The 98,253-nt window shown below is 60.6% G+C and carries 71 protein-coding genes, 2 tRNA genes and 1 pseudogene; 41 read left to right on the top strand and 33 right to left on the bottom strand.

Features of this window, described 5'->3' with window-relative positions:
• Nucleotides 1-485: 485 nt before the first annotated feature.
• Entirely contained in the window at nt 486-1,754 is a 1,269-nt protein-coding gene (locus tag VJ698_RS14065; protein WP_324103404.1) for an MvaI/BcnI family restriction endonuclease, read from the top strand.
• Nucleotides 1,755-1,985: 231 nt separating this feature from the next.
• Nucleotides 1,986-2,522 carry a hypothetical protein gene (locus VJ698_RS14070; RefSeq protein ID WP_324103405.1) on the top strand — a complete coding sequence of 179 codons (537 nt, stop codon included), beginning with the start codon at nt 1,986-1,988 and terminating at the stop codon, nt 2,520-2,522.
• A 197-nt stretch (nt 2,523-2,719) separates the two neighbouring features.
• Here VJ698_RS14070 and VJ698_RS14075 read toward each other — a convergent pair.
• Nucleotides 2,720-3,926: pseudogene (locus VJ698_RS14075) on the bottom strand (IS701 family transposase).
• A gap of 591 nt (nt 3,927-4,517) precedes the next feature.
• Here VJ698_RS14075 and VJ698_RS14080 point away from each other — a divergent pair.
• Entirely contained in the window at nt 4,518-4,958 is a 441-nt protein-coding gene (locus VJ698_RS14080; RefSeq protein ID WP_324103406.1) for a very short patch repair endonuclease, read from the top strand.
• 158 nt (nt 4,959-5,116) lie between these two features.
• Here VJ698_RS14080 and VJ698_RS14085 read toward each other — a convergent pair.
• Together VJ698_RS14085 and VJ698_RS14090 are read right to left on the bottom strand one after the other, a co-directional pair.
• Nucleotides 5,117-5,192, bottom strand: a tRNA-Phe gene (locus tag VJ698_RS14085).
• 63 nt (nt 5,193-5,255) lie between these two features.
• Complete coding sequence (locus VJ698_RS14090; RefSeq protein ID WP_324103407.1) at nt 5,256-6,911, bottom strand: DNA cytosine methyltransferase; 1,656 nt, start codon at nt 6,909-6,911, stop codon at nt 5,256-5,258.
• A 643-nt stretch (nt 6,912-7,554) separates the two neighbouring features.
• Here VJ698_RS14090 and VJ698_RS14095 point away from each other — a divergent pair.
• The 3 genes from VJ698_RS14095 (at nt 7,555) to VJ698_RS14105 (ending at nt 9,987) form a co-directional block, all read left to right on the top strand.
• Nucleotides 7,555-8,157: a hypothetical protein gene (locus tag VJ698_RS14095; protein WP_324103408.1), complete on the top strand. Its 603-nt coding sequence runs from the start codon at nt 7,555-7,557 to the stop codon at nt 8,155-8,157.
• A gap of 558 nt (nt 8,158-8,715) precedes the next feature.
• Entirely contained in the window at nt 8,716-9,216 is a 501-nt protein-coding gene (locus tag VJ698_RS14100; protein WP_324103409.1) for a hypothetical protein, read from the top strand.
• A gap of 153 nt (nt 9,217-9,369) precedes the next feature.
• Complete coding sequence (locus VJ698_RS14105; protein ID WP_324103410.1) at nt 9,370-9,987, top strand: hypothetical protein; 618 nt, start codon at nt 9,370-9,372, stop codon at nt 9,985-9,987.
• A 567-nt stretch (nt 9,988-10,554) separates the two neighbouring features.
• Here VJ698_RS14105 and VJ698_RS14110 read toward each other — a convergent pair.
• From VJ698_RS14110 to mutL, 9 genes are all read right to left on the bottom strand, one after another.
• The gene (locus VJ698_RS14110; protein WP_324103411.1) at nt 10,555-12,057 is read right to left on the bottom strand and encodes a PD-(D/E)XK nuclease family protein; all 1,503 of its coding nucleotides are present in this window, start codon (nt 12,055-12,057) and stop codon (nt 10,555-10,557) included.
• Between the two features lie 317 nt (nt 12,058-12,374).
• Nucleotides 12,375-13,526, bottom strand: a complete 1,152-nt coding sequence (locus VJ698_RS14115) for a PD-(D/E)XK nuclease family protein (protein WP_324103412.1) — start codon at nt 13,524-13,526, stop codon at nt 12,375-12,377.
• Nucleotides 13,523-19,477, bottom strand: a complete 5,955-nt coding sequence (locus tag VJ698_RS14120; RefSeq protein WP_324103413.1) for a DEAD/DEAH box helicase — start codon at nt 19,475-19,477, stop codon at nt 13,523-13,525. Before VJ698_RS14120 ends, VJ698_RS14115 begins: the two co-directional genes overlap by 4 nt.
• A complete protein-coding gene (locus tag VJ698_RS14125) occupies nt 19,474-22,278 on the bottom strand; it encodes a hypothetical protein (protein WP_324103414.1) in 2,805 nt (934 codons plus the stop codon). Before VJ698_RS14125 ends, VJ698_RS14120 begins: the two co-directional genes overlap by 4 nt.
• A gap of 49 nt (nt 22,279-22,327) precedes the next feature.
• A complete protein-coding gene (locus VJ698_RS14130) occupies nt 22,328-25,138 on the bottom strand; it encodes a hypothetical protein (protein WP_324103415.1) in 2,811 nt (936 codons plus the stop codon).
• 519 nt (nt 25,139-25,657) lie between these two features.
• Nucleotides 25,658-26,920 carry a tyrosine-type recombinase/integrase gene (locus VJ698_RS14135; RefSeq protein WP_324103416.1) on the bottom strand — a complete coding sequence of 421 codons (1,263 nt, stop codon included), beginning with the start codon at nt 26,918-26,920 and terminating at the stop codon, nt 25,658-25,660.
• A gap of 165 nt (nt 26,921-27,085) precedes the next feature.
• Nucleotides 27,086-27,162 (bottom strand) — tRNA-Met (locus tag VJ698_RS14140).
• Between the two features lie 77 nt (nt 27,163-27,239).
• Nucleotides 27,240-28,196 carry a tRNA (adenosine(37)-N6)-dimethylallyltransferase MiaA gene (miaA, locus tag VJ698_RS14145; protein ID WP_324103417.1) on the bottom strand — a complete coding sequence of 319 codons (957 nt, stop codon included), beginning with the start codon at nt 28,194-28,196 and terminating at the stop codon, nt 27,240-27,242.
• A gap of 35 nt (nt 28,197-28,231) precedes the next feature.
• Nucleotides 28,232-30,037, bottom strand: a complete 1,806-nt coding sequence (gene mutL / locus VJ698_RS14150) for a DNA mismatch repair endonuclease MutL (protein ID WP_324103472.1) — start codon at nt 30,035-30,037, stop codon at nt 28,232-28,234.
• A gap of 142 nt (nt 30,038-30,179) precedes the next feature.
• On the opposite strand from mutL, the gene VJ698_RS14155 reads away from it, so the two are divergent.
• The gene (locus VJ698_RS14155; RefSeq protein WP_324103418.1) at nt 30,180-30,821 is read left to right on the top strand and encodes a VTT domain-containing protein; all 642 of its coding nucleotides are present in this window, start codon (nt 30,180-30,182) and stop codon (nt 30,819-30,821) included.
• Between the two features lie 57 nt (nt 30,822-30,878).
• Here VJ698_RS14155 and VJ698_RS14160 read toward each other — a convergent pair whose 3' ends face one another.
• The 3 genes from VJ698_RS14160 to tsaE all read right to left on the bottom strand — a co-directional run bounded on the left by VJ698_RS14160 (nt 30,879) and on the right by tsaE (nt 33,332).
• Nucleotides 30,879-31,376, bottom strand: coding sequence for a chemotaxis protein CheW (locus VJ698_RS14160; RefSeq protein ID WP_324103473.1), 498 nt, complete (start codon nt 31,374-31,376; stop codon nt 30,879-30,881).
• 151 nt (nt 31,377-31,527) lie between these two features.
• Nucleotides 31,528-32,883: an N-acetylmuramoyl-L-alanine amidase gene (locus VJ698_RS14165; RefSeq protein ID WP_324103419.1), complete on the bottom strand. Its 1,356-nt coding sequence runs from the start codon at nt 32,881-32,883 to the stop codon at nt 31,528-31,530.
• Complete coding sequence (gene tsaE, locus VJ698_RS14170) at nt 32,847-33,332, bottom strand: tRNA (adenosine(37)-N6)-threonylcarbamoyltransferase complex ATPase subunit type 1 TsaE (protein WP_324103420.1); 486 nt, start codon at nt 33,330-33,332, stop codon at nt 32,847-32,849. The genes VJ698_RS14165 and tsaE overlap by 37 nt, the downstream gene beginning before the upstream one ends.
• Nucleotides 33,333-33,340: 8 nt before the next feature.
• Between tsaE and queG the strand changes: the two genes are divergently transcribed.
• Nucleotides 33,341-34,528: a tRNA epoxyqueuosine(34) reductase QueG gene (gene queG / locus VJ698_RS14175; RefSeq protein WP_414691159.1), complete on the top strand. Its 1,188-nt coding sequence runs from the start codon at nt 33,341-33,343 to the stop codon at nt 34,526-34,528.
• Here queG and VJ698_RS14180 read toward each other — a convergent pair.
• The 3 genes from VJ698_RS14180 to VJ698_RS14190 form a co-directional block, all read right to left on the bottom strand.
• Nucleotides 34,487-35,377, bottom strand: a complete 891-nt coding sequence (locus tag VJ698_RS14180) for an AEC family transporter (RefSeq protein ID WP_324103422.1) — start codon at nt 35,375-35,377, stop codon at nt 34,487-34,489. The two genes, queG and VJ698_RS14180, sit on opposite strands and share 42 nt — an antisense overlap.
• 286 nt (nt 35,378-35,663) lie before the next feature.
• Entirely contained in the window at nt 35,664-36,254 is a 591-nt protein-coding gene (locus VJ698_RS14185; RefSeq protein WP_324103423.1) for a response regulator transcription factor, read from the bottom strand.
• Between the two features lie 109 nt (nt 36,255-36,363).
• Nucleotides 36,364-38,406 (bottom strand): PAS domain S-box protein, encoded by a 2,043-nt coding sequence (locus VJ698_RS14190; RefSeq protein ID WP_324103424.1) that lies wholly within the window; start codon nt 38,404-38,406, stop codon nt 36,364-36,366.
• 143 nt (nt 38,407-38,549) lie between these two features.
• Between VJ698_RS14190 and VJ698_RS14195 the strand changes: the two genes are divergently transcribed.
• From VJ698_RS14195 to VJ698_RS14235, 9 genes are all read left to right on the top strand, one after another.
• On the top strand, nt 38,550-39,554 hold the full coding sequence (locus VJ698_RS14195) for a TRAP transporter substrate-binding protein (RefSeq protein ID WP_324103425.1): 1,005 nt from the start codon (nt 38,550-38,552) through the stop codon (nt 39,552-39,554).
• Between the two features lie 109 nt (nt 39,555-39,663).
• Nucleotides 39,664-40,230 carry a TRAP transporter small permease gene (locus VJ698_RS14200; protein WP_324103426.1) on the top strand — a complete coding sequence of 189 codons (567 nt, stop codon included), beginning with the start codon at nt 39,664-39,666 and terminating at the stop codon, nt 40,228-40,230.
• Nucleotides 40,227-41,504, top strand: coding sequence for a TRAP transporter large permease subunit (locus tag VJ698_RS14205; protein WP_324103427.1), 1,278 nt, complete (start codon nt 40,227-40,229; stop codon nt 41,502-41,504). The genes VJ698_RS14200 and VJ698_RS14205 overlap by 4 nt, the downstream gene beginning before the upstream one ends.
• Before the next feature lie 283 nt (nt 41,505-41,787).
• On the top strand, nt 41,788-43,896 hold the full coding sequence (locus VJ698_RS14210) for a methyl-accepting chemotaxis protein (RefSeq protein ID WP_324103428.1): 2,109 nt from the start codon (nt 41,788-41,790) through the stop codon (nt 43,894-43,896).
• A 328-nt stretch (nt 43,897-44,224) separates the two neighbouring features.
• Nucleotides 44,225-44,974 carry a TerC family protein gene (locus VJ698_RS14215; protein WP_324103429.1) on the top strand — a complete coding sequence of 250 codons (750 nt, stop codon included), beginning with the start codon at nt 44,225-44,227 and terminating at the stop codon, nt 44,972-44,974.
• A 21-nt stretch (nt 44,975-44,995) separates the two neighbouring features.
• Nucleotides 44,996-45,421 (top strand): universal stress protein, encoded by a 426-nt coding sequence (locus tag VJ698_RS14220; protein WP_324103430.1) that lies wholly within the window; start codon nt 44,996-44,998, stop codon nt 45,419-45,421.
• Between the two features lie 62 nt (nt 45,422-45,483).
• A complete protein-coding gene (locus tag VJ698_RS14225; protein WP_324103431.1) occupies nt 45,484-45,990 on the top strand; it encodes a methylated-DNA--[protein]-cysteine S-methyltransferase in 507 nt (168 codons plus the stop codon).
• Nucleotides 45,990-46,895, top strand: a complete 906-nt coding sequence (xerD, locus tag VJ698_RS14230) for a site-specific tyrosine recombinase XerD (RefSeq protein ID WP_324103432.1) — start codon at nt 45,990-45,992, stop codon at nt 46,893-46,895. The genes VJ698_RS14225 and xerD overlap by 1 nt, the downstream gene beginning before the upstream one ends.
• Before the next feature lie 49 nt (nt 46,896-46,944).
• Nucleotides 46,945-47,289: a hypothetical protein gene (locus VJ698_RS14235; RefSeq protein ID WP_324103433.1), complete on the top strand. Its 345-nt coding sequence runs from the start codon at nt 46,945-46,947 to the stop codon at nt 47,287-47,289.
• Between the two features lie 451 nt (nt 47,290-47,740).
• Here VJ698_RS14235 and phaP read toward each other — a convergent pair whose 3' ends face one another.
• Nucleotides 47,741-48,304, bottom strand: a complete 564-nt coding sequence (phaP, locus tag VJ698_RS14240; RefSeq protein WP_324103434.1) for a TIGR01841 family phasin — start codon at nt 48,302-48,304, stop codon at nt 47,741-47,743.
• A 507-nt stretch (nt 48,305-48,811) separates the two neighbouring features.
• Between phaP and VJ698_RS14245 the strand changes: the two genes are divergently transcribed.
• From VJ698_RS14245 to plsY, 3 genes are all read left to right on the top strand, one after another.
• Nucleotides 48,812-56,302 carry an EAL domain-containing protein gene (locus VJ698_RS14245; RefSeq protein ID WP_324103435.1) on the top strand — a complete coding sequence of 2,497 codons (7,491 nt, stop codon included), beginning with the start codon at nt 48,812-48,814 and terminating at the stop codon, nt 56,300-56,302.
• Nucleotides 56,303-56,523: 221 nt separating this feature from the next.
• Nucleotides 56,524-57,015, top strand: a complete 492-nt coding sequence (ybaK, locus tag VJ698_RS14250; RefSeq protein ID WP_324103436.1) for a Cys-tRNA(Pro) deacylase — start codon at nt 56,524-56,526, stop codon at nt 57,013-57,015.
• A 19-nt stretch (nt 57,016-57,034) separates the two neighbouring features.
• Complete coding sequence (gene plsY / locus VJ698_RS14255; protein ID WP_324103437.1) at nt 57,035-57,640, top strand: glycerol-3-phosphate 1-O-acyltransferase PlsY; 606 nt, start codon at nt 57,035-57,037, stop codon at nt 57,638-57,640.
• A 36-nt stretch (nt 57,641-57,676) separates the two neighbouring features.
• Here the strand turns inward: plsY and VJ698_RS14260 are convergent, their stop codons facing one another.
• Both VJ698_RS14260 and pal read right to left on the bottom strand, forming a co-directional pair.
• Nucleotides 57,677-58,882 (bottom strand): peptidase M48, encoded by a 1,206-nt coding sequence (locus tag VJ698_RS14260; RefSeq protein ID WP_324103438.1) that lies wholly within the window; start codon nt 58,880-58,882, stop codon nt 57,677-57,679.
• Nucleotides 58,883-58,954: 72 nt separating this feature from the next.
• Nucleotides 58,955-59,470 carry a peptidoglycan-associated lipoprotein Pal gene (gene pal / locus VJ698_RS14265; protein WP_324103439.1) on the bottom strand — a complete coding sequence of 172 codons (516 nt, stop codon included), beginning with the start codon at nt 59,468-59,470 and terminating at the stop codon, nt 58,955-58,957.
• A 228-nt stretch (nt 59,471-59,698) separates the two neighbouring features.
• On the opposite strand from pal, the gene VJ698_RS14270 reads away from it, so the two are divergent.
• The gene (locus tag VJ698_RS14270) at nt 59,699-60,238 is read left to right on the top strand and encodes a MarR family winged helix-turn-helix transcriptional regulator (protein WP_324103440.1); all 540 of its coding nucleotides are present in this window, start codon (nt 59,699-59,701) and stop codon (nt 60,236-60,238) included.
• 12 nt (nt 60,239-60,250) lie between these two features.
• On the opposite strand, the gene VJ698_RS14275 is transcribed toward VJ698_RS14270, so the two are convergent.
• The 4 genes from VJ698_RS14275 to VJ698_RS14290 form a co-directional block, all read right to left on the bottom strand.
• On the bottom strand, nt 60,251-61,333 hold the full coding sequence (locus VJ698_RS14275) for a hypothetical protein (protein ID WP_324103441.1): 1,083 nt from the start codon (nt 61,331-61,333) through the stop codon (nt 60,251-60,253).
• A 127-nt stretch (nt 61,334-61,460) separates the two neighbouring features.
• Nucleotides 61,461-62,489 (bottom strand): tRNA (adenosine(37)-N6)-threonylcarbamoyltransferase complex transferase subunit TsaD, encoded by a 1,029-nt coding sequence (tsaD, locus tag VJ698_RS14280; protein ID WP_324103442.1) that lies wholly within the window; start codon nt 62,487-62,489, stop codon nt 61,461-61,463.
• 45 nt (nt 62,490-62,534) lie between these two features.
• Nucleotides 62,535-64,238 carry a bifunctional protein-serine/threonine kinase/phosphatase gene (locus tag VJ698_RS14285; RefSeq protein WP_324103443.1) on the bottom strand — a complete coding sequence of 568 codons (1,704 nt, stop codon included), beginning with the start codon at nt 64,236-64,238 and terminating at the stop codon, nt 62,535-62,537.
• A gap of 96 nt (nt 64,239-64,334) precedes the next feature.
• The gene (locus tag VJ698_RS14290) at nt 64,335-65,549 is read right to left on the bottom strand and encodes a nitrate/nitrite transporter (protein ID WP_324103444.1); all 1,215 of its coding nucleotides are present in this window, start codon (nt 65,547-65,549) and stop codon (nt 64,335-64,337) included.
• Nucleotides 65,550-65,730: 181 nt separating this feature from the next.
• On the opposite strand from VJ698_RS14290, the gene VJ698_RS14295 reads away from it, so the two are divergent.
• The 5 genes from VJ698_RS14295 (at nt 65,731) to VJ698_RS14315 (ending at nt 72,903) form a co-directional block, all read left to right on the top strand.
• Complete coding sequence (locus VJ698_RS14295) at nt 65,731-65,892, top strand: hypothetical protein (RefSeq protein WP_324103445.1); 162 nt, start codon at nt 65,731-65,733, stop codon at nt 65,890-65,892.
• Complete coding sequence (gene nirB, locus VJ698_RS14300) at nt 65,889-68,339, top strand: nitrite reductase large subunit NirB (protein WP_324103446.1); 2,451 nt, start codon at nt 65,889-65,891, stop codon at nt 68,337-68,339. Before VJ698_RS14295 ends, nirB begins: the two co-directional genes overlap by 4 nt.
• A 46-nt stretch (nt 68,340-68,385) precedes the next feature.
• Complete coding sequence (gene nirD, locus VJ698_RS14305) at nt 68,386-68,739, top strand: nitrite reductase small subunit NirD (RefSeq protein ID WP_324103447.1); 354 nt, start codon at nt 68,386-68,388, stop codon at nt 68,737-68,739.
• Nucleotides 68,736-71,519: a molybdopterin-dependent oxidoreductase gene (locus tag VJ698_RS14310; RefSeq protein ID WP_324103448.1), complete on the top strand. Its 2,784-nt coding sequence runs from the start codon at nt 68,736-68,738 to the stop codon at nt 71,517-71,519. Before nirD ends, VJ698_RS14310 begins: the two co-directional genes overlap by 4 nt.
• Before the next feature lie 559 nt (nt 71,520-72,078).
• Nucleotides 72,079-72,903, top strand: coding sequence for a nickel transporter (locus tag VJ698_RS14315; RefSeq protein WP_324103449.1), 825 nt, complete (start codon nt 72,079-72,081; stop codon nt 72,901-72,903).
• On the opposite strand, the gene hypA is transcribed toward VJ698_RS14315, so the two are convergent.
• The 8 genes from hypA to VJ698_RS14355 form a co-directional block, all read right to left on the bottom strand.
• Nucleotides 72,881-73,222 (bottom strand): hydrogenase maturation nickel metallochaperone HypA, encoded by a 342-nt coding sequence (gene hypA / locus VJ698_RS14320; RefSeq protein ID WP_324103450.1) that lies wholly within the window; start codon nt 73,220-73,222, stop codon nt 72,881-72,883. The two genes, VJ698_RS14315 and hypA, sit on opposite strands and share 23 nt — an antisense overlap.
• Complete coding sequence (locus VJ698_RS14325) at nt 73,215-74,345, bottom strand: nickel-dependent hydrogenase large subunit (protein WP_324103451.1); 1,131 nt, start codon at nt 74,343-74,345, stop codon at nt 73,215-73,217. Before VJ698_RS14325 ends, hypA begins: the two co-directional genes overlap by 8 nt.
• A gap of 25 nt (nt 74,346-74,370) precedes the next feature.
• On the bottom strand, nt 74,371-74,592 hold the full coding sequence (locus tag VJ698_RS14330; protein ID WP_324103452.1) for a HypC/HybG/HupF family hydrogenase formation chaperone: 222 nt from the start codon (nt 74,590-74,592) through the stop codon (nt 74,371-74,373).
• A 5-nt stretch (nt 74,593-74,597) separates the two neighbouring features.
• On the bottom strand, nt 74,598-75,089 hold the full coding sequence (locus tag VJ698_RS14335; RefSeq protein ID WP_324103453.1) for a HyaD/HybD family hydrogenase maturation endopeptidase: 492 nt from the start codon (nt 75,087-75,089) through the stop codon (nt 74,598-74,600).
• Between the two features lie 83 nt (nt 75,090-75,172).
• A complete protein-coding gene (locus VJ698_RS14340; protein ID WP_324103454.1) occupies nt 75,173-76,876 on the bottom strand; it encodes a nickel-dependent hydrogenase large subunit in 1,704 nt (567 codons plus the stop codon).
• A 14-nt stretch (nt 76,877-76,890) separates the two neighbouring features.
• Entirely contained in the window at nt 76,891-78,036 is a 1,146-nt protein-coding gene (hybB, locus tag VJ698_RS14345) for a Ni/Fe-hydrogenase cytochrome b subunit (RefSeq protein ID WP_324103455.1), read from the bottom strand.
• A complete protein-coding gene (hybA, locus tag VJ698_RS14350; protein ID WP_324103456.1) occupies nt 78,029-79,027 on the bottom strand; it encodes a hydrogenase 2 operon protein HybA in 999 nt (332 codons plus the stop codon). The genes hybB and hybA overlap by 8 nt, the downstream gene beginning before the upstream one ends.
• Nucleotides 79,024-80,199, bottom strand: coding sequence for a hydrogenase small subunit (locus VJ698_RS14355; protein ID WP_324103457.1), 1,176 nt, complete (start codon nt 80,197-80,199; stop codon nt 79,024-79,026). Before VJ698_RS14355 ends, hybA begins: the two co-directional genes overlap by 4 nt.
• A 477-nt stretch (nt 80,200-80,676) precedes the next feature.
• Between VJ698_RS14355 and hypB the strand changes: the two genes are divergently transcribed.
• From hypB to dnaG, 15 genes are all read left to right on the top strand, one after another.
• Nucleotides 80,677-81,672: a hydrogenase nickel incorporation protein HypB gene (gene hypB, locus VJ698_RS14360; RefSeq protein ID WP_324103474.1), complete on the top strand. Its 996-nt coding sequence runs from the start codon at nt 80,677-80,679 to the stop codon at nt 81,670-81,672.
• Nucleotides 81,624-82,847 (top strand): carbamoyltransferase HypF, encoded by a 1,224-nt coding sequence (locus VJ698_RS14365; RefSeq protein WP_324103458.1) that lies wholly within the window; start codon nt 81,624-81,626, stop codon nt 82,845-82,847. Before hypB ends, VJ698_RS14365 begins: the two co-directional genes overlap by 49 nt.
• Nucleotides 82,838-83,095, top strand: coding sequence for a HypC/HybG/HupF family hydrogenase formation chaperone (locus VJ698_RS14370; RefSeq protein WP_324103459.1), 258 nt, complete (start codon nt 82,838-82,840; stop codon nt 83,093-83,095). Before VJ698_RS14365 ends, VJ698_RS14370 begins: the two co-directional genes overlap by 10 nt.
• 102 nt (nt 83,096-83,197) lie before the next feature.
• Nucleotides 83,198-84,337: a hydrogenase formation protein HypD gene (hypD, locus tag VJ698_RS14375; RefSeq protein WP_324103460.1), complete on the top strand. Its 1,140-nt coding sequence runs from the start codon at nt 83,198-83,200 to the stop codon at nt 84,335-84,337.
• Nucleotides 84,334-85,386 (top strand): hydrogenase expression/formation protein HypE, encoded by a 1,053-nt coding sequence (gene hypE, locus VJ698_RS14380; protein WP_324103461.1) that lies wholly within the window; start codon nt 84,334-84,336, stop codon nt 85,384-85,386. Before hypD ends, hypE begins: the two co-directional genes overlap by 4 nt.
• A gap of 7 nt (nt 85,387-85,393) precedes the next feature.
• Nucleotides 85,394-87,127: an enoyl-CoA hydratase-related protein gene (locus tag VJ698_RS14385; RefSeq protein ID WP_324103462.1), complete on the top strand. Its 1,734-nt coding sequence runs from the start codon at nt 85,394-85,396 to the stop codon at nt 87,125-87,127.
• 20 nt (nt 87,128-87,147) lie between these two features.
• Nucleotides 87,148-88,620, top strand: coding sequence for a sigma-54 dependent transcriptional regulator (locus VJ698_RS14390; RefSeq protein ID WP_324103463.1), 1,473 nt, complete (start codon nt 87,148-87,150; stop codon nt 88,618-88,620).
• Complete coding sequence (locus VJ698_RS14395) at nt 88,617-89,651, top strand: HupU protein (RefSeq protein WP_324103464.1); 1,035 nt, start codon at nt 88,617-88,619, stop codon at nt 89,649-89,651. Before VJ698_RS14390 ends, VJ698_RS14395 begins: the two co-directional genes overlap by 4 nt.
• Nucleotides 89,652-89,658: 7 nt before the next feature.
• Entirely contained in the window at nt 89,659-91,119 is a 1,461-nt protein-coding gene (locus VJ698_RS14400) for a nickel-dependent hydrogenase large subunit (RefSeq protein ID WP_324103465.1), read from the top strand.
• Nucleotides 91,120-91,290: 171 nt separating this feature from the next.
• The gene (locus VJ698_RS14405; RefSeq protein ID WP_324103466.1) at nt 91,291-92,673 is read left to right on the top strand and encodes a sensor histidine kinase; all 1,383 of its coding nucleotides are present in this window, start codon (nt 91,291-91,293) and stop codon (nt 92,671-92,673) included.
• 44 nt (nt 92,674-92,717) lie between these two features.
• The gene (gene ybiB, locus VJ698_RS14410; RefSeq protein WP_324103467.1) at nt 92,718-93,698 is read left to right on the top strand and encodes a DNA-binding protein YbiB; all 981 of its coding nucleotides are present in this window, start codon (nt 92,718-92,720) and stop codon (nt 93,696-93,698) included.
• 171 nt (nt 93,699-93,869) lie between these two features.
• Nucleotides 93,870-95,066: an NAD(P)/FAD-dependent oxidoreductase gene (locus VJ698_RS14415; protein WP_324103468.1), complete on the top strand. Its 1,197-nt coding sequence runs from the start codon at nt 93,870-93,872 to the stop codon at nt 95,064-95,066.
• Nucleotides 95,067-95,169: 103 nt separating this feature from the next.
• On the top strand, nt 95,170-95,382 hold the full coding sequence (gene rpsU, locus VJ698_RS14420) for a 30S ribosomal protein S21 (RefSeq protein WP_005665410.1): 213 nt from the start codon (nt 95,170-95,172) through the stop codon (nt 95,380-95,382).
• Nucleotides 95,383-95,613: 231 nt separating this feature from the next.
• The gene (locus VJ698_RS14425; protein WP_324103470.1) at nt 95,614-96,063 is read left to right on the top strand and encodes a GatB/YqeY domain-containing protein; all 450 of its coding nucleotides are present in this window, start codon (nt 95,614-95,616) and stop codon (nt 96,061-96,063) included.
• 131 nt (nt 96,064-96,194) lie between these two features.
• A complete protein-coding gene (gene dnaG / locus VJ698_RS14430; RefSeq protein ID WP_324103471.1) occupies nt 96,195-97,988 on the top strand; it encodes a DNA primase in 1,794 nt (597 codons plus the stop codon).
• Nucleotides 97,989-98,253: the final 265 nt, after the last annotated feature.

The raw sequence follows: 98,253 nt of genomic DNA on the forward strand, positions 1-98,253 counted from the left end.
GCTACGCGGCATGAAGGCCCGGACCAAGGAAGCACTTGACTTGGCATTAACAAAGATCATTGGGAAAATCAGTAATAGCGATGCCAGAGGATGGTTTGCCCATTGCGGCTATTCCATTCACTGATGTGAAAACCGCTCTAGGGAGTACGTGCGAATATGAAGTTCTGCAATCTACAGGTGCCTTCCGTCTTCGTCCCTGACAGAAAAAATTGGGCTGTCTTCACTACTGTAACCGTCGACACAATGTATCGGCATGCGACTACCTTTGTCGAGCCGGCTTGTCGTATCAGTGAGTCCAGCAATTACCATTATCAAGATGCGTTGTGGTTGCGGCAGGACGGTGGCGGTTACTTTAGAGGGAATCAAAGGTCTGTAATACCGAACATGCTCATTTCTCATAGATTTAGACAAGGCTGAGGGATTAGTGCCTTGAAAGTCGTACTGGTTAGCTCCAGAGCAATGGCATGAGTTGAATTAAATTTCGTTTGAAAATAGCAATAAACTTTCCATTGCGAAAGTTTTCTTGTTGGTTGTATATTGTTGTCAAAACATTTAACTACAACAATATGCTAATTAGCGCAGATACGGATATCAAGGAAGCCTTGCGTTTTTTTACTGAGAAAAATGTCGAGGTCGCGTTTATCGTGCCGACTAAAAATGGCCTTAATAAAAGCATAATGGATGCGACGGCAAGTGTCCGTGCATACCTAAGGGAACGGGGAGTACACGATTACGAGACGCAAGCGCAAGGAGACGTGAACAAAGTTAAGATCAAAGCTTACTTCGTAAAGCATAACGAAATTGTTAAAACGACAGCTTCCCTATATCGTCCCAAGACAAAGAAGGGTGATCCTCGAATTTGGTTTAGCAAACTAAAAGAGTATGCTGCTCCCTTTAACCTACTGGCCGTAATTACAGATGGCACTGCACTTTACCTAGTAAATGTATCGCGCAAAGAAATTCTTAACAGCGCGCTTCAATTCGGTTCCCCCTTAAGTAAAGTCATTTATGCAGCGTATAAGCAAACTTCCCAAGTAGCGGAGGAACTGCTTACCAAGTTGCGCGCTGTGGCAGCAAAAGGATTTATTTATTCCCACAAAAAGGGTGACACGGCGGTTGGTCATCTGCTTGAAACAGAGCTATGTATTCCGGCGAATTCGCGCAAAGCGCCCGATTACAAGGGTATTGAGCTAAAAAGCGGCCGCATTCGACATACGCGGAAGACGCTTTTTGCACAGGTGCCAAACTGGGCGCTCAGCGTTTGTAAGAGCAGTCGGGACATCGCTGAAAAGCATGGGTATGACCGAAATGGTCAGAGAAGGTTATATTGCACGCTCAGCACGAAGCAGCCAAATAGCCAACAATTATTTTTAGAAGTCGATGAAGCACGCGGGCTTTTGAAAGAAAAACGCCATTTGGATCCCCAGACAACAACGGATGTAGCGGTGTGGGAATTTGAAGTTCTCAAAGCGGCGCTTGCAAATAAACACCGTGAGACGTTTTGGATTTCGGCAAAATCGGAATTTCATGAGGGCCGGGAGCGATTTCGTTATGAAACAGTAACTCATACAAGATCGCCGAACGTAGCAGCTTTTCAAACGCTATGTGAAATCGGTGTGATTACCGTGGACCACCTTATTAAGATTGAGGGGAAAACAGTCACCGAAAAAGGGCCGCTCTTCAAAATTAATAAGGAAGACTTCAATTTGCTCTTCCCGCCGCCTATGAAGCATCACTTAATCGAGCCAGGTTAGGGCCTACGCTAGCCGTTTACATACCACTTTGCTATGACCTTGTAGAAGTAGTGAACTGCTGCAGCTGGCAGACCTGACCGGAGCTGTTTAGCGGCTGCAATTCACACAGCACCGCCGGTGCCGAAACATTCCGGGTGCGCTTCGGCGACGCGGCGGGCGCTACCAGATAACGGACAACGGTGTTTCTTGAAATGCCCAGCTGGCGGACTATCTGACGCTCGTGACATCAACATGACGGTGAAGGAGGGTATTCGCCGGAAAACTATTGCCTTCACGAGATCTGTGTTAGAAGCCAGGTCGGAGTTGGAACAAATGTTGGGCGGAGCATTCCAGACTGCGATTGCCCACGTGCGACGTATCCCTGAATGGAAAAAGCTGGATGCATGTACCGACAACGGACTCCAAGCACTCGACGACGAACTCACCAAATACCGCAACAGCATCCCGTTATTGAAGCGCAATCGCACGGTCGAAGATATGCTTAACTCGCTGATCGGTGCGAGGGACAGCGATGCTGTATGTTGGCTGATGCCATTGATCGGAAAGCGTCGGTTCCGACAATATGTGATGGTGGACGTCACGCGCAGGTCGGATTCCCTTGCCGTAATTGAAAGGGAGATCGCGGAAGCGGCGACGGGCACGGGGCAAGCCGGCTACGTTGCCTTGCACGGCCGCGAGCGACGTACCCTGTTGCGGACATTAGTGGCATTGACACAGCATGGCGTGATCGACGCATACACTGGTTGTAGTCGACCGGAGAGAGCGTGACGAGATGGGCGAGGGCTTCCGAAGCCTGTTGTATACTACAGTTGTAAGTCATACCAGAGTGATTCTCCGCAGCCAGTGATAGAAGCGGGCGACGGCTTGGTGACGCCGTCTCCACAGCGACCAATGAATCACCATGGCGACCTCCGGCAGTGTGCGCCAGACCAACCGGCACAGCAGTTTCCGGATTTCCGGTACCGTCAGGGCGATGCAGGCATGCGCTGCCGTTTCCACTTTTCCATGCACCCCGGGCCCCTCTTTTTTTTGAGCGGATGGATGTCCGCAGCAAGCCGGCAGGCGGCGGCCAGGAAGGCGTGGGCCGTCATCGCCAGCGTGATATGCCGGTACCAGCCGTGCCAGCTGCGCACTTCATACTGGTCCAGCCCGACTTCCCCCTTGGCTGCCTCGAAACACTCTTCGATCATCCAGCGCATGCCGGCCACCTGCACTAGCGTGGGCAAGTCCGTTCCCGCCGGCGCATAGCACACATAGTAGGCCAGCTTGCCGTCGGTGCGGCTGCGCCGCAGCAGCAGCCAGCGTTCGCCGGGCATCTGCCATGACAGCAGCGGGATACGCACTCAGTCGTACCAGCGGGGCCCCTTCGCGCCGTTTCCCGCCGACAGGGTTTTGCCAGGCCTGCGCGGTCACGGCACGGCCCAATTGCTCCACCGTTGCCTGACGCATCCGCTGTGTCCACACGTACTGGTTGCTGCGCACGGCCAGCACAAAGTGCAAGTCATTCTGTTCCAGCCAGACGCGCAGGCTGCGGTTGTCCCCATACACTTCGTCGCCGGTAAGTCAGGCAAACGGCACCTGCGCTGCCACCGTCCGTTCAATCATCTGTTGCGCCAGTTGTGGCTTGGTGTGGAATTCGACCTGTTCCGGAATTCTGGCCGCCTCGCGGCGCTGGGCATCTTCCGTCCATTCCCGCGGCAAATACAGTGCGCGATCCATCAAGGCCCGACCATGCTTTCCCGCATAAGCGAGAAATACGCCGATCTCGCAATTCTCGATCCGTCCCGCGGTGCCACTGTACTGGCGATGCACGCCGGCGGAATGCGTTCCCTTCTTGAGGAATCCCGTTTCATCGACCACCAGTACGCCGCACGGATCGCCCAGCTCTGCAGCAATATATTCCCGCATATCGTCGCGCACCGCATCGGCATCCCGCGGCGCCCGGTCCAGCAGATGCTGCAGGCTGTACGGGGTGGAATGCTCCACTGCCTCGGCCAGTTGCCAGCCGTTCTTGCGTTCCACCGGGCTGAGCAACCCCAATAAATACTCCCACGCATGCCGTTGGCGGTCGGCCCGTCCGAAACGGGGGCTGAGGTACGCAAACAAGCACTCCAGATCTTCCCGCCAGCCCTCGCTCAGGGCAACATACTGATTTGCAACGTCCTCTTCCATCGCCAGTCCTCCTGCCACCATCGACTTGGACTGGGAACCTCAGCAGGCATTCACCAAACTTGCGACTGTAGTATGTACCCCTGGATCTTTGGTGCTAGCAATGTCGGTTCTGAAGGGATCGACCTACACACGTATGCTGCGCACCTGATTCATTTTGACATTGAGTAGAACCCGGAGCGCATGGAACAATGGGAGGGAAGGCCGACCGCCTGAACCGGAAGATCAAGGAACCAGTCAACGTATACTTCGCCCTCGTGCGCCACACCTATGACTAATGCATGTTCCCCCAACTATTGGCACGTCAGCGGTGCCATGCAGTGTTGCTTGGTACAAATGGAAAGAAGGGGCAAATGGACATGGCTGCCGAGGGGGACCAAAACGTACGGATGATTGGTACCCGGCAGTGTTCCGACTTGGAACTCAATATAAAGCCGGTGGATCGCCGCTCGTAAAGGGCAAAATGTTGTGCGGGGCTATGCTGGGACGATTTCGGCACTGGGGCACCGATACCTTCCCGCAACGCCACGCGGAGACGAACCAGACATCGCGGCTCAGGGCTATTAAAGATACATCACCTATGATTGCCAAAACATGGCTGACACACTTACACCACAGGAACGCAGTAAACGCATGTCACGCATCAAGTCGAAGGACACCCAGCTCGAAATGGATGTTCGCCGTGCGCTCTATGCACGCGGACTTCGATATACGGTGCATGACGCGTCCCTGCCGGGCAAGCCCGACATGGTGTTCAAGGGCCGTCGCCTCGCGGTCTTTATCAATGGCTGTTTTTGGCACGGGCACCGTTGCCCGATCGGCCATGTCCCGAAATCGAACAGTAGTTTCTGGAAATCAAAAATTGCGACTAACCGCACCCGCGACGCACGCAATATCCACCGCCTGCGCGCGATGGACTGGACGGTCGTCAGTGTCTGGGAGTGCTCGATGCAGACACAAGCACGTGCGCGGGAAAGTATCGACAAACTTGAGGCAAGGATCCGCAAGGTAGCGCCCCGCCGCAAACGGGCATGAGCCGACCCCACACGACGCGCCGGGGGATTACCAGTGTGCACTCTCTTTGAGAGAAGCGCCCGCCATGCGAGCGCGGTTAAGTAATCCTACCTATGGACTACCTTTTTCGCCAAAACAAAAGGGCTTACAACGAAATCGCTGTAAGCCCTTGATTTTCTTGGTGGCCCGGGGCGGAATCGAACCACCGACACAAGGATTTTCAATCCTCTGCTCTACCGACTGAGCTACCAGGCCAAGGCGCGCAAGTATAGCAAAGCCGCCGTCGAAACGGGAATCGATAGTGGCCCTGCAATAAGGTCACGCGTCTTCAATTGCAATTTGGCGCTTTGTTACCCGTGTACGCTGTGGCCTAGTCGCCTCTTGGTAATAGTCCTCCAATTTCTGGATTACCTCACCGAGGGCCTTACCAAGGAGTGGGGGGACCGCATTCCCGACCTGTGTGTACTGCGGGACTTCAAACTTACGCATTTGCCCGCCTGTCGTAACCTTCGAGCGGAAAGCAAACTCATCCGGGAAAGACTGGATGCGGGCCATTTCCCGGACGCTCAAGGTACGGAGGTCATCATAAGCCCAGTTGTAGTGGCAGGCATCGTCTGGGATCGACAATGCTGCCGGCGCTGGCTGCTTCGGGTCTAATGCCTTTTGGGAGTGCTTTCGTGTACGGTGGTCGATGAGGAATGCGTCTAGCTTCTTACGCTTTTCCTTTAGGTTCCCCTTAAACCGCCCATGGGACCCATCTGGCAGCAAATATTCATAGTCTAGTAGCTGGTCGGCGACTTCCGGTGGAAGGGAATCCGACTCTCCACCCAGGACGCCTTGCACCGCCTTTTGCGCGCTCGGCTCTTCCAACAGTACCTGATACAGGCGGAAGCGACGTCTTACCTTGTCGCTATTGCTTCGCAACTCGCGATTCTGCACTTCCTCGAATGGATGTGCGCGGTTCAAATGTCCTGCAAAGGTGCTCTCGAGAAGGTCGACATACTCCGAAGGTGGTTGCCCCTCCTCATCCTGACGGAGGTCGTCGATCGCGTCCTGCACGTTGTACTGTTTGTGGTGCCGCAACGGGGACAGCAAGCCCTTGAAGAGGGCGTTGTCCTTGTTAAGGTCAAAACAACGGATGTCGTCGTCTTCGATGGGTAGGTTTTCTTGAACCTTGTTGTAGAAAATTTCGGACTGAGTAAACAAGCCCGGCTCTTTTTCTTCCAGTCGTTGCTTGATCAAATCGTAGACACCGTCATACCGGATTCCGATCATCACGAAACGGGGTCGGTTTTGTGCGACGCCAGCAAACCGTGCATTGGTATGGACGCAAAGGGGGACGTACTGCTTTTCCGCGAACGCCTTGGCGACCTCGATCCATGCATATACCTTTTGGCCGTCAACGTCGAAGGGTCGCAGGATGCCACTTACGTTCTCCAGCAAGACAAACTTGGGCTTTAGCTTGGCGACGAACTCCGCAAACTCACCGGGCAGCTTGTTCCGGGCGTTCGTATATTCACGCATCCCTGCCATGCTAAAGCTTTGGCACGGCGGGCCGCCAGAAATCAGATCGACCTTACCTTCCAAGGCGTCGACAACTTGCTTGTTCTTCTCCAGCCATCTATTGAAGTCAACAATGCTACCGACGACCAACTTCCCTTTCAGGTCTTCCAATTTGCCGGTAAGGTCGCAGTGCGGTTCCGCCACATTGTTTGCTTGTGGGTTTTCCCGAAGGCGGTCCTTTAATCGCCCGTCAGGGTAGGCGCTGGCAAGCCATTTCGTCGATTTTGCGCGCGCACCATTGGTGCCTGCGAGCTCCTCCAAATCCTCGGCCAGGAAGTTATACGCGAACGTAGTCGCCGCCATGGGGGACAGCTCATTGGCGAACAAAAGCTCGAAGCCGGCGGCGGCCAGCCCCAGGTTAAGCCCGCCGCAGCCGGCAAATAGCTCGATATGGTTGAGCTTGTGCCCCATTTTTCCTCCAAGAAATAACTTCAACCGCCTTCGTCCAGCTCAGCACGTGGGTATTTGGCAGCAAACAGTAACTGTACGTTCATACAGTAAATTTGGCAAACGTTGTCGATGTGGAATCAACTGCTGGAAAACCACTTCGGTAGTGACGTGGCATTGTAAGAGAACCGACGCTTAAAGTCCAGGGTTGGATGGAAACTGTTCCGCAAGTAATACAGCGTTTTCCAGCCGAATCAGCATTTTTTTGTCAACCAGCCGCCTGTCCACCATTGTCCAACGCTATTGCAGAACAAGGCATTGCTGGAGCCATGTCGCCGGTACATTTACTTTAGAGGCACACTTGCACTCCTTGCTCGAAAAGACCTTCACGTCTGTTTTCCCGGTGCGCACACTGCGCTTTTACGCAGTGTGCGCACGTGTAAGGGCACTGGCGGCACCACGCACAGGCGGCCGTGCAGTGAAGGTAGGCGTAGGCAACGGCGATCGACGGAAGAGAGCGCAACACTTCCCCTCTAGTTGGACTGCTGGCACTCCGACCACCGCATTGGGCTTGAGGTCCATTGCGTTATGCCCAGTAGCGAATGGAACGCGCGCCGCCGATGTGCAAGTGGCCTCTCCTGTACACTAAGTACATTAGCAACCCATATTGGAATTCCTAATCTTGCCTTACTTCAGACACGTATTTGACGCCGAAGACTATGCAGCAGCGGAGGCGCGAGTCGACAGCAAACCCCTAAACAAACACTCGTATCTCGGACCCGAAGGGCAGAAGAAAGGGGCGCTGGGGGAGATCGCGTTCGAACGGCTCTTGGGTCGCCTTGGGATAGAGTTCAAGTACGTCAATACCACGGTCTTCGACTACGAAATCTATTTTGGCGACCGGACGATAACCGCGGATGTAAAGACCAAGGCACGGAACTACCTCCTCAATCCAACCTTTGAGGGCTCCATTCCTGATTACGTTGCGGCGCACCAACAATACGATTATGCGATTTTCACGAGTCTGTTAAACAACAATGACCCCAACGCAGAATTCGATCATGTACTAGTGCAAATCGGAGGCATGGCCGACCAAACCCTGATGCTAAACAAGGGATATCCCCAAGTGGCAGGACTTGATGGCTTCGGCGCCGATGGTAATAAGTGCAAGTTTGATTGCCACAACATTTATTTCGGCGACATGGTTGATCCCGTCGACTGGTTCAAGCATTTCGGTGTGAGGTGCCCTCCTACGCTCCTAGCACCCTGAGTCCAGTAAGGTATACATGCAATAGAGGGCAGCAGGCAAGTCCAGCCAAAGTTGTAGTCCAAGTAGCGGACCGTCCAACAGCCCTGCTCGGACAGAGTGGGTCAATTCTGGGTGAAAACTACACTACAAGTAACCCGGTTTCCAGTGTGCACACCTGTCATTCGCAGAGCCGGCGTTTACATGCGAAACAGAAGATCGCACGCACCGACAATTGTTCACCCTGAGAGACGGATCCTGGATTTGTCCGTCGACGAAGCAATCATGTATAAGGGGGAGCGATGTTGGCAATAGCAAGGAATGCACGGAAAAGCTTGGCGTGGCCGGATACGAGCGAGGCCTGTCTACGTTTGTGGCCCAGCGGGGAGCGCGTATGGTTGGATGTCCGCGCAATCTTGATCGGTTGGTCGCTACCCGACCACGTGAATCGCGTGGATAATCTATTTTTCCTAAAACCCGCGTGTGCCCACAATTTCTTGCTTACGCTAGGATAAAAACGGCATAAGCTTCGCTACTTGCGGCCTGTGCTAAGCAGGACAGCGGGGGAAAAACAATGACAATATGAGCCAAGACTTCCTGCAATCAGTATACCGGGAGCGCCTTCTCAAACACGTACTCATCGGTGAGTTGTTGAAACATGCATGGCTGAACCACGGGGCTGAGCTGGAAGTTTCGCAGCCTGCAGTCGACCGGGCAGGCCACGATGTCGTGTTGGAAGCCAAGGGAACGGTTCGCCACGTCCAGCTAAAGTCTTCTTCCCTATCCGCCACGACGCGGTCGCAGGCGATCCACCTCCAGTTGGCGAATAAACCCTCCGGCTGCGTGATTTGGATGAAGTTCAACCCGATTGACATGCGGATCGACCATTTCATGTTCTTCGGAGGCGATCCTGACAAACCGCTGCCTAACCTGTTTGGCTTCGAGACGTCAAAGCATACCAGGGCCGACGCAAATGGTGTAAAGAAGGAACGCCCGAATTTGCGTATCGTTCCGGTTTCTAGCTTCCGTTCAATCGGCTCCGTCGATGCCCTTTATAAAGCACATTTTGGGTCGGCCACGTAATTTTCGGATGCCCTTGTCGGCGAGGGAAATTCCAGCGCTAACCTGTCCATGTTTGACCGGCGTCTGCGCCTGCTTCCTTGCAAGATTAAACGTCACGCGGGCAAATAAGGACCGCTGCCACGGTCGAATTTAAACTTTAATCATCGTCAGCCCATGTACAACGTTTCAACGATGAAATCAGAATTGGATAACGCCCTGGCAGTAGTGCAAGGGCGTATCCGCGACCAGTTTGCAGTCGCCTTCGAAAATATTTACGGCGGCGGCATGGTCCCACACCGATTTTCCGCAGCAAATCCAAGGATCGATGTCGTCCAACTTACTACCCACGATGATCTGGCAAAAATCTACTCTGGCCAGGGCTTCTACATCATCCTTTCAGACCGGCCGGTTGACGGCAATTCCTGCCGCCTTAGCTTCGGGGCGCTTCGCGCCATCTACCGGGGTGAATGTGGGACAGTGAGGAAGCGGATCCAAAGCCACCTGCTCAACTCGCGATATAACGCGGAATACCAGGCACGCGCCTCCCGGTACAACGCCGATCCCAAAAACAAAGGGAAGTTGTTCTACGAGCCCCACTGGGCACATTGCATCAAGCTTGATGCGGGTGGGCCGAGTGGGATTGACATCAATTTAGAGCCGCACAATCGGTACAGTTGGGTTGTACTGGTGCACCGGATGAATGAAAGCTCGCAGGAAGTCCGAAAGCTTGCGGAGCTCGCATTCGATGACGCATTCGGCCATCCTGCGGGTAGTCGTGACACCAAGCCTTAGGTTAGCCTCCAGTTGTTAAGCTGGTGGCTAACGCGCAAGTGTGTCAACGTTGCGCTCACATATCATCAAAGTCAGACTCTAATTTTGACGATGCCGTCGAAAGCGGTCGTCTAACGTTTGAGCTCAGCGGCCTGCAAAGCCCGCAAGCCGTAACACGTTCGCTGGAGTGAAGGGTTAGGCGTCGTTTTGCCGTGGTCGAATTTGCACCTTTAACGTCATTTCGTGGGATTGGAGATTCGTTGGAACAGCGAGGTGCCGCTTCCGATACGCTAGTAGTGAATCGAGGATCGCGTACGTACAGGCGACCTTGCGAGGTTCCTCCTGCGTCATCTCCAAGAAGCCAAGGATTCGATATAAAGGAGAAATCGGTCATTCATCGAAGTCTCGACCATAGCCGGCACTTAGGCTGCATTACCCAAGCAATGGCTTCCATTCGGTGATTACCTGATCCAGCGTGGTACTCGATTCCAGTGGGACAAATCCAGAGTTTTCATTGCTCTATCCGTGTTCTTGCGTGAGACGGTGTGTGCATTGCCCGACATTGCCAATGCTCCTGAGGCGGCAAATTCATGCCTGGCCAGCCAGGCACTCCGCGAGCGCTTCTTCCGTCAGGACGGCTGCCTGTTGCAGAAAGTCTAGAAACTTCGGAGACACCATTTTTTTCTGGAGTACCTTGTAGTCGCCGGCCTCGAAATTCCACTTCATCACCGAATAGAACTGCTCTGACAGTACCCGCTCCTGTATTACCGGACGATCCTTTTGGTTTTTCCGCACCTGAGTCTGTGGCCATGCAATTCTGTATAAACACCTGAGCCTGTCCACCAGCGATGCCCGGTTCATGCCTTCTAGGGGACCAACGACCACATGCAAACACCATTTGTATTGAACTACTGAATCAGATCGATCAGTCTGAGAGCGACGGCTGCCTTCACGGGACCTGCCGCCGTCAGCTGAACAGCGGATTTCAAACAGGACGCCGTTTTCCCCTGATGTCCACGGATACCGCTCATCTGAGCGCCGCTTCTTCCCACACTGTTTAGATAGTGCGGCAAGTGCGCTATCCGGTGCGATGGGCAGGAACCGCAAGTATCCGCGATTGGAATCATCTCGCAAAATCTGTAGATTTCGCTCCTTGAGTCCGGATCCCCACTGGTGTGTGAACCACCGCAATACCTGCGTCGATTCGTCGGTGTCGAAGCTGGCAAGAAACTGAAACGTCTTCATATAGCGACGATACAGTCCCCAGCTGGGTTTCAACGGCGCTCCGTCGGCGAGCCGCGGCCATTCATCGATCAGCCTTTTTATGTCTTCCTGCACCCGCGGGTATTTCTCCATCAGCCTTTCTGCAAGTGCATCCGTCGTTGCATAAGCGGCTTCTGATTCCACAATGTCCCGCAGCACCTGTGCGTAATGGCAGAGGAAGATGGCAACGTCCTGAGAAGCAGAATGTGCCGTCGCGTGTTGCGTAGCGACCAGTGCCGGGTACACCAGCTCGCTATAGGTGACGTGTACCCATCCCGTGTTCGCATCCTGTTCCTGTACGGTCAGATAAAGACAATGAATTTTATGTCGCTTAAACTTTGCATCCAGCCACTTTTTATAGTTCTGCAGTTGCCCTACCCCTGCCTGTGCCTGGATTTTGTTTTCGATCGCAATAACAAGGTCTCTACCTCCGCGCGTACGCAGCGGAATCTGCATAAAAATGTCGAGCTGCCCGCCTTTCGGGTTTGCATTGGCTTCACTGGAAGGCGCTTCGTCCAAAGGAGTTGAGTTCTTGAATGGTATCTCGGGAATCACACGGGCGAGTTGCAGGTCGAGATCCTGTACTTCAAGCTGCTTCACACCATCGAGCGAAAGCTTGCCAAGCGCAGCGGCCTGCAACAGAAATGCGCGCAGGAAGACATCACCCAGTCCATGGGAAGCCAGGGGATCAAGTAAGTGTGCAAGAAAGCGTGTATGCCGTATCTCAGCATTACGCAGATTGAGGACATCAAAGAAGTTAAAGCCGCTAAGCTGCCGGTCCAGCGCGACAAACGCCTCGTCGACGAGAATGTTTTGAATTTGTGACATGGATAACGCAAACGAATGGAAAGGGCGGGGAGGATGCATCCAAATTTATAGGGCAGCTATATTTTACTCACACAGTCAGGCTTGAACTGTATTGATGCTATGTGACAGATTGCGTCGCGTCCTCTTGTGGCTGTTTTTTAATGGAGATATGCTGGCTTTACCTGGCCGAGCAGGCGTTCATTGCCCTAGTCGTAAGCCATGCGAATCCTCAGCATTGGTAGGATTTAGCCGCTCATTCAAATAAGAAAATTACGCACTGATTCGCTGGGGAGTCTCGGGAATAATTCCCTAAGCGCTCGACAAGTGGGCGCAGGTGGCTATGCAACCCGCTTTAGGGTCGCCTCGAATGCACTAGCAGCGGGGTTGTCCTCGCGGAAGATAAAGAAGTTTGCGGCAAACTTTGCACGTGTGAGGTCATCAAAGTGCCCTAGGCCATACGCGGCCACCAATGTCCCGGGCGTGGCATCCTGCAGTAAGTGTGCCGGCACGCCTCCAATAGAAACGATATGGCCCTTCGTAGTGCGGAGGCGGAGCGAAATAAGAGCACCCATTGGGGAGACTTCGATGATTTCACCCGCGACATCCTTTGGTGACAGGCGTTGGTCACTCGTTGGGGCATGCTGAAGGCAATCCAGGTAGGCCCGGCAAGACGGCCGGAACCCGCACCCTTGGCAATGTACCCCCTGCTTTGATAGGTGGTCGGCATCGACCACTTCACCGCGCGGCAGTTGGCACCGTAAGCGATTGACCAATTGCAGCGCGGTGGCCTCGAGGCCGGCATCCAACTCCCCCTGCCAAGAAGAACTTGCACCCGCTAGCTCTAGGAAAACCTTCGGCGGCCCAAGTACCTTCTTAACGAGTATCCCATATGCCCCCATTTGCAGCAGGTATTCCGCGCGCGGCCCGCCATCCTCACCGAGCACGCTGCCCGTCTTGTAGTCGACAATATGGACGTTGCCGACATCGTCGGCGTAAGTGAGGTCGATATAACCGCCAAGGTCAAGGCTTGAGTCCTCGAACTTCCTCTCCGGCCCAATGGGGCTAGCGCTTCCTTGGCCAGCCGTACCGGTGCCAACCGCTGGCAGCCCCTGCGGGTGCGCCTTGAGGATTTTCATCACGAAGCTGCATGCGGACACAACTTGCGGCACGCTAAGCACGCCGGCGTGGCCGGCCCGCTCGAACGCGAGTTTGAGTAACGGGTTTGCATCTTTCTTGGTCACCGCCGCCGCCAGCAGGGCATGGAACTGTTCCAATAACTCCTGCGCCTTGGGCAGGGGCTTCCCCGTGGATTGCTCAATCAACCCATGGGTGATCGTGCCCCTTAACGCGATTGGGTTGGAAGAAAGGCCGCCCTTAGGAGGGCGCTCCGTTTCAAGGAGGTAGCGCAGCGGGCAGGTCGTGAACGTCGACAGCTTGGACGGCGAAATCGGCCTCGTCCGTTTTAGCGTTAGCGGCACGTTTGCCATCATGCCCCTTGTCCAGCACGTAGGCGCGAAAGAACGCTTCCCATCTGCCTTGCCAGCTCAAACGTCGTCACCGGCACGAGTTCACCATTTTCAATGGCGAACTCGCTAAGGGCAGGATGCTGCTCGAGCACCGACTGCCATTGCCAGAACGGGTGGACAATGGCCGCCCACTTACCACTCACGACTTCGAGCAACGGGATTGACCCAATCTCGATACGATTGCTCCCAAAAAAGCTGGCCGCCTCGTCCCGCAGTTGCCGAGCCACTTCCGGCCAATCCTCGACGCTAGGGGAATCAAAGTTGCCGTCTATTCCCAGCGTTTGCCCGGCGTCAAGTAACAGGTGGAGTACGCCAAGGCCGAGCCGCCAATCGAGCAAGCCATGGTAGGCCTGGTTGCCGTAGCGATGCAGGCAGCGGTAGCAACCGGTGAGGCACTTGGACGTGTGGCTCGCCTCCATCATGTCCGCGAGTGGTGATTCCCCGCGTTGATGAACGATATGCTGGATGACTTCCAAGATGATAGGCGCGCCGGATGTCCCCTGCTGCTGCAAGCGGTCGCACAGCCCGGAGCCATTGATCAGGTCGTCGGAAACCTGCAAGAACGGCATCATCGCGCCGTCTGGCATGCGCTTGAGGCGGGGTTCCAGGATTTGGAACTCATCCGGGTCAACGTCAAGCAACTTGCGGGAGGCATGGTTGATGGCCATGAAGCATGCCGACAGGGCGCCAGAGCGGAATGCTTCCGTTGGCCGCAATTGGCCATCTTGGCTCGGTTTCTGGAATTGCAGCCAAGCGGGAAGGGTAGCAGGCGCTAGGACAAGGGAGTCCGTCACCTTCGGTGCCAGTAAGTAGAAATTGGATTCACCAACCCCATCCTTGTCCGCCCCCCAACGCGCTTGCGTATCCCGGTAAGCCTCATTAGGCGCGGCGAGGATATTGCTGTCGACGTAGACGCCATTCGCCCAAACCCAATGTTCTTTGCCATTGTGAAGGTAAGTGGCGCGAAGGTCTCCCTTGGCAACGGAAAATCCCGGCCACGAGTTCTCGGAAGGTTGTCCCTTGTTCAGCCGTAGGACGCGCGACTGGTTGCTGAGGCCAATTTTGAGGTTCGATCCGGAGCAAGACCCCGTCGCGACGTCTTCCGCTTCGGCCATGACGATGCGGTTGGACCGCGCAAGGAAGTCATTGCCATTACCTTCCACCCGGCTCGGCTTCAGCGACGTGATGAACCCGCGGGGTACGTAGGTCTTGATAGCGTTGGCGCCAGACATCTCGGCCCCACACGATTTACACGTGTGCCCTTCCATCTGCCCAATGCGTGCCTCCCACGCCCCGCATACCGGGCATTCGGCAAACTCCTGCATTTCGCCGAGGTCTCCGGGCACCGACTGGAAGGACTGCGATTTCGTCTTCGATTGTTGCAACATCCCACCCGCAAAGCCGACGGTAAGGTAACGCCGTTTGTCATGCGTCAGGAATTTGCCCGGTGCAAATTCCTGGATCGCGACATCCAGGTCACGGTCCATGGACGCGAAGGACACGCGGCCGTGTTTGCCGAGGACGGGACGTGTGTGTAGCACCCTTGTCCGGGTCGGCATGCCGTACATGGGGAACGCGCCACGCTCGGCCAATGCCTCGGCGAGGCCCTTGCCGGACATGGCAGGATCATGGGTGGCATCCTTGACCATCGTGACCGCCTTGCCAATATCCAACGCAGCGATGATTGCCTGCGCCCGCGCCTCATTGCCTTGGACACAGAGCAGGGCAAACTTGTCCCGGCGCTTTGCGCCGGCACCCAAGGCTTCCTTGATCTTTGGCATCCACGTCGCCCATTCCGCCTTCAAGGTCTCGACCCGGAAAAACTCGCCGTGGTTGTCCGGCTTGGTTAGCAAGTCGTCGCCTGGCCATTTTCCTTGGTGCCCCCGGCGTAAGTCCCTGAATGCCCCGACGAGCCAATGCTTGAACACCAAGCGCTGTGCGATTTGGTCGAGCCCCGTGGTGAGGAACGGTGGGGGCGGCGGGTCGCCGGTAATCTGCTCCGGGTGCCAAAAATAGTGCAGGTCATGGCTCTTGCTGCGGCAAACAGTAAGCACGAACGAAAACGCCTGCCCGCGGCGACCAGCTCGGCCCACGCGCTGCTGGTAGTTAAAGCGCTGGGGCGGCATATTGGCTTGGAATACGGCACGCAGGTCACCGATGTCCACCCCGACTTCCATGGTCGTTGTGACAGATAGGACGTCGACCAGACGGGCCGCACGGTCTAGTCCAGCATCAGCTCCGACGCCGCTGAATCCGCTTGGCAGGATGTCGTCGTCGTCTTGGATCAGGATGCCCTTGAAACGGCGCAGGCGTGCGGCAGGGTTCGACGTCATACCCGTCAATTCCTCGGCGCGGAGGCGGTAAGCCCCCTTGGACCGCATAATGCGCTTGCCAAGGAAATTACTCTCCCTAAGCTGCATAACCGTGCCGGTGGCAGTGGCTCGCAACGGTGCGAGGCATCGGGTACAAACCTTCGCCCCTAGGTGCACGTGCACGCGCCCGCAGCCCGCGCACCGCCAATACTGCGCATCCACCGGCAGCGGCCGGTAACCGATCTTGATGACGGAGATAAGGCCATTCGTGTGGCCCTTTTCAAGCAGCTTCGCGAGGAAGTCGCTAAGGACGGCATTGACGTCCTTCCCGGAGGCCGCACAGTACGCCTTGGCAAACTCGCGCAGGCGCCGGTTGATATTTTCAGGCCGGTCCCATGGTGCATGCTTGGCGCCGTACTTGGAGGGTGTGACCCGGCCGGCGTCTGCCAAGACACGGACCATGGCGTCGAACGGTCCCATCGCCTCCCGTGTTTCGCTGCCGGCCAATGGCAAGCATGGGTATCCCCATCCCGATTCCTCGAGTGCGAAATACGTCCGGCTAAACAATGTCTCCCCGACGAGCTCGACGAGGTCCGCGGCAACCTCCTTGGAAGCCTGCTTTAATTCGGCCTCGTAGGCATCGTTTTGCCGCCACAGCCACTGGCCATCGGCTTTCTCGAACAACTGTTGCCAAGCAAATGAAACCGTGCCGTTGTGCCGTGGCTCGGGGACAGGGGCCAACCCTGTGCGGTCAGTCGGGTGAATGCCACGTTCGACCATGCCAGCCAAGAGGGGCCGGATCGGTGCGCCTGGGACAGGCTCGATGGGCTCAAGGATACTAGCCATGTCCACCCAGTCGTTCTTGCTTGCTTTCGCCTGCTTACTAATTGCAGTGAGCTTGGCATATAGCGCAAGGAATTCGTCTTCGTGCTCCTCTTGGCCGGTGATCTCTTGGATACGCGCCATCACCCGGGCCTTTTCTTCTTGCAGTTGGCCGGCATTACCCAGCGCATCACGTAAGGCCTCGAGGCTGCGGACAACGAGTTCCCGACGGACGTCATCATGGTGCCCGCCTTCAAGGTCAAATGCGGCATTTGCCGCATCTTGCCGGCTGTCCGAGAAGGAGACAAGTCGCTCTTCGCCATTGCCACGCCGCAGCTCCGAAATCAGCGTACTGGCGAGCAGCTGGGTTGTTTTCGCAAAACCGACCCGGAAGCCACGGATGGGTGACAGTTTGCCAAGGCCTTTCCGATAGGAGATCGCGCAGGATGGGCACTGGAAGGGGAGTGCCGTGCCAGAATCCGCAGGCGAAGATTGGTTACGCCGCTCTTCACCCTTGAAGTTCGCTTTATCTACGTAGTAATGCCAGCCGGGGATACCATTGCCCAGGGGCTTGGCAGCGACTGGCGTAATGGTCGCTGTCCACGGGTCGTACTCGGCTTGCCGCCAGCGGCCTTGTGCTTCGTCGTCGGCCGGTTCGTCGTTCCCCTGCGGCCAAAATTGGCGAACGGTCGGCATGAAGAGTGCGTAGTCTTCCGCCGAGCGCTGCTCGACCATCGTTACCTTGGCACGCTCCGGCAACGAAGCAGTATCCGGGTCGTTAGGCAGCAATTCAATACGCTCGCCCGCCCCCCCCGACTTGGCGAACTTACCGCCGTAATACAAAGTGCCGCAACATTCACAGTAGAGCATGTCCACCATGCGCGACTTGCGCCCGTCGCTGTCGCTGGAACCGTACCGTGTTCCCGAGTCCACGGACAGGTCGCCAAACAAGCGTTGGGTCCGTTCAGCCGGCGGCTCGTCCGAAGGCGCGGGGAGGGGGGCCACAAATAGTCCCTCGAGCGCACGCAGGAAGGTATGTACCCTAAAGCGCGGTGCGGCGGATGGCGGGTTGAAGTCAACACCGAACCACTCCGGCCACAGGTCCGAAAGGGCACGCAACCATACCAGTAGGCCGGCTACTTCCGGTCCCGAATCGCCACCGAACACGGCTTGACCGATGGCACGGGTCGTCGTTGCGCGCCTACCCCCTGATTGGTCAGGGGCACAGCCCGACTGCAGTAGCCGCCCAGCCATTGCCACGGCCTCGGCCGCAATGGCGGGCACTGTCTTCCCAACGGTACCAATGCCCAGAGCCGAAGCTATACCGTGCCATTGTTGTTCCAGTAAGGGGATCGCCTGTTCCCCTTGTTGGCTGGCCTCCTTGGCCGCAGCGAGGGCAAGGCGGAGCTCGGTCGGACTCCCGCCGAATAACTCTGCCGGCACTACAGGGGAGGTACCCTTCACGATGGCATGCGCCCAGTCCTCGCGCTTTGCCGTGGAAGGCAAGCCCGCCGTGCCGAACATGCCCCAAAGGTAATCCAAGCTTTGTTCCCGCTCCACGCCATCTACAGGCAGTGATGCGCTAGAACAGAGGATCCGCAGTTTATGCTGGTGGGCAGGATCGGTAAGGCCAAGTTGCTCAAGCAGCATGCGCAACAAGTAACTTACTTCCGTCCCCGCTGACCCACGCTGCAAATGCAGTTCATCGATCACCAAGTAGAAATACGAATCCGGATCGCTTTCAAGCCACTTCTTGGTCTGCGCAAAGACCGGCTCATCGATTTCACGCACCAACATCGTGGACAACATGCTTGTGTTGGTGATGAGGATATCCGGGGGGGTCTGCTGCATCTCCCAGCGACTCACAACTTCGTTGCCCGGCGCACGGGGGAAGTTGAATTGGAGCCCCTCCCCATCTTTTCCCATTTCCTTGATGGCCTGTTGCGTTTCCTCCAGTTGCGCCATGTATTTGCGCAGATCTTCCACGCGCTCAGCGACCTTCGCCTTGTCCTCATTGACCCGCGGGTGCTTCAGCCAACCAGTAACCTTAGTTGCACTCGTGTAGCGCCCGAAGAAAATGCGGTTGCCGTTGAAGTGCTGCTCCATTGCCTGATGGGCAGCGTCTGAATCAAGTGCGCGCCGTAGGCGGACCATTTGGTCCTCCACCAACGCATTCATCGGGTACAGGACGATCGCACGTATCGCCTTCGGCCGCCTCGCCGCTTCGTAGCCGCTAGCGCGCTGGAATGTCGGAGCGTTACCTTCGGACTGCCACCAAGGCTTCCAATGTTTGAGGTTGGGGCTTGCCGGCCACTTCTTGGCTTCCTTGGACAGGGCCGCGAAGATCGGCAAGAGGAACGATTCAGTTTTCCCCGAACCGGTCCCCGAGGTCACGATCCCCGGCGTGCTCTTGCCTATGCCTCTTGCGAGCATATCGAGCTGGTGGGTGTACAGGGCAAACCGACCCTTTGCCGAGTCATTGGGGTCGGCGGGGAGGAGGCCCGAAAGGCAAAGGTCGACGAACGCTTCCCGCTCCCCTTGATCAAAACCGGCGAGCCACTTGGCGCCGTCCTTCGCCGCCCGCAAGCCGTCGATGCGCAACCCGTAATCGGCATAGGCAGGCAATGGCTCGAGGTAAGGCTCCGTGCACAACGTGTCCACCTCCTCGAGGAGCGCACGCCGCTTGGCCTGAATGTCAGGATCCCCGATACGGAATGCCGTTTCAAGGTACGTAATATAAAAATCCCTAATCGCGTCGAACGACGAAATCGGATCAATCATTTAGCGCCATCCTTTTCAAAAAACGCTTGGCCGAACAAGGTGTCGGCGCCATCAAAGTACTTTTGCCAAGCCTGTCCCCCCGTCGTCGCGGGCAACTTGTCGCGCGGCACGCGGCCCACACCCAGGGCTGCGATGGCAAAGGTGCTCGCGTCTTCGGTAGCCATGCCGGTTGCGCATGCCGCGGTGTACAAGCGGGCCGCCGTGGACAGGGATCCTTGGGGTAATGCTTCCAGTGTTGGGGGAAGGCTAGCCGTGGCATCAGGCCCAAGGGATTCAAAGTAATACCCAGCGTCGATGAAAGCGCACGGCTTTGCATCAGGCAATTCGGCGTCGCAGTAGTCCCCCCAAGGTGCGCCGGTATCGACCACTGGAAGGGCCATGGAAGTGGGTGGATAGCACGGGAATACCGACCGCCCTTGGACGAAATCCAAGATAAAGACAATTGGCGTCGAAAGCTGCAGTAGCCGGGTCGCGCCGCGTTTGTCCGTCCATGCCAACTGCCGTGAGGTTGGGGGGGATCGGCACACATCAAGTAACTCCGGGAGGAGTGACTCTGGAGGCACGCGGTTCACCCCATGCAAGCGTACGGTCCTTGCCCTCGGCTGTCCGCCTGCACTACACAGGAATTCACCAAGGGACATGGCTTGGGCTTGCTTACCAATCCGGACTACCGCGGGCGCGTTCAGTAGGTCGGACACGCTAAACATGTCCGCAGAAACCGACAGGTCACAGGCAATGCCACCAGACACTGTGCCCACAAGGAACTCGTACAGTTCCTCTTGTCGCGGCCCGGCCAAGGCAATGACGCCGTTGGCTGATGCGGCAATTGCCGCATGCATGAGCTTGCTGCTCCAGCCAGTACCCAATGCCCACTGCGCAATCGTCGCGTTGAGTTGCTTCTTCGTCCCGATACAGGTTCCTGTTTGCGCGAAGGTACTACCCGTTCCCGCCACGGCGTCATCCGCCACTTGCTGGTCGCGCGGCTGCACGCCACCCCCGCCGATTCCAAGCGCACGGCTGATGACCGCTACTTGACCCAAGGTCTTCATGCCTTCCGCGCTCGCGGCTTCGAAAGCTTTTTTTACTTCCGAAGCCAGTGAAGCTGCCTCGCGGTCGATGGAGGCCTTGAGGTTCTTTAGCTCGGACTGCAGCTGGGCCTTGTCGGCCTGTAATTTAGCCAGCTCCTGATTGGCCGCTGCGGCCTGGCCGACCAGCTCGCTTGCTACCCGTTGGCGCTCCTCGTCGAGCCGCGCCTTCACCTCCGGCAACTTGAGTATGTCGTCAATGACAGCATCTAACATGGCCTTGCCATCGATCAGAGCCCCGACCTTTCCCTTTGCACGTTCCAACGAGTTGCGTAGCGCCTCGTCCGTCGCCTCTGCTGCCGCCAACGCTGCCAATTCGTTGACCTCTGCCTTGGTCACTTGAGCAAGGCTTGCGAGGCTGGACTTAGCCTTGAAGAGGCGCTTAACCAAGACGTGGGCGGGTGCGCAGTCGAACTTCTTATGTGGAGCAGGGAAAACACCCGCGAAGACGAGCCGTTTATGGAAAATAGAAAGCGGCAGGTCGTTGTAGGCAACGAGCGGGAAATCAAAATTGGCGTTCGCAGGATCGGTGACATCCCCCGAGAGCCGGAAAATGGTCCCATCTGCCAATCGGAAGAGTGGGCAGACATCTTGGTGCGGCTTGTACGACTGTTGGATCCAAATCCGGACCTTATCGGGATCCTCCTTCGGGTGCGGCACCTCGACTACGTCGTACACGCGGCGCTCGTAGCGGGTGACACTATAGTGCGCGCTCTTGTCGGTATCCATATGGAGCACGCCCCAAACACCGAGGCCGTGGTCGTTTGGTGGCACCAACCCTGTAGTGTGGGGGAAGGCAATTGCATCCCCATTTTCCAAGAAAATTTCGCGGGCTTCCCCAGGCGCCAGCTCGATGACATGGCCGTCTTGGATAATCCCCAGAATGTGGACAAAAAATGTTCCGTTATCAAGGACCCGCTGCCGCACGCCAATGACCACCATTTGTTCACGGTCGCCAAGGTCCACGTCCGCCAAGCCCAGCGCTGGCTTGGGCTGTCCGTGCCCCTGTACAACCTGATGGTTATACGATTGTTTATAGAGAGAGTCGAGGACGCTTGCAAACCGTGTGCCGACAGGTGTCCTCAGGTCGAGCAGTTTCTGCTTCGCCGCACTATATGTGACACCGTCATGGCGGGCCGCAGCTACCAAGCCGGCAATGACCGCCACCCCAGGGCGGGCTAATGATGCACTTTGCCCCCGCCCCAACGACAGTAACAAGCCATCGTTCGCGTCCAAGTCGCCGAGGGGGATACCAGTTTGCACTGCAGACGTGGCCGGTTGTCCTAGTACAGGTACTTGTGTGAGGAACGACTCGACGACTGGCTTTCCGACATTGCCGGCGAAGGCGTGTAATACCGAGCGCCAAAGTACATAGGCCTCTTTTTTTGAAACAGCGTCCCTCCCTACACCGGCGTGGGCGGCGAGGCGTTCGCATGCGTCGGCAACTGACGGGAGGTCGGAAAACTTCCCATTCATGTAGAACCATTCCTTGATATGTTCCAACGCCTCGTCACCCATGTCAGCAATGAACTTCGCCTTCCCGAGGTGGTTCGGCGGGACATTACTGGCCCGGACTCTTGCGGCTATAAGCTGGAGCTTCTTTTTCTTCAAGCATTCGCCAAGCTCTGCGTCGGAAGCTCCATGGAAAAACATGTCGCAGAGGCGCAGTTTGTTCCATTGGGTTTTTTGGATGATTGGTTTTGGGACCGATGACATACTGGGCAACTTTCTAATGAAGGCTATTTACGAAATGGGTCAGCTTTTTTTAGTTGCTCCGTCGTTTACGCAGCGACAGGGCTAGGCGGCGACGCTCGAGTGCGGCCATTGGTTCGACATCCACAGCGTCCACCTTATGGGGAAACCAACCCCCGGCTTGTTTCCATATGGCGTCACTTGCGCCACCAGCAAATACCAGTTGGCCCTCCCGCCCGATTCCCACATACCCCCCGCCTTGTTGCAGCCACCATTGGACCAGCGGGGGCGGTAGGCCGTACATACCCGCATCGAATACGCAGTCCCCATTCGGTAGTACATGGCCAAATGGCTTTCCTGCGATCCCGGTGCGGAATACCTGCGCCCAGGTCAGGCTATCAGTCCACATATAGCCAGATCCTGTGGAAATCCAATAGTCCCGCTTTTGTTTGGAAACCAACCGGAAAAACATTCCTTTTGGGCTAATCGGCTGGGCAGTTGTTGCCGGTTCCCATCGTTGTTTCGCAGCGTTGTAGGCTTCTAACCCGGCGTCGCGTGGCAATTCGCTACCCGACGCAGCTATCGCTGCGGGGAACTCGCGTGGTGGTGAAAGTGGGGCCGGCAAAGGCGCACCGGCGACTACGAGCCCAAGCGACGTAGCGATCTTGAGAATGCGCCCCGGGCCGGAGAGACGAAGCTCGATAACCCCTATCCCGAGGGAGGGACCCTCGGGCGAGAGCCGGAAAGCCTGCTCTTCTGGCATCAGTATCGCCGCTAGAGCTGCACGTTCGGATTTCGACAACAAGCCGCTAATCCTGGCGACACATTGGCCCGGCCCTTGGCCAAGTGATATGGTCCGTGGCGCTGCCACTACTATGGTGTATGGTGAATCGCGCTTCTGGACCGTTTGCAACAAGCCGGATGACAAGAGGAGCCGCTTCAACTGCCATGCCGGCACGCCGGATGCCTCGCTCGCAGGGTTGATGTGGTCCATGAGCTGAGAAAAGGGAAGCGTTGCCCGAGTTTGGAAGCGCAGGGCCAAGGCTTCGCAGAGCCAGTCCAAGGCCGGTGGGATTGCATCCAGCCCAACCTCCACCAACTGCATGGCCCGGTCTCCCGGGCAGCGTTCGAACTTCGGAAGGGGCAAGGAGCGTGCGCTACTGCCGGGTTGTCGTGGCGCCCCGGGGTGCCCATCAATGTAGGAAAGCATTCCACCTGGTCCATCGGCTAGCCAGGAGGTAGGGTCGGGAAGGGGCGTCGGGGCACTCGGCGGGAACATAGTGGTTACACTCAATGAGTACTCCGCGTGGTACGCGTCCTTGGTCACCGCGGCGACCTTCAATGTATGGGGTATCGCTAGCGCTGCCAGCGTCTTGGGCGGAATGGCCAAGCGGCCTTCCCCATCGGTGGGCTCAAGCCCACCCTCGGCCAGTACGTCGCCACCTTCGTTTAAAACCTGAAAACTGCCGGAGGCAACTTTCGGCATGCCAACGAGCGGCACGCTAGCAGGATTGAGCAACAGCATCTGGCCGTCCCACGCGCCACCGGAAAAGCTAATCCGCGGCGGGCGCCAAGCGGTTTGGAGGCCATGCCGGGCATCGTCAGGCATGTCTTCACCGAGGCGTTGCAGCTGCCGTTCAAGGAGCTCTTCGAACAGGAAAACCCTCCACGGCGCGAATCCGCCGTTTGCCCTTGTTTCGGTAAACTTTAACCTCAGGTTCTTGCTAGTTTTGGTTAGCTCATCCGCGATGGCGCCTTTGGCAATAATGCAAGCACCGGCACCGTCGATATGCGAGCCTTCGCTCGTGCGATTTCCAAACTCGTCGAAGTACAGCGCAATGCAGCCAGATTTCAACCGCTTCCATAACTTTAGGCGCGCAAGGTTCGCTTGGAACGCTACCGCAGATTCGACGAGGGCCGGGTTCCACGGCTTGCCATCGGCCAACTTGGTGAAGTTGCGTAACCGCCCGGGACGGGGAGCGCTCGCCGTTGCGAGTTGGCGCGGTAGCTTGCTAGCGGCAATATCGTCAGCCAACAGGTAGAACTCCGGGAAAGCGGGGTCAGTTACATCGATGCCAAGCGCAAACTCCCCCGTCGTCCGCGCTAACTCACGCTGGTTTTCCCAAGTAAGTGCTTCGACAGCGCTCCAAAAGGGGGTTTGGTACGCCTCTTGGTTTTCTGCACGGTTGAGATGATTCCGAAAGACCTCGAACTCTTCTTGGAAGAACTTGCTGAATTTCCCGAGCCTGGCGGAAACGTGGTGGGCGATTTCTTGGAAAGTAGAATCGCTGTCTAGGCCGGCACGGCCAAGCACTTCCTGAAGTCTCAACTCATCGATATAGGCAGGGAAGGCTAGGAGCTTTGAATGGCTGATGAGCCTGTCGTGCCACCTCACGGGAGGCAATTGGAGCACGCGGCAATCAAGGTTGTTTTTCGCACGCCGCACGCTCCAGGCCTCGACATGTTTCCATAGCGACGGAAGGTCACCAAAACCCAAGTGGCCGACCTCCACGGGCTTCAAGAGCGTGGCAAAACGTTCGCGGAAGTTCCCGTGCGAGTGGGTGGTTTCATCGGCACTAGCCGCGAGCAAGGTAAGGTAAAGCGGCGCGACAATGCTTGGATACCCTTGGCGTCGGGTCTGGTTGGCGTGCTCAGACGACCACTCGTAATACGCGCGTATTGTCGCACCGGACTGGCCAAAGCTTCGGATGAACGCCTTCCGGGCTTCCGCATAGCCAGCCGCAGTGTCCCCTGTGGCCTTGGCAAGGAATTTATCCGAAGCCTCGACGCGCCTTACCGGTTGGTTGAGCCTTTCTTGATCGAAGAAAAGGGTTGCCACCAGCGCACGGTTCCAGTCTTCCAGCTTCCATTGCCGCCAGTCCATCAACGCCTTCTTTCCCTAAAAGCCAAGCCTTAAACGGGAGCCAACGTGCAGGAATAAGAACGTTGCAGTTGGTGAACATTAAATTGTAATCCGACTCCTTGGCTCTCTGCCATCCCAAAAAATATGGGATGGCAGAGAGACGCTTGGGTGGGCTACCACTGGTAGGGGAGCGTGAGTTGTTTAAATATTTGCTACCTCTGGATAAGGTGCTGGCATTGCACAGCATTTGCCTAAATTGTCCGTCCGAAGGTGGCCTCCTTTTTCAGTCTCCGCATCCGGTTATTGGAATTGGTGATGATGGAGTTCGGCGGGCGCGGCAAACTTCCATCCCCGGCTTCAAAGGCCAAGGCCGAATTTTTTCATACCGAATTTCTTACCAAAATCTGCCCAACGAAAAAGCCGCACACGGCGGCTTTTCGTAAGTCTTTGATTCTATTGGTCGGGGCGGGGGCGAACTCCCGATCCCTTGCCCTCCCTTTATTCGAAAAATAAATGCGACAGTGGCCCGCGCCAATTTTCTTAGATCGCTCTGCCAAACTTTCCTGCAATCACCTTGCCGCTTGCAACAGTTTCCAGATAGTCAGCGTATTGCTGCATCATGATCCTGCGCTCATCAAGGAACAGGGCGCGGTCGTACGCTTCGCCGTAGGCATCGCCGGAAGCATGGGATAGCTGGCGGTCCACCACCTCGTGCCGATAGCCCAGGCGTTCCTTGATGACACCCATTGCCAGTGACCTGAATCCGTGGCCTGTCATCCTGCCGCTGTATCCCATGCGCTTCAACGCCGCCAGGATGCCGAAATTGGTTGCGGGCTTTTCATGGTCGCGCTGGTTCGGGAACAGATATTTGTTGCTGCCTGTAATGGCGTGCAGTTCCCGCAGCAGTTCCCAGCCCTGGCGTGGGAGGAAAACATGATGATTGACCTTGCGCGGGTTGACCTTCCTTTTGCCCATCTTCATCCGGTGCCAGTCGATTACCCACGACTCGTTTTCCAGGTCGATTTCCGTCCACGGTGTTTCGGTCAGTTCGCTGGTGCGGACAAAGGTCAGCATCATCAGCCGGAACATGACTTTGGTTGGCACGAACATGCGCCCCTCGATCTTTTCAAAGGCGCGGATGAATTCCGGCAAGTCATCCGGGGTAATCGCCGCATGATGCCCCTTGGCGGTCGGCTTGAGTGCGCCCCGCAGGCTGGGTACCGGGTCGGTGTCCGCCTTGCCGCAAGCAATCGCATAGCGGAATATCTGGCTGCAGACTTGTCCCTGCCGCTTCGCCATGTCCAGTGCGCCACGCTTTTCGATCTGGCGCAGCACGTCCAGCATGACGGGGGCCTTGATGTCGGCGATCGGGTGTTTGCCGATCAAGGGGAACACGTCCTTTTCCAGCCGGTGCAGGACATTGGTGGCAGTGCGGGGCTGCCACGTCTCCAGCTTGTTGGCATGCCATTCGCGCGCCACCGCCTCGAACGTGTTGGCGTTCGCGATCGCCTTGTTGACCTTGTCGATTCGTCTGGCTTGCGCCGGGTCTTGTCCCGCCGCCTTCAGCTTCCTTGCATCCATGCGCTTTTGGCGTGCATCCAAGAGCGACACTTCGGGATAGGCGCCGAATGTGAGCCGGTTGTTCTTGCCGTTGGGCTGGCGATAGCTCATGCGCCATATCTTCGAGCCGGTCGGCATGATCTCGAGGTACATGCCGCCGCCGTCGGCCAGGGTGTAGGGCTTGTCCCTGGGCTTGGCGTTTTTTACCTGGGTGTCAGTGAGCGGTTTCGCGAGTTTGGGCATTTTGCATCCAAGCGGTCGAGAAGTTTGCATCCATGGGTGAAAGTATGGATGCAAAAACCGTGGATGTAAATGGATGCTATTGAACGGTATAAAACAAAAAACCCGCATCAGCACGGGGCTAGAAGCGGGTTTTTGGATGTCTCAGGATTTCCTGGGACATGGTATTGGTGGTGATAGGTGGACTTGAACCACCGACCCCAGCATTATGAGTGCTGTGCTCTAACCAGCTGAGCTATATCACCAAAATAGCCCTAAATTATGATGTCGTTCGTTAAGTCTGTCAAGATGGCTTGGGTCGAATTTTTTGCTCGCCCGTATTTTAGCGCTGATCCAGCGCGCGACGCACTTGGCTGAGAACCTGTTCTGTGGCGTCCGAGGCAATGCAATCGATCACGATGCGGTCGGGCATCGCACGCAGCCAGGTCAACTGTCTTTTTGCTAACTGTCTGGTGGCGGCAATCCCTTTTTCGCGCAGGGTCGGCAGGTCGTACTCGCCGTCCAGATATTCCCAGGCCTGCCGGTAGCCGACGCAGCGCATCGACGGGAGCCTGAGATGCAGGTCGCCTCGCGCACGAAGGGCTTGTACTTCTTTCAGCAGGCCGCCGTCCGGCGCGTCCAGCATCGCGTCGAAACGCGCCGCGCAGCGCGCATGCAGGACGCTGCGGTCCGACGGCTCCAGCGAAAGGGGTAGCAGCGTAAATGGCAGTTCTGTCTTTGTCGTCTTGGCAAGCAGCTCGGACATCGGCTTGCCGGTCAGTTCGATGATTTCCAGGGCGCGCTGGATGCGTTGCGCATCATTCGGTTTCAGGCGCGCCGCGGTCACCGGATCGAGCGATGCCAGCCTGGCATGCATGGCCGGTATGCCGATTCTCTCCGCTTCGGCGTTGAGCCGCTCTCGCACTTCGGCATCGGCCTGCGGTAACGCATCGAGCCCCTCGCGCAAGGCCTTGAAATAGAGCATGGTGCCGCCGACGAGCAGCGGCAGTCGACCGCATTGTCTGATCTCCGCAACGAGGTGCAATGCATCTTCGCGAAACTGTGCCGCCGAGTAGCTCTCGGTCGGGTCGAGGATGTCGATCAGGTGATGCGGCACCTCGGCGCGCTCGGCTGCGGTTGGCTTTGCCGTGCCGATGTCCATGCCGCGATAGACCAGCGCGGAATCGACCGAGATGATTTCCGAGGGTATGTGCCGTGCGACCTCGAGCGCCGCGGCGGTCTTGCCGGATGCGGTCGGGCCCATGATGGCGATTGCCAGCGGCTTTGATGCAGTCGTCATGACTGGCCTTGCAGGAAGACAGGCATGCTCACCGCCTATTGTCCGCGCAGGAAAAGCTTGTCGAGGTCGGACAGGGCGAGTTGCACCCATGTCGGCCGGCCGTGGTTGCATTGGTCTGCGCGCTCGGTTGCTTCCATCTGGCGTAGCAAGGCATTCATTTCCGGAATCGTTAGTGCGCGATTGGCGCGCACGGCGGTGTGGCAGGCCAGTGTCCCGAGCATTTCGTTGCGGCGCTCGACCAGCACTCGCGAGCCGCCGAATTCGCGCACGTCCCGCAGCACATCGCGTGCGAGAGACTGAGCATCCGCATTCTTCAGCAGGGCTGGAATGGCGCGCACGGCAAGTGTTGTGGGTGACAATGCGCTGATGTCGAAACCGAGCGCCGTCAATGCGTCGGCATTCTCCTGCGCGGTGCCCACTTCCACCGGATCGGCATAGAAGGTGACTGGAATGAGCAGAGGTTGCACCTGCATCGCGTCGGCGTCCAGCGCATTTTTCAACTGCTCGTAAAGGATGCGCTCATGCGCCGCGTGCATGTCGACGAGAATCAGACCTTTTGTGTTCTGGGCGAGCACATAAATCCCGTGCAATTGTGCGAGCGCAAATCCAAGCGGATGTTCTTCATCGGCAGGCAGTGCCTGCGGCGTGGATACGGCAGAAGGTGCCACGTTATGATCGGGCGTGCTTGCAAACAGTGCACCATAACTTGCGGTGGTCTGCGCGACGCCCAGCCCTGACGAGAATTGCGGAGCAAATGTGGCCTGCTGCGGTTCGCGTATCCATGAGATGGCGGCGGGAGTGGCAGTAACCGGCGCTGGCGCGGATCCGGCAGCGGTCGCCGATGTCTGCGCCAGCACGCGACTGATGGCATGGAAGATGAACTGATGCACCGCGCGGCTGTCGCGGAAGCGCACCTCGATTTTCGACGGGTGCACATTGACGTCGACCAGGGCGGGATCAAGATCCAGGCTTAGCACGTAGGAGGGGTAGCGGTCGCCATGCAGCACGTCCTGGTAGGCGGCGCGCACCGCGTGCGTGAGCAGCTTGTCGCGCACGAAACGACCGTTGACATAGAAATACTGCGCATCGGCGCGCGCCTTTGATGCCGTCGGCAGGCCGACGAAGCCGTAAAGACGCAATGGGCCGGCGCTTTCGTCCAGTGGCATCCGCGCATTGGCAAATTCGTTGCCGAGTATGTGGGCGCTGCGCTTGTCGACTTCGCTGACGTTCCAGTGCTCGACTGTCTTGCCGTTATGCGATAGCGAAAACGCGACATCGGGGCGCGACAGCGCGATGCGGCGCACGACTTCGGCGCAGTGGCCGAATTCGGTCTGCTCCGATTTCAGGAACTTGCGCCGCGCCGGTGTATTGAAATACAGGTCGCGCACGTCGACCGTGGTTCCTTGCGCGCCGGAGGAGGGCGCAGCCTGGCTGTGCTGGCTGCCAGCGAGTTCCCATGCGTGGGCGGCGCCTGCGGTACGCGAAGTCAGCGTCAGTTGCGCGACGGAGGCGATCGATGCCAGCGCTTCACCGCGAAAGCCGAGCGTGATGACATTTTCAAGATCGTCCAGTGAGGCGATCTTGGACGTGGCGTGGCGCGCCAGCGCGAGCGGCATCTGCTCGGGCGGAATGCCGCGCCCGTTGTCGGTGATGGCAATGCGTTTGACGCCGCCTTCTTCCAGTCGCACGGTGATTTGCGTCGCACCGGCATCCAGGGCATTTTCCAGCAACTCCTTGACCACGGCCGATGGGCGGTCGACTACTTCGCCGGCGGCAATTTGCGAGATGAGCTGGTCGGAGAGCGCCTGGATCGGGCGGGCGGGGATGTGCGGTGCGTTCATGGCGGGATTATAACGCTGCATCGATATGTTTCTCTGGCGGGCGATGGCACGGTCCCTGCGGGTTTTGCAAGAGTTTGTTCCATCTCTTTATGCGCGGCAAAGCGCTGGTGTATGATGCCCGCCATCTTTCAGCGGAGCGCCAATGGACTTCATGCAATTCCTCGACATGATCTTGCATGTCGATAAATATCTCGGGCAGGTCATCTCGCAATACGGGACGATGGTGTATGCGATGCTGTTCGCCATTGTGTTTTGCGAGACCGGCCTGGTGGTGCTGCCCTTCCTGCCGGGCGATTCGCTGCTGTTCATCGGCGGCGCGTTTTGTGCTACCGGAGCGATGAACGAGTGGGTCTTGATGCTGCTGCTTATTATCGCGGCGGTGAGCGGCAATACGGTCAACTACTGGATCGGCAGCGCGATCGGGCACAAGGTCTTCACCCACGATTACAGGTGGCTGGACAAGGATGCATTGCGCAAGACCCATGCGTTCTACGAGAACCATGGCGGCAAGACGATCATCCTGGCTCGCTTCATCCCGGTGGTGCGCACCTTCGCGCCCTTCGTGGCGGGCGTGTCCGACATGACCTTCGTCAGGTTCCAGTTCTTCAACGTGGTCGGGGCGACTGCGTGGGTCGTGGGGCTGGTCGCTGCGGGCTACTTCTTCGGCAATATTCCCGTCATCCGGGACCACCTGAACACCATCGTGCTGATCGGCGTTGGCGCAGCGGTGATCCCGGTTGCGCTGGGTGGGCTCTGGAAGCTGTCGAGGCGGGTATTGAAGTAAGAGGGCATCCAGCGGAAACGTGTCCGCTGGACTCCGGTGGTGCCGTCGTGGCAGTGACTATGCGGCGATCTTGTCGATCAGGCCCATTTCCGCACTGGACATGAGCTTGTCGATGTCGACCAGGATCAGCATGCGCTGGTCGACGGTGCCCAGGCCGATCAGATAATCGGTGTTGAGCGCCGTTCCCATTTCGGGTGCGGGCTTGACCTGGTCCGGCGAGAGCGTGATCACGTCGGACACGCTGTCCACCACCATGCCGACAATGCGGCCGCCGATGTTGAGGATGATCACGACGGTGAACTGGTCATAAGTCGGCGTGCCGAGGTTGAACTTGATCCGCATGTCGATGATCGGCACGATGATGCCGCGCAGGTTGACTACGCCCTTGATGAAATCCGGTGCGTTTGCGATGCGTGTCGGCTCTTCGTAACCGCGCAGTTCCTGCACTTTCAGGATATGGATACCGTATTCCTCCTTGCCCAAGGTGAAGGCGAGGAATTCGTTGGTGGCGATATCTGTCTCCGATGCCGTCGCTGCGATGCTGGCTGTTGTCATTTGCGTCATGTCGCTTGTCCTTTTCGAAACTGTCCTTGTTTTCCACGAAGGTGCGGGAAAGTCCGGAACAGGTCAAATCATTTCCGAATCACAATAAAAGAGTAGCAGAGTCTTTGCCGGAATGCGATACGGCGCGATGCCCGAACCGCGGTCAGGTCATGCGGTTCTTCGCCAGCGGCGGATTCTTGGCAAAATATTTCCTGATGCCTTTCAGCACCGCATCCGCCATCTTGTCCTGGTAGGCGTCGTCGGTCAGTTTCGCTTCTTCTTCCGGATTCGAGATGAAGGCGGTTTCGATCAGGATGCTGGGAATGTCCGGCGCCTTGAGTACGGCAAAGCCCGCCTGCTCGACCGCGGCCTTGTGCAGGCGGTTGATGCCGCCGATCTCGCCGAGTACGGCCTTGGCTAGTTTCAGGCTGTCGTTGATCTGCGCGGTAGTGGACAGATCGAGCAGCACACGGGCGAGCTGCCGGTCGTGCACCTTGATGTTGACGCCACCGATCAGGTCGGCGGCGTTTTCCTTGTTGGCCAGCCAGCGCGCGGCGGTGGACGACGCGCCTTTCTCCGATAGCACGAAGACGGACGAGCCGCGTGCGGTGGATTCGATCCACGCGTCGGCATGGATTGATACGAACAGGTCAGCCTGCACCTTGCGGGCTTTCTGCACCCGCACGTGCAGGGGCACAAAATAGTCGGCGTCGCGCGTGAGCATGACGCGCATGTTCGGCTGGCCTTCGATCTTGCCCTTGAGGCGTTTGGCGATCGACAGAACCACGTCCTTCTCGCGGCTGCCCGCGCGGCCGATCGCTCCCGGATCCTCGCCGCCGTGACCGGGGTCGAGCGCGATGGTGATCATGCGTGTCAGGACGGCCGGCTTGTCTTCCCTTGGATCGGTCTTCGCGGTCTGCGCCTCAGGATGGGTGGCGGTGGCTGCGGGCGGTGCCTCCGTCCTGGCATCCGCGCCGGGCGGGGTGGGGTCGGCAGGCTTGTCGTTTCCCCATTCGCCCTTGGCGATCAGCGCGGCGATCGGATCCGGCGGATTGACCGGATAGAGGTCGAAAATCAGGCGGTGCCGGTATTCGCCGATTGGCGCCAGGGTGAAGACCTGCGGATTGACTTCTTCCTTCAGGTCGAACACCAGGCGTACCACGTTGGGGCGATTCTGGCCTACGCGCACATTCCTGATGTAGGGGTCGTTCGGCTCGATTTTGGCGACCAGCTGCTTGAGGGTGGGGTTGAGTTCAAGGCCCTCGATGTCGACCACCAGCCGCTCCGGATCCTTGACGATGAAGTGGCTGGCCTTGAGGTTGCTGTCGTTCTCGAGCGTGACGCGGGTATAGTCTTCGGCCGGCCAGACGCGCACGGCAAGGATCTGCGCAGCGCGTGCGGGAAGCGGTGCGAAAACGGAAAGGAGCAGCGTTCCACCGGCCTTGAGGACGGCGCGACGCGTCCTGGAGGACGCGGCAGGTTTTACAGGTTCGGTGCGAAGTTCAGACGGTCGAGACATTGACAACCCTGATCGGACAAGCCTCGTAATTCTATCTCACGTCCGTCGCCAGAGATGCTTAAATGCACGTTGATGTCTGGCGCGGGCAACACGCCCTCAGCTTTTTCCGGCCATTCGATCACGCAGACGGTGTTTTCATTAAAGTAGTCGCGGAATCCGGCATCGAGAAATTCGTCGGGGCCAGCGAGGCGGTACAGATCGAAGTGAATGACCTCGACCTGGCGAGGGCCGAGCGCGACGCGATAGGGCTCGGCCAGCGTGTAGGTCGGGCTCTTGACATGGCCGGCGTAGCCCGCGGCATGCAGCATGGCGCGGGTGAGCGCGGTCTTGCCGGCGCCAAGGTCGCCGTGCAGGTAGATGGTCAGGCCGGGCGCAAGCGCGCGCGCCAATGCGGCGCCGAGCGCGGCGGTGCCTTCTTCATCGTGCAGGTAGGTCTGGAAGTGCTGCATCTCGTAAAATGGATTCTTTATCGCGTTTGGCGCGGGCGCAAAATGCCCGCGCTGCAAGAAGCTGTGCCATGAACTTCCCCCATCACAATCTGTCCGCACTCGCATTGTCCATCAAGGCGTGGGGGCGCGAGCTGGGCTTTTCCGAAATCGGGATTGCGGATGTCGACCTGTCGCATGCCGAGCCCGGCTTGCAGGACTGGCTTGACGCAGGTCTTCACGGCGACATGGATTATATGGCAGCGCACGGAATGAAGCGCGCGCGCCCGCCGGAACTGGTTCCGGGCACCATTCGTATTATCACCGCGCGCATGAATTACCTGCCGCACGATGCCGGCGACGACTGGCGCGACCGGGAAGAGGCGCGGAATGCCCATGCGCAGAACGCGGCCATTTCGGTGTATGCGCGCGGCCGCGATTATCACAAGGTGTTGCGCTCGCGCCTGCAGCAGCTGGCCGACCGCATCCGCAAGGAAATCGGCGATTTCGGTTTTCGCGTTTTCACCGATTCGGCGCCGGTACTGGAGGTCGAGCTGGCGCAAAAATCCGGCATCGGCTGGCGCGGCAAGCACACCCTGCTGCTGAACCGTCATGCGGGCTCCATGTTCTTCCTCGGTGAACTGTATACCGACCTGCCGCTGCCGGTGGACGAGCCTGGCGACGCGCATTGCGGCCAGTGCCGGGCCTGCATCGATGTCTGCCCGACGCAGGCCATCCTCGGCCCGTACCGGCTGGACGCGCGGCGCTGCATTTCCTATCTCACCATCGAACTCAAGGGCAGCATTCCACTGGAACTGCGTCCGCTGATTGGCAACCGCGTGTATGGCTGCGACGACTGCCAGCTCGTCTGCCCATGGAACAAGTTCGCGGAACGTGCGACGCTGCCGGACTTCGACGTGCGCAACGGGCTGGACGATGCAACGCTGGTCGAGCTGTTCGCGTGGACTGAGGAGGAGTTCAACCGCCGGCTGGAAGGCAGTCCGATCCGGCGTATCGGTCATGAGCGCTGGCTCAGGAATATCGCGGTGGGGCTGGGCAATGCGGCGGGCCGGATGCCCAATGCACCGGAGATCATCGCTGCTTTGCGCTCGCGCGCGGACCATCCTTCCGATATCGTGCGCGAGCATGTCGCCTGGGCGCTCGCGCAGCACGCCGCATTAGCGCACGAGGCCGAGCCAGACCGGCAGGGTCAGCACTGAGAGTGCGGTGCCGGACGAGATCAGGAAGGCGACGAAGGGGCCGTTGCCGCCCATGCGCGTGGCAAGCACGTAGGCGCTCGACGCGGTCGGCAATGCGCAGAACACCACGGCAATCTGCAGTTGCAGGGGCGGCAGATCCATCCAGCGTCCGAGTGCGTAGGCGATGGCGGGCAGCGCGAGCAGTTTGACCGCGAGGAAGTAGCTCGCCATGCCTTTCGCTTCATGCAATCCCGACAAGCGCAGGCCGGCGCCAACGGCGATCAGACCGACCGCGATGGAGGCATTGCCCATGCGCGACAGCGTGGCGCCGATCACTTCGGGCAGATGCAGGCCGAGCAGGTTGACCGCCATGCCGGAAGCAGTCGCGATCAGCAAGGGATTCTTCGCCAACTCCACCAGCAATCCGCCATTCTTGTGCACCAGCGCATGCACTGCCGCCATGTTGCAGATCGGGACGACAAAGCCCATGATCAGCGCCATCAGCGACGTTCCCTGTTCACCGGCGAGGCGCGATGCGATCGCCAGCGCGATGTAGGAATTGAAGCGGAAGGCGGTCTGCACGCCGGATTCGAACATCATCGGCGGGCTGCGGAACAACGGCCTGGCCAGCCAGCCCAGCGCGACGCCGCTGCAGGTGCCGGTGATCGCTACCGCCAGCATCTTGCCGGTGCTGCCGAAATCAAAGGCCGTGCGCGAGGTGGAGTAGAACAGCAGTGCGGGGAAGAGGAAAAAGTAGATGAGCTTTTCCAGTCCGCTCCAGAATTGCGTTCCCCAATCCGTGAAGCGCATCAGCAGGACGCCGAGCAGGATCAGCGCGAAGTCAGGGAAGAGCAGCGTAAAAATCGACATGGAACGGCGCACATGAGGCCACGGAAAACGTCAATGGTAGCGGGGTTCCGGTTTTGTTGCCGTAAGTGATAACTCGTAGGGGAGTGGCCTTGCTGCGTTCGTCAGGGCTGTCCACGGAAAACACGAAAAACACGGAAAGATTTTTCAACGTTTTTGAGGGTGGGCTCGCTCTGACGCTGACGGGGCGGATCTGGGAGTGATTACAACTAGCCAACCCAAGGCGGGCAGAGCACGGGAAATCATCTGTCGATTTCGTGTCTTCCGTGTTTTCCGTGGACGCCCGAAGTTATTTCAGCAGACGCGCCAACTCCACCGCCGTCTTGACGTTCATCTTGTCGAAGATGTGGGCGCGGTGGACTTCGACGGTGCGCATGCTGATGCCGAGTTCGTCGGCGATGACCTTGTTCATCTTGCCGGCGAGGATGAGGTCGAGCACTTCGCGTTCGCGGATGGAGAGCGCGGCGAGGCGCGACTGGACTTCATCGGCGGCTCCGGCTTCCAGCGACGCGGCGAGCGCTTCCTGCACGCGGTCCATCAGCTTGTTGTCATTGAAGGGCTTTTCGAAAAAGTCGAAGGCGCCGCGCTTGAGGGTGTCAACTGCCATCGGCACGTCGCCGTGGCCGGTGAGGAAGATGACAGGCATGCGCCGGGTGAGACCGCGGGCAGTAAGCGAATCGAACAGGGCGGCGCCGCTGATGTCGGGCATGCGCACGTCGAGAAGGATGCATTCGCCTTGCGGATCGAAGCCCTTGGATTGGCCCAGTGCGGCCAGGAACGCCGTGCCGCTTTCGTATCCTGTCGCCGCGATCGAGCGGGAACGCGCGAGCCACGTGAGCGAGTCACGAATGACTTCTTCGTCATCGACAATGTGCAGCATCCAGTTTCCTCAGTGTTGCCGGAATGGCCAGAGTTTCGCCGGGGAATGGTCTCATCATTCCCATGTGTGGCGGTTCCGGTTTCCGGTCATGGCCATGCGCGGCCTGCCGTTATTTTCCGGTGATTATCGCCGAATCTGCCGAGGAAGGCACGATGGATTCGATCAGACCGGGCAAGGAGAAGCGGAAGATCGTGCCGCCGTCGGGATTGTGGGCGTGGACGAGCGTCCCGCCGTGGAATTCGACCGCGGTGCGGCAGATGTTCAGGCCCATGCCCATGCCTTCGGCCTTGGTCGAGAAGAAGGGGGAAAACAGACGCTCCGCGACCTCCGCCGAGATGCCGTGGCCGTTGTCGATGACGGAGATGACGACGGTGTGGCGCTGCGCGGGGTCGCGCTCCGCGGTGATGCGCAGGATGCGGCGTTCCGGGGCGACTTCCTGCATTGCTTCGATGGCGTTGCGCGTGAGGTTGAGCAGTACTTGTTCCAGCATCACGCGATCGGCCAGCACGACTGGCAGGTTCGGCTCGATGCGGGTGTTGATGGCCACGAAAAACTGATGCGCCTGCAGCTCGATCAGCGGAATGACGCTGTCGATCAGCTCGGTCACCGTCAATGGCTCGCGGCTCGGCTCGCGCCGCTTCACGAAGGTATGGACGCTGCGGATGATGTGACCGGCGCGCTGCGCCTGGGTGCCGGCTTTTTCCAGCGCCGGCTTGAGCAGTTCCAAGTCGAGGCTGCCGGGGTGCGCGGCATGGTTGCTGATCATGTTGAGCGCGCCGGTGGTGTAGCTGGAAATCGCGGCGAGCGGCTGGTTGAGTTCATGCGCCAGGGTTGACGCAATCTCGCCCATGGTCGCCAGGCGCGCGCTGGCCTGCAGCTTTTCCTGCTGACGCCGGTTTAGGTCTTCCACCTGCTTGCGGTCGGAAATATCGAGGATTGATCCCATCCAGCCGGTCTGCTTGCCGGTGTCGTCGACCAGCGGGGACTCGAAGATCAGCACCGGGAAGCGCTCGCCGCCGGAGCGCTGGAAGACGGTCTCGAACTGCGGCGTCACTTGTCCAGCCAGAACCTGGCTGAAGCGCTGCTGGTATTCGTTCATGGCCTCAGGCGCCCAGTAGGGCATGGGCGGCGACTTGCCGACCAACTCCTCGGCCGGGATGCCGACCATTTTGCAGAAGGCGGGATTGACATAGGTCACCCGGCCGTTCAGGTCGCGTGCGCGCAGGCCTGTCATCAGCGAGTTTTCCATGGCGGTGCGGAACGCGACCTGCTGCCGCAGTGCACCTTCAGCCGCGAGGCGACGGTTGATGTCGCGCCACAGCGCATACAGGCTCCACAGCAGTCCGAGCGACAGCGCGATGACGGAAGCGACCAGCAGGCTGGGCAGCAGCTTCGGTTCACCTTTCACGCTGTTGGTGCGCAGCGACAGCGTCACGCCCGGCAGTTCGAGCGGCCGGCGGTGGGTGTAGACGCCGCGACCGGGGCCGCCCGCAGCGCGCGCTTCAAGCGTATTGTCATCCTGGTCGGTGATGGCGATCTCGTTGTCCTGCGCAAACCACCACGGCACCATCTCGTTCAGGATGCTCGCCAGCGAGTAGCTGGCCACCAGATCGCCGATGTATTCCTCGCCACTGAAGATCGGGACGTGATAATCGAGCGTCATCGCGCCGGACAGGATCTTCGTGCGTGCCGGACTGCTGTAGCGCGGCATCCTGGACTTGCGCGCATCGTCGGCGGCCATGATCGACTCGACCGGGTAATCGCGCAGCGACAGCGGCGCCTCGTCGGTTGATACCACCAGGTTGCCGCTCGCGTCGAATTGTGCGATGCGCGAGATTTCGTGGTTGTTGCGCATCAGCGCGGTGATGCGGTCGTGCACCCGCTTTTCCGACGCGGCGCGGTTGCCGATCTCGGTCGCGATCAGGCGCAGGCTTTCGTCGTCGCGGCTGAGCTGGAACTGGATGGTTTGTTCCACCCACAATGTATCCGCAATCAACTGCTCCTGGCGCTCGTTGGCTTCCATGCGCTGCGTCTGCCAGGGCAGCCAGAGCAGCGTTGACAGGAACACGAACACCAGCAGGATGGGCAGCAGCCAGCGCCACGCATGACGGCGTGACGGAAAGACAAAATTGAACTTCGGGCGGCGGGGCATGGGCCTAGTTTAATCCAGGAAAAGCTTGATCCAGGTGTGACGTAGTTGTGGTTATCCACAGTTGTGACCGGCAGCAAGCCTGACGACAATACTCTTGCAGATCCGAAAAGGTCTTGTTCCCCACCATTGAAATGGAGACATTCATGAAGCTGAAATCCCTGGTTTTCGCCCTGTCCGTCGCGGCAATTGTCAGCGGCAACGCATTCGCGCAAGCGCCCATCGTCATTAAGTTCAGCCACGTGGTGGCCAACGATACGCCTAAGGGAAAGGCTGCGGAGCGTTTCAAGGAGCTTGCCGAAAAGGCAACCAAGGGCCGCGTGAAGGTCGAAGTCTATCCGAACAGCACGCTCTACAAGGATAAGGAAGAAATGGAGGCGCTGCAACTCGGCGCCGTGCAGATGCTCGCACCGTCGCTGGCCAAGTTCGGTCCGCTCGGCGTGAAGGAATTCGAAGTCTTTGACCTGCCGTACATTTTCCCGAGCAAGGACGTACTGTACCGCGTCACGGAAGGCCCGATCGGCAAGCAGCTGTTCCAGAAGCTGGAATCCAAGGGCATTACCGGCCTCGCTTACTGGGACAACGGCTTCAAGGTCATGTCCGCCAACAAGCCGTTGCACCATCCGGCCGACTTCAAGGGCCTGAAGATGCGCATCCAGTCGTCCAAAGTGTTGGACGCCCAGATGCGCGCCCTCGGCGCCAACCCGCAAGTGATGGCCTTCTCCGAAGTCTATCAGGCGCTGCAGACCGGCGTGGTCGACGGCACCGAGAACCCGCCGTCCAATCTCTACACCCAGAAGATGCATGAAGTGCAGAAGCACGTGACCGTCTCCAACCACGGCTACCTGGGCTACGCGGTGATCGTCAACAAGAAGTTCTGGGACGGCCTGCCGGCCGACATCCGTACCGAGTTGGACGGTGCGATGAAGGAAGCGACCAAGTACGCCAATGCGATCGCGCAGCAGGAAAACGACAAGGCGCTGGACGCGGTGAAGAAGTCGGGCAAGTCGACGGTCTATGTCCTGACCGATGCCGAAAAGGCTGAATGGCGCAAGGCTCTGCAACCGGTGCAGAAGGAAATGGAAGGCCGCATCGGCAAGGATCTGATCCAGGCCGTCAACAAGGAATCCGCAGCACTGGGTTTCAAGTAATCGAATGGCGGCAAGCATGCGGGTCTGCGTGATCGACACATGATCCGCATCGCGTAAATAGGGCAACGGGAGGCTGCATGGGCAGCCTCTCTGCCAAACAGGAGAACCTATGAAATTTCTCGATCATCTGGAGGAGTGGATCATCGCCTTCCTGATGGGCGCGGCGACGCTGGTGACCTTTGTCGCCGTGCTGCATCGCTACGCTTCCGGCCTGGACGTCATTCCCGGGCTGCAGGACTGGCTCATCACGCTCAATACGAGCTGGGCGCAGGAGATCACCATTTACATGTTCGTGTGGATGGCCAAGTTTGGCGCGGCGTATGGCGTGCGTACCGGCATCCACGTCGGTGTCGACGTGCTGATCAACAAGCTCAACACGCCGTGGCGCAACAAGTTCATCGTGATCGGCCTGATGTGCGGCGCGCTGTTTACTGGCATCGTCGGCACGCTGGGCTTCAATTTCGTACGCGACCTGAGCCACACCACCAGTTCTTCAGAAGTGCTGGAACTGCCCATGTGGATGGTGTATTCCGCTGTGCCGCTCGGTTCCTACCTGATGTGCTTCCGCTTCCTGCAAGTGGCATGGCGCTTCATCAAGACTGGCGATCTGCCCAAGCATGACCACGCGCATGTCGAGGGTATCGAAAACGAAGACATCGAGGGAAGCAAAGCATGAACGCGGCAATCATCTTCATCCTCCTGATCGTGCTGATGCTGACCGGCATGCCGGTCTCCATCTCGCTCGGTCTGACCGTGCTGACCTTCCTGTTCACGATGACGCAGGTGCCGGTCGAATCGGTCGCGCTCAAGCTGTTCACGGGCATCGAGAATTTCGAGATCATGGCGATCCCGTTCTTCATCCTGGCAGGTAACTTCCTCACGCATGGCGGCGTGGCGCGGCGCATGATCAACTTCGCCACGTCGATGGTCGGTCACTGGCACGGCGGTCTGGCACTGGCAGGCGTGGTGGCATGCGCACTGTTCGCTGCCGTCTCGGGTTCGTCGCCGGCAACGGTGGTTGCGATCGGCTCGATCCTGATGCCGGCCATGGTCAAGCAGGGCTATCCGAAGAGCTTCGGCGCAGGCGTGATCACCACCTCGGGCGCGCTCGGCATCCTGATCCCGCCGTCGATCGTGATGGTGATGTATTCCGTCTCGACCAACACCTCCGTCGGCAAGCTCTTCATGGCCGGCGTGGTGCCTGGCCTGATACTGGCATCCATGCTGGGTCTGACCACCTGGGCGCTGGCACGCAAGAAGAATTATCCGCGCATGAAGCGCTCGACCTGGGCAGAGCGTATGGCCGCGTTCCGCAAGAGCGCCTGGGGCCTGCTGCTGATCGTGATCGTGATGGGCGGCATCTACACCGGCGTCTTCACGCCGACGGAAGCCGCGGCCATGTCCGCCGTGTATGCCTTCGTCATCGCCGTGTTCGTCTACAAGGACCTGAAGCTCAGCCAGGTGCCGAAGGTCCTGTTGGACTCGGCGTCGATGTCGGCGATGCTGCTGTACATCATCACCAACGCGGTGCTGTTCTCCTACCTGATGACGCATGAAAACATTCCGCAAGCCATGGCGGGCTGGATCATGGACAAGGGCTTTGGTCCGGTCAGCTTCCTGCTGGTGGTGAACATCCTGCTGCTGCTTGCAGGTAACGTGATGGAGCCGTCTTCGATCACGCTGATCATGGCACCGATCCTGTTCCCGGTGGCTTCGGCGCTGGGCATCGACCCGGTTCACTTCGGCATCATCATGACGGTGAACATGGAAGTCGGCATGTGCCATCCGCCTGTCGGCCTGAACCTGTATGTGGCATCGGGGATCACGAAGATGGGCATTACGGAGCTCACGGTGGCAGTGATGCCGTGGCTGCTGACGATGATCGCATTCCTGTTGCTCATCACCTATGTGCCGCAACTTTCGCTCTGGCTGCCTAACCTGGTGTTCTAGACCTAGCTGCTTGTTCTGAAATAGATCGAGGCGCGTCTGCGGGCGCGCCTTTTTTATTGCATATAACGCCAGCCTTGTTGTTTTTTGCGTGGTTTTCGCGATGGATTTTGACGACAGCCATGCTACGTGAAAGACACAATAGATGCCGCACGGCAACAAGTTTATGATCGAGAGAAAGCCCATGAATTCGGACAACGTGGTAACAGAAAGTTGATTCGATGGGCATTACTTTTTGTATTGCAACGGCGATTTCGCATAAATTCCTTTCCAGGAGGGACGTCAAATGAGTGTCGATCGAACGACGAGCGAACGGATCTTGCGGCCGGCAATCGGCATGCTGAACGGAATGCGCTTCCTTCCGAAAACCCTGCTGATTTCCTCCATGGGAGTCATCCCGCTGCTGGTACTGTTCTTCATGCTGCAGCGCGAGTTGATGTCCAACGCAGCCTTCGCCGCCAAGGAGCGTGTCGGCGTCGCCTATGTGCAGCAGTTGCTGCAATTGACCCGGTTGGGCGAAACCACGCACGCATTCGCCAACGCGGTGCAGGACGGCAATGACGCCGCGCTGGGTAGCGCCTACGCAGATTTGCGCAACCGCACCGGAGCACAAATCAAGAAGATCGACGCCATGCGCGACACGCTCGACGATCTGGAGTTATCGAAAGAGTGGCAGGTGATCAGGCAGCAGTGGGAGCAGACGCAGAAAACGACTGGCGAAGCGATGGATCCCGCTTACAGGAAATTTGTGGCGGAACTGCAGAAGCATATCAAGCAGGCCGCCACCCATTCGAACCTGGCAATGGATCCGGACGTGGATTCCTTCTACCTGATGAATGCCGTCACCTCGTCCCTGGTGACACTGGCCGCCGACCTGGACGACATCCGCAGTCTCACCGCCGGTGCAATCGCACGCAAGGAAATCACGCTGCAGGAAGCGCGCAAGGCATCAGAGCTTGGGGTGCTCGCGAAGCGTTCGATGGCCGACGCGGCCGCCGATATCGATGCTGCCGTCGCGCAGAATCCGGCATTGGGCAAGGATCTTGGCAATGCGCGCAAGCATCTGGATGCGCTACAGGAAATGCTGAATTCGCATGCAGGCGACCTGTCGAACAGCCCGATCTTCCAGTTGCCGTCACGTGATTATCTCGACAAGACCGGGCAGGCAACGGACGGCTTGTTCAAGCTTGCCGAGGAGGCATCGAACAGCCTCGAAACACTGCTTGCCACGCGCCAGGGCAGCTTGCGCCAGCGGCAACTCCTCTTCCTTGTTCCCATCGTGCTGGCAGCCTTGCTGGCTGCCTATTTCCTGCTCGCGTTCTATACCGCCTTCCGTTCCAATCTCGGCATGCTGGAAGCCTCGGTCAAGCGCATGCATGGCGGTGACCTGGGGCCGGATCCGGAAGCGCGTTCGAAGGATGAGCTGGGCTTCATCCTGCGGCAGGTCGGCGAAATGAAGATGCAGCTTTCCTCCATGATCGCGAATGTGCGCGATGGCGCATCGATGATCGACACGGGCTCGCGCGAGATCGCGAGCGGCAATGCCGACCTCTCCGCGCGCACCGAGTCGCAGGCGGGCTCGCTGCAGGAAACGGCTTCTTCCATGGAAGAACTGACCACCACGGTGCGGCAGAACGCCGACAATGCGCGGCAGGCGAACCAGTTGGTGGTATCGGCTTCCGATGTGGCGATGCGCGGTGGGCAGGTGGTCGGCCAGGTGGTCGAGACGATGGGTTCGATCAAGGACAGCTCGCGCAAGATTGTCGACATCATTGCCGTGATCGACGGCATCGCTTTCCAGACCAACATTCTCGCGCTCAATGCGGCAGTGGAAGCGGCGCGCGCCGGCGAGCAGGGACGCGGTTTTGCCGTAGTGGCGGCTGAAGTGCGCACACTGGCACAGCGTTCGGCGGCTGCCGCGAAGGAAATCAAGGAACTGATCGGCGATTCGGTGGAGAAAGTCGATGCCGGCAGCAAGCTGGTGGATGAGGCGGGAAGGACGATGGGCGAGATCGTCAGCTCGGTCAAGCATGTGGCCGACATCATGGGCGAAATCACCGCGGCCAGCCAGGAACAGAGCGGCGGCATCGAGGAGTTGAACCGCGCGATTGCCCAGATGGATGAAATGACGCAGCAGAACGCCGCCCTGGTGGAACAGGCAGCCGCCTCCGCGCAAACCATGCAGCAGCAGGCAGGCCTGCTGGCGCAGGCGGTCTCGGTCTTCAAGCTCGATGCCGGGCAGGCGCCATCCCGCCAGACTGTTGCTGCGCCAAAGGCAGAAAGCTTGATGGCGACCCGCCAAGGCACGCGGGCGAAGCCTGCTGTGAAGCCGGTCGCCAGGCCGAATCCTGCCCTCGCACAGGTGCGCAACAGTAACGAGTGGGAAGAATTCTGAACCTCGTGCCAGCCGGCTCCCGCGTACAGCAGGAACCGTTCGTTGTGTCGTCAACAGGCCGCCGCCATCTGCGTCACTGCATGCCGGCGGTCTTATTTCGTCGACAGCCAATTGAAAGCCTCACCGGGTATTCTTCGCAATGTTGATGCAGAGGCAAACCTGACATTGCTCTGCGTGAACAAAGCGGCAATAATCAGGGTCAATCAGTCCCAGTCAGCCCCGGCGGCACTTTTGCTGGCGTGATCGTTCCCATGTCCATTGACTGCATGGCGGCGACGCCAGCTTCCGCCCCGGTCATGGGAACATTCATCGGTCATCCAGGATAGTCATGGAATTCGGCGCAGCACAATTCGGGGTTGCCACCCTGCAGATCATTCTCATTGATATCGTCCTCAGCGGAGACAACGCGGTGGTCATCGGCCTCGCATGCCGCAGGTTGCCGGCGCACCAGCGCAGGCTCGGCATCCTCTGGGGCATGGCCGGTGCCATCGGCTTGCGCGTCGTGCTGATTTTTTTCGCAGTCGCACTGCTGGCGATTCCCTACCTGAAAGTCCTCGGCGGCGCACTGCTGATGTGGATCGGCGTCAAGCTGTTGCGGCCGGAAGAGGAGGGTGATAGCGACATCCGGGCCGGCGACACGCTCTGGGATGCGGTCAAGACCATCATCCTTGCCGACGTGGTGATGAGCCTGGACAACGTCGTTGCCATCGCGGCCGCTGCACACAATAGCCAGCTACTGGTCATCTTTGGCCTGCTGGTGAGCGTGCCGATCATCATGCTCGGCAGCCAACTGGTCATGACGCTGATGGATCGTTTCCCCATCATCATTACCGGCGGCGGCGCGCTGCTTGGCTGGCTGGCAGGGGGCATGGCGGTCAGTGACATCGCCATCAGCGACTGGGCGCAGCAGGTCTTTCCGGCCTCGCACTGGGTCGTGCCCTTCGCGGGCGCCTGCCTGGTCGTCGCCCTCGGCAAGTGGCTCGCGGCGCGCGACGAAACACGGCGCGGTGTCGCCATGGAAGACATTGCACATGAAAAACCGGACTCGCCCGATGCAGGCAAGGGCGGCCACGATTGAGATGCTTGCGGGAGAAAAATCATGCTGAAAACCCTGTTGGCGGTGGATGGCTCGGAGAATTCTCTGCGCGCCGTTGCGTATGTCATCAAGCGGGCGTCCGCTGCGAAAGACCAGCACCAGGTGCAGCTGGTGAATGTGCAACATCCTTTCCATGGCGATATCAGCGCCTTCATCGGTGCTGCCCAGGTGAAGCAATATCACCATGACGAAGGAATGAAAGCGATTGCGTCCGCGCGGGCGATGCTCGATGCGGCCGGCATAACGTATCAATATCATCTTTTCGTCGGCGACCCGGCGGCGATCATCGTGCGCTGCGCGAAGGAAATGAGCTGCGATGAAATTGCCGTCGGCACGCAGGGCCACTCCGCCATGGCCAGCCTGTTCATGGGGTCGGTGTCGACCAAGGTGGTTTCCATGTCCGACGTACCGGTGTTGCTGATCAAGTAATACCCTGCATTGCAGGCGGGTGAATCGGCGGCGGGCCCGCGAAATTGATTTATGCTATGCGCATGAAACCCACCTCTGCGTCCTCAACCACTGCCATATTTTCCGCCATCGTCGAAGCGCCGTTCGGCGCTATTGGTGTGCGCACCGAGCCGGGCGTGCTGCGCGAGCTGGTCTACCTGCCGCGCAGCTTCAATGAGAAATCGCCGACCGATGCCATTGCCGAACAAGCTGCTCGCCAGGTCGAGCACTATTTCGATGACCCGGACTTCCAGTTCAACCTGCCGCTCGCCGATGTCGGCACCGATTTCCAGCACAGGGTGTGGAAGGCCATTTCCGCGATTGCGCGTGGCGATGTACTGACCTATGGGCAGATCGCGAAGCAGATACGCTCCGCGCCGCGTGCCGTAGGGCAGGCCTGCGGCGCCAACTGGTATCCGCTGATCATCCCTTGCCACCGCGTCACTGCATCCGGCGGGCTCGGCGGGTTTTCCAATCATGACGACGAAGCCGGCTTCCATGTCGGCGTGAAGCGCTGGCTGCTCGCACACGAGGGCGCCAAGGGATACTGATGAGCGATACGGGCTCAACCAACCAGGCGGCGATCGACGAGTTCTGCGATACGCTGTGGCTGGAGAATGGCCTGGCGAAGAATTCGCTCGACGCCTACCGGCGCGACATGGCGCTGTTCGGAAACTGGCTGCATGCCGAGCGCGGCAAGTCGCTCTACGCGGTGCAGGCAGCCGATATCAACGATTACTTTGCAGCGAAGCACGCCGAGACCAAGGCGACATCAGCGAACCGCCGCCTCGCGGTGCTGCGCCGTTTCTACCAGCTTGCGCTGCGGCAGAACAAGGTCAGCAGCGACCCTTGCCTCCGGATGAAGTCGGCGAAACAGCCGCCGCGCATGCCGAAGACATTGTCGGAGGCGCAGGTGGATGCGCTGCTGGCCGCACCCGACATCAACGCGCCGCTCGGCCTGCGCGACCGTACCATGCTGGAACTCATGTACGCGAGCGGCCTGCGCGTATCGGAACTGGTGCTGCTCAAGACCATCGAACTGGGCATGAATGAAGGCGTGCTGCGTATCACCGGCAAGGGCAGCAAGACGCGCCTCGTGCCATTCGGCGAAGAGGCGCGCGGATGGATCGAGCGTTACCTCAAGGAAGGGCGTCCGGCGATCCTGAATGGGCAGGTAGATGATGCCCTGTTTGTGACCGCGCGAGGCAGCGCGATGACACGCCAGATGTTCTGGACACTGATCAAGAAGTACGCATTCCAGGCGCAGATCAATGCACCCCTGTCGCCGCATACGCTGCGCCACGCATTCGCGACACATCTGCTGAATCGCGGCGCGGACCTGCGCGTAGTGCAACTGCTGCTCGGCCACGCCGATATTTCCACGACGCAGATTTACACGCATGTGGCGCGCGAGCGCCTGAAGAAGCTGCACGCGCTGCACCATCCACGCGGATAGGGCTTGCAGACAACCTGGGTAAGCCTTCCATCACAAGGAGGAGTTGACCATGATCACACGCATCTGGCGCGGCTGGACCACGCCACACAACGCATCGACCTATCAGAACCTGCTGCTCACCGAAATCTTTCCCGGAATCGAAGCACGCAAGGCAGCCGGCTATCGCGGCATTTCGCTGGTACGCCGCGACCTGGGAGAGGAGGTCGAATTCGCCACCATCATGTGGTTCGAGTCGATTGACGCTGTGAAAGCCTTTGCAGGCGACCAGTACGAACTCGCGGTTGTTCCGCCAAAGGCCAGGGCGGTGCTGACGCGTTTCGATGCGACTTCCGCGCACTACGACACCGTGGTGGCGCCGCCTGGTATTGGCAATGCGGCAAGTTTGATGCGCTGATGTATCTTACTCACAAAAGCTGTGGTCAATTCTGTGGACAAGTTGGGATAAGCTGCGCTATGTTGATGAATGTCAAGAAAATTATTTTCTTGATGAAAATCAAGACAGGGAACACTGTCCAATCTCAATTCAGGCCGATGAGCCACTTGCTACAGTTGAGTAGCTTGCTATTTGAAGAAGGTTGTCATGGAGACATTGCGTACAATTTCCTACGTTGTACTGGTGATTGCCACTTTCGTGGCCACCTATTGGGTCGCTCAGATCTAGGGCCGCGTCCCGACTGTTCGTGCTTGCCTGAATCACTTCCCGGTCTTTCACTGCACGTCCTGCCGTTCCGCATCGGGGTGAAAGCGTTCACCCGCGGATTGCTTGTGCCATCCGCCCGGCTCATTTTGCCCCGCCATAAAAAAACGGACCGCATGCGGTCCGTTTTGTTTGGTGAGGCAGGGAATTATTTCCGGGCGCGATTGGCAGTCTTTTCTGCCGCTTGCGTGAACTGGTTCACTGCCGCATTCATGTTCGCTTCCATGACTTCAGCCGCCTGCTTGGTGCTGCGGGTGAACTGCTCGTAGCCGGCGTTGGCATTGCCAAGCGCGGACTTGACGATGGCAATCACGTTTTCCGAACCGGCCGGGGCGTTCTTCGACACGTCTTCGACCAGCGCCGAAACCTTGCGGCCAGCTTCAGCAATCTGTTCCTCGGTCGCGCGGCTAAATTCGGCTTGCGCGCTGGTGGCGATGCCAGCCAGGTGACGACCGTAGGCGATCGCCTTGGCAGCGGCAGGTTGCGCCTGCGCAGCGGTCAGCGAGAAGAATTCCTGCGGATCCTTTGCCGACAGCAATTGCTTGGCTGCGATCGACGAGTCTTCCAGGGATGCCTTCGCGACGTTCAGGTTCAGGTCGACGACCTTCTCCACGCTTTCGAAAGCCTTCGTGGTCAGGCTGGTGATCAGGGACAGTTGCGCTTCGAGATTGGCCTTGGCGACGCTGGAAAACTGTTCAGGAATGTTAAACATGGATTACTCCTTGGGGTGAATGCGTGATTTCGATCAGCAGGCATTTTTATTGTGCACTGCAACAAATGTAATTCTACAGATGAGGATAGTGAAGTCAAGAGATATTTTGTGCGCCGCACAAAATACTTCGATATTGTCGTGGAAATACGATTTCGGGATGTGCGTGAAATCAAGCATCGGCTCCGGGCCGAATGCGGTAGTCGGCCTTCAGCGGTAATAGCGTGCGCGCCGACCGTGTTTTTAACACAAGACCTGCATCCTTGCGTTAAGAGCCAAGCTCAAACGACAAGTTCATTGAGTTTGCTCAAAGTCGAAAACTTCGTGCAATTCCAAAGAAAATTGTGCCTCGACCTGACTTTCTTGACGTAAAGTGACGCTAGTTAACGATACGCAATGAGATAAAACAGCAGGTACCTGCTGGCGTGGTGCAAGTCGCCACGCCTGCCTGAATCGGGGGAATCAGGATGCAGACCATAGATACGAGCCCACGCGGCAATCGGGAGCGGGATGTACACGGTCAATGAAATACTGCATGCCGGGAGCAGGGGCATGCTGTGCCGTGGCGTGCGCGACGCCGACGGAACACCGGTGTTGCTGAACGTGGTGCCGGAGCATTACCATGCCGCGCATGTCCAGCGGCTGCGCAACGACTTCCACATTTGCTCTTCCCTGGAGCTCGGTGCGGCGTCGCGACCGCTTGCACTGGATGCCTGCGAGGGGCGCCCGGCGCTCGTGATGGAGGAGTTTGCCGGTGAACCGCTCGAGCGCAGGCTTGATGCTCCCCTGGCCATCGACCGCTTCCTGGAGCTTGCGGTCCGCATCACCTCTACTCTGTCCGACATCCACCGCTGCAATGTCGCACACAAGTCACTGGATCCGGGATGCATCCTGATCGATCCGTCAAATGATCACATCCGCATCGTCGATTTCGGCAGCGCCACGGTGCTGCCGAGCGCGCACCAGGATCGATGCGATATGGACTTGGCCGACACGCGGCCCTACATTTCTCCGGAGCAGACAGGGCGCATGAATCGCACGCCCGATCGTCGCAGCGATCTGTATTCCCTCGGCATCGTGTTCTACCGGATGCTGACAGGCAGGCTGCCCTTCGATGCATCGGATGCGCTGGAGTGGGCCTACTGCCACATCGCGCGCGAGGCGACGGCGCCCTCCGCAGTGCGGAGCGAACTGCCGCAGGTCCTGTCCGACCTCGTCATGAAGCTGCTGGCCAAGGAGCCGGAGGATCGCTACCAGAGTGCGGACGGGCTGCTGCGCGACCTGCGGAAATGCCTCGCGCAATGGCATGCGCATGGTGCCATCACGAACTTCGCCTTGGCACGCAGCGACGTGCCGGAGTATTTCCTGCTGCCGCAGAAACTGTACGGCCGCGCACGCGAGACAGACGTGCTGGGTGAAGCTTTCGAGCGCGTGGTGCGTACCGGAAAGCCGGAACTGGTGCTGGTCTCGGGCTATTCGGGCATCGGCAAGTCATCGCTGGTCAACGAACTCTACAAGCCGATCATTCATCGGCGCGGATTTTTCGCAGCCGGCAAATTCGACCAGTACAAGCATGACATCCCGCATGCGACCATCGTCGAGGCCTTGACCGGTCTGGTGCTGGAACTGCTCGCCGAGAGCGAGGAGCGCATCGCCGCATGGCGCGAAAGGCTGCTGAAGGCACTCGGTACGAACGCGCAACTCATCGTGGATGTCATTCCGCCGGTCGAGCTGATCATCGGTCCGCAGCCGCCGGTGGCGCAGGTCCCGGCGAGCGAAGCGCACAACCGCTTCAGCATGGTGTTTCGCAATTTCATCAGCGTCTTCGCGCAGCGCGAGCATCCGCTGGTGCTATTCCTCGATGACCTGCAATGGGCGGATCCTGCCAGCCTCGCTATGCTCGAAGCGCTGCTCACGCATCCGGAGTCGCATCACTTCCTGCCGATATGCGCGTATCGCGACAGCGAGATGGATGCAGCCCATCCTTTCCATCTCAGCCTGGAGGCGATGCGCAAGTCCGGCACACCGGTATCGGAGGTGGTGCTCGGCCCGCTCACTGACGACGCGCTGGCCGACCTGATCAGCGACGCCCTGTACCGCAGGCGCGAGGATGTGGTGCCGCTGGTCGAGCTGGTGAAAGACAAGACCGACGGCAATCCCTTTTTTGCGATCCAGTTCCTCGCCGAACTGCATGATCAAAAGCTGCTGCATTTCGATCGCGGTATACCGGGCTGGAACTGGGACATCGAACGCATCCACGCCCAGGGCTTTACGGACAACGTGGCGGAACTCATGGTCGAGCGGCTGAAAAGGTTGCCCGCCCATACGCTGCACGCCGTGCAGCAGCTCGCCTGCCTCGGCACCAGCGCCAGAACATCCGTGCTCGCGCTGGCGCTTGACCGCACGGAAAACGACACGCACGCTGTCATGGCCGAAGCCATTCGTGTGGGCGTGGTGATCCGGCTTGGCGATCGCTACCGATTCCTGCACGACCGCGTGCAGGAAGCCGCCTATTCGTTGGTATCGCCGCACGCGCGCCCGGCTGCGCATCTGCACATCGGACGGCGCCTGATCGCATGCCTGCAACCGTCGGAGCTCGAGGAGCAGATCTTTGACGTGGCAAACCAGGTCAACCACGGCGCCGACCTGATCAGCGAGAGTGATGAAAAGGCACTGGTGCGCCGTCTGAACATGCGCGCCGGCAAACGCGCGAAATCATCAATTGCGTATTCAGCGGCACGCAACTATTTCAGGCGCGCACTGGCCCTGGCGGAGCCCGATGCGTGGCGCAGTGATGCTGAAGACACGTTCGCAATCCATCTCGAACTGTCCGAATGCGAATATCTCCTTGGCCACCCGGGGAAGGCAGAACAACTGTTCCAGCTGATCCTCGACAATGCCAGGTCGAAGCTGGACAGCGCGAAGGTCTACAGCCTGCGGATTAACCTGTGCCAGACGTCGGGCCGCTTCCTCGATGGCGTCAACGCCGGCCTGGAGGCGCTGGCCATGTACGACATGCGCTTTCCCGAGTCCGCCGAGGAGATTGCCGCGCTCGAACGGGAAGAGCACAAGCAGATTCTTGCCAATCTCGGCGGGCGCAATGCGTCCGACCTGGTCGATGCATCGGTCGCGACCGACCCCGAAGCGATCGCAGGCATCGGCCTGCTGGTCGATCTCATGCCGTGCACCTTCGTTGCGCGTACCGAGCTCTACCAGTTACTGATGTACAAGGCGATCAATCTCTCGATCCGCCATGGCAATACCGAAAAGTCTTGCGTCGCCTACAGTGGCTATGCCGTGATGCTGGCGTCGAGCCTCGGCCAGCCGGATGCGGGGCACGCGTTCTCCCGGCTGGCGCTGCAGCTGAACGACAGGTTCAACGACGTGCGGATGCGAGGACCACTGCTCTTCATGCACGGCAACTATTTCAATTTCTGGCGCCAGCCCTATGCCGCGAACATTCCGGTGATGGAAGCCGCATACCGCGCCAGCATCGAGGTCGGCAACCTGTCCTGGGCCGGCTACGCGGCCTATCGCACCATCTGGCAACTCATCGAAAAGGGCGAAGCGCTGGATGAGGTACAACGGGCATCGCAGAAATTTGCCGCATTCGCGCAACAGGGGCGCAACGACATCGCCTTTCGCACGATCCGTCTCGAGCAGCAATTCATTGCGTGCCTGCAGGGCGCCACGCGGGAGGCTGGCTTCAGCGGCGACGGCTTCGATGAGGCCGGATGCCTCGAGGTGTTCAAGCGCACGCATTTCCGCGCCGGCGTCGCGTTCTACCACGTGATGAAGCAGTCGGCTTCGTTCATCTACCGCCGATACGCCGATGCCATCGACGCCGCAAACCAGGCTGCCGCGATGATCGATGTCATGCAGTCCATGCCGATCGAAGCGACGCATTATTTCTATCATGCGCTGACGCTCGCCGCGCTATACAGCCAGATGACAGGCGAGCAGCAGGCGCAATCCATGCAGGCGCTGAAGACGCACCTGCGGAAGTTCGAGGCATGGGTGGGCAACTGTCCGGAAAATTTCCAGGGACGCAGCCTGCTTATCGCGGCCGAACTGGCGCGCATCGAAGGGCGGGATGCGGACGCAATGCGGCACTACGACGCAGCGATCCGCGCCGCCGGCAAGCAGGGCTTCGTGCACGACGAGGCCGTGGCCAGTGAGCTGGCCTCAGAATTTTTCCGCACGCACGGCGCCGGCGTTGCCGCGGGGGCGTATCTGCGCCAGGCCTGCGCCTGCTACCAGCGCTGGGGGGCGATGGGCAAGGTCAAGCAACTGGAATCGCTGCACCCGCACTTGCTGGAGCGCGAGCGTGGCGCGGAAATTGATGCGGGTACCAGAGACGCAGCGCAGATGGATGCGCTGGCCGTGATCAAGGCGTCGCAGGCCCTATCGGGCGAGATTGTCCTGGACAGGCTGCCCGGCAGGCTGTTGCAGACCGTCATGGAGCAGATCAATGCACAGAAGGGCGTGGCCCTGTTCAAGCATGGCAGCCGTCTTGCGATTGAGGCAGAAGCAACGCGTCACGCCGACGGCAGGCTCGAGGTGAAGCGCATGCCTTCGCACGAGCTGAATGCATCGTCCGCGCTGCCTGTGTCCGTGGTCAATTGCGTGTGGCACATCCGGCAGAAGCTGGTGCTCGAGAATGCGGCAGCTGACGCCCGGTTTGCGTCCGATCCCTACATCATCCGGTCGCAGCCGATATCCGCGCTGTGCCAGCCCATCTTCAGACAGGGTGAACTGGTCGGCCTGGTCTACCTGGAAAACGATCTGCTCGCAGGCGCCTTCACCGATGGCGCGCAGCACGTGCTCGAACTACTGTCCGGACAGGCGGCGATCTCGCTCGAGAATGCGCGGCTCTATACCGGCCTGCAAGAGGAAAATGCGACGCAGCGCCGCATGGAGCACGAACTGCAGCTCTCCGAGGCGCATTACCGTCGCCTGTTTGAAACAGCCAAGGACGGCATCCTGCTGCTGCGCGCCGATTCAGGCATCGTCACGGATGTGAATTCCTATCTGCTGGAGACGCTTGGTTACCGCTACGATGAATTCGTCGGCAGGAAACTGTGGGAGATCGATTCGTTCAGGGAGCTTGCGGTCTATCGCGCGGTGTTCGGCGAGATGCAGAGCAAGGATGCGCTGCGTCGTGACTCGCTGCCGATCCGCACGCGCGACGGCCATGCGATCGAGGCAGAATTCGTTTGCAGCGCGTACAGCGTGGATGATGTGCGGGTCGTGCAATGCAATATCCGCGACATTACGGACCGCAAGCGCGGCGAGCAGCGCCAGACGCTGCAGTTCGCCATCACACGCGTGCTGGCCGATGCGGCATCGTTTGCCGAGGCGGCGCCGCTCTTGCTGCAGGTGATCTGCGAACAGCTCGGCTGGGAGATCGGCGAGGTCTGGCAGGTGCATGAAAAGGCCGATGTGCTGCGGCTGGTGGAATGCTGGGAAGCGCCGTCGGTGGCGCCGTCGAATTTCGCCGCCGCCGGCTGGAAGAAACTGGTGTCGCCTTCCAGGGGAATCCCGGGGCGCGTGATGCAGACACGCCAGCCGGTGTGGGTCGCGGGTGTCGCTTCTGATCCGGACTTTCGTCGTGCGCAGGAAGCGATCGAGATCGGACTGCATGGCAATTTCGCTTTCCCGGTCCTGTGCGGCGGAAAGGTCACCAGCATGATGGCCTTCTTCACCCGGCAGACGCAGGAACCGGACCAGGAAACCGTGGACATGATGCTGATCCTCGGCAGCCAGATCGGACAATTCATCGAGCGCAAGCGTGCCGAGCAGGCACTGGTCAGGAGCGAGGAACGCTTCCGCAGCCTGACCAGCCTGTCGTCTGACTGGTACTGGGAGCAGGACGAGAATTTCCGTTTTACCCTCGTCTCCGAAGGCGTGCAGCGTGTCGGCGGCCTGGCGCCGGAGCGCGTGATCGGCAAGCGGCGCCAGGACCTGATGGCAGGCGTGTCGGGCATCGACCCGGCGCTGGTGGAGGAGCATGTGCGCGCGCTTGAGGCGCGCCAGCCGTTCTTCAACCTCGAATACAGGATGCGCGGAAACGATGGCCGCTGGCACTGGCACAGCGTCAGCGGCGAACCGGTGTTCGACGAAGACGGCGTGTTCAAGGGTTATCGCGGCACCGGCAAGGAAGTCACCGAGCGCAAGCAGGCGGAAGCGCTGCGCGTCGGGCAGGCTCGCGTGCTGGAAATGATTGCCGCCGGCGCGCCGCTATGCGACGTGCTGGCCAGCCTGGCGCTGGTGATCGAGTCGCAGACCGAAGACATGTTCGGCTACATCATGCTGCTCGACGAGGATGGCGTGCATGCACGCATGGGAGCGGCGCCCAGCCTGCCGGAGGCCTATGCGTCAAATCTGGAGGGACGGGAAATAGGTCCGTGCGCGGGCTCCTGCGGTACGGCTATGTACCGACGCGAGCGGGTCATCGTGGCGGACATCGAACGCGATCCGTTATGGCGGGAATTCCGCGCCCTGGCATTGCAGCATGGCCTGCGCGCCTGCTGGTCGACGCCGATCATGTCGCAGAACGGCGCGGTGCTTGGCGCATTCGGCATGTATTACCGTATGGTGCGCGAACCGACACCGAATGAGCTGCGCCTGGCCGACATCACGGTGCGCATCGCCGGCATCGCAATTGAGCGCAAGCAGTCGGAAGAGCGCATCAGCTACATGGCGCATCACGATGCCCTGACCGGCCTGCCCAACCGGGCCCTGCTGCAGGACCGCCTGCGGCAGTCGGTGGTGCAGGCGCAGCGCACCGGACGGGCGGTGGCGGTGATGTTCATCGATCTGGATTACTTCAAGCACATCAACGACTCGCTCGGCCACCAGGTCGGCGATCAGTTGCTGCAACTGGTGTCGGAACGCCTGCAACTGTGCCTGCGCAAGGGCGACAGCCTGGCGCGCCTGGGTGGTGACGAATTCCTGCTGATCATGCCGGACGTGGAGAGCGACCATGCGGCCGCTCCCGTGGCGCAGAAAATCCTCGAGCAGCTGAAAACGGGATTCCATGCGGGCGGCCATGAACTGCATGCGAGCGCCAGTATCGGCATCAGCATGTATCCCACCGACGGCGGAGACGTCGAAGCTCTGATGCGCGCGGCGGATACCGCGATGTATCACGCCAAGGCAAAGGGGCGCGGCAATTACCAGTTCTACACCGAGAGCCTGAATGCGGTCGCACAACATCGACTGACCACCGCCAACCAGCTGCGCCAGGCCATCGCGCGCGGCGAGTTCTGGCTGGCCTACCAGCCGCAGATCGACATGGAGCGCGGCGTCATCTGTTCCGCCGAGGCCTTGCTGCGCTGGCACCAGCCGGAGCGCGGCATGATTCCGCCGAACGAATTCATCCCCATCGCCGAGGAAACCGGGTTGATCCAGCAGATCGGCGAATGGGTCCTGCGCGAGGCGTGCACGCAGCTGCGGCGCTGGCGGGACACGGGCCGCGTCGAACTCGGCATTTCGGTGAATCTGTCCGCGCGCCAGCTGTTGTATCCGGGTTTCGCCGATTTTGTCGCGCGCACACTGGACGAGACAGGCGTGCCGGCAACGGCGCTGGAACTGGAAATCACGGAAAGCGTCCTCATGCTGCCGAGCGAGGAAAACCTCGGGCCGTTGACTGCCCTGAGCAACATGGGCGTGCAGCTATGGGTAGACGATTTCGGCACCGGCTACTCCAGCCTGTCCTACCTGAAGCGCTTCCCGATCCACGCCCTGAAGATCGACCAGTCCTTCGTGCGTGGCATCGGCCAGGAACAGAACGACGCCGCCATCACTAGCGCCATCATCGCCATGGCGCGCAGCCTCAACCTGAAGGTCATCGCCGAAGGCGTGGAAACCGCCGAACAGGCAGCTTTCCTGCGTTCCAACCACTGCGTGCTCGCACAGGGTTATTACTACAGCAAGCCGGTTCCCGCAGAGGAGTTCAGCGCACTGCTGATGCGGCCTGCGGTCTTGCCGGCGGCTTGAATTTTTGTCCACGGAAAACACGAAAAACACAAAAAGTTCTTTGTTTGAAAACGGTGCATGGCACGTTGGCACTACCGACACCGGATCTCGAACAGGAATACCCGAGAAGTTTTCGTGTTTTTCGTGTTTTCCGTGGACAAATGCGTTTCTCTCAATCCCTCCCAACTCCGCCGCAAGCCCTCATCTTGCTGCATAATGTCCAGCAATTTTCGAGTGAAGTCATGGCAAAGAAAGAGCATGTTTCCGAGACGCCGGCGACGCAGTTCCTGCGCAAGCATGGCATCGCGTTTTCCGAGCATCCGTATGCGTATGAAGAGCACGGCGGCACTGCGGTGTCGGCGCGCGAGCTGGGAGTGGATGAACACCAGGTGGTCAAGACGCTGGTGATGCAGGATGAGGCAGCGAAGCCGCTGATCGTCCTGATGCACGGCGACCGCAAGGTGTCGACCAAGAACCTGGCGCGCCAGATCGGCTGCAAGTCGGTCGAGCCGTGCAAGCCGGAGGTGGCGAACCGGCATTCCGGCTACCTGGTGGGCGGCACGTCGCCGTTCGGGACCAGGAAAGCGATGCCGGTCTATGTCGAAGAGAGTATCCTTGCGCTCGACAAAATTTATATCAACGGCGGCCGGCGCGGCTTCCTGGTCGGGATCGATCCGGGCGCGCTGGTGAAAGTGCTTCCCGCGAAGCCGGTGAACTGCGCGCTCGAAGACTAGGCAATGTGAAAGGGAGAGAATGAATACAGTGTTGTTTGCGATTGCCGCCTACCTGATCGGGTCGGTGTCGTTCGCGGTGGTCGTCAGCAAAGGGTTCGGACTGGCCGACCCGCGTACCTATGGTTCGAAGAATCCGGGGGCGACCAATGTCCTGCGCAGCGGCAACAAGAAGGCAGCGGCGCTGACCTTGCTCGGCGATGCAGTCAAGGGCTGGTTCGCCGTGTGGCTGGCGCAGGTCTATGGCCCGCAGTTCGGCGTGGGTGATGCAGGAATCGCACTGGTGGCGCTTGGGGTGTTCCTTGGCCATCTGTGGCCCGTCTTCTTCCGGTTCGTCGGCGGCAAGGGCGTGGCTACCGCGCTCGGCGTGCTGGTCGGCATCAACGGCTGGCTCGGCCTGGCGACGCTGGTTACCTGGCTGGTGGTCGCCTATGCCTTCCGCTATTCCTCATTGGCCGCGCTGATTGCGAGTGTATTTGCGCCGTTCTATTACGGCCTGCTGTTCGGCTTCGATCCCATCCTTCTGGCGGTGCTGGCAATGAGCGGTTTGCTGATTTACCGCCATCGCCAGAACATCGCGAATCTGATCGCCGGCAAGGAAAGCCGGATCGGCAGCAAGAAGAAATAATTTCTCCCGTACCTGCCATTCAAGGCCGTGCCGCCGTCATTGCGCGGCCGGCGCGCCTGACAACTCCTCGGGGACGAGCGGCTGGTTCTGTGCCACCTTGTCCTTGATGACCCGGATGGTTTCCTCCATCACCGTCGCATTGCTGCTGAACTGCTCGGGATACGTCTCCGCCAGCCGCTTCCAGAATGCCGGGGCATGCTCGATGTCGTAGCCGGCGCGCGCAAGCAGGTAAAGTGACAGTGTGTCCGCACGGGATTCGATGGCGGGCTGGTAGCCTTGCACCTCCCCCGGCGGCGCCATGCCTGTGTTGTCGAATACCGGTACTCGCAGGCGGTCGATGACTGCTGCGGCGTCCTTCCGCTCCGATGGCATCAGGATATTGAGCGCGATTTCCTTTGCCAGCACATACGCCAGCTCGGCATCGGAACGCGTGGAATTCAGCATACCGCGCGTGACCAGCACACGGTTTCCGTCGGCCCAGGCATTGACGCGATCGGAATCGCCCAGGTCGACCGCCATCGCGCATGCGGAGGTCAGCGGCACGTCGAGCGGTATGCGCTCGCCATCGCGCAGGACGGTCAGGCTGATGTTCGAGCGGCCCTGCATCTCGCCGCGGATCAGCGAAGCGGCTTCATGTTCCGCCTCCGGTCCGTCGGGCAGGGGATCGATGCCTGCGGCGAGCAGGATGTCGCCCTTGCGCAGGCCAGCCTGTTCTGCGCCGCTGCCGGGCAGCACACTCATGATATGCAGGCGTCCGTTGAGCCCGAGCGCGTTGTGCGCGACGTCGGCAAGCTCATCCGTGTAGGAGTATTGGTTCTTTGCGGTAAATCCGAGAAGCTGGCGCACATGGCGTTCGCACAGCTCGGTATTGCCGATCAGGAGCGGTGCGGCGACCTTGTAAAGCCGGTCCTGCTGGTCGACCCAGGCTTGCAACGCGGTGGCCTTGTCGGGAGCTGGCGTTGCAGAGGGGGTTACCGCGGGCGTTTCAGGCGCGGGTTGCGGCGAGGGAAGTGCGGGCTGCGGCGGGGGGATCGCCGGGGTTGCTGGCGGTGGCGGAACAGGCTGCGGGGGCGGTACAGGCGTCACCGTAACGGGAGGCCGGGACGGCGGAAGCGGTGCGGGTCGCGGAGCTGGCGGCTGCATGGCGCAGGCGCTCAGCAGAACCAGCGGTGCTGCAATGCACCAGCGCCGCGGCCATGATGCCGCGCGCTGCGCGTCTGCAGAGACGTGAAGGCTTTCCATGCTTACCTCATCAGGAATGGAACGCGGGAGGCGATCCACCGGTCACGACATCTGCAGTCTTCTCAACTGCGATCAACGATAAACGATGTCGGCGCGGCGGTTTTCGGCCCACGATGCTTCGTCATGACCTGCTGCCTTGGGCTTTTCCTTGCCGAAGGAAACTGCTTCCATCTGGCCGTCGGCCACGCCCAGCACGGTGAGGGACTTGCGGACCGCTTCCGCGCGCTTCTGGCCAAGTGCCAGATTGTACTCGGCGCCGCCGCGTTCATCGGTATTACCCTGGATGACGATCTTGCGTCCTTTGTTCGCGCTCAAATATTTTGCATGTGCATCAACGACCGGCTTTGAATTGTCCTTCAGCAAGTAGCTGTCGAAATCGAAGTAGACGCTGCGCTTGGCCAGGGGGCCGTTCGGATCGTTCAGCGGATCCTTGGTTGCATCGACGGTGGCGACATTGCGCGTGTCGGCGGTGGAGGCTGCGGCGGCCGGCTTGGCGCTGGTGTCAGCAGTGGTCACCGGGGTCGACGAGCAGGCGGTCAGTGCGATGGCGCCAAATGCAATCAAGGCTTTCAGTTTGAGGTGATGCATGCAATTCTCCTTTTGGGATTGTCAGTTGAGAACAATGGGGAAAGAATCGAACCTGTGTGCGTTTCCGCAGGCGCAGGAGATGGGAAATGAGGCGAAGAGGGGGCGCCGTCGCACACGATCAGCCGGACGGAGCCAGGTCGACATTCCGATGAACACATTAAAATCGATTCGGGAAAATATATTTCTCTAAATATATATTTCGTGGAATATAACTCCGGAGCACTTCGCATGGCAACAAAAAATGCAAAAGGCAAGACTTCAGTGTGGCCGCCTGAGAACGAAGGGATGACGCATATGCAAGTGCTGAAGAAGATCCGTATCGTGATTCGCGCGGCCCAAAGGCATTCGGCATGGATAGAAAGACAATGCGGCATCAGCGGCGCGCAGCTATGGATATTGCAAGAATTGCATGATTCGCCCGGGCTGCGGGTAGGCGAAATCGCCAGCCGCCTGGCGATCCACCAGACCACGGCCAGCAACCTGCTGGAAGCGCTGGTGCGCAACGGCTATGTCGTCAAGGAGCGTGATCCGGATGATCAGCGGGTGGTCAAGCTGATGCTGGCGCAAAAGGGCGACGCCTTGCTGGTGAAGGCACCGAAGCCTGCGCGCGGCCTGCTTCCCGAGGCGCTGGGCAAGCTGGGCCACGCCAGCCTGTCCGACCTGGACAAGGGTTTGCAGGCCTTGCTCGAGGTGATCGAACAGGTAGATGAGGATTCCGGCCTGCAGCCGCTGCCATTCATGATGCAGCGGAAAACCGGTGAGCCCTAGCGGAACGTCCGTTCAGGGAGCGGCGCTCGTGGTGATGGGTTGGTTCGGCAACTGCGGCGGTCGCGCGGTGGCGGCATCCACCAGGGGAGCGAAATGCGGCGTGGCGATCGACCCATCGCTGCAGTTGTTGCCGCGGCGGCCGCTACTGCCCAGCGGTATGGCGTAACTCAGGCGGATCGTGGTATCGCGCACACCTTCCATTGCCTGCGACACGCGCAGCGCCCAACGGTCGCGGGCAAGCTTCAGGTCCATGTGGTCCGTGCCTGATGTCATGCTGTAGGCGCCCTGCAATTGCGTGCAGTTGCCGAGCCGATGCGAATATTTCACACGGTTGGAGGCGATGGCCTCGTCGCGCTGGTCGCCGATGGGATAGAAGGACGTCAGGCGGCCGATTTCGCGCCGCCATTCGATGCGGGAGTGTTCATTCGGCTGCATGCCCACGTCGAGCCGGTATCCGAGCAGGTCGCCGAGCGCGGGCGGACTGGCCGGCAGGTCGCCGGCCTCGGCGGCATCCGGGTTGCCTGCCATCGCATCCACCGGCGCGTTGGCATGCACGACATAGGTCGCGACGCCCAGGTCGGACAGGTAACGCTGGTCGTCCCAGTATTTCCTTGCGCCGACCAGGTAGCCGTTTTGCGAGATGGTACCGGCGCTGTCGCCGCTGCCGCCGAAGCTGCGCAGTTGCGAGCCGGTCAGGCGGTAGCGCAGGTTTCGCTTCGGCGCGAAGATGCCATTGACAACCAGTTCCGATTGCGCGCTCTCGCGCGTGTAGAAACCGCCGGCGCCGAAACGGTCTGCCAGTTGCAGGCCGTAGTCGAGCGTAACGGAAGGCGACACGCCGAAGTACTGGTCGAGCGTCGCATTCAGCTTTTCGAAACGCGTAGCGTAGCCGAGCGCAGCGCGCTTTTTCCCCATGTTGAAGTAAGCGGGCGAGGCCTGGTCGCCAGGCAGGTCCGGCAGGCTTTGGGTGATGTCATGCGCGTCGGCCACGAGTGTGCCGGAATGACAATGCGCGGCCGGCAGGATGGTGCCGAGAAGGACCGCGGCCAGCGGTTGGATGACGCGGGTTCTGATGAGCGGATGCCTGGTATTCATGTTGTCGGACGCTCAAGAAAAATGCGGCAGTGTGGAGAAACCCTGTTCTTTCAACTCCACTTCGCTTCTTTAGTTCGGCAACGCAGGTCAAGGTTCCCGTGTTTGCGCTGTGCCTTGCGGTCGACGCCTACACCATCCCGATGTCTTCCAGCGGCCAGCGCGGCTTGACGTTGAACGCATAATCGCGTTTGGCGGCATCGGGATTGATCTGCAGGCGCATCGCGCCGGCAAACGCGATCATGGCGCCATTATCCGTGCAGAATTGCAGTTCCGGGTAGTACACGCGGAAGCGCCGTTTCTGTGCGGCCGCATTGAGCGCATCGCGCAACTGCCGGTTGGCGCCGACACCGCCCGCAATGACGAGCCGCTTCAGGCCGGTCTGCTTCAGGGCCTTGAGGCATTTCGCCACCAGCACGTCGACGATGGCATCAACGAAGGCGCGCGCGACGTTGGCCTTGTCCTGTTCGCAAATGTTGGCAATGCGGTTTTTCACCAATGTCAGCACCGCGGTCTTCAATCCGGAAAAACTGAAGTTCAGGTCTTTTGAATGCAGCATCGGGCGCGGCAGTTCGTAGACGCCGGCATCGCCGAAGTCGGCCAGGCGCGAAATCGCCGGACCGCCGGGATAGCCCAGTCCGAGCAGCTTGGCCGATTTGTCAAAAGCCTCGCCCGCGGCATCGTCCACGGTTTCGCCCAACAGAGTGTACTGACCGACACCGTCCACGCGCATGAGTTGCGTATGGCCGCCGGAGACCAGCAGCGCGACAAACGGGAACTCCGGCGGATCGCTCGCCAGCAGTGGCGATAGCAGATGCCCTTCCAGGTGGTGCACGCCGAGCACCGGCTTGTCGAGCGACAGGCCGAGCCCGCAGGCGATCGAGGCGCCGACCAGCAGCGCGCCGGCCAGTCCCGGGCCCTGGGTATAGGCGATCGCATCGATGGACGAACGCGGCACGCCAGCCTGGTGGAACACTTGCTCCAGCAGCGGAATCGCGCGCCTGATATGGTCGCGCGACGCGAGTTCCGGCACGACGCCGCCGTATTCTTCATGCATCGCGACCTGGGAATGGAGCGCATGCGCCAGCAGGCCATGTTGCGTGTCGTACAAGGCGATGCCGGTTTCGTCGCAGGAGGATTCGACGCCGAGGACAATCATGATGGGGGAGTTTTTCTGCAAAACTCCATTTTAAGCGGATATGTCCTAGCGCAGCATGACCAGATAAAGCAGCAGCAGGTTCATCACGATGGAAACAACCGCCACCGCACGCCACAATGCTATCGGATCCCGTTTGACGAGCGAAGCAACGGCGCGCGCGGGGAGCGGGTTGCTGGCGCCGCGGCTCAGCGCCAGCAGCAATTCTTCCGCTGTCTCGTAGCGGTCGGCCGGGTCGCGCGCCACCGCCTTGATCAGGACGTTTTCCAGCCACATCGGGATATCCGGCCGATAACGGCCCGGCGGCGTCGGTTCGCCGAAACGGGGATGCTGGAACGGCTCGATCTCGCCATAGGGATAGTGGCGCGTGAGCATCCGGTACAGCGTCACACCTGCCGCATAGATGTCTGTCTGGCGCGACGGCGGCGCATCATCGAACTGCTCGGGCGCAAGGAAGGAGGGTGTGCCCGCCTGCGGCGCATCGATGCTGCCTTCATCGTCCACGCCGGACAGGGCGACGCCGAGGTCGAGCAGGCGCAGCTCGCCGTCGGCGCCCAGGTGCACATTGGCCGGCTTGATGTCGCGATGGAGGATGCTGCGGCGATGCAGCGCGCCGATGGCCCGCGCCAGCTTTTCACCGAGCGCCACGGTTTCGGGTGCGGTGAAATGCGCTCCGGCGTCGAGCATCTGCTGCAGCGTCTGGCCTTCATGCCAGGTTGTCAGGTAGTACAGGCAGCTTTTCTGATCGGGCGTGATGACCTGCGGAAAAAAGCGCGCGACGACCCGCCGGGCAAGCCATTCCTCCTGGGCGAACGCGGACCGCTCATGTGGATCGCTTGCGCGCTCCGGCTGCAGGGTTTTCAATACCAGTTGCCGTTGCGACTTCAGCTCGCAGACGCGATACAGCACGGTGGAAGGCGATGCATGGATGATTTCCTCCACGCGCAAACCGTCGATTTCCTCGCCCGGCTTGAGCAGCGGCGGCACCGGAAGCTGCTGCGATGCCGACAGCGTATCGCGCAGCCCGGCTTCCGGCAGTGCATCGATGCGGATCGCGAGCGCGCTGCAATTGTCGTGCGAGCCGGCGGATAGCGCGGTATCGACCAGCAGGCCGGCTGTGGTCATGCCATCCAGTTCACCCAGCGCGAGCTGCGACAGCTGCAAGGTCATGTCGTATTCTGTCATCCACGACCAGACGCCATCCGAGGCGAGCAGCAGCACATCGCGCTCCTGCAGTTCGCCCATGCCATGGTCGAGCGCCACATGGGAATCCATGCCGATGGCGCGCGTCAGCACATGGCGCATTTCAGGGCGATCCCAGACATGGTCTGTGGTGAGCTGGGTGAGGATGCCGCCGTGCAGCAGATACAGCCGCGTGTCGCCGACATGGGTGAAATAGTAGAAGCCGCCGCGAAGCACCACGGCGGTCAGGGTGGTGGCCATGCCGGCCAGTTCCTTGCGCGACGCGCCCTGTTTTTGCACCCAGCTGTTGATCGCCTTGATGACACGATCGAGCGATTGCGTCACCGGCCAGGTGTCGGGTGTCGCATAGTAATCGGCCAGCAGGCCGCGCACCGTGTACTCCGATGCCTCACGCCCTCCATCGTTGCCCGATACGCCGTCGGCGATTGCCGCGATCATCCCCTTGGTCGAGAGTTCCGGCTCGATGGGCGTGACCATGCCGACGAAATCTTCATTGCGCTCGCGCTGGCCGGCGCGCGTCGCATGGCCGATGCTCACGGACAGGGACATGACGGGCTCTGGGTGGATGAATGCGGCAACGGAGATGGCCGCGGGGCCTGCCACGGGTATCCCCGCAGCAAGCCCCCTTGCCGATTCTATACAGGTTTAGATCTTTGCAGTCGTCATCGCTGCGCTTCCCCAGGTAGTACGCCAGCGTTCCTTGACCGCGCTCAAGCCAACCAGCGCCGCGACCGCCAGCGTGGCAAAAATGGTCAGGCCGAACTGGTAGCTGCCGGTGATCTGCTTCGAATAGCCAAGGCTGGAAGCGAGGTAAAAGCCGCCGATGCCGCCCGCCATGCCGACCAGCCCGGTCATCACGCCGATCTCCTTGCGAAAGCGTTGCGGCACCAGTTGGAAGACCGCACCATTGCCAGTGCCCAGCGCCAGCATGGCGACCACGAATACGATCAGCGCCAGGACATGGGAACGCAGGCCCTGACTGGCGATGAACAGGAACAGCGCGGCGATCACATACATGAGCGACAGCGTCCGGATGCCGCCGATGCGGTCCGCAATGATGCCGCCCATGGGACGCACCATCGACCCGGCAAAGACGCAGGCCGCGGTGAAATAGCCGGCGGTGACTGGCGACAGGCCGTATTGCGTATTGAAGTAGATCGTCAGCGACGAGGCCAGCCCGGAAAAGCCGCCGAAGGTGACGCTATAGAAGAACATGAACCACCACGCGTCCTTGTCCTTGAGCACATGCAGGTATTCGATCAAGGCCTTTGGCGCGGGTGACGATGGCGCGTCTTTCGCCAGCATCATGTAAACGACGAAGACAATGCCAAGCGGGATTATGCACAGGCCGAACACGTTCTGCCAGCCGAAGGCGAGCGCCAGCGAAGGTGCGAACAGCGCGGCGAACGCGGTGCCTGAATTGCCCGCCCCCGCGATGCCCAGCGCCGTGCCCTGATGCTGCGGCGGATACCAGCGCGACGCGAGCGGCAGCGCGACCGCGAAGGATGCGCCCGCCACGCCGAGCAACATGCCGAGCGTGAGTATCGATGCGTAGTTCTGCAATTGCCCGAGCCAGGCCCATGCCAGCGCGGCGAGCACGATCACCTGGCCGATCGCGCCGGCTCTCTTCGGTTTCAAGTGGTCAACGAGAATACCCATCACGATGCGCAGCAGCGCGCCGGTGAGCAAGGGCGTCGCCACCATCAGACCCTTCTGCGCCGGGCTCAATCCAAGATCCCTGGCAATCTGCACGGCCAGCGGGCCGAGCAGCACCCAGACCATGAAGCTCAGATCGAAATAGAGAAACGAAGCGAAGAGCGTCGGCGTGTGGCCGGTCTTCCAGAACGAGTTTGCTTTCACGATCTCCCTTTGCGCGAAGTTGAATGTGAACGACGTAATGCAATCGTTGTGCCATCGATCATTCCATGCTGCGTACGACTAATAAAAAGGTAGGCTGCGTTGAGGAACGACACCCAGCATGCGGAGAGTGGAATGCCGGGTTTCGTTCCTCAACCCAGTCTACGACATTGATGCGGTCTGCATGCACCACGAACTTCTGCCTGTCGCACCGGTGCAGTGCAATCCTCACATCATCGCGGTGCATTTCCCGCATCAAACCCTTGGCACTGCTCTTGCATATGAGGTGCAAGGATCATTATTGCGGCTGGCCATGCGCCGTCGTGCAAGCAAGGAGATGGAATGAAGAAGCTGAAACTGGTCATGGTTGGCAATGGCATGGCGGGTGTGCGCACGCTCGAAGAGCTGCTCAAGATCGCACCTGATATCTATGACATCACGGTGTTCGGCGCCGAGCCGTACCCGAACTACAACCGCATCCTGCTCTCGCCCGTGCTGGCCGGCGAGCAGACCATCAAGGACATCATGCTGAATGACGTCGACTGGTATGTGCAGAACCGGATCACGCTTCACCTCGGCAAGAAGATCGTGAAGATCGATCGCGCGCGGCGCCAGGTCATTGCGGAGGACGGCACCACTGCCGAATACGATCGCCTGTTGCTGGCCACGGGCTCCACGCCCTTCATGCTGCCCGTGCCAGGCAAAGACCTGGAGGGCGTGATCTCCTATCGCGACATCCACGATACCAACGCCATGATCGAAGCCGCGAAGACGTGCAGGCATGCGATCGTGATCGGCGGCGGCCTGCTCGGCCTCGAAGCGGCGAACGGACTGAAGCAGCGCGGCATGGCAGTGAGCGTCGTGCATCTCCCCGCGTGGCTGATGGAACGACAGCTCGATCCGACAGCAGGCAAGATGCTGCAAAAATCTCTGGAAGATCGGGGACTGCAGTTCCTGCTCGACAGGAACACAAAGGAAATCCTCGGCGACGAACATGGTCGGGTGAAGGCAGTGCGCTTCACCGACGGCCTCGAAGTGCCGGCCGAGCTGGCGGTGATGGCAGTCGGCATTCGCCCCAATGCCACGCTGGCAGAATCGGCGGGCCTGCACTGCTCATCTGCCAGACCCGGTGGCATTGTGGTCAATGACACAATGCAGACCTACGATCCGCGCATCTACGCAGTGGGCGAATGCGTGAATCATCGCGGCACCGCCTACGGCCTGGTCGCGCCACTATTTGAAATGGCCAAGGTCTGCGCCAACCATCTTGCGAACTTCGGCATTGGCCGCTACCAGGGCTCGGTCACGTCCACCAAGCTGAAAGTCACCGGCATCGACCTGTTCTCGGCCGGCGAGTTCATGGGCGGCGAAGGAACGGAAGAGATCGTGCTGGCCGATCCGATCGGCGGCGTGTACAAGAAGCTGGTGATCAAGGACGACAAGCTGGTCGGCGCCTGCCTGTATGGCGACACGGTGGACGGCAGCTGGTATTTCAAGCTGCTGCGCGAAGGCAAGAACATCAGCGACATCCGCGACACGCTGATGTTCGGCGAGTCGAATACGGGTCGACCCGGCGACACCGGACATGCCGGCTTCACCAGGGCCGTGTCCATGCCGGACAATGCCGAGGTCTGCGGCTGCAACGGCGTGTGCAAGGGCACCATCGTCAAGGCGATCAAGGAGAAGGGCCTGTTCACGCTGGAAGACGTGCGCAAGCACACCAAGGCGTCGGCCTCCTGCGGCTCCTGCACCGGTCTGGTCGAGCAGATCATCATGGCAACCGTCGGCGGCGATTACTCGTCTGCCAACAAGGCCAAGCCGCTGTGCGCCTGCACCGACCACACGCACCAGGAAGTGCGCGATGTGATCAAGGTCAACAAGCTGCTGACGATCGCCGACACGATGCGCTTCATGGAATGGCGCACGCCGAACGGTTGCTCGACCTGTCGCCCCGCGCTCAACTACTACCTGATATCGACCTGGCCGCATGAGGCGAAGGACGATCCGCAGTCGCGCTTCATCAACGAACGCGCGCACGCCAACATCCAGAAGGACGGCACCTATTCGGTCATTCCGCGCATGTGGGGCGGCGAGACCAATGCCTCCGAACTGCGCCGCATCGCCGACGTGGTCGACAAGTACCGTATCCCGACGGTGAAGGTGACCGGCGGCCAGCGCATCGATCTGCTGGGCGTGAAGAAGGAAGACCTGCCCGCCGTGTGGCAGGACCTCGGCATGCCTTGCGGCCATGCGTATGCGAAAGCGCTGCGCACGGTGAAGACTTGCGTCGGGTCGGAATGGTGCCGCTTCGGCACGCAGGATTCGACGCGCATGGGACAGGAAATGGAACGCGTGCTGTGGCGCATGTATGCGCCGCACAAGGTCAAGATCGCAGTCTCCGGCTGCCCGCGCAACTGCGCCGAATCGGGCATCAAGGACGTCGGCGTGATCGGCGTGGATTCGGGTTGGGAGATCTATGTCGGCGGCAATGGCGGCATCAAGACCGAAGTGGCGCAGTTCTTCGTGAAGGTGAAAACACATGAGGAAGTGCTGGAGCATGCCGGCGCATTCCTGCAACTGTATCGCGAGGAGGGCTGGTATCTCGAACGCACCGTCCACTACATTGCGCGCGTCGGACTGGACTATGTGAAGGAGAAGGTGGTGGAGGACGCCGCGAATCGCAAGGCCTTATACGAGCGCCTGCTGTTTGCGCTCGATGGCGAGCCGGATCCGTGGCATGAGAAGGAAAAGGCGCAGGTCGATGAGCGGCAGTTCGAGCCGATCAATGCGTGACCCGGAACCACCAGCCAACCATTCTCAACGTGATCAAGGAAACAACATGTCCCAACAATGGAAAGCCGTCTGCAATGTGACGGATATCCCGGTACTCGGCGCGCGTGTCGTGCATCGCGCCACCACTGACGATGTCGCCGTCTTCCGCAACAGTGACGACAAGATATTCGCCCTGCTCGACCGTTGCCCGCACAAGGGCGGGCCGCTGTCGCAAGGCATCGTGTTCGGCGAGCGCGTCGCTTGCCCGTTGCACAGCTGGAACATCGAGCTGGGCTCCGGTTGTGCGGTCGCACCGGATGAAGGCTGCACGCAGAAATTCAGCGTCAAGGTGGAAGACGGCAAGGTCTTTCTCGATCTCGATGAACTGAACGCGCTGGCGGTTGAAGCGAAGGCTGCATGAGTGCATTGCGCGAATCGAAGACCACCTGCTGCTATTGCGGCGTCGGCTGCGGCGTCATTGTGCAGAGCGATGGCGAAAAGTTGGTGGGCGTGCGTGGTGACCCGGATCATCCGGCCAACTTCGGACGGCTGTGCACCAAGGGGAGCACGCTGCACCTGGCCGCCGACCCGGTGCTGCAACGGCAGACGCGCGCGCTGCACCCGGAGATGCGTGTCACGCGGGACGCATCGCGCGCCCAGGTGCCCTGGGACGAGGCTCTGGATTTCATCGCCGGAAAATTCGACGAAACGATCCGCGAGCATGGCCCGGACAGCGTGGGCTTCTATATTTCCGGGCAACTGCTGACAGAGGACTACTACGTCTTCAACAAGCTGGCGAAAGGTTTGATCGGCACCAATAACATCGACACCAATTCGCGCCTGTGCATGTCGAGTGCCGTCGCCGGCTACAAGCAGACGCTGGGCGCGGATGCGCCGCCGGCCTGCTACGAGGACATCGACCATGCGGAACTGATCTTCATCGCCGGTTCGAACACGGCCTATGCGCATCCCGTGCTCTATCGGCGCATCGAGGAGGCACGCAGGCGCAATCCTCGCCTGAAGCTGGTCGTCGCCGATCCGCGCCGCACCGATACCGCGCGTGATGCGGACCTGTTCCTGCCCATCCTGCCGGGTACCGATGTCGCGCTCTTCAACGGCATGCTGCACATCTGCCTGTGGGAAGGCCTGATCGACAACGCCTACATCGACGCGCACACCGAAGGCTTTGCCGAGTTGAAGCGCACAGTGCGCGAATACACACCGACATTCGTGGCCGATACCTGCGGCATCAGCGAAGACGATCTGGTCAAGGCGGCGCGCTGGTTTGGCGAATCGAAGGCGTCGCTCTCGCTGTATTGCCAAGGTTTGAATCAGTCGTCGCAGGGCACGGCGAAAAATGCCGCCCTGATCAACCTGCATCTCGCGACACACCAGATCGGCAAGCCGGGCGCCGGGCCGTTCTCGCTGACCGGCCAGCCGAATGCGATGGGCGGCCGCGAAGTGGGCGGCATGGCCAACCTGCTCTCGGCGCATCGCGATTTGGCCAATCCGGACCACCGCGCAGAAGTGGCGCGCCTGTGGGGCGTGGACGAGGTGCCCGCAACGCCGGGGAAGACGGCGATTGAAATGTTCGACGCGCTGCGTGCCGGCGAGATCAGGATCATCTGGATCGCCTGCACCAATCCGGCGCAATCGCTGCCGGAACAGGCGCTGGTGCGCGAGGCATTGAAGCGGGCGGAACTGGTGATCGTGCAGGAAGCCTTCAAGACGACGGCAACAGTCGGCTATGCCGACGTGCTGCTGCCGGCGACGACCTGGAGCGAGAAGGAGGGCACGGTCACCAATTCGGAGCGACGCATTACGCGCACCAAACCGATCCTGCCGAAACCCGGGCAGGCGCGCCACGACTGGGAAATCGTGGTCGAGATCGCGCACCGACTGGAAAAGAAGATGGAAAGAAGCAGGACGCTCTTTCGCTACGCGAATGTCGAGGAAATCTGGAACGAGCATCGCGAGTCGACGCGCGGGCGCGACCTCGACATCACGGGCCTATCGTACAAGTTGCTGGAAGAGCAGGGGCCGCAGCAATGGCCCTTTCCCGAGGGGGCAACCGAAGGCAGGAAACGGCTGTATGAAGACGGCCGCTTTGCTACGGCGAGCGGGCGCGCGAAGTTCGTGAACGTGGCGTACCAACCGGTCGCCGAGAAGGTCGATGCGCGCTATCCGTTCCGCCTGAATACCGGCCGCCTGCGTGACCAGTGGCATGGCATGAGCCGCACCGGCACCGTGGCGCAGCTCTTTTCACATGCGCCGGAGCCGGCGGTGCTGATGGCGCAGGTCGACATGGACCGGCGCATGATCGGCAACGGCGAGCTGGTTCATGTCACCAGCAGGCGCGGATCGCAGATCCTGCCGGCGATGGCGAGCGACGATCTCCGTTCCGGGCAGGCGTTCATCGGCATGCATTGGGGCGAGGAATTCGTGTCGGGTCGATCGCGGGACGAGGAAGGCACGCACGGCGTGAACGCGCTGACCTTGCCAGTGCTGTGCCCGGTATCGAAGCAGCCGGAACTCAAGCATGCGGCGGTGAAGATCCTGAAGGCAGAGCTGCCGTGGCGCTTCCTGGTGTTCGGCTGGATCGATTCGTCGCAGGCACTTGCGGTGCAGGCGGGGCTGAGGCCATGGATGCGACGCTTCGCGTATGCCTCCTGCACACTGTTCGGCCGCGAGAAGACCGGTGTGCTGTTTCGCGCCGCCGACGATTATCCGGCCGAGACCGAGCTGGTGCAGGCAATCGAGGCTAGCTTCGGCATAGTCGGCCCGCAGGTGCTGCGTTATGACGATGCGCGCCGCGGCAACGCGCGTCACGTCCTCGTGCGGGACGGTAAGCTGGAAGCGGTGTCGCTCGCGGGTGATACCTCGGCCGAGTCCTGGCTCAAGGAGTACCTCGAAAGCGGACAGCCTGTTGCGGGGCTGGGGCGCATGCTGCTGGTGCCGTCCGCGAAAGCACCGCAAGGCTTTCGCTCGCGAGGCAGGATCGTCTGCAATTGCTTCGATGTTGCCGAAACTGAAATCAGGGATGTGCTCGCGAGGCAGAACTGGATCAATGCGGGAACGCCGAATGCTGTGCTGGCGGACATGCAGCAGAAGCTGAAGTGCGGGACGAATTGCGGGTCGTGTGTGAGCGAACTGAGGAAGATCATCCTGGAGCAGAGGGCGGCTGCGGGTGTGGCGATTTAGTACAACTGCGGCACCAGTGACCAATGATCCGTTCCTTCCTCCTGCAAGGCTATGGTTTGCATGCGGGCGGGCGTCAAAAGTTGAACGTTGTGATGCCTTCCTCCGTCGCCCTCGCGAAGGCGGGGGCCCATGGGGAGATTGGGCATCTTCATGTGCCTGTTTGAGCGAGCCGCAGAATGGACTCGGTTCTGGGCCCCCGCCTTCGCGAGGGCGACGGGGAGAAGTTGTGGGATAGGAACAACCGGCAATGCCCGCCCTCGAACGCCTATTGCAAAGATATGCGCATACCGCAGCCCTGCAAGGGGAGAGAACCATTCGACGCTGCTCCGCATGTGCGACTGTAAAGTCAGCTTGCAGCACGGGATGCTGCTGCAAACCTGCTATCCGTCTTGCCCCATCCATGCCGACGGCCTGACTCGTCTACGCAAGGGCAACTGCCCTGCAGGCCGCAAACTTCCTGTATTGCCCGGATGCCTGCGCAAGCATCGCCGCCCAGAGGACAATGGCACGCTTCTTGTATGAGTTCCCTGAAAAATTCTCATGCACAAAGGAGACATGCATGCCGGAGGCTTCCCTCGCGTTCAGCAGCCTGATGGCGTTTGCCCTGCTGTTCGGGATCAAACACGGCTTCGATGCCGACCATCTTGCCAGCATCGACGGTCTGGCGCGCCTCCAGTCCCGCCTCGGGCACGCGCGCCTCGCGCGCAGCGCCGGGCTGCTGTTCTCGCTGGGACATGGACTGGTGGTGCTCGGTGCCGCCTGGGTGTTCGTACAACTTGGCGCGGGACGCCTGCCTGCGTGGCTTGAACCGCTCGGTGCATGGATTTCCATCGTCTTCCTTCTTGCCATCGGCATGGTCAACCTGGCCAATGCGTCGCGGCCCGCGCACAGCCCGGCCGTTCCGCCGCCGCTGGCGCGCTTCGTCATGCGCCTGCCGCTGCCGCAAGGCTTCATGGGAAGCGTACTCGTCGGCGGCATGTTCGCGCTATCGTTCGACGCGATGACAGTGGCGGCATGGTTCGGCCTGGCGGGGAGCCGTCATGGCGGCATGCTGGCAACGCTGATGCTCGCGGTGTGTTTCGTCGGCGGCATGGTGCTGACCGATACGCTCAATGGCCTGGTCGTGGCCAGCCTGATCCGGCGCAGCGAGCGCTTCGTGCAGCGGGCAGGACGGATGTTTTCGCTGCTGGTCGCCGCCAGTGCATTGCTGGTGGCGGGTCTGGGTGCATCGAAGCTCGTGTCGGACGCGTTCGACCAATGGACCGACGGCAAGGAACTCTTGTTCGGCGCCGCGGTGCTGACCATTATCCTCGCCGGCTATGCGATCGCGCGCCGCATGAGCCAGGCTGCCGGGCGCGACGCTATTCGACTTCCAGTTCCCTGACTTTCAGTTCCAGCCCGCCGGTTGGCTGTACCTGGTAGCCGCCGCAATCCGGGCAGGGGTCGTAGCGCTGGCTGATCGGCACCGTCTTGTTGCAGGACATGCACCAGCCCTGTCCTTTGGTCTCGATGATCTCCAGTCGCGTGCCCTCGGCCAGCGTGTCCTTGACCACGGCATCGAAACAGAAGCGCATGGCTTCCACTTCCACGCCGGCCAGCGCGCCGATCTCCAGCCACACGGTTTTTACGCGGGTGAATGCGTTTGCCCTGGCGCTGTCCTCAATGACCTGGAGCACGCCTTCCGCGAGCGACATCTCATGCATGGTTGACCTCGATTTCACAGGCGACGCACGGGTCCAGCGAATGAACCAGCAGTTCCGTGCGGCGCAATATTGCAGTTTCTTCAGCGGCTTCAACGCCGGCCAGGCTCCGGGCACAGGCACCCTCGGGGTGAAAATTCCATTCGGTCGGTGCGACGATCCGGTAATCCGCGATCCTGCGCTGCGCATCGAGCACAACGCGATGCAGCAGCAGCCCGCGCGCGTTCTGCACACAGGCCAGTCCGACGGCTGCTTCCCCTGCATGGCCCTGCACCCAGGCGTCTTCCGCGGGTTCGCTTCTGCGCAGGCGATCGAATAGTGCATGGATTTCGAGCAGCCGCGCCAGCAATCGCGCAAAGATGGACACACCTTGCTCGCGCAACAAGACGGCAAGGGCAGGATGCGCCTGCATGCGCGCCAGGCTGCCGGTTTCCAGCGCCTGCCCCTGCCAATGGGGACGCGAGGCGAAATGCCCCTCGTTCGTCATGGAAGGCAACAGATACGTCAGCATGTTCTCGCGATTCACCCACGGCATCAGGGATGCGGCACCGTCATGGCTTGGCTCGTCCAGCGGCAAGCATTGCAGCAACAGGCGCGCGGTGGGCGTCCTTGCGTCATGCAGCCAGCGCATCAGCGTGTTCGTGTCGCCAGCATCTTGCAAGTACTGCCACGCATCGCCGAGCAGCGCGGCACCAACGCGGCTTTCCATTTCGACCATGCCGGCCTGCCAGCCGGTTTCATCGAAGCCATCGCGGCAGCATGCCGTCATGTGCTGCCGTAACCAGGCGAGCAGGGTGGGATCCGACGGCGCCTGCATGATGCGCGGCAGGTCGATCAGGAAGCGCCACAGCAATTCCTGCAAGGCTTCCGCCAGCACAAGCCGCTCGCACTGCAAGCTTACCGCTGTTGATTGCTCCAGCGCGACCTGGACCGCGGTGCTTGCCGCCGCTCCCTGCGCCTTGCCACAAATGCTGAACAGAAGGGGAATGACCTGCAGCGCGTGTGCGGCAGGCCTGCCTTGCAAGAGCCGGTTGAGCGGAATCAGCGCGCGAGGCTGCACGGCGGCGGCGACGATGCGTCGGCCGTCGAACTCCAGCGCGATGCGGATCTTTCCTTCCAGGTTCACGATACGGATTCAGAAACGTCGATCTTCAACCTGCATCATCGACGATCCCATCCAGAATGGCCAGTGTTTCCAGCGCGCGATCCGGATCGACCCGTTCGTAAGCGAAGCTGCCGGCCTGGATCAGCAGGTAGTCGCCGAGGTGCACAGGCTCCGCCATCAAGATCAGGCTGACCCGGCGCTGCTTGCCGAAGGCTTCCACGGTCGCCATGTCGCCATCGATGGCGACGATGCGCGAGGGAATCGCCATGCACATTACGCCGCCTCCAGCGCCGCGCGTTCCACGACGACGCCGAGCAGGCCGAGTTCGGAGACGATGAGGGAGGTCAGCGTCGGCAGCAGTGCTTCGACCTGCGGTGTCAGCGCCATGCCGGTTTCCAGTGACAACGGTTCGACGCCGAACACCGTCACGCCGCCCGGTTGTTCGTTGTTGAAGGCCAGCGTGGCGAGCACATCGGACAATCCCACCTGGTGCGGCGAGAGCTTGGTCTTGAAGAACACCGGCACGTCGTCGCCGGCGATGCGCACGATGGTGCCCGGCTCCTTCCGGCTGCGCACGGCATCGACGATGATCAGATGCGTGGCATGGGCCAGGTCTTCCAGCAATTCCATGCCCGCGGTGCCGCCGTCGATCACCTCGACCTGCGGCGGCACGCGGTACTCGTGCTGGAAGCGCTCGATGGCACGCACGCCGACACCTTCATCGGAGAGGAGGATGTTGCCGACGCCGAGGATGACTATGCGCATGATGTTCCAATGCAGTAAGAGTATTTTCCGTGGCGCGCACACATTGCACGCCACGGACATGGTTTGCCTTTGTTTGGCGTTGTTTACAGCACCTGCACCTTGACCACTTCCTGCTGGTCGGTATCGAGCACATGCACCGCGCAGGCGAGGCAGGGATCGAAGGAGTGCACCGTGCGAAGCACTTCCAGCGGACGCTCAGGATCGGCCACCGGCGTGTTCAGCAACGAAGCCTCGTACGGACCGATCGCCTCATGCTCGTTGCGCGGCGCAGCGTTCCAGGTCGTCGGCACGACGCACTGGTAGTTGCTGATTTTGCCGTCATTGAGCACGACCCAGTGCGACAGCGCGCCGCGCGGCGCCTCGTGGAAGCCCACGCCGGTGACTTCGCCCTTCGGGAAGGTCGGCTTGTTGAAGGTCTGGCGGTCACCCTTGGCGATGTTGTCGAGCAGGAGCTGCCACTGCTGTGCGAGAACATCCACCTGCACCGCGCAGGACACCGCGCGCGCCGCATGGCGGCCGATGGTGGAATGCAGCGCGGCCACCGGCACCTTGGTCTTCGCCAGTGCGCTTACCGTGTCCAGCGTCTGGGTCACGTACTTGATGGTCGGCTCATGTTTGGCGGCGACCATGGTCAGCACGCGCGAGAGCGGTCCGACCTGCGCCGGCTTGCCGTAGAAGGTCGGCGACTTGACCCAGGAGTACTTGCCGTCGTCCTGGAAGTCGGTGTACTGCGGCTCGGTCTCGCCCTTGAACGGATGCAGCGCACCCTTGCCGCCCTTGTACCACGCATGCTTGACGCTTTCCTCCACGCCGTCGCGGAAGAACGGGTCGCCGAAGCTCTTGATCTGCTGGAAGGAGGCGAGGTCACCGCCCTTGATGTAGCCGCCGGGCAGGGCGAACTGCGTGCCCTTGGTATCGAGCGGAATATCAGGCACCGCAAGGTATTCGAGCACGCCGGCGCCGATGCCCGTCCAGTCGGCATAGAAGGCGCCGATGGCGGCGACGTCGACCAGGTACACGTTCTTCACGAAGTCCGCCAGCTCGTCGATCCAGCCCTTGATCGCCATCAGGCGTTCCATCGTCAGCGACGATTGCGAGTCGAAATCGATCGGGTTCGACACGCCGCCCACGGCAACGTTCTGGATGTGCGGCGTCTTCGAGCCGAGGATGGAGACGATCTTGTTTGCCTTGCGCTGGATTTCCAGCGCCTGCAGGTAGTGCGTGGTCGCCAGCAGGTTCACGTCCGGCGGCAGTTTCATCGCCGGATGGCCCCAGTAGCCGTTGGTGAAAATGCCGAGCTGGCCGGTGCCGACGAAGCCGGACAGGCGTTCCTTCACCTTCGCGAATTCATGCTTGCTGTTGCCGCTCCAGGTCGACAGGCTTTCCGCCAGTTGCGCGGTCTTGGCCGGATCGCCCTTGAGCGCCGACGTCACGTCCACCCAGTCCAGCGCGGACAGGTGGTAGAAGTGCACGATATGGTCGTGGATGGCGTGCGCCGTGATGATCAGGTTGCGGATGTATTGCGCGTTGAGAGGCACTTCCATCTTCAGCGCGTTCTCGATTGCGCGCACCGAGGTGATCGCATGCACCGTGGTGCACACGCCGCAAATGCGCTGCGTGATCGACCATGCGTCGCGCGGATCGCGCCCCACCAGGATCTGCTCGACACCGCGCCACATCTGGCCCGACGCCCATGCCTTCTTCACCTTGCCGCCGTCGACTTCGCAGTCGATGCGCAGGTGACCCTCAATCCTGGTGATCGGGTCGATCGTGATTCTCTTTGCCATGCTTGTCTCCTAAATTATTCCTCTTGGGGCAGGATCGGCAGATACCGAACCAGCACGATATAGCCCAGGATTTCGATTGCGATGATGCCGATGCTGACCATGATTTCCGGCACCGACGGGAAGTAACTCCAGCCCAGCCCGGTGCTGTAACCGACGATGTAGGCGTTGATGCGCAACAGGAAGGCGCCCGTCATCAGCAGCACGGCGGCGACGAACAGCTTCGCCGGCTGGCTGCGTCGCTTCTCGTCGCGCAGCATCACCAGCGGCGCGATGAAGGCGAGGGTCTCGATCCAGAACATCAGGGCCTTCACGCCGGGCTCGAACATGAAACCGATCGCGCCGCGCATGGCCAGGTCGACAAAGCGCACCACTACGAAGGCCGCGACCACCCACACCATCAGGCGCGACAGCTTGCCCAGCAGGTGCATTTCCAGCGGCCGCTGGAAGCCGGACGACGACAGGCAGGCTTCGAAGAACACGACCGCGAAGCCGCTCGTCACCGCGGTCATCAGGAACAGCAACGAGATAACCGGGCTTTGCCACAGCGGATGCACGTGATAGCCGAACACGGTGAGCATCGAGCCGAGCGAGGACTGGTGCATGGTCGGCAATACCACACCGAGCGCGATGAAGAAGAACAGCACCTTGCTCAGCTTTTTCTTCTGCACGTTGAGGCCGAATTTCTCCAGCAGCGCCGGCGCGAACTCGATCCACATCACGATGATGTAGGCCGATACGCACAGGGCCACTTCGAGCATCACCGAATTCACCTGCGCGTAACCCGGTACGAACACATGCCAGAAGTTCCAGTAACGGCCGAGGTCGACCGCCGCCGAGATACCGGCCAGCGTGTAGCCGAACAGGCTGCCCAGCAACGCCGGCCGCACCATCGGGTGGTATTCGCCCTTGTTGAAGATATAGACCAGGATCGCCATGACGTAGCCGCCGCAGGCGAAGGCGGAGCCGATCATCACGTCGTACACGACCCAGATGCCCCAGGTCTGTCCATCGCTGATATTGCTGACCGCGCCCATGCCATGCAGGAAGCGGATGCCGAGAATGACGACCGCGATCGCCGCCAGGATCGCGAGCGTGACGGTTGTCGGCGTCACCATCGGTCCGCCGACTGGAGCGGGGGCGGCGTGATGTGCATCAGACATCGGAACCTCCTTGTGTCTTGTCCGTCGGCTTGCTTTCGTCCTCAGCCTTCACGTTGCGCTTGGCGATGAAGCCCAGCACGCCGAGGAAAGCGATCGGTAGCACCATGCCGCTGTACAGGCCATGCTGTATGGTTTCGGAATTGGCCGCGAAGGAGCGTTCGGGCAGCGTGGGCATGCCCAGCTTCTCGAACGGCACGGCGGACAGACGGATCACCTGCGTGCCGCCGACTTCCTTGTCGCCGTAAACATGCTGCACATAGTTCGGGATCTTCGCCACGTGCGGTGACTGATCACGTGTGTTCAGGTTACCGCGCGGGAAAGCCGTTTCCTGGCCGGGCTTGAGTTCCATCCGGCGCTTTGCTTCCACCTTCAGGTCCTTCACCTTGCCGAACAGCGTCGCGCCCGTCGGGCAGACTTCCGCACAGGCCGCGTACTTCCCTTCGGGCATGCGGTGCTTGCACAACTGACACTTGGAGATTTTCGGGATGGCCTTGTCGTACTCGAAGCGGGGCACGCCGAACGGGCAGGCCGCGACGCAGTAGCGGCAGCCGATGCAGGCATCCTTGTTGTAGCTGACGATGCCCGTCACCGGGTCCTTCGTCATTGCCTTCACCGGGCAGGCCGACACGCAGGACGGGTCAGCACAGTGCAGGCAGGAGGCCTTGTTGAAGGCAAAGCCGTCGATCACGCTGTCCTTCTTCTCGCCCGTGCCATCCTTATACATCTTGATGACATTGAGCGTCTTGCCGGACAGGTCGAGCGGGGTGTCCCAAAGCTGGTCTTCGGTGGAAAATTCCGGCGGCATGCCGTTGGCTTCCTTGCACGCGGCAACACAGGCCTTGCAGCCGATGCACAGCGTACTGTCGAACAACAGGCCGACCGCTTCCGGCGGCATCGGCTTGTTGTCGCGGGCCTCCACCGAAGTGGCCGTGGCGAGCAATGCTCCGCCACCCAGCGCGCCTTTCAGGAAATCGCGCCGGTCGAGACTCATGATTCCGTCCTTTCCTTTTCAGTGGACGGTTTGCCGGCGGACTTGCTCGGGCATTCGGTCTGGCACTTGCCGAGATTCTTCGCCATCGCCACTGTGCCGCCCGCGACTACGCCAGCCACACCGGCCACCACGGCAACCGCACCCATCGTCGCGCCGTGTCCTTTCTGTTCTTCCACCCGTGGATAACCGACCGGCGGTGTATTGGTCTTGAGTTCCGCCAGCGCGTGGATCGGTTTCGCAAAGCCGACACCCTGCTCGGTGCAGCCGATGCAGGGATGGCCCGTGCCGACCGGCCAGCTCGCATTGCCGACATCGCCAAACAGGATGGACGGGCAGTTCGCGTAAGTCTCCGGTCCCTTGCAGCCGAGCTTGTACAGGCACCATCCCTTGCGATGCCCTTCGTCGCCGAACTCCATGGCGAAGCGGCCGGCATCGAAGTGCGCGCGCCGTTCGCAGTTGTCGTGCACGAGGCGCGAGTAGGCGAACTTCGGGCGGCTCTTGGCATCCAGTTCCGGCAGTTTGCCGAAGGTCAGGAAGTGCACCACCGTCGACAGGAAGTTGTACGGATTCGGCGGGCAGCCGGGGATGTTCGCCACCGGCCTGCCGAGCACCTGCGCCGCGCTCGACGCACCGGTCGGATTCGGGCCGGTGGAGGGCATGCCGCCCCAGGCCGCGCAGCTGCCGATGGCGATCACCGCCGCCGCATCCGCCGCGCATTCCTTCAGCATGTCCATCGCGGTCTGGCCGCCGACCTTGCAATAGACGCCGTTATCCTTGGTCGGAATCGCGCCTTCCACCACGAGCAGATACTTGCCCTTGTTGGCCTTCATCGCCGCGCGTCGCGCTGCTTCAGCCTGGTGGCCGGCGGCCGCGAAAAGGGTTTCGTGGTAATCGAGCGAAATGACGTCGAGGATCAGCTTCTCGAGCGTCGGATGCTCCGCGCGCAGCATCGACTCGGTACAGCCGGTGCACTCCTGGAAGTGCAGCCAGATCACCGAAGGCCGCTTCTTGTTGGCCACGGCCTGCACGATGGCCGCATCCGCGCCCGTGGGCAGGCCCATGGTCGATGCCATCGCCGTGCATAACTGCAAAAAGCTGCGCCGCGAAATGCCGAGCCGCTTTTCGACCACCGCGACGGCATTTTCCGCCCGGTCTTGTTTGTTCTTGTTCATCCCCCGCTCCTCTTTCCGTTGATGTTCTTTGAGCACCGACTGGAAGGTGTAAGACAAATGACGACAGGTGATATGCATCGAAATACATGTTCGCCGTGCCGCCTGCTGTCACCGTCATGGGGTTGTCACGAATATTGCAAGTGAGGAAGACCAGACGGGACTGATAGCGATGCGCAACTTTTGTGCCACGACATTTTTTTTCGATGGCATGCGCGGCAAAGCAAGGCGGGGCCTTGCCGTACGCCGATTGAAGGAGTGCAGGACAGCGCGGTCGATGCCGTCGAAGGATGCGGAGTGCTGCAATCACAAGTGTCGTTTTGGCTGGGAAACGCAAAGTGCGCTTCCAGCAAATCAGGCCGAATTGGCCGTGCTTGCAGCACTCGCAGCGGAAGTTTGCTTTCCACGTTGGACACGCAAGTGGAAGCTCATTAAACTCAACGATGACAAGCCGGAGAAGAGCCGGCGAGGAGACCAATGATGTGCGTGGTATGCGGATGCGGAAACCACGGAAATGGCAAGAGCCAGGACCACAAGACGGAAAGCGGATTGCCATACCGGCAAGTGCAGACGCAGGCGGGCAGCCTGCTGCACCAGTCGCACGGTCATCATCATGACCACTATCATGGACACGATCATGCGCACGGGCATGATCACGAACATGATCACGAACATGAGCATGAGCACGAACCTGAGCATGAGCACATAGCCGTCGACGCCGCCACCGGCGACCTGCACTTCGGTCACGGCCCCGCCTGCGTGTCGGTGCCCGGCATGAGCCAGTCGCGCACCATCAAGCTCGAACAGGATGTGCTGGGCAAGAACAACCAGTTCGCGGCGCAGAACCGCGAACATTTTGCGCACCACGGCATCCTCGCGCTCAACCTCGTCTCCAGCCCCGGCTCCGGCAAGACCACATTGTTGTGTGCCACGATCGAGGCGCTGAAGCAGCGCAGCAACCAACCTCCCGTCGCCGTGATCGAAGGCGACCAGCAGACCAGCAACGACGCCGACCGCATCCGCGCCACCGGCGCGCCGGCCATCCAGGTCAACACCGGCAAGGGCTGTCACCTCGATGCGCAAATGGTCGGTAACGCCTTTTCACGCCTCCCGCTGCATGCGCACGATGGACATGATGAGCAGGGCGGCGTCCTGTTCATCGAGAACGTCGGCAATCTCGTTTGCCCGGCGATGTGGGATCTCGGCGAAGCGGCGAAGGTGGCCATCCTTTCCGTCACGGAAGGTGAGGACAAGCCACTCAAGTACCCGGACATGTTCGCCGCCGCGCGCCTCATGATCCTGAACAAGGTCGACCTGCTGCCCTACCTGCGCTTCGACGTCGAGCAATGCATTGCCTACGCGCGGCGCGTCAACCCGTCCATCGAAGTACTGCAGCTGTCGGCCACCAGCGGGCAGGGGATGGATGCATGGCTCGACTGGATCGCCGCCGGACAACGCACGATGGCGAGCGTGTGATGACGGCGCCATCTCTCGATTTGCCGGCGGCGGCATCGAACGCCGCCGTCCTCGCCTGCGGCGCTTGGCTCAAGAACGCCGCCTGCCTGCTGAATGGGCAGCATGTGCAATGGTCGCCCGTGCACGGCGACCTGGGCGACCCGGCCAATTGCATTGCACTGGAGCAGTCCGTCGAAGCCTTGCTGCAGAAAGCCGGCGGGCAGGTGGATGCAATCGCACATGACCTGCATCCAGACTTCTTTAGTTCGCAGCTTGCGCTGCGCATCGCCGACCAGCTCGGCGTTCCCGCGATCGGGGTGCAGCATCACCACGCGCACATCGGCGCAGTGGCCGCCGAGTTCGGCCTGCACGAGCCGCTGATCGGACTGGCACTCGACGGTGTCGGCCTGGGTACGGACGGCGTGGCCTGGGGCGGTGAACTGCTCTGGGTCGACGGCGCGCAATGGCGACGCCTCGGCCATCTGCAGACATTGGCGCTGCCCGGCGGCGACACCGCTGCGCGCGAACCTTGGCGCATGGCCGCTGCGGTCTTGCATGGCATGGGGCGCGATGCGGAAATCGTGGCACGTTACGGCGACAAGGTCGGCAAGCCGGCCGCGCAGACCGTGCAATCGATGCTGGCGCGCGGCCTGAACTGCCCGCCTGCGACCGGCGCGGGGCGCTGGTTCGATGCGGCAGCGGGCGCGCTTGGCATCAGCGTGAAACAGGCCTTCGAAGCCGAAGCGGCGATTGCGCTGGAAAGGCTCGCTACCGCCTGGCTTGCGGAACATGGCGAGCCCGACGGCGCACGCGACTATGCGATCGACGATGAAGGCGTACTGGATCTGCGCCCGCTCTTCGCGCGCCTGTTCGCGCTCGGCGAGGGCGATGCAAGGGATGTCGCGCGCGGCGCGGCCCTGTTCCATACGACGCTCGTCGCCGCGCTTGCTGAATGGACCGAGCACGCCGCGAAACGCTACGACGCAGGTGCGATCGCCTTCGGCGGCGGCTGCTTCTTCAACCGCGTGCTGACATCGCGCCTCGGCGCAGAACTCGAGCGGCGCGACCTGCACGTCTTCCTGCCGCAGAAAGTGTCTTGCGGCGACGCCGGCCTCGCGCTCGGACAGGCATGGGTGGCAGCGCATCAGTTGCAGGAAACCGAAACCAGCAAGACAGGAGCGAATGCATGTGCCTAGCAATACCCACCCGCGTGGTCGAAGTGCGGCCCGGCCAGATGGCGGTGATCGAACTGTCCGGTGTACGCAAGGAGATTTCGACCGCGCTGGTCGATGCCGTCAGCGTCGACGACTACGTGATCGTCCACGTCGGCTATGCGATCGGTAAGGTCGATCCCGAAGAGGCGCAGCGTACGCTCGCGATGTTCAATGAGCTGGAGATGGCCCAGGTTTCGTCGATACCAGGGATGACGGAGCCGGCCAAATGACAGCAAAAGCAATTTGTCCACGGAAAACACGGAAAACACGAAAGTGTTCAAGGAAGTTTTCTGTGCCTTCAGTGTTTTCCGTGGACAACAGGGTTTTTAAAAATGAAATACATCGCTGAATATCGAGACGGAGAGACGGCGCAAAAGATCGCGGCGCGCATCCACGCGGAAGCGGATCCGACAAGACGCTACAGCTTCATGGAATTCTGTGGCGGCCACACGCATGCCATTTCACGCTACGGCGTGAGCGAGCTGTTGCCGAAGAATGTGCGCATGATCCACGGCCCCGGTTGTCCGGTGTGCGTGCTGCCCATCGGACGCATCGACCATGCCATCAAGCTGGCGCTGGAACACAACGCCATCGTCTGTACCTACGGCGACACCATGCGCGTACCGGCTTCCGATGGCCTGTCGCTGATCAAAGCCAAGGCGCGCGGGGCGGATATCCGCATGGTGTATTCCGCCGCTGACGCGCTGAAGACTGCCATCGACAATCCGGACCGAGAAGTGGTGTTCTTCGCCATCGGCTTCGAAACCACCACGCCACCCACGGCCATCGTGCTGCGCGAAGCGGCGGCGCGCAAGGTACATAACTTCAGCGTGCTGTGCTGCCATGTGCTCACACCATCGGCCATCACCCATATTCTCGAATCGCCCGAAGTGCGCGATTACGGCACCGTGCCCATCGACGGCTTCATCGGCCCGGCGCACGTGAGCATCGTGATCGGCTCCGGGCCGTATGACCACTTCGCGGAGGAATACCGCAAGCCCGTCGTCGTTGCCGGCTTCGAGCCGCTGGACGTGATCCAGGCCATCCTGATGCTGGTGCGCCAGGTCAACGAAGGCCGCTCCGAAGTGGAAAACGAATTCATGCGCGCTGTCACGACAGAGGGCAACCTCACCGCGCAGACGCTGGTGTCGGAGGTGTTCGAGCTGCGCACCACCTTCGAATGGCGCGGCCTGGGCGAAGTGCCGTACAGCGCATTGCGCATCCGTCCCGCTTATGCGCGTTATGACGCCGAGAAGAAGTTCGGGCTTGCCTATCGGCCGGTAGCCGATAACAAGGCCTGCGAATGCGGCGCGATCCTGCGCGGCGTGAAAGGCCCGACCGACTGCAAGCTGTTCGGCACCGTCTGCACGCCGGAGAACCCGATGGGCTCCTGCATGGTGTCGAGCGAAGGGGCCTGCGCCGCGCATTACTCGTATGGCAGATTCAAGGATATTCCGGTGGTGACTGCATGAATGGAACTGTGAAAAAGAATTACATCCGTCCGCTTGATCTCAAGAATGGACGCATCGACATGGGACACGGCGCGGGAGGGCGCGCCTCGGCACAACTGATCGACGAATTGTTCGTCACCGCCTTCGACAATGAATGGCTGCGCCAGGGCAACGACGGCGCGCGCATGGACATGCCGGCGGGACGCATGGTAATGGCCACCGACGCGCATGTCGTGTCGCCACTGGTCTTCCCGGGCGGCGATATCGGCTGCCTGTCGGTGCACGGCACCATCAATGACGTGGCGATGAACGGCGCCAGGCCGCTGTACCTGTCCGCCAGTTTCATCATCGAGGAAGGCTTCGCCCTGTCGGAGCTCAAGCGCATCGTCGATTCGATGGCGCAGGCCTCCCGTGAAGCAAGCGTGCCGGTCGTCACCGGCGATACCAAGGTGGTCGAGCGCGGCAAGGGCGACGGTGTGTTCATCAGCACCACGGGCGTGGGCGTGGTGCCGCCGGGTATCGACATTGATGGTGCCTATGCGAAACCAGGCGACGCCATCATCGTCTCCGGCCATATCGGCAGCCACGGCGTGGCCATCATGTCCAAGCGCGAGTCGCTCGCCTTCGAGACCGAGATCCTGTCCGACACAGCCGCATTGCACGGGCTGGTGGCAGACATGCTGGCCGCGATGCCGCGCGTGCATGTGCTGCGCGATCCCACGCGCGGCGGCCTTGCCACCACGCTCAATGAAATCGCGAAGCAGTCGGGCGTCGGCATGCTGCTCGATGAGGCCGCGATACCGGTGTTGCCGCAGGTCGAGGCAGCCTGCGAATTCCTCGGCCTCGATCCGCTCTACGTCGCGAACGAAGGCAAGCTGATCGCGATCTGCGCGGAGCAGGACGCCGAGGCACTGCTCGCCGCGATGCGCGCGCATCCGCTCGGCAAGGACGCGGTACGTATCGGCACCGTGACCGAGGACGCGCACGGTTTCGTGCAGATGAAAACCCGCTTCGGCGGCCGGCGCGTGGTCGACTGGCTCTCCGGTGAACAACTGCCACGCATCTGCTGAACCGACCATGCGCATTCTTTTCATTTCCCACAGTTTCAACAGCCTCACCCAGCGCCTGTTCGTCGAACTGCGCGCGCGCGGCCACGAGGTATCGATCGAGTTGGACATCGCGGATTCGGTCAGCGAGGAAGCGGTCGCCATGTACCGTCCCGACCTGATCATCGCGCCTTTCCTGAAACGCGCCGTGCCTGCATCGATCTGGCAGAACCACGTCTGCCTGATCGTGCATCCCGGTATCGTTGGTGATCGCGGCCCCTCGGCGCTCGACTGGGCGATCCTGAACCGTGAGCCGGTCTGGGGCGTGACCGTGCTGCAGGCCAATGCCGAGATGGACGCTGGCGACATTTGGACCACCGCCACCTTCCCGATGCGGGCTGCCATGAAGAGCAGCCTGTATCGCAACGAAGTGACTAACGCTGCCGTCGCTGCCGTGCTGGAAGCCATCGGCAAGTTCGAGCGCGACGAGTGGCCCATGCCCCTGGCTGCGGCCGGCAAAATACATGGACAACTGCATGGGCAATTGCGCCCGCTCTTGCGCCAGGAACAGCGGCGCATCGACTGGCAGAACGACGACACCGCTACGGTGCTGGCGAAGATCCATGGCGGCGACGGCTTTCCCGGCGTGCTCGACAGCCTGTTCGGCACGCCGTGCTATCTGTACGACGCCCATCCGGCCACGACAACCGCGCTGGCGGCGACGCAGGGACGTGCCGGTGACGTCGTCGCGCGGCGCGACGAGGCGGTGCTGCGCCGCACGCGCGACGGCGGCGTATGGATCGGCCACGCGCGCCGCGCGCCTGCTGCCGACGATTTTGACAAGATGCTCAAGTTGCCGGTCGCGGTCACCTTTCCTGCCGAAACCGCCGTCCTGCCGGAACTGCCGGTGCCGCTGCAGCGTCCCGAGGAAGAGTGGGGCGAGCTGCGCTATCGGGAGGAGGGCGCGGTTGGCTATCTGTCCTTCGATTTCTACAACGGCGCGATGTCCACCGTGCAATGCCGCCGCCTGCGCGACGCGGTGCTGCAGGCAAGGGAGCGGCCGACGCGCGTGCTGGTGATGCTGGGCGGCGACGATTTCTTCAGCAACGGCATCCACCTGAACTGCATCGAAGCGGCGGCGCACCGGCCGGACGAGAGCGCGGCCGACGAGTCCTGGTACAACATCAACGCGATGGACGACCTCGCGCTGGAAATCCTGACTGCCACCGACCAGCTCACCATCGCCGCCATGCGCGGCAATGCCGGCGCCGGCGGTGCTTTCCTTGCACTGGCCGCCGACATGGTCTGGGCGCACGAAGGCGTGCTGCTCAACCCGCATTACAAGAACATGGGCAACCTTTATGGTTCCGAGTACTGGACCTACCTGCTGCCACGGCGTGTCGGTGCCGAGCAGGCACGCGCCATCACGCAGAACCGGCTGCCGATTTCGGCGACGCAGGCGGCAAGGCAGGGACTCATCGATACCGCTTTCGGCCGCGACGCGGACAGCTTCATGCGGGAGGTGAAGCACCGCGCGCAGGCACTGGCGAACGCGGCCGATTACCCGGAGCGGCTCGCAGCCAAGCGCGAGCGGCGTGCCGCCGACGAGGCCGCCAAACCGCTGGCGGCCTACCGCGAGGAAGAACTCGCGAGGATGCGCCGCAATTTTTACGGATTCGACCCCAGTTACCATGTCGCACGCTACCACTTCGTGCACAAGTTGCCGCACGCGTGGACGCCGCGCCACCTCGCCCTTCACCGCTGAGTTGATCCTGAGTTAATGCCATGAACGCCGCCCATCCCACCACGCTGCCCACCGTCCTTGTCATCGACGACGAACCGCGCTCGCAGGACGCGATCCGGCGCACGCTCGAAGAGGACTTCAATGTCATCACCGCCGGCGCGGCCGACGACGGGCGCGACATGATGGCGCGGTACCACGTGTCCGTCATCTTGTGCGACCAGCGCATGCCAGGCACGACAGGCGTGCAGTTCCTGAAGGAAGTGCGCGAACGCTGGCCGGACGTGGTGCGCATCATCATCTCCGGCTACACCGATTCCGAGGACATCATCGAAGGCATCAACGAAGCAGGCATTTACCAGTACCTGCTCAAGCCCTGGCTGCCCGATCACCTGCTGGAAACTGTGCGGCGCGCGGTCGAGGCGCAAGGCCTGCAATCCGACATGCATCGCCTGAACATCGAGCTGCGCAACAGCACGCCGGTGCTGCGTGCACGTACTGCGGAGAAGCAGGCCACCGTGCGCGATGCCTTCGACTTCAACCGCATCGTGCGCGCGCCGGGCAGTCCGATGGACCAGGTGTGCGAGATCGCGGCACGCATTGCGCGTTACGACCTCTCGGTGCTGGTGCTCGGCGAATCCGGCAGCGGCAAGGAATTGCTGGCGCGCGCCATGCACTACGCCAGCCCGCGCGCCGCGCGCGCCTTCGTGATGGAGAACTGCGCGGCGATGTCGGAAACGCTGCTGGAATCGGAACTGTTCGGCCACAAGCGCGGTTCGTTCACCGGCGCGTATGAAGACCATGTCGGCCTTTTCCAGCGTGCCGACGGTGGTACGGTGTTCCTTGACGAGATCGGTGATACCTCGCCCGGCTTCCAGGTCAAGCTGCTGCGCGTGTTGCAGGAGGGCGAGGTGCGTCCGGTCGGCGCGACGCGTGCGATTCCCGTCAACGTGCGCGTGATCGCTGCGACGCATCGCAATCTCGAAGACGATGTGCACGCGGGCCGCTTTCGCCAGGACCTCTACTACCGCCTCGCCGGCATGACGATGGCGATCCCGCCGCTGCGCGAACGGCCGGGCGATATTCCGCCGATTGCCGAATCGCTGCTGCAGCAGGCCGCGCGCGAACTTGGCAAGCCGATCGAACGTTTCGCCGCCGAGGCGCTGGCGAGCATGGTTTCCTATCCCTGGCCCGGCAATATCCGAGAGCTGCGCAACGAGATCTATCGTGCCGTCGCACTGAGCGAAGGCAGCGAAGTCGGCGCACGCGCCTTCTCCAGCAAAGTGCTGCAGGGCCAGCCCGGCACCGCAGCCATTCACGGCAGCAATGCGCCAGGCTACCCTGGCATGCCACAATCGGGCACGCTGCAGGAGCGCCTCGACGCGATCGAGGCGGTGATCCTGAAAGAGACCTTGCTGCGCTACCGCTGGAACAAGACGCATGCATCGAAAGAACTGGGCCTCTCGCGCGTGGGCCTGCGCAGCAAGCTGCTGCGTTTCGGCCTGGAGGAAAAATGATGCCGCGTGATTCCTTTCCTGACCGGCGCCCCGGTTTCAACGTACTGTGGCTGCAATCCGGCGGCTGCGGCGGCTGCACCATGTCGCTGCTCTGCGCGGACACACCGGATTTCTTCGGCTCGCTCACTGATGCAGGCATCAAGCTGCTGTGGCATCCTTCGCTGTCGCTGGAAAGTGGCGCCGATGCCGTGCAGATCCTGCGTGCCTGCATAGACCGCGAGATACCCCTGAATGCCTTGTGCGTGGAAGGCGCGCTGCTGCGCGGCCCTGGCGGAACAGGGCGCTTCCACCTGCTCTCCGGCACCGCGAAGCCGATGGTCGCCTGGGTGCGCGAGCTTGCCGCCGTTGCCGATTATGCAATCGCCGTCGGAAGCTGCGCCGCGTACGGCGGCATCACCGCTGGCGGCGTCAATCCGACCGATGCCTGCGGCCTGCAATACGAAGGCGACCGTATCGGCGGATTGCTCGGCGCGCACTACCGCGCCCGCTCCGGCCTGCCCGTCATCAACGTCGCCGGCTGCCCCACGCATCCGCAGTGGGTGATCGAAACCTTAATGGCACTCGCTGCCGATCAATTCGGTGCGAGCCAGATCGACGCACTTGGCCGTCCGCGCTTTTATGCCGACCGCCTCGTGCACCACGGCTGCACGCGCAACGAGTTCTATGAATTCAAGGCCAGCGCGGCTAAGCCGTCCGATCTTGGCTGCCTGATGGAGAACATGGGATGCAAGGGCACGCAGGCGCATGCCGATTGCGGCGCGCGGCCCTGGAACGGCGAAGGCTCCTGCCTGCGCGGCGGCTATGCCTGCATCAGCTGCACCGAACCCGGCTTCGAGGAGCCGGGCCATCCTTTCCACCTCACGCCGAAGATCGCCGGTATTCCCATCGGCCTGCCGTCCGACATGCCGAAGGCCTGGTTCGTCGCCTTGTCCTCGCTGTCGAAATCCGCCACGCCAAAGCGCGTGCGGGACAATGCGCGCGTCGACCACCAGGTGGTCAACCCCGCGATCCGCAAGACGAGACTGAAATGAGGAACGCATGTCCCGCCTGATCGTCGGCCCCTTTAACCGTGTCGAGGGCGACCTCGAAGTGCAGCTCGATGTCGCGGACGGCGCCGTTCGCTCGGCGCGCGTGAATGCGCCCATGTACCGCGGCTTCGAGCAGATCCTGCAGCAGAAGCATCCCTTCGATGCCATGGTCTACGTGCCGCGCATCTGCGGCATCTGTTCCGTGTCACAGTCCGTCGCCGCCTCGCGCGCACTGGCCGATGCCATGCAAGTCGTGCCGCCGCCGAACGGCTTGATCGTCACCAACCTGATGCTCGCGGCGGAAAACCTGGCCGACCACCTCAGCCATTTCTACCTGTTCTTCATGCCCGACTTCGCGCGCCCCGCCTATGCAAACATGCCGTGGCACGAGCAGGTGCGGCAGCGCTTTGCCGCGCAGCAGGGCGAGCACGCAAGGCAGGCCGTTGCGGCGCGCCAGCGCTGGTTCACGCTGCTCGGCACGCTTGGTGGCAAGTGGCCGCACACGCAGTCGATCCATCCCGGCGGCTCCGCGCGCGCCATCGATGCGGCAGAGCGGATCCGCATGCTGGCGCGCATCCGGGAATTCCGTGCCTTCCTCGAGCGCACCCTGTTCGCCGCGCCGCTGGAGCAGGTTGCCGCGCTCGACAGCGAAGCGGCATTGCAGGACTGGCATGCCGCGGCGGCCCCGGATGCGGGTGACTTCCGCCTTTTCCTCACGATCGCGAAGGGTGCCGGGCTCGACCGGCTGGGGCAGGGACCGGGCTATTACCTTTCCTACGGCGCCTATCCGCAATACGATGGCGCAATGCGTTTCGCGCGCGGCGTCTGGGATGCGACGCAGCAGGCCGCGCATCCGCTGGACATCGCCGCCGTTGAAGAAGATGCCACGCGTGCATGGCTATCCGACCAAGGCGGCCCGCGCCATCCGCGCGAAGGCATCACGCTGCCAGCGCCCGACAAGCCGGATGCCTACACCTGGAACAAGGCGCCGCGCCTCGGCGGCCGCGTGCTGGAAACCGGCGCACTCGCCCGTCAGTTGGTGAGTGGCCATCCACTGGTACGCGATGCCGCGGCGCGTTGCGGCGGTACGGCCTTTACCCGCGTACTGGCACGCCTGCTGGAACTCGCGCTGGTGATTCCGGCCATGGAAAAATGGCTGGGCGCGATTCGCATTGGCGACCCTTATTTCATCGACGTCCCCTTGCCAGATCATGCAGAGGGCGCCGGCCTTGCGGAAGCCGCGCGCGGCAGCCTCGGCCACTGGATCGCGATCCGCGACGGCAAGATATTGAATTACCAGATCGTCGCACCGACCTCCTGGAATTTTTCGCCGCGCGATGCGCAAGGCGTTCCCGGTGCGCTCGAAGCGGCACTTGTCGGCGCGCCGGTACGCGAAGGCGAAGACACACCGGTCGCCGTGCAGCACATCGTTCGCTCGTTCGACCCCTGCATGGTATGCACCGTGCACTGACTATTTTTTGTCCACGGAAAACACGGAAGGCACAGAAAGAATGAAGATCTCCTCAAGATGGGTAACTGATTGTTGATTCCTGACGAGTCCCGCAAGCATATGAGTTCTCTACAGAACTTTTCCGTGTTTTTCGTGTTTTCCGTGGACACCAGTTTTTCTAAGCCATAAACCATGCCCCAGCGCAGATCGAAAACCAAATCGCCGTCACTGCCGCACATCGGCGCGTTGCCCAACCAGCCGCCGATCGAAGGAGTGGATGAAGCGACGTGGGTGGATGTGATTCACAAGATGGATGAGGTGTATTCGCAACTGGTGCGCGACGAAATCGCGCTTGAAGAAAAGAACGAGGCACTGGAGCGCTCGCAGCAGTTCATCTTCAGTCTGCTGTCCGCCATGTCGGATGTGCTGATCGCCTGTAACCATTTGGGCGAGATCGAGGAAACCAATGCGGCGCTGCGCGAGCTCGTCGGGTCCAGCGAAGCAGCATTGCATGGCATGCCGATCTACAAGCTGCTGGCCGACCAGGAAAGCGTGGAGCGTGTGCGCAAGGTGATCGAGCAGGCCGAGCCGCGCCGCATGGGCGAGGTCACCGAACTCAACCTGAGCAATGCAGCCCACGGTAGCGTGCCGGTCGACGTCAATTGCACGCCGCGCATCGACAGTGCCGGCCGCCACGCCGGCTTTGTATTCGTGGGCCGCCCGGTAGGCGAACTCAAGCGCGCCTACCACGAGCTGCGCGAGACGCATGAGGCGCTCAAGCGCACGCAGCGGCAGCTCCTGCATTCGGAGAAGATGGCATCGCTCGGCCGCCTTGTCGCCGGCGTTGCGCATGAACTGAACAACCCGATCAGTTTCGTGCTCGGCAACGTCCACGCGCTCAAGCGTTACAGCGAACGTCTCGCCACCTACGTGGATGCACTGCACCAGCACGGTTCGCCGCCGGATCTGGTCGATCTGCGCAAGCAGTTGCGCATCGACCGTATTCTTGGCGATCTGCCATCGCTGATCGACGGCACCATCGAAGGCGCGCAGCGCACCGCGGACATCGTCAATGGTTTGAAGCGTTTCTCCGTGGTGGACCGCGAGGAAAAGATCATGGTGGATCTCGGCGGCGTGGTGAAGCGCGCGATCCATTGGGTAAAGAAAGGCACCGCGCCGGAATTCACCGTGCACTGGGAAGCCGGCGAGGCATTGAATGTGATCGGCAATGCAGGCCAGCTCCTGCAGGTACTGATGAACCTGATCCAGAATGCCTACGATGCAGCAAGCGCCGCGCATGTCACGCAGCCGCAGCTCTGGATCGCCGCCAGCACCGACACGCAGCACGTCACGCTGACGCTGCGCGACAACGGTCCCGGCATTCCCGCCGAGTACATGTCGCAGATCTTTGATCCGTTTTTCACCACCAAGCCGGTCGGGAAGGGAACCGGGCTCGGCCTGTCGATCAGCTACGGCATCATCGAGCAACATGGCGGCAGGATGTACGCGCGCAATGCCGTGGGCGGCGGCGCGGAATTCGTGATCGAACTGCCGATCGCTCCGGAGCGGCGCTGAAGCCTTTTCTTCCTCCAGGCGTCGCTTCGGTATACTCTGCCGATATGGAACACGCTCATACTGACAAGTCATTCCCCGCCGCCCGCTTCATCAAGGAAATCGGTCGCGGCAGGAAAGGTGCGCGCAGCATGTCGCGCGAAGATGCCCGCGAACTCTACGCCGCGATGCTCGATGGCCGTGTTTCCGACCTGGAACTCGGCGCCATCGTGCTCGCGTTGCGCATCAAGGGGGAGTCGGTCGACGAGATCGCAGGCTTTCTCGACGCAGCGGAAGCCTCATTCGAAAAACTGTCTGTGCCCGAGGGTGAATACGCGCCCATCGTCATCCCCAGCTACAACGGTTCGCGCCAGATGCCGAACCTCACGCCTTTGCTGGCCCTGCTGCTTGTGCAACGCGGTGCACCGGTGCTGATTCACGGCGTGATACGCGACCCCGGTCGCGTTACCACGGCGGTGATTCTGCAGGCGCTTGGGTTCTCTTTCGCGCAGAACGTGCAGGAAGCGCAACAAGGCTTCACGCGCAACGTACCGGTCTTCATGCCGATCGACGCGCTCGCGCCGCGCATGGCGCGCCTGCTGGCATTGCGCCGGATTCTCGGCGTGCGCAATTCGACGCATACGCTCGTCAAGATTCTCCAGCCCTTCACCGGTCCGGCCTTGCGCCTGGGGTCTTACACGCATCCCGAATACCTGGAGATGCTGAGCGCCTATTTCTCCGTTGCCGCACCCATCGAGCGCGGCGACGCATTCCTGATGCGCGGCACCGAAGGCGAAACCGTCGCCAATGCCAAGCGTGCCCAACAGATTGAATGGTTCCACGACCACGAGCGCACGATCCTGGTGCAGAAGCAGGAACCGGTCGACGAAATGCCTCCCTTGCCGTCGTCAAATGATGCAGAGACGACGGCGGAATGGATCAGGCAGGCGCTCGCTGGCACGCAGCCCATCCCCGCGCCGATTGCAGAGCAGGTCGAGCATTGCCTGCAAGTCGCAAAGCGCTTGCGAGCAGCGCTCCGATTGATCTGACGAAAAAGCATCTACGGCCGCGCAATTCCGGTCCACGAAAAGCACTCGGCGTGCCCCACGAAAGGCACGAAAAGCAATAGAAGATTTTTCGTGTATTTTGTGTTTTTCGTGGACACTTCCACTCTGCGCGCCGTCGCTTACAATCACGGCTTGTGCAAATTCCCCCAAGCCATGACAAACCAGTTTGATGTCGCAGTGATCGGCGCAGGCGCGGCCGGCATGATGTGCGCCGCCGTCGCCGGCCAGCGCGGCCGCAAGGTCGTGCTGATCGACCATGCGACCCGGCTGGCGGAAAAGATCCGCATCTCCGGCGGCGGACGCTGCAATTTCACCAACCTGCACGCCGGTCCGCAGAATTTCATTTCCAATAACCGGCATTTCTGCCGCAGTGCCCTGGCGCGCTACACGCCGCAGGATTTCCTCGCGCTGGTCAAGCGCTACCGGATCGCGTACCACGAAAAGCACAAGGGACAGCTGTTCTGCGACGACTCGTCCGAGCAGATCATTAACATGCTCAAGTCCGAGTGCGAACTCGGCCACGTCGCGTGGCGCATGCCATGCCGGGTCGCGGCAGTCGGCAGGCAGGGCGAACGCTTCCGCATCGACACCGATGCTGGCGAACTGCTGGCCGACAAGCTCGTGATTGCTACTGGAGGGCTGTCGATTCCAAAGATCGGTGCGACCGATTTTGCCTTTCGCATTGCGAAGCAGTTCGGCCTCAAGCTGGTCGATCCGCGACCCGCGCTGGTGCCGCTGACCTTCGACCATGCGGCATGGGAGCCCTTTGTCCCGCTGTCAGGCATCGCCCTTGAGGTCGAGATCGAAACCGGCGAGAAAAAGTCGCACGCGCATTTTCGGGAAGACCTGCTGTTTACCCACCGCGGGCTGTCCGGCCCGGCGGTGCTGCAGATTTCCAGTTCCTGGGAACCCGGCGCGCCGCTGGTGCTGAACCTTGTGCCGGAAATCGACGTCGCGCAAGTTCTGATCGAAGGCAAGGGGTCGATCAGGAAGAACCTCGCCAACCAGTTGTCGCAATGGCTGCCCGCGCGGCTGGCCGAGGGCTGGCTGCTGGCAAACGGTTTCAGGCCGGATGCGCGACCGGCAGACATGCCGGACAAGGCCTTGCGCAAGCTGGGTGAGTCGCTCAACCGCTGGGTCGTCATTCCGAACGGGTCGGAGGGTTACAAAAAGGCCGAGGTCACGCGCGGCGGTGTGGATACGCGGGAACTGTCACAGCAAACCATGATGTCCGAAAAGGTGCCGGGGCTGCATTTCATCGGCGAAGCGGTCGATGTCACAGGCTGGCTTGGCGGCTACAACTTCCAGTGGGCATGGGCCTCCGGCACGGCGGCAGGCTTGTCGGTTTGATATGTTTGCGACAAAGCGACGAATCACTTGACAGGGTTTGCAATGCCTGTTGAAGGTGTTATACTTTGAGTCTTTCCCTAAAAACCCCTCGGTTAGAGTTTACATGACCACAATTCGCCTTAAAGAAAACGAGCCTTTCGAAGTCGCCATGCGTCGCTTCAAGCGCACCATTGAGAAAACCGGTCTGCTGACTGAGTTGCGTGCGCGCGAGTTCTATGAGAAGCCGACCGCCGAGCGCAAGCGTAAGCTCGCCGCTGCCGTGAAGCGCCACTACAAGCGCATCCGCAGCCAGCAATTGCCGAAGAAGCTGTACTGATTTTAGCTGTCGCACGTTGTGTGCGGCATGCCGTGCAAACCCGCTCCGGAAGAGTTCCCGCAGCGGGTTTTGGCGTTTCATGTGGTCAATAAAGCTGCTGCGCGAGCCGATTTTCGCTCTGCGGTGCTCGTCGTACTCCAGTACGGCTGCGCTCCTCGAACGAAACTCAGCCCGCTCGCTACGCTTTCTTGACCACATGATTCATTGGCGGATTCTAATTTGGAGAAGAACATGAGCCTGAAAGAGCAGATCACCGAAGACATGAAAGCTGCGATGCGCGCCAAGGACAGCGTCAAGCTCGGCACCATCCGCCTCCTGACCGCGGCGATAAAGCAGAAGGAAGTCGACGAGCGCATTGAGCTGAACGACGCTCAGGTCCTTGCAATCATTGAAAAAATGATCAAGCAGCGCAAGGATTCCATCAGCCAGTTCGAAGCCGGCGGTCGCCAGGACCTGGTCGATGCGGAGAAGGCGGAAGTTGTCGTGCTGTCGGCCTACATGCCGGCAGCGATGCCCGAGGCCGAGATCCAGGCAGAGGTTGCCGCCGCTATTGCCGCGACCGGCGCTGCGGGCCCGCAGGACATGGGCAAGGTAATGGGCGTGCTCAAGCCGAAGCTCGCCGGGCGTGCCGACATGACCACTGTTTCCGGAATGGTGAAGGCGGCATTGTCCAAGGCCTGAGGCGTTCGGGGCGAAGCAGTTTAAAAATCCGGCTTCGTCCCCATTTCAGGCACATGCCCGCGTCCAGGATCCGGACGCGACACTGATCGAAGTTTCAACGACAAGCCACCCGGGACAGACCGCCATTCGCCGTGATTCCACAGTCTTTCATTCAGGATTTGCTCAACCGGGTCGACATCGTCGATGTTGTCGGCCGCTACGTGCAACTGAAGAAGGGCGGCGCCAACTTCATGGGCCTGTGCCCGTTTCATAACGAAAAATCCCCCAGCTTTACGGTCAGTCCGACCAAGCAGTTCTATCACTGCTTCGGCTGCGGCGCACACGGTACGGCCATCGGCTTCCTGATCGAATACTCCGGCCTCGGTTTCGTCGAGGCGGTGAAAGATCTCGCACAGGGTGTCGGCATGACCGTCCCCGACGAGGATCGCCTGCCGCCGGCCCAGCGCGCGGAAGTGCAGGCAAAGAGCCTCGCCCTCTCCGATGTAATGAGCAAGGCGTGCGACTATTACCGCCATCAGTTGCGAGGCGCGCAGCGAGCCGTTGGCTACCTCAAGAACCGTGGCCTCACTGGAGAGATCGCCGCGAAATTCGGGCTGGGCTACGCGCCTGAGGGTTGGGATAACCTGCGCAGCGTCTTCCCGGACTACGATATTCCGGCGCTGGTCGAAACCGGTCTCGTCATCGACAAGAGCGAGGAAGAAGGTCACGGCCGCAAGCGCTACGACCGGTTCCGTGACCGCATCATGTTCCCGATTCGTAATACCAAGGGGCAGGTGATCGGCTTCGGCGGGCGCGTTCTTGATACCGGTGAACCCAAATACCTGAATTCGCCGGAAACACCCTTGTTTCAAAAAGGGCATGAACTGTACGGTCTGTTCGAAGCGCGCCAGGCGATCCGCGAGGCTGGCTACGTCCTGGTGACCGAAGGTTATATGGACGTCGTCGCGCTGGCCCAGCTCGGTTTTCCGCAAGCCGTCGCGACGCTCGGTACGGCCTGCACGGCCACGCATGTGCAGAAGCTCCTGCGCCAGACTGACCATGTCATCTTCAGTTTCGATGGCGATGCCGCTGGTCGCCGCGCGGCCCGCCGCGCGCTCGACGCCTGCCTGCCGCATGCCACCGACAACAAGACCCTGAAATTCCTGTTCCTGCCGGCTGAGCACGACCCGGACAGCTACATCCGCGAACTCGGCGCGGACGCTTTCGAGGAGCAGGTGCGCAACGCCATGCCATTGTCGCAATTCCTGATCAACGAAGTGACGCAGGATGTCGATTTGTCCAGCCCTGAGGGAAGGGCGAGGGCGCAGTTCGACGCCAAGCCGCTCCTGCAGGCCATGCCCCCCTCGGCCTTGCGGCTGCAGATCGTGCGTCGCCTGGCGCAGCTGACGCAGACCACGCCGGCCGAAATCGAGGCCTTGTTCGAACTGGCGCAACCGGTCGCGCGCACGAGAGTCGCGCCGCCGCGGGCCAAGCGCACGCCGCCGATGGGCCTTGAACGCCAGATGATCCGGTTGCTGGTTGCCCATCCGTCACTCGCATCGGGAATAGACGAGGCGGCGCTGGATGCCACCGCGCAGCTGGCGCCGGACAATGCGGCGATGCTGAAACAGCTGGTTGACGCCTGCCTGGCGCTCGGACCGCAAGCCAATTTCGCCGCTCTGGCCGAACAGCTTCGCGCAATAAACAACGATTTTGCCCCCCTGATCGCCGAAATTGCTGCAGATACGGAGTCTGATGTCGAAACCGCGCGCCTCGAACTTGCCGGCGCACTGCGGCAGACTAAAATGCAAGTAGTAAAAGCGGAGATGGACCGACTTGCGACAACCGGACTGGCGACGGAGGAGGCGCGTACACGATATCGCGAACTGATGCAACAACAAGAGCAACTCCGGCAGCAAGCTGCGGTCGAAAGCATACCGCGGTAACCAGCCTCTATGCCTTTGTGATGGAGAAACGTTGCTCCCTGTGGTACAATTTAAAGCTTTTGATTCAAGACCTTAGGCAAGATCGATTCCACGGCTGATAACAAGCCTTGTAACGAAATTACCAAGGATGTCGCGCGGGCGAATGCCGAAGCCAGTACAGATTCATCGGCTCCACCAAGCGCAATTCACTCGGCGCACGAGAGCAAACCAGTTGGTATTGATTCCATGGCAAACGCAATGAAAAAACCCGCGAAAACGACTGTTA

This window comes from Noviherbaspirillum sp., assembly GCF_035254685.1.
GTDB lineage: Bacteria > Pseudomonadota > Gammaproteobacteria > Burkholderiales > Burkholderiaceae_D > Noviherbaspirillum.

Bases quoted from the DNA above. Each gene is read 5' to 3' on its own strand.
- VJ698_RS14070 (WP_324103405.1), top strand. From the start codon at position 1,986: ATGACGGTGAAGGAGGGTATTCGCCGGAAAACTATTGCCTTCACGAGA.
- VJ698_RS14080 (WP_324103406.1), top strand. From the start codon at position 4,518: ATGGCTGACACACTTACACCACAGGAACGCAGTAAACGCATGTCACGC.
- VJ698_RS14090 (WP_324103407.1), bottom strand. From the start codon at position 6,911: ATGGGGCACAAGCTCAACCATATCGAGCTATTTGCCGGCTGCGGCGGG.
- VJ698_RS14100 (WP_324103409.1), top strand. From the start codon at position 8,716: ATGAGCCAAGACTTCCTGCAATCAGTATACCGGGAGCGCCTTCTCAAA.
- VJ698_RS14105 (WP_324103410.1), top strand. From the start codon at position 9,370: ATGTACAACGTTTCAACGATGAAATCAGAATTGGATAACGCCCTGGCA.
- VJ698_RS14110 (WP_324103411.1), bottom strand. From the start codon at position 12,057: ATGTCACAAATTCAAAACATTCTCGTCGACGAGGCGTTTGTCGCGCTG.
- VJ698_RS14115 (WP_324103412.1), bottom strand. From the start codon at position 13,526: ATGATGGCAAACGTGCCGCTAACGCTAAAACGGACGAGGCCGATTTCG.
- VJ698_RS14120 (WP_324103413.1), bottom strand. From the start codon at position 19,477: ATGATTGATCCGATTTCGTCGTTCGACGCGATTAGGGATTTTTATATT.
- VJ698_RS14125 (WP_324103414.1), bottom strand. From the start codon at position 22,278: ATGTCATCGGTCCCAAAACCAATCATCCAAAAAACCCAATGGAACAAA.
- VJ698_RS14130 (WP_324103415.1), bottom strand. From the start codon at position 25,138: ATGGACTGGCGGCAATGGAAGCTGGAAGACTGGAACCGTGCGCTGGTG.
- VJ698_RS14135 (WP_324103416.1), bottom strand. From the start codon at position 26,920: ATGCCCAAACTCGCGAAACCGCTCACTGACACCCAGGTAAAAAACGCC.
- miaA (WP_324103417.1), bottom strand. From the start codon at position 28,196: ATGACGACTGCATCAAAGCCGCTGGCAATCGCCATCATGGGCCCGACC.
- mutL (WP_324103472.1), bottom strand. From the start codon at position 30,037: ATGAACGCACCGCACATCCCCGCCCGCCCGATCCAGGCGCTCTCCGAC.
- VJ698_RS14155 (WP_324103418.1), top strand. From the start codon at position 30,180: ATGGACTTCATGCAATTCCTCGACATGATCTTGCATGTCGATAAATAT.
- VJ698_RS14160 (WP_324103473.1), bottom strand. From the start codon at position 31,376: ATGACAACAGCCAGCATCGCAGCGACGGCATCGGAGACAGATATCGCC.
- VJ698_RS14165 (WP_324103419.1), bottom strand. From the start codon at position 32,883: ATGTCTCGACCGTCTGAACTTCGCACCGAACCTGTAAAACCTGCCGCG.
- tsaE (WP_324103420.1), bottom strand. From the start codon at position 33,332: ATGCAGCACTTCCAGACCTACCTGCACGATGAAGAAGGCACCGCCGCG.
- queG (WP_414691159.1), top strand. From the start codon at position 33,341: ATGGATTCTTTATCGCGTTTGGCGCGGGCGCAAAATGCCCGCGCTGCA.
- VJ698_RS14180 (WP_324103422.1), bottom strand. From the start codon at position 35,377: ATGTCGATTTTTACGCTGCTCTTCCCTGACTTCGCGCTGATCCTGCTC.
- VJ698_RS14185 (WP_324103423.1), bottom strand. From the start codon at position 36,254: ATGCTGCACATTGTCGATGACGAAGAAGTCATTCGTGACTCGCTCACG.
- VJ698_RS14190 (WP_324103424.1), bottom strand. From the start codon at position 38,406: ATGCCCCGCCGCCCGAAGTTCAATTTTGTCTTTCCGTCACGCCGTCAT.
- VJ698_RS14195 (WP_324103425.1), top strand. From the start codon at position 38,550: ATGAAGCTGAAATCCCTGGTTTTCGCCCTGTCCGTCGCGGCAATTGTC.
- VJ698_RS14200 (WP_324103426.1), top strand. From the start codon at position 39,664: ATGAAATTTCTCGATCATCTGGAGGAGTGGATCATCGCCTTCCTGATG.
- VJ698_RS14205 (WP_324103427.1), top strand. From the start codon at position 40,227: ATGAACGCGGCAATCATCTTCATCCTCCTGATCGTGCTGATGCTGACC.
- VJ698_RS14210 (WP_324103428.1), top strand. From the start codon at position 41,788: ATGAGTGTCGATCGAACGACGAGCGAACGGATCTTGCGGCCGGCAATC.
- VJ698_RS14215 (WP_324103429.1), top strand. From the start codon at position 44,225: ATGGAATTCGGCGCAGCACAATTCGGGGTTGCCACCCTGCAGATCATT.
- VJ698_RS14220 (WP_324103430.1), top strand. From the start codon at position 44,996: ATGCTGAAAACCCTGTTGGCGGTGGATGGCTCGGAGAATTCTCTGCGC.
- VJ698_RS14225 (WP_324103431.1), top strand. From the start codon at position 45,484: ATGAAACCCACCTCTGCGTCCTCAACCACTGCCATATTTTCCGCCATC.
- xerD (WP_324103432.1), top strand. From the start codon at position 45,990: ATGAGCGATACGGGCTCAACCAACCAGGCGGCGATCGACGAGTTCTGC.
- VJ698_RS14235 (WP_324103433.1), top strand. From the start codon at position 46,945: ATGATCACACGCATCTGGCGCGGCTGGACCACGCCACACAACGCATCG.
- phaP (WP_324103434.1), bottom strand. From the start codon at position 48,304: ATGTTTAACATTCCTGAACAGTTTTCCAGCGTCGCCAAGGCCAATCTC.
- VJ698_RS14245 (WP_324103435.1), top strand. From the start codon at position 48,812: ATGTACACGGTCAATGAAATACTGCATGCCGGGAGCAGGGGCATGCTG.
- ybaK (WP_324103436.1), top strand. From the start codon at position 56,524: ATGGCAAAGAAAGAGCATGTTTCCGAGACGCCGGCGACGCAGTTCCTG.
- plsY (WP_324103437.1), top strand. From the start codon at position 57,035: ATGAATACAGTGTTGTTTGCGATTGCCGCCTACCTGATCGGGTCGGTG.
- VJ698_RS14260 (WP_324103438.1), bottom strand. From the start codon at position 58,882: ATGGAAAGCCTTCACGTCTCTGCAGACGCGCAGCGCGCGGCATCATGG.
- pal (WP_324103439.1), bottom strand. From the start codon at position 59,470: ATGCATCACCTCAAACTGAAAGCCTTGATTGCATTTGGCGCCATCGCA.
- VJ698_RS14270 (WP_324103440.1), top strand. From the start codon at position 59,699: ATGGCAACAAAAAATGCAAAAGGCAAGACTTCAGTGTGGCCGCCTGAG.
- VJ698_RS14275 (WP_324103441.1), bottom strand. From the start codon at position 61,333: ATGAATACCAGGCATCCGCTCATCAGAACCCGCGTCATCCAACCGCTG.
- tsaD (WP_324103442.1), bottom strand. From the start codon at position 62,489: ATGATTGTCCTCGGCGTCGAATCCTCCTGCGACGAAACCGGCATCGCC.
- VJ698_RS14285 (WP_324103443.1), bottom strand. From the start codon at position 64,238: ATGTCCCTGTCCGTGAGCATCGGCCATGCGACGCGCGCCGGCCAGCGC.
- VJ698_RS14295 (WP_324103445.1), top strand. From the start codon at position 65,731: ATGCACCACGAACTTCTGCCTGTCGCACCGGTGCAGTGCAATCCTCAC.
- nirB (WP_324103446.1), top strand. From the start codon at position 65,889: ATGAAGAAGCTGAAACTGGTCATGGTTGGCAATGGCATGGCGGGTGTG.
- nirD (WP_324103447.1), top strand. From the start codon at position 68,386: ATGTCCCAACAATGGAAAGCCGTCTGCAATGTGACGGATATCCCGGTA.
- VJ698_RS14310 (WP_324103448.1), top strand. From the start codon at position 68,736: ATGAGTGCATTGCGCGAATCGAAGACCACCTGCTGCTATTGCGGCGTC.
- VJ698_RS14315 (WP_324103449.1), top strand. From the start codon at position 72,079: ATGCCGGAGGCTTCCCTCGCGTTCAGCAGCCTGATGGCGTTTGCCCTG.
- hypA (WP_324103450.1), bottom strand. From the start codon at position 73,222: ATGCATGAGATGTCGCTCGCGGAAGGCGTGCTCCAGGTCATTGAGGAC.
- VJ698_RS14330 (WP_324103452.1), bottom strand. From the start codon at position 74,592: ATGGCGATTCCCTCGCGCATCGTCGCCATCGATGGCGACATGGCGACC.
- VJ698_RS14335 (WP_324103453.1), bottom strand. From the start codon at position 75,089: ATGCGCATAGTCATCCTCGGCGTCGGCAACATCCTCCTCTCCGATGAA.
- VJ698_RS14340 (WP_324103454.1), bottom strand. From the start codon at position 76,876: ATGGCAAAGAGAATCACGATCGACCCGATCACCAGGATTGAGGGTCAC.
- hybB (WP_324103455.1), bottom strand. From the start codon at position 78,036: ATGTCTGATGCACATCACGCCGCCCCCGCTCCAGTCGGCGGACCGATG.
- hybA (WP_324103456.1), bottom strand. From the start codon at position 79,027: ATGAGTCTCGACCGGCGCGATTTCCTGAAAGGCGCGCTGGGTGGCGGA.
- VJ698_RS14355 (WP_324103457.1), bottom strand. From the start codon at position 80,199: ATGAACAAGAACAAACAAGACCGGGCGGAAAATGCCGTCGCGGTGGTC.
- hypB (WP_324103474.1), top strand. From the start codon at position 80,677: ATGTGCGTGGTATGCGGATGCGGAAACCACGGAAATGGCAAGAGCCAG.
- VJ698_RS14365 (WP_324103458.1), top strand. From the start codon at position 81,624: ATGGCTCGACTGGATCGCCGCCGGACAACGCACGATGGCGAGCGTGTG.
- VJ698_RS14370 (WP_324103459.1), top strand. From the start codon at position 82,838: ATGTGCCTAGCAATACCCACCCGCGTGGTCGAAGTGCGGCCCGGCCAG.
- hypD (WP_324103460.1), top strand. From the start codon at position 83,198: ATGAAATACATCGCTGAATATCGAGACGGAGAGACGGCGCAAAAGATC.
- hypE (WP_324103461.1), top strand. From the start codon at position 84,334: ATGAATGGAACTGTGAAAAAGAATTACATCCGTCCGCTTGATCTCAAG.
- VJ698_RS14385 (WP_324103462.1), top strand. From the start codon at position 85,394: ATGCGCATTCTTTTCATTTCCCACAGTTTCAACAGCCTCACCCAGCGC.
- VJ698_RS14390 (WP_324103463.1), top strand. From the start codon at position 87,148: ATGAACGCCGCCCATCCCACCACGCTGCCCACCGTCCTTGTCATCGAC.
- VJ698_RS14395 (WP_324103464.1), top strand. From the start codon at position 88,617: ATGATGCCGCGTGATTCCTTTCCTGACCGGCGCCCCGGTTTCAACGTA.
- VJ698_RS14400 (WP_324103465.1), top strand. From the start codon at position 89,659: ATGTCCCGCCTGATCGTCGGCCCCTTTAACCGTGTCGAGGGCGACCTC.
- VJ698_RS14405 (WP_324103466.1), top strand. From the start codon at position 91,291: ATGCCCCAGCGCAGATCGAAAACCAAATCGCCGTCACTGCCGCACATC.
- ybiB (WP_324103467.1), top strand. From the start codon at position 92,718: ATGGAACACGCTCATACTGACAAGTCATTCCCCGCCGCCCGCTTCATC.
- VJ698_RS14415 (WP_324103468.1), top strand. From the start codon at position 93,870: ATGACAAACCAGTTTGATGTCGCAGTGATCGGCGCAGGCGCGGCCGGC.
- rpsU (WP_005665410.1), top strand. From the start codon at position 95,170: ATGACCACAATTCGCCTTAAAGAAAACGAGCCTTTCGAAGTCGCCATG.
- VJ698_RS14425 (WP_324103470.1), top strand. From the start codon at position 95,614: ATGAGCCTGAAAGAGCAGATCACCGAAGACATGAAAGCTGCGATGCGC.